The 115343-nt window shown below is 64.2% G+C and carries 98 protein-coding genes and 1 pseudogene (1 of these 99 only partly in view); 71 read left to right on the plus strand and 28 right to left on the minus strand.

Annotation, left to right across the window (positions count from 1 at the left end):
- A protein-coding gene (gene cobM / locus QJT82_RS01290) for a precorrin-4 C(11)-methyltransferase (RefSeq protein WP_028345163.1) crosses the window boundary here: on the plus strand, window positions 1–4 show its final stretch. 794 nt of this gene lie to the left of the window's left edge; the window shows 4 of its 798 coding nt (coding positions 795–798); its start codon lies off the left edge, out of view; it ends in the stop codon at window positions 2–4.
- Window positions 1–1311 (plus strand): cobyrinate a,c-diamide synthase, encoded by a 1311-nt coding sequence (locus QJT82_RS01295; RefSeq protein WP_028345162.1) that lies wholly within the window; start codon window positions 1–3, stop codon window positions 1309–1311. The genes cobM and QJT82_RS01295 overlap by 4 nt, the downstream gene beginning before the upstream one ends.
- A complete protein-coding gene (gene cobA / locus QJT82_RS01300) occupies window positions 1308–2036 on the plus strand; it encodes a uroporphyrinogen-III C-methyltransferase (protein ID WP_028345161.1) in 729 nt (242 codons plus the stop codon). The genes QJT82_RS01295 and cobA overlap by 4 nt, the downstream gene beginning before the upstream one ends.
- A 7-nt stretch (window positions 2037–2043) precedes the next feature.
- The gene (gene cobF, locus QJT82_RS01305) at window positions 2044–2793 is read left to right on the plus strand and encodes a precorrin-6A synthase (deacetylating) (protein WP_028345160.1); all 750 of its coding nucleotides are present in this window, start codon (window positions 2044–2046) and stop codon (window positions 2791–2793) included.
- Window positions 2794–2829: 36 nt separating this feature from the next.
- On the opposite strand, the gene QJT82_RS01310 is transcribed toward cobF, so the two are convergent.
- The 3 genes from QJT82_RS01310 to QJT82_RS01320 form a co-directional block, all read right to left on the minus strand.
- Window positions 2830–3021, minus strand: a complete 192-nt coding sequence (locus QJT82_RS01310; protein WP_018270822.1) for a hypothetical protein — start codon at window positions 3019–3021, stop codon at window positions 2830–2832.
- Between the two features lie 347 nt (window positions 3022–3368).
- Entirely contained in the window at window positions 3369–3875 is a 507-nt protein-coding gene (locus QJT82_RS01315; RefSeq protein ID WP_028345159.1) for a DUF417 family protein, read from the minus strand.
- 36 nt (window positions 3876–3911) lie between these two features.
- Window positions 3912–4448, minus strand: coding sequence for a carboxymuconolactone decarboxylase family protein (locus QJT82_RS01320; protein WP_028345158.1), 537 nt, complete (start codon window positions 4446–4448; stop codon window positions 3912–3914).
- A 130-nt stretch (window positions 4449–4578) separates the two neighbouring features.
- On the opposite strand from QJT82_RS01320, the gene QJT82_RS01325 reads away from it, so the two are divergent.
- The gene (locus QJT82_RS01325; protein WP_028345157.1) at window positions 4579–5574 is read left to right on the plus strand and encodes an AraC family transcriptional regulator; all 996 of its coding nucleotides are present in this window, start codon (window positions 4579–4581) and stop codon (window positions 5572–5574) included.
- A gap of 53 nt (window positions 5575–5627) precedes the next feature.
- Here QJT82_RS01325 and QJT82_RS01330 read toward each other — a convergent pair whose 3' ends face one another.
- Together QJT82_RS01330 and QJT82_RS01335 are read right to left on the minus strand one after the other, a co-directional pair.
- Complete coding sequence (locus QJT82_RS01330; RefSeq protein WP_028345156.1) at window positions 5628–6554, minus strand: response regulator transcription factor; 927 nt, start codon at window positions 6552–6554, stop codon at window positions 5628–5630.
- On the minus strand, window positions 6544–9912 hold the full coding sequence (locus QJT82_RS01335) for an ATP-binding protein (protein ID WP_028345155.1): 3369 nt from the start codon (window positions 9910–9912) through the stop codon (window positions 6544–6546). The genes QJT82_RS01330 and QJT82_RS01335 overlap by 11 nt, the downstream gene beginning before the upstream one ends.
- 168 nt (window positions 9913–10080) lie before the next feature.
- Between QJT82_RS01335 and urtA the strand changes: the two genes are divergently transcribed.
- From urtA to QJT82_RS01370, 7 genes are all read left to right on the plus strand, one after another.
- Window positions 10081–11343, plus strand: a complete 1263-nt coding sequence (gene urtA / locus QJT82_RS01340; RefSeq protein WP_028345154.1) for an urea ABC transporter substrate-binding protein — start codon at window positions 10081–10083, stop codon at window positions 11341–11343.
- A gap of 166 nt (window positions 11344–11509) precedes the next feature.
- Window positions 11510–12436: an urea ABC transporter permease subunit UrtB gene (gene urtB / locus QJT82_RS01345; protein WP_028345153.1), complete on the plus strand. Its 927-nt coding sequence runs from the start codon at window positions 11510–11512 to the stop codon at window positions 12434–12436.
- Window positions 12437–12453: 17 nt separating this feature from the next.
- Window positions 12454–13590, plus strand: coding sequence for an urea ABC transporter permease subunit UrtC (urtC, locus tag QJT82_RS01350; RefSeq protein ID WP_028345152.1), 1137 nt, complete (start codon window positions 12454–12456; stop codon window positions 13588–13590).
- Window positions 13591–13602: 12 nt separating this feature from the next.
- The gene (gene urtD / locus QJT82_RS01355; protein ID WP_028345151.1) at window positions 13603–14358 is read left to right on the plus strand and encodes an urea ABC transporter ATP-binding protein UrtD; all 756 of its coding nucleotides are present in this window, start codon (window positions 13603–13605) and stop codon (window positions 14356–14358) included.
- Between the two features lie 198 nt (window positions 14359–14556).
- Entirely contained in the window at window positions 14557–15246 is a 690-nt protein-coding gene (gene urtE, locus QJT82_RS01360; protein ID WP_028345150.1) for an urea ABC transporter ATP-binding subunit UrtE, read from the plus strand.
- Between the two features lie 25 nt (window positions 15247–15271).
- Window positions 15272–16501 (plus strand): formamidase, encoded by a 1230-nt coding sequence (gene fmdA, locus QJT82_RS01365; protein WP_028345149.1) that lies wholly within the window; start codon window positions 15272–15274, stop codon window positions 16499–16501.
- 100 nt (window positions 16502–16601) lie between these two features.
- Window positions 16602–16949 (plus strand): zinc ribbon domain-containing protein, encoded by a 348-nt coding sequence (locus tag QJT82_RS01370; protein WP_028345148.1) that lies wholly within the window; start codon window positions 16602–16604, stop codon window positions 16947–16949.
- An 82-nt stretch (window positions 16950–17031) separates the two neighbouring features.
- On the opposite strand, the gene QJT82_RS01375 is transcribed toward QJT82_RS01370, so the two are convergent.
- The 5 genes from QJT82_RS01375 to QJT82_RS01395 all read right to left on the minus strand — a co-directional run bounded on the left by QJT82_RS01375 (window position 17032) and on the right by QJT82_RS01395 (window position 21843).
- Complete coding sequence (locus tag QJT82_RS01375; protein ID WP_028345147.1) at window positions 17032–17817, minus strand: ABC transporter ATP-binding protein; 786 nt, start codon at window positions 17815–17817, stop codon at window positions 17032–17034.
- Window positions 17814–18587, minus strand: a complete 774-nt coding sequence (locus tag QJT82_RS01380) for an ABC transporter permease (RefSeq protein WP_028345146.1) — start codon at window positions 18585–18587, stop codon at window positions 17814–17816. The genes QJT82_RS01375 and QJT82_RS01380 overlap by 4 nt, the downstream gene beginning before the upstream one ends.
- Before the next feature lie 78 nt (window positions 18588–18665).
- Window positions 18666–19610, minus strand: a complete 945-nt coding sequence (locus QJT82_RS01385; protein ID WP_028345145.1) for an ABC transporter substrate-binding protein — start codon at window positions 19608–19610, stop codon at window positions 18666–18668.
- A gap of 134 nt (window positions 19611–19744) precedes the next feature.
- On the minus strand, window positions 19745–20488 hold the full coding sequence (gene hutC / locus QJT82_RS01390) for a histidine utilization repressor (protein ID WP_028345144.1): 744 nt from the start codon (window positions 20486–20488) through the stop codon (window positions 19745–19747).
- Window positions 20485–21843 carry a formimidoylglutamate deiminase gene (locus tag QJT82_RS01395; RefSeq protein ID WP_028345143.1) on the minus strand — a complete coding sequence of 453 codons (1359 nt, stop codon included), beginning with the start codon at window positions 21841–21843 and terminating at the stop codon, window positions 20485–20487. Before QJT82_RS01395 ends, hutC begins: the two co-directional genes overlap by 4 nt.
- An 85-nt stretch (window positions 21844–21928) precedes the next feature.
- On the opposite strand from QJT82_RS01395, the gene hutI reads away from it, so the two are divergent.
- From hutI to QJT82_RS01470, 15 genes are all read left to right on the plus strand, one after another.
- The gene (hutI, locus tag QJT82_RS01400) at window positions 21929–23143 is read left to right on the plus strand and encodes an imidazolonepropionase (protein WP_028345142.1); all 1215 of its coding nucleotides are present in this window, start codon (window positions 21929–21931) and stop codon (window positions 23141–23143) included.
- Entirely contained in the window at window positions 23140–24699 is a 1560-nt protein-coding gene (hutH, locus tag QJT82_RS01405; RefSeq protein ID WP_028345141.1) for a histidine ammonia-lyase, read from the plus strand. The genes hutI and hutH overlap by 4 nt, the downstream gene beginning before the upstream one ends.
- An 18-nt stretch (window positions 24700–24717) precedes the next feature.
- Entirely contained in the window at window positions 24718–26385 is a 1668-nt protein-coding gene (gene hutU / locus QJT82_RS01410) for a urocanate hydratase (protein WP_028345140.1), read from the plus strand.
- A gap of 374 nt (window positions 26386–26759) precedes the next feature.
- On the plus strand, window positions 26760–27914 hold the full coding sequence (locus tag QJT82_RS01415) for a transporter substrate-binding domain-containing protein (protein ID WP_035634392.1): 1155 nt from the start codon (window positions 26760–26762) through the stop codon (window positions 27912–27914).
- Window positions 27911–28552, plus strand: a complete 642-nt coding sequence (locus QJT82_RS01420; RefSeq protein ID WP_016845707.1) for an ANTAR domain-containing protein — start codon at window positions 27911–27913, stop codon at window positions 28550–28552. The genes QJT82_RS01415 and QJT82_RS01420 overlap by 4 nt, the downstream gene beginning before the upstream one ends.
- 128 nt (window positions 28553–28680) lie before the next feature.
- Window positions 28681–29931, plus strand: coding sequence for a transporter substrate-binding domain-containing protein (locus QJT82_RS01425; RefSeq protein ID WP_035634274.1), 1251 nt, complete (start codon window positions 28681–28683; stop codon window positions 29929–29931).
- A gap of 128 nt (window positions 29932–30059) precedes the next feature.
- Complete coding sequence (gene urtB, locus QJT82_RS01430; RefSeq protein ID WP_028345137.1) at window positions 30060–30929, plus strand: urea ABC transporter permease subunit UrtB; 870 nt, start codon at window positions 30060–30062, stop codon at window positions 30927–30929.
- A gap of 16 nt (window positions 30930–30945) precedes the next feature.
- The gene (gene urtC / locus QJT82_RS01435; protein ID WP_028345136.1) at window positions 30946–32085 is read left to right on the plus strand and encodes an urea ABC transporter permease subunit UrtC; all 1140 of its coding nucleotides are present in this window, start codon (window positions 30946–30948) and stop codon (window positions 32083–32085) included.
- Window positions 32082–32834 (plus strand): urea ABC transporter ATP-binding protein UrtD, encoded by a 753-nt coding sequence (gene urtD / locus QJT82_RS01440; protein WP_028345135.1) that lies wholly within the window; start codon window positions 32082–32084, stop codon window positions 32832–32834. The genes urtC (QJT82_RS01435) and urtD (QJT82_RS01440) overlap by 4 nt, the downstream gene beginning before the upstream one ends.
- Window positions 32827–33519, plus strand: coding sequence for an urea ABC transporter ATP-binding subunit UrtE (gene urtE, locus QJT82_RS01445; RefSeq protein ID WP_028345134.1), 693 nt, complete (start codon window positions 32827–32829; stop codon window positions 33517–33519). The genes urtD (QJT82_RS01440) and urtE (QJT82_RS01445) overlap by 8 nt, the downstream gene beginning before the upstream one ends.
- 33 nt (window positions 33520–33552) lie before the next feature.
- Window positions 33553–34590, plus strand: a complete 1038-nt coding sequence (locus QJT82_RS01450; RefSeq protein ID WP_028331418.1) for an aliphatic amidase — start codon at window positions 33553–33555, stop codon at window positions 34588–34590.
- 95 nt (window positions 34591–34685) lie between these two features.
- The gene (locus QJT82_RS01455; protein WP_259244258.1) at window positions 34686–36020 is read left to right on the plus strand and encodes a cytosine permease; all 1335 of its coding nucleotides are present in this window, start codon (window positions 34686–34688) and stop codon (window positions 36018–36020) included.
- 34 nt (window positions 36021–36054) lie between these two features.
- Entirely contained in the window at window positions 36055–37074 is a 1020-nt protein-coding gene (locus QJT82_RS01460; RefSeq protein WP_028345132.1) for an alpha/beta fold hydrolase, read from the plus strand.
- Between the two features lie 34 nt (window positions 37075–37108).
- Complete coding sequence (locus QJT82_RS01465) at window positions 37109–37936, plus strand: CbbQ/NirQ/NorQ/GpvN family protein (RefSeq protein ID WP_051002629.1); 828 nt, start codon at window positions 37109–37111, stop codon at window positions 37934–37936.
- 14 nt (window positions 37937–37950) lie between these two features.
- A complete protein-coding gene (locus tag QJT82_RS01470) occupies window positions 37951–40239 on the plus strand; it encodes a VWA domain-containing protein (protein ID WP_155258878.1) in 2289 nt (762 codons plus the stop codon).
- A 9-nt stretch (window positions 40240–40248) separates the two neighbouring features.
- Here the strand turns inward: QJT82_RS01470 and QJT82_RS01475 are convergent, their stop codons facing one another.
- Together QJT82_RS01475 and QJT82_RS01480 are read right to left on the minus strand one after the other, a co-directional pair.
- A complete protein-coding gene (locus tag QJT82_RS01475) occupies window positions 40249–40836 on the minus strand; it encodes an ANTAR domain-containing protein (RefSeq protein WP_028345131.1) in 588 nt (195 codons plus the stop codon).
- The gene (locus QJT82_RS01480) at window positions 40833–41996 is read right to left on the minus strand and encodes a transporter substrate-binding domain-containing protein (RefSeq protein ID WP_028345130.1); all 1164 of its coding nucleotides are present in this window, start codon (window positions 41994–41996) and stop codon (window positions 40833–40835) included. Before QJT82_RS01480 ends, QJT82_RS01475 begins: the two co-directional genes overlap by 4 nt.
- Window positions 41997–42417: 421 nt before the next feature.
- Here QJT82_RS01480 and QJT82_RS01485 point away from each other — a divergent pair, with 421 nt between their 5' ends.
- From QJT82_RS01485 to QJT82_RS01525, 9 genes and pseudogenes are all read left to right on the plus strand, one after another.
- The gene (locus QJT82_RS01485; RefSeq protein WP_028345129.1) at window positions 42418–43818 is read left to right on the plus strand and encodes an amidase; all 1401 of its coding nucleotides are present in this window, start codon (window positions 42418–42420) and stop codon (window positions 43816–43818) included.
- A gap of 17 nt (window positions 43819–43835) precedes the next feature.
- Complete coding sequence (locus QJT82_RS01490; RefSeq protein WP_028345128.1) at window positions 43836–44831, plus strand: acetamidase/formamidase family protein; 996 nt, start codon at window positions 43836–43838, stop codon at window positions 44829–44831.
- Window positions 44832–44889: 58 nt separating this feature from the next.
- A complete protein-coding gene (locus QJT82_RS01495) occupies window positions 44890–46104 on the plus strand; it encodes an urea ABC transporter substrate-binding protein (protein WP_155258877.1) in 1215 nt (404 codons plus the stop codon).
- Between the two features lie 94 nt (window positions 46105–46198).
- Window positions 46199–47065 (plus strand): branched-chain amino acid ABC transporter permease, encoded by an 867-nt coding sequence (locus QJT82_RS01500; RefSeq protein WP_018270848.1) that lies wholly within the window; start codon window positions 46199–46201, stop codon window positions 47063–47065.
- A 13-nt stretch (window positions 47066–47078) separates the two neighbouring features.
- Window positions 47079–48152, plus strand: a complete 1074-nt coding sequence (locus QJT82_RS01505) for a branched-chain amino acid ABC transporter permease (protein WP_028345126.1) — start codon at window positions 47079–47081, stop codon at window positions 48150–48152.
- Between the two features lie 3 nt (window positions 48153–48155).
- Entirely contained in the window at window positions 48156–48875 is a 720-nt protein-coding gene (locus tag QJT82_RS01510) for an ATP-binding cassette domain-containing protein (protein WP_018270850.1), read from the plus strand.
- Entirely contained in the window at window positions 48865–49575 is a 711-nt protein-coding gene (locus tag QJT82_RS01515) for an ABC transporter ATP-binding protein (protein WP_063607147.1), read from the plus strand. Before QJT82_RS01510 ends, QJT82_RS01515 begins: the two co-directional genes overlap by 11 nt.
- 63 nt (window positions 49576–49638) lie before the next feature.
- Window positions 49639–50400, plus strand: coding sequence for an SDR family NAD(P)-dependent oxidoreductase (locus QJT82_RS01520; protein WP_028345124.1), 762 nt, complete (start codon window positions 49639–49641; stop codon window positions 50398–50400).
- 86 nt (window positions 50401–50486) lie between these two features.
- A pseudogene (locus QJT82_RS01525) lies at window positions 50487–51890 on the plus strand (amidase).
- A 6-nt stretch (window positions 51891–51896) separates the two neighbouring features.
- Here QJT82_RS01525 and QJT82_RS01530 read toward each other — a convergent pair.
- The gene (locus tag QJT82_RS01530; RefSeq protein ID WP_028345122.1) at window positions 51897–53486 is read right to left on the minus strand and encodes an ABC transporter substrate-binding protein; all 1590 of its coding nucleotides are present in this window, start codon (window positions 53484–53486) and stop codon (window positions 51897–51899) included.
- Window positions 53487–53508: 22 nt separating this feature from the next.
- Entirely contained in the window at window positions 53509–54711 is a 1203-nt protein-coding gene (locus tag QJT82_RS01535) for a serine hydrolase (protein WP_028345121.1), read from the minus strand.
- A gap of 234 nt (window positions 54712–54945) precedes the next feature.
- Between QJT82_RS01535 and QJT82_RS01540 the strand changes: the two genes are divergently transcribed.
- Window positions 54946–55620 (plus strand): LuxR C-terminal-related transcriptional regulator, encoded by a 675-nt coding sequence (locus tag QJT82_RS01540; RefSeq protein WP_028345120.1) that lies wholly within the window; start codon window positions 54946–54948, stop codon window positions 55618–55620.
- A 1329-nt stretch (window positions 55621–56949) separates the two neighbouring features.
- Here QJT82_RS01540 and QJT82_RS01545 read toward each other — a convergent pair.
- Window positions 56950–57876: a D-alanyl-D-alanine carboxypeptidase family protein gene (locus QJT82_RS01545; RefSeq protein ID WP_245288959.1), complete on the minus strand. Its 927-nt coding sequence runs from the start codon at window positions 57874–57876 to the stop codon at window positions 56950–56952.
- Between the two features lie 499 nt (window positions 57877–58375).
- Here QJT82_RS01545 and QJT82_RS01550 point away from each other — a divergent pair, with 499 nt between their 5' ends.
- The 10 genes from QJT82_RS01550 (at window position 58376) to QJT82_RS01595 (ending at window position 70175) form a co-directional block, all read left to right on the plus strand.
- Window positions 58376–59953, plus strand: a complete 1578-nt coding sequence (locus QJT82_RS01550) for a gamma-glutamyltransferase family protein (RefSeq protein WP_028345119.1) — start codon at window positions 58376–58378, stop codon at window positions 59951–59953.
- Window positions 59954–60342: 389 nt separating this feature from the next.
- Window positions 60343–62010 carry an amidohydrolase gene (locus QJT82_RS01555; RefSeq protein ID WP_028345118.1) on the plus strand — a complete coding sequence of 556 codons (1668 nt, stop codon included), beginning with the start codon at window positions 60343–60345 and terminating at the stop codon, window positions 62008–62010.
- Window positions 62010–63098, plus strand: coding sequence for a GTP-binding protein (locus QJT82_RS01560; protein ID WP_028345117.1), 1089 nt, complete (start codon window positions 62010–62012; stop codon window positions 63096–63098). Before QJT82_RS01555 ends, QJT82_RS01560 begins: the two co-directional genes overlap by 1 nt.
- Before the next feature lie 45 nt (window positions 63099–63143).
- The gene (locus tag QJT82_RS01565; RefSeq protein ID WP_028345116.1) at window positions 63144–64457 is read left to right on the plus strand and encodes an ABC transporter substrate-binding protein; all 1314 of its coding nucleotides are present in this window, start codon (window positions 63144–63146) and stop codon (window positions 64455–64457) included.
- A 1-nt stretch (window position 64458) separates the two neighbouring features.
- A complete protein-coding gene (locus QJT82_RS01570) occupies window positions 64459–65190 on the plus strand; it encodes an ABC transporter ATP-binding protein (RefSeq protein WP_028345115.1) in 732 nt (243 codons plus the stop codon).
- On the plus strand, window positions 65177–65875 hold the full coding sequence (locus tag QJT82_RS01575; RefSeq protein ID WP_028331396.1) for an ABC transporter ATP-binding protein: 699 nt from the start codon (window positions 65177–65179) through the stop codon (window positions 65873–65875). Before QJT82_RS01570 ends, QJT82_RS01575 begins: the two co-directional genes overlap by 14 nt.
- Before the next feature lie 16 nt (window positions 65876–65891).
- The gene (locus tag QJT82_RS01580) at window positions 65892–66758 is read left to right on the plus strand and encodes a branched-chain amino acid ABC transporter permease (protein ID WP_028345114.1); all 867 of its coding nucleotides are present in this window, start codon (window positions 65892–65894) and stop codon (window positions 66756–66758) included.
- Window positions 66758–67783, plus strand: a complete 1026-nt coding sequence (locus QJT82_RS01585; protein ID WP_035634269.1) for a branched-chain amino acid ABC transporter permease — start codon at window positions 66758–66760, stop codon at window positions 67781–67783. Before QJT82_RS01580 ends, QJT82_RS01585 begins: the two co-directional genes overlap by 1 nt.
- A gap of 65 nt (window positions 67784–67848) precedes the next feature.
- Entirely contained in the window at window positions 67849–69861 is a 2013-nt protein-coding gene (locus tag QJT82_RS01590; protein WP_080687047.1) for a hypothetical protein, read from the plus strand.
- Window positions 69858–70175, plus strand: coding sequence for a hypothetical protein (locus QJT82_RS01595; protein WP_028345112.1), 318 nt, complete (start codon window positions 69858–69860; stop codon window positions 70173–70175). The genes QJT82_RS01590 and QJT82_RS01595 overlap by 4 nt, the downstream gene beginning before the upstream one ends.
- On the opposite strand, the gene QJT82_RS01600 is transcribed toward QJT82_RS01595, so the two are convergent.
- The 3 genes from QJT82_RS01600 to QJT82_RS01610 form a co-directional block, all read right to left on the minus strand.
- Entirely contained in the window at window positions 70161–71513 is a 1353-nt protein-coding gene (locus QJT82_RS01600) for an aminotransferase class III-fold pyridoxal phosphate-dependent enzyme (RefSeq protein WP_028345111.1), read from the minus strand. The two genes, QJT82_RS01595 and QJT82_RS01600, sit on opposite strands and share 15 nt — an antisense overlap.
- Before the next feature lie 119 nt (window positions 71514–71632).
- Window positions 71633–72298, minus strand: coding sequence for an HAD-IA family hydrolase (locus tag QJT82_RS01605; protein ID WP_028345110.1), 666 nt, complete (start codon window positions 72296–72298; stop codon window positions 71633–71635).
- Entirely contained in the window at window positions 72295–73557 is a 1263-nt protein-coding gene (locus tag QJT82_RS01610; protein ID WP_028345109.1) for a Tm-1-like ATP-binding domain-containing protein, read from the minus strand. The genes QJT82_RS01605 and QJT82_RS01610 overlap by 4 nt, the downstream gene beginning before the upstream one ends.
- A 217-nt stretch (window positions 73558–73774) precedes the next feature.
- On the opposite strand from QJT82_RS01610, the gene QJT82_RS01615 reads away from it, so the two are divergent.
- From QJT82_RS01615 to QJT82_RS01635, 5 genes are all read left to right on the plus strand, one after another.
- The gene (locus tag QJT82_RS01615) at window positions 73775–75259 is read left to right on the plus strand and encodes an aldehyde dehydrogenase (RefSeq protein ID WP_035634266.1); all 1485 of its coding nucleotides are present in this window, start codon (window positions 73775–73777) and stop codon (window positions 75257–75259) included.
- Window positions 75256–76644 (plus strand): transaminase, encoded by a 1389-nt coding sequence (locus tag QJT82_RS01620; RefSeq protein ID WP_035634263.1) that lies wholly within the window; start codon window positions 75256–75258, stop codon window positions 76642–76644. The genes QJT82_RS01615 and QJT82_RS01620 overlap by 4 nt, the downstream gene beginning before the upstream one ends.
- Window positions 76644–77441, plus strand: a complete 798-nt coding sequence (locus QJT82_RS01625) for an SDR family oxidoreductase (protein ID WP_028345106.1) — start codon at window positions 76644–76646, stop codon at window positions 77439–77441. Before QJT82_RS01620 ends, QJT82_RS01625 begins: the two co-directional genes overlap by 1 nt.
- A 53-nt stretch (window positions 77442–77494) precedes the next feature.
- Window positions 77495–78265: an SDR family oxidoreductase gene (locus tag QJT82_RS01630; RefSeq protein ID WP_035634260.1), complete on the plus strand. Its 771-nt coding sequence runs from the start codon at window positions 77495–77497 to the stop codon at window positions 78263–78265.
- Between the two features lie 97 nt (window positions 78266–78362).
- Complete coding sequence (locus tag QJT82_RS01635; RefSeq protein ID WP_028345104.1) at window positions 78363–78626, plus strand: hypothetical protein; 264 nt, start codon at window positions 78363–78365, stop codon at window positions 78624–78626.
- Between the two features lie 62 nt (window positions 78627–78688).
- Here the strand turns inward: QJT82_RS01635 and QJT82_RS01640 are convergent, their stop codons facing one another.
- Window positions 78689–79063 (minus strand): hypothetical protein, encoded by a 375-nt coding sequence (locus QJT82_RS01640; RefSeq protein WP_028345103.1) that lies wholly within the window; start codon window positions 79061–79063, stop codon window positions 78689–78691.
- Window positions 79064–79389: 326 nt separating this feature from the next.
- Here QJT82_RS01640 and QJT82_RS01645 point away from each other — a divergent pair, with 326 nt between their 5' ends.
- Window positions 79390–79974 (plus strand): DUF3617 family protein, encoded by a 585-nt coding sequence (locus QJT82_RS01645; RefSeq protein ID WP_080687045.1) that lies wholly within the window; start codon window positions 79390–79392, stop codon window positions 79972–79974.
- 266 nt (window positions 79975–80240) lie between these two features.
- Window positions 80241–80795: a DUF3617 family protein gene (locus tag QJT82_RS01650; RefSeq protein ID WP_028345102.1), complete on the plus strand. Its 555-nt coding sequence runs from the start codon at window positions 80241–80243 to the stop codon at window positions 80793–80795.
- 51 nt (window positions 80796–80846) lie between these two features.
- Here the strand turns inward: QJT82_RS01650 and QJT82_RS01655 are convergent, their stop codons facing one another.
- A complete protein-coding gene (locus QJT82_RS01655; RefSeq protein WP_245288958.1) occupies window positions 80847–81350 on the minus strand; it encodes a hypothetical protein in 504 nt (167 codons plus the stop codon).
- 174 nt (window positions 81351–81524) lie between these two features.
- Here QJT82_RS01655 and QJT82_RS01660 point away from each other — a divergent pair, with 174 nt between their 5' ends.
- Window positions 81525–91247, plus strand: coding sequence for a DUF5801 repeats-in-toxin domain-containing protein (locus tag QJT82_RS01660; RefSeq protein ID WP_264641911.1), 9723 nt, complete (start codon window positions 81525–81527; stop codon window positions 91245–91247).
- A gap of 86 nt (window positions 91248–91333) precedes the next feature.
- Here the strand turns inward: QJT82_RS01660 and QJT82_RS01665 are convergent, their stop codons facing one another.
- From QJT82_RS01665 to QJT82_RS01690, 6 genes are all read right to left on the minus strand, one after another.
- Complete coding sequence (locus tag QJT82_RS01665) at window positions 91334–92347, minus strand: transglutaminase-like cysteine peptidase (protein ID WP_028345100.1); 1014 nt, start codon at window positions 92345–92347, stop codon at window positions 91334–91336.
- Window positions 92348–92567: 220 nt separating this feature from the next.
- Window positions 92568–93818, minus strand: coding sequence for an HlyD family type I secretion periplasmic adaptor subunit (locus tag QJT82_RS01670; protein ID WP_028345099.1), 1251 nt, complete (start codon window positions 93816–93818; stop codon window positions 92568–92570).
- A gap of 14 nt (window positions 93819–93832) precedes the next feature.
- On the minus strand, window positions 93833–95986 hold the full coding sequence (locus tag QJT82_RS01675) for a type I secretion system permease/ATPase (RefSeq protein WP_035634375.1): 2154 nt from the start codon (window positions 95984–95986) through the stop codon (window positions 93833–93835).
- A 267-nt stretch (window positions 95987–96253) separates the two neighbouring features.
- Complete coding sequence (locus QJT82_RS01680) at window positions 96254–97954, minus strand: TolC family outer membrane protein (RefSeq protein ID WP_028345097.1); 1701 nt, start codon at window positions 97952–97954, stop codon at window positions 96254–96256.
- 270 nt (window positions 97955–98224) lie between these two features.
- Complete coding sequence (locus QJT82_RS01685) at window positions 98225–98683, minus strand: hypothetical protein (RefSeq protein WP_028345096.1); 459 nt, start codon at window positions 98681–98683, stop codon at window positions 98225–98227.
- A 125-nt stretch (window positions 98684–98808) separates the two neighbouring features.
- Window positions 98809–99345 (minus strand): NYN domain-containing protein, encoded by a 537-nt coding sequence (locus tag QJT82_RS01690; protein ID WP_028345095.1) that lies wholly within the window; start codon window positions 99343–99345, stop codon window positions 98809–98811.
- Window positions 99346–100100: 755 nt separating this feature from the next.
- Here QJT82_RS01690 and QJT82_RS01695 point away from each other — a divergent pair.
- The 16 genes from QJT82_RS01695 to QJT82_RS01770 all read left to right on the plus strand — a co-directional run bounded on the left by QJT82_RS01695 (window position 100101) and on the right by QJT82_RS01770 (window position 113498).
- On the plus strand, window positions 100101–100502 hold the full coding sequence (locus QJT82_RS01695; protein ID WP_028345094.1) for a hypothetical protein: 402 nt from the start codon (window positions 100101–100103) through the stop codon (window positions 100500–100502).
- 356 nt (window positions 100503–100858) lie between these two features.
- Window positions 100859–101074, plus strand: a complete 216-nt coding sequence (locus tag QJT82_RS01700) for a hypothetical protein (RefSeq protein WP_028334082.1) — start codon at window positions 100859–100861, stop codon at window positions 101072–101074.
- 91 nt (window positions 101075–101165) lie between these two features.
- Window positions 101166–101381: a hypothetical protein gene (locus QJT82_RS01705; RefSeq protein WP_028345093.1), complete on the plus strand. Its 216-nt coding sequence runs from the start codon at window positions 101166–101168 to the stop codon at window positions 101379–101381.
- 72 nt (window positions 101382–101453) lie between these two features.
- Window positions 101454–101960: an A24 family peptidase gene (locus QJT82_RS01710; protein WP_028345092.1), complete on the plus strand. Its 507-nt coding sequence runs from the start codon at window positions 101454–101456 to the stop codon at window positions 101958–101960.
- Window position 101961: 1 nt separating this feature from the next.
- Window positions 101962–102933 (plus strand): Flp pilus assembly protein CpaB, encoded by a 972-nt coding sequence (gene cpaB / locus QJT82_RS01715; protein WP_028345091.1) that lies wholly within the window; start codon window positions 101962–101964, stop codon window positions 102931–102933.
- Between the two features lie 170 nt (window positions 102934–103103).
- The gene (locus QJT82_RS01720) at window positions 103104–104135 is read left to right on the plus strand and encodes an AAA family ATPase (protein ID WP_245288957.1); all 1032 of its coding nucleotides are present in this window, start codon (window positions 103104–103106) and stop codon (window positions 104133–104135) included.
- Window positions 104132–105577, plus strand: coding sequence for a CpaF family protein (locus QJT82_RS01725; RefSeq protein WP_028345089.1), 1446 nt, complete (start codon window positions 104132–104134; stop codon window positions 105575–105577). Before QJT82_RS01720 ends, QJT82_RS01725 begins: the two co-directional genes overlap by 4 nt.
- The gene (locus tag QJT82_RS01730) at window positions 105577–106503 is read left to right on the plus strand and encodes a type II secretion system F family protein (protein ID WP_035634250.1); all 927 of its coding nucleotides are present in this window, start codon (window positions 105577–105579) and stop codon (window positions 106501–106503) included. Before QJT82_RS01725 ends, QJT82_RS01730 begins: the two co-directional genes overlap by 1 nt.
- Entirely contained in the window at window positions 106500–107405 is a 906-nt protein-coding gene (locus tag QJT82_RS01735; protein WP_028345087.1) for a type II secretion system F family protein, read from the plus strand. The genes QJT82_RS01730 and QJT82_RS01735 overlap by 4 nt, the downstream gene beginning before the upstream one ends.
- Before the next feature lie 18 nt (window positions 107406–107423).
- A complete protein-coding gene (locus QJT82_RS01740) occupies window positions 107424–108059 on the plus strand; it encodes a methyltransferase (protein ID WP_245288956.1) in 636 nt (211 codons plus the stop codon).
- 81 nt (window positions 108060–108140) lie between these two features.
- Window positions 108141–108539 carry a hypothetical protein gene (locus tag QJT82_RS01745; RefSeq protein WP_155258866.1) on the plus strand — a complete coding sequence of 133 codons (399 nt, stop codon included), beginning with the start codon at window positions 108141–108143 and terminating at the stop codon, window positions 108537–108539.
- A gap of 8 nt (window positions 108540–108547) precedes the next feature.
- On the plus strand, window positions 108548–109870 hold the full coding sequence (locus QJT82_RS01750) for a pilus assembly protein TadG-related protein (RefSeq protein WP_196238268.1): 1323 nt from the start codon (window positions 108548–108550) through the stop codon (window positions 109868–109870).
- On the plus strand, window positions 109870–110280 hold the full coding sequence (locus QJT82_RS01755) for a TadE family protein (protein WP_245288955.1): 411 nt from the start codon (window positions 109870–109872) through the stop codon (window positions 110278–110280). The genes QJT82_RS01750 and QJT82_RS01755 overlap by 1 nt, the downstream gene beginning before the upstream one ends.
- Window positions 110281–110676: 396 nt before the next feature.
- The gene (locus tag QJT82_RS01760; protein WP_028345082.1) at window positions 110677–112377 is read left to right on the plus strand and encodes a type II and III secretion system protein family protein; all 1701 of its coding nucleotides are present in this window, start codon (window positions 110677–110679) and stop codon (window positions 112375–112377) included.
- A gap of 12 nt (window positions 112378–112389) precedes the next feature.
- Complete coding sequence (locus QJT82_RS01765) at window positions 112390–112791, plus strand: hypothetical protein (RefSeq protein WP_028345081.1); 402 nt, start codon at window positions 112390–112392, stop codon at window positions 112789–112791.
- Between the two features lie 266 nt (window positions 112792–113057).
- Window positions 113058–113498, plus strand: a complete 441-nt coding sequence (locus QJT82_RS01770) for a tetratricopeptide repeat protein (protein WP_281446617.1) — start codon at window positions 113058–113060, stop codon at window positions 113496–113498.
- A 157-nt stretch (window positions 113499–113655) separates the two neighbouring features.
- Here QJT82_RS01770 and QJT82_RS01775 read toward each other — a convergent pair whose 3' ends face one another.
- Window positions 113656–114783 carry a hypothetical protein gene (locus QJT82_RS01775; protein WP_051448208.1) on the minus strand — a complete coding sequence of 376 codons (1128 nt, stop codon included), beginning with the start codon at window positions 114781–114783 and terminating at the stop codon, window positions 113656–113658.
- Between the two features lie 237 nt (window positions 114784–115020).
- Window positions 115021–115287 carry a hypothetical protein gene (locus QJT82_RS01780; protein ID WP_018270931.1) on the minus strand — a complete coding sequence of 89 codons (267 nt, stop codon included), beginning with the start codon at window positions 115285–115287 and terminating at the stop codon, window positions 115021–115023.
- Window positions 115288–115343: the final 56 nt, after the last annotated feature.

Genomic DNA, 115343 nt, shown 5'->3' on the forward strand with positions numbered 1-115343 from the left:
ATGACCGCGGGACTCGTCATCTCTGCGCCGGCATCCGGTGTCGGCAAGACGACGCTGACCCTGGCGTTGGCGCGCGCCTATCGCAATCGCGGCGTGAGGGTGCAATGCCTCAAGAGCGGGCCTGATTACATCGATCCCGCCTTTCACGCGGTTGCCACGGGACGCGCGTCGGTCAACATCGATAGCTGGGCGATGGCGCGCGAAGCGATCGCGCATTTGGCAGGCCGCGGCGCGGACGCCGATCTCGTGCTGGCGGAAGGCTCGATGGGACTGTTCGACGGCGTCGCCGCGCGTGGCGTTTCGGGGACCGGCGCCACCGCCGACATCGCCGAAATGATGGAGTGGCCCGTGCTGCTGGTGATCGATCCCTCCGGTCAGGCGCAGACGGCGGCGGCGGTCGCGGCGGGATTGCGCGATTTCCGCGCCGGTGTGCAGCTTGCCGGCGTCGTCCTCAATCGCGTCGCGAGCGCGCGGCATGAAGCCCTGGTGCGCAATGCCATGGCCGGCGCGGGCATTCCGGTATTGGGATCGCTGCCGCGCCACGCCGAGATCGCCTTGCCGAAGCGTCACCTCGGCCTGGTACAGGCCGAGGAGCAGGCCCAGATCGACGGTCTGATTGACGAAGCCGCACGCTTCGTCGCCGAGCATGTCGATCTCGACGCCGTGCTGCGATCGGCGCGCGCCTCGCCGCCGCAACCAGCCGTGCGCAGCCTGGACATCACGCCGCCCGGTCAGCGCATTGCGCTGGCGCGTGATGCCGCGTTCTCGTTCGTCTATCCTCACATGCTGGAAGCCTGGCGCGCGGCCGGCGCGGAGATCGTGACGTTCTCGCCGCTTGCCGACGAAGGCCCCGACGCGGACGCCGATGTGTGCTGGCTGCCCGGCGGCTATCCCGAACTGCATGCCGGCCGGCTTGCGGCCAACAGGCAATTTCTAGGGCAGCTCCGCGCATTCGCCGAGATGCGGCCGGTGCATGGCGAATGCGGGGGTTACATGGTGCTGGGCGCCGCGTTGACCGATGCCGACGGCGTGCGCCACGAGATGGCGGGATTGCTCGGCCTTGAGACGAGCTATGCCAAGCGCCGCATGCATCTCGGCTATCGGCTCGCCGAGCTTGCCGCGCCGATGCCCGGCCACGGCCCAGGCGCACGCCTGCGCGGCCACGAGTTTCACTATTCGACGATCATCGCGCAGCCCGACACGCCGCTCGCGGTGGTGCGCGATGCGACCGGCGCGATCGTTGCGGAGACCGGATCGCGGCGTGGCTGTGCGACGGGTACATTCTTCCATCTGATTGCGGAGGACCGGTGAGCGGATTCGTTTCCTTCGTCTCGGCAGGTCCGGGCGATCCCGAACTCCTGACGGTGAAAGGCGCCGCGCGGCTGCGCGAGGCCGATGTGGTGCTCTATGACGATCTTGCCTCGGGCGCGATCCTCGATCTCGCGCGCTCCGGCGCCAATCTCGTCGCGGTCGGCAAGCGTGCCGGCCGCCTGTCGGCGAAGCAGCACCATGTCAGCCGGCTGCTGGTCGATTATGCCGCCGCCGGCGTGCGGGTGGTGCGGCTGAAATCGGGCGACGCCGGCATTTTTGGTCGGCTCGAGGAGGAGATCGAAGCGCTGCGCGCAGCGGGCATCGGCTACGAGATCATTCCCGGCGTGACTTCAGCGTCGGTTGCCGCCGCGCAGGCCGGCATTCCGCTGACGCGACGGCTGACCTCGCGTCGGGTCCAGTTTGTCACCGGCGCCGATGTGACGGGCGAATTGCCCGCGGACCTGAACTGGGCGGCACTGGCCGATCCGGAAGCGACCACCGTCGTCTATATGGGGCGGCGAACTTTCCCGGCATTGGCCGCAAGGCTGATCGCGCGCGGCCTCGCGCCCGACACGCCCGCGCTGCTGGCGGAATCGCTCGGCCACGCCGACGAGCGGCTGCTTCGCACCACGATCGCAGCGCTGGCCGAACAGCTCACGCATGCCGGCGCGGCAACGGCGGCTGCCGTTATTCTGTTCGGTGCGCTGGCGCCGGAACGAGGGTGACGCGGCCATGTTGACGCTGTCCCTGATCGGCATCGGTTGTGGTGATCCCCGGCAGCTCACTTTCGCTGCGACCGCCGCGATCAATGCCGCCGACCTGATCCTGATCCCGCGCAAGGGGACGGCAAAGTCGGATCTCGCCGACTTGCGTCGCACCATCTGCGCGGAAGCGTTGAGCAATGATCGCACACGCATTGCCGAGTTCGACCTGCCGGTACGTGACGCCGGCGAAGAGGATTATCGCAAGGGTGTGGACGATTGGCACGATGCCATCGCTGCGGCGTGGTCGCAGGAAATCGCGCGCAACCTAGGCAGAGAGGGACGCGTCGCCCTGCTGATCTGGGGCGATCCCTCGCTCTACGATTCGAGCCTGCGGATCGCGCGACGGCTCGATCCGTTGCCATCGATCGAGGTGATCCCGGGCATCACGTCGATCCAGGCGCTGTGCGCGGCGCATGCGCTGCCGCTCAATGAGATCGGCGAGCCGTTCCTCGTGACGACCGGCCGACGGCTGCGCGAGGGCGGCTGGCCGCCCGGCATCGACACCATTGTTGTGATGCTCGACGGCGGCGCCGCCTTCCAGACGCTGGATCCTGCCGGGCTGCAAATCTGGTGGGGCGCCTATCTCGGCATGCCCGATCAGATCATCATGGCGGGGGAACTGGCAGAGGTCGGCCCTCGCATCGTTGCCGCGCGACGAGAGGCACGTGAGCGGCACGGCTGGATCATGGACAGCTATGTCCTGAAGCGGAAATCGTGATCCAGATTTTGCTCCGGCATTCTGTGCAGATGGCTGCTAGGTCTTCAATCCGCGAATCGAAGGTTGGATGGTCAGGCGATAGGCGACGAGCCTGTCGCCATCGAAATGCTCGAGGGTCGTCTCGCAGACCGGGCAGCGATACTCGCCCTTGCTTCCAGATCCGGACGCCAGCTCAAGGCGTCGGAATCCGGCCCCGCAGCGCGGGCATGTGACGTCGTCCTTCTTCATCAACTCACCCCAGAACAGCACCGGCGCTGCTTTTTAGCGCAGACCGCGCGGCGGAACCATGTTCATGGCCGCGGAGCGACGGATCATTCGTGCATGGAAGCGGCGGTGCGTCGTCGTCGAGCGGGCGGCAGCGCAGCCGATCGCGCGGAGCGGGTGGCCGATTTTCAACGCATTATGCAAGTTCGGCAATGGGTTATTGCTCGGCCTTAAAGAGCAAGGGCTGCCGGACCCCGCAACAATAACAATAATGACTGCCATGTCGCTGTGTTCGAGAGATGCTGCGTCTGCTCAGTCCCATGCGCGATCGCCGGCACGCCCGAGGCCCACCGGCGATCAATCGCGATCAGCTATTGCCTGATCAGACGAACCACGTCCTGCCTCAGCAGGTAGAGCGAGACGGCGAGCAGCACGACGTCCTTCATCAGGAAGGGCACGTTGCCGGTCATCGCGGGGAAGCCACCGGCGGCAACGTCCCAGCCGTCAGGCATGAACGGAATGATGGTGACGGTCGCGATGAAGGTGCCGGTCGAGCCGAGGGCGCCGAGCACGCCGAGCCGCTTGTCCCAGAAGCCCGCGAGCAGCAGCGAACCGAACGTCCACTCCGAGGCGCCAAGGAAGTAGCTGGCGCCGGCATGGCCGAACGCTGGATAGAGCCACCAGATCAGCGGCCCGTTGCTGATGAACGGGACCAGCCGTTCGAATTCGTACGGAAACCACTTCTGGTAACCGAAGAACAGGAACATGATCACCATCGCGGCCCGGACGACGTGATAGTCGAGATCCTCCGCCAGCAGGCCGGACCTGTCGAGCGCGCGGAGAAGCGGATTTTGTGTGGTGTTGGCAAGCGTGGTCATGGTCGTGATCCTTTCGCGTGACATCGCTCGGTCGCTTCACGCGACCGCCGGGAAGTCGATGTCGGTGTCGTTGATGCGGTTGAAGACGCTGGTGAAGACTGTGGTCGCAAACGCCAGGCTGATCTCGACCAGCTGCGCGTCGCTGTAGCCGGCGGACTTGATCGCGGCGAAATCCTCTTCGCTGACGGTGCCGCTCGACTGCGCGAGCTTGCGGACGAAATTGACGAGCGCATCGCGCCTGGCGTCACCGGTCGGCTCGCCCTCGCGGATCTGCTTGAGCACATCCGCATTCACGCCGGCGAGCCTGGCGAGATGCGAGTGCGCGGCGACACAATAATCGCAGCCGCCGGCGGCGCTGATCACGAGCTTGACGATCTCCAGGTCGCGCCTGGGCAGGCTGCCGCCAGTCAGCACGGCATCGGCGGCGAGGATCGACTTGAGCGCGGCCGGACCGTGGGCCGCAATCGCCGCGTAGGTGTTCGGGACGGCGCCGATCGCCTTCTTGATCTGGGCGTAGATCTGGCCCGACGGGCCGGTATCGGTTTCGAGATTGGGGGTTGAGAGACGAGACATGGTGGCACTCCTTGTTCGGGGTGGTGAACGATTGCAGAGTGACAATAGGATCGAGATTTGAGACATTGAATGTTCATATTGCTCGTTTATATGTTCAATCGTCTCATGCGCTGCTTCAGGGGGATTGGCCATGGATTGGCTGAGCCGGCTGTTCGAGATGATGCCGGTGCGCGGGCGGCTCGACCTGCGCTGCAGCTACAGCGTGCCCTGGCGTATCGAGCAGGGACCGGGCCTAACCAACGAGATCCCCTATCATGCGGTGCTTGCCGGCTCGGCGATCCTGGACGACGCCGCGGGCGGACGGCCGTTGCTGCTGAAGCCCGGCGACATCCTCCTGCTTCCCGGCAACCCGCGACACGTGATGCACGACGGAAGCGGCGCGACACCGCTGCCGGCGCGCAACCGGGCGGCGGAGAATTTCACGATCAGCGAAAACCTCGGATCGGACGAACGGCTTGACCTGTTGTGCGGGCACTTCGCGATTGCACCCCCGCACGACCGCCTGTTGCGCAATTATCTTCCGCCGCGTCTTGTCGTGCATGCCGGCGCGCGTGCGGGAAAGGGAACGGCTGCGCAGCTCGCCGGGCTCGTGTCGTTGATGCGCAGCGAAACGGCCGACGATCATCTGGGCGGCCACGCCATGCTGAATGCGCTGTCCACGGCAATGTTCGCGCTTGTGCTGCGGCTTGCGAGCGAGACCGATGCAACGTCACGGGGACTTCTCGCCCTGGTCGGTGATCCCAGGCTCGCGCCGGCCGTGGCCGCCATGTTCAAGGAGCCCGCGCGTGCGTGGTCGCTGCCGGAGCTCGCACGGCTTTGCAACATGTCGCGCGCCACGCTGGCGCGGCAGTTCCAGGACAAGCTCGGGCGATCGGCCAGCGATCTGCTCACCGATATCAGGATGACGCTTGCGGCGAACGAGTTGAAGGGATCATCGCTTTCGACCGGCGCTGTGGCGGAGATGGTCGGGTATCAATCGGAGGCCGCCTTTCAGCGCGCCTTCAAAAGCCACATGGGCGTGACGCCGGCGCAGTGGCGCAAATCGCAGCCGCCGGAACAGGAGGTGTCGCTGGGACCTGCTGCACCGGCTGATCGGAAAGGCAGTTCGCCGACTGTGGATGCGTAGCGTCCCCCGTGCCTCGCTCAGGTTTCGGTGCGGGAGGCGCAGAGTGCGCTCGATCAAGACTTGCGATGCCTTGCGTTGACCGCGATCGCGGCGGCGGCGGTGCGGTTCTCGACGCCGAGCTTGGCGTAGATCTGCTCGAGATGCTTGTCGACGGTGCGCGGGCTGAGGCCGAGGATCTGCGCGATGTCGCGGTTGGTCTTGCCCTTGGAGAGCCAGGACAGCACCTCGCCCTCGCGGGTGGTCAGGCCGAGCTCGCTGGAGAACTCGGCCGGCATGTCGCCGCTGGTGTCCTTGGCGAGCCGCAGCAGGAATTCGTTGGGCCCGAGCTTGCCCATATATTGCAGCCGAAGCTGTTCGTTGCCGGGGAATGACGCCACGGTCGCTGTCTTCTTTCCTGTGCCGCCCTTCTGCGCCTGCTCGAGCCATTGCGGCATCGGATCCGGCAGCGCGAAATTGTCGGCGGCGTCGGCGAGCGTATCCGACAGCAGTCGCTGTGCCTGCGGCGTCGCCCACAGCAGCGCGCCGGCGCTGTTCACGGCGAGCAGATAGCGGCCGGAGACGTCGAGCGCCGCGCGGGCGCTCTGCGTCATCCGCGCATTGGCGAGATGGACCCGGATGCGCGCCAGCATCTCCTCGACCACGATCGGCTTCGTCACATAATCGACGCCGCCGGCCTCCAGCCCGCGCACGATATGCTCGGTCTCGGCGAGGCCCGTCATGAAGATGATCGGCACGCCGTCGAGCCCTGCGTCGCGCTTCAGCCGCCGGCAGGTCTCGAAACCGTCCATGCCGGGCATCACGGCATCGAGCAGCACGATATCGGGCGTGATCTGGTCGACGATGCGCATCGCCGAGGCGCCGTCGAGCGCGACCATCACGGTCATGCCGGCGCCGTCGAGCGCGTCGGTCAGCAGGCGCAACGTCTCGGGCGAGTCGTCGACGACGAGCGCGACGTCGCGCTTTCTCTGTTCAATGGTCATAGCTGTGCAATGTCTTCAACGTCGCCATATATTGATCGAGATCGAAGCGGTCGATCAGCGTGTGCATCTGGCCGACGAAATCGGCATGTTCGGGACACTCATTGCCGATCTCGTCGAGCTTGAGCTGGATCGCCCTGACATAGCCGAGCTGGCCGAGGCTGATCAGCTCTTCGACATATTTCACCGGCGGCCGCGAGCCACTCTCGGGCTTCCATTGCGGAGGCGAGGCCGGCTCGGCCTCATACTGCCACTCGATCTTGAGCAACTGGCGGATGGTCTCGAGCAGCCGCGGGATGTCGATCGGCTTCATCAGGTATCCGTCGTGGAACGGTTGCGCGAGCGGCGCGCCATGGGCCTCCAGCGCGCTGGCCGAGATCATCAGGATCCGTGCCTGGTGATGGCCTTCGGAGCGCAAGGTTTCGGCGACCGTCCAGCCGTCCATGCCCGCCATCGAGATATCGAGCAGGAACAGGTCCGGCCGGCAGTGCTGCGCGAGGGCAAGACAGCCTGGCCCGTCCGGCGCGCTGAGCAGGATGAAGCCGAGCGGCGTCAGGATCTCGCGCAGGAGGTCGCGGTGGGTCGGGTCGTCGTCCGTGATCAGGATGGTCTTGCGCGGACCGTGATAGCCGTACACGGGAGCATCGACCGGCGCATCGCGCCGCGGATTGGTGACCTCCGACAGCAGCAGCTTGACGCGGAACGTGCTGCCGCTGCCGACCGTACTCAGGACCTTGATGTCGCCGCCCATCACACCCGCGAGCAGGCGGCTGATGGTGAGCCCGAGCCCGGTGCCGGTCTGCGGCTGGGTGACGCCAAGCGCGCCGCGCTCGAACGGGGCGAAGATCCGCTCGAGATCGTCGGGCTGGATGCCGGGTCCGGTATCGATCACCTCGAACTCTGCGACCGGGCTGCGGTAATGCACCACGAATAGCACCTGGCCGGATTGCGTGAACTTGATCGCATTCGACAGCAGGTTGATCAGGATCTGCCGCAGCCGCTTCTCGTCGGCATAAACCACGACCGGCAGCACGGCCGGCCGTTTGAACACGAAGTCGATGCCTTTTGCTGCGGCTTGCAGGCGGAACATGCCGACCAGCTGCTCGAGGAAGTCATTCAACCGCACTTCATCGCGCGACAGGTAGAGTCGGCCGGCCTCGATCTTGGAGATATCGAGGATGCCGTCGATCAGCCCCGACAGATGATCGGCGCTGCGGCGGACCACGCGCACCTGCTCACGCGGCCGCACCTGCAGGCTGTCGTCCTGTTCCAGCAATTGCGCGTAGCCGGAGATCGCATTCAGCGGCGAGCGAAGCTCGTGGCTGAGGCCCACGACGTACCGGCTCTTGGCGAGATTGGCGGACTCCGCGACCTCCTTGGCGCGCTGCAGTTCGGCGTCGGTGCGCTTGTGGGCGTCGATCTCCTGGATCAGCAGCGTGGTCTGCCGGCGTGTTTCCGCTTCCGCGGCGCGCCGGCTTTGTTGCGCCAGCACGAACAGCCAGGCGACGACGCCAATGATCAGGGTCAGCGCGAAGAACACCTTCCAGAGCACGTCGGCCAGCAATTCGTTGGCATGCACCGCCGCCGTGGTCTGCAGGTAGATCAGGCCGAGCACGATCGCCACGAGCCCGGCCGAGACGGCGAACACGCCGAGATAATGCCCGAGCTGCGAATTGATGCGGGCATAGATCGGTTGCGGCATCACCTTGCCCAGCGCATCCGACACCTGCGCGCCGATCCGGCCATGCGGCTTGCAGAGGTCATGGCAGCGTGCGTCGAGCGAGCAGCACAGTGAGCAGATCGGGCCGGCATAAGCGGGGCAGGAAGCCATGTCCTCGGGCTCGAACGCATGCTCGCAGATACAGCACTGGATCGATTCGATGTTCTGCCAGCTCCGCTTCGGCTTGCGGGCGATGTAGTACTTGCCGTCGGTGGCCCAGGCAATGAGGGGAGCCGTGACGAAGGCGACCGCAAGCGCAACGAAGGCCGACAGCGCCTTCGCGGTCGGGCCGAACAGGCCGTAGAACGCGCTGATCGAGACCACGGTGGCGATCGTCATCGCGCCGACGCCGACCGGGTTGATATCGCAGAGATGGGCGCGCTTGAACTCGATGTGCTGCGGCCGCAAGCCGAGCGGCTTGTTGATGACGAGATCGGCCACCAGCGCGCCGACCCAGGCGATCGCGACGTTGGAGTAGAGCGCGAGCGTCTGCTCCAGCGCCTTATAGACGCCGATCTCCATCAGCAGCAGCGCGACGACGACGTTGAAGACCAGCCACACCACGCGGCCGGGATGCGAGTGGGTGAGGCGGGAGAAGAAGTTCGACCAGGCGATCGAGCCGGCATAGGCGTTGGTGACGTTGATCTTGACCTGCGACAGGATCACGAACGTGCCGGTCAGCGCCATCGCCAGATCCGGCTGGGACAGCACGTAGCGGAACGCCTCGAGGTACATGTTGGCGGGCTCGGCCGCGTGCTCGGCCGAGACGCCGTGGCTGAGCGCAAAGAAGGCGAGGAACGAGCCGGCCAGCAGCTTGAGCGCGCCGAGCACGATCCAGCCGGGACCGGCGCTGAGCAGCGCGATCCACCAGGCCTTGCGCGAGGTGCGGCGGTCGCGCGGCAGAAAGCGCAGGAAGTCGACCTGCTCGCCGATCTGCGCCACCAGCGCGAATACCACGGAGGCCGCGGTGCCGAACAGCAGCAGATCGAGATTTCCTGCGGGATCGCCGTGATCGCCGGCGAATTTGCGCCACTCGGTGAACGAATGCGGATTGGCCCAGGCGATCGCCGCGAACGGCATGATGTGGAGGATGACCCACAGCGGCTGGGTCCAGAGCTGGAAGCGGCTGATCAGCGTGATGCCGTAGATCACCAGCGGAATGATCACGACCGCGCTGATCAGATAGCCGATCGGCCGCGGGATGCCGAAGCACATGTCGAGCGCGCTGGCCAGGATCACCGCCTCGATCGCGAAGAAGATGAAGGTGAAGGAGGCGTAGATCAGCGAGGTGATGGTCGAGCCGATATAGCCGAAACCGGCGCCGCGGGTCAGCAGGTCGATGTCGATGCCGCTTTTCGCGGCATGGTAGGCGATCGGAAGTCCGCAAAGGAAGATGATGACGCTGACCACCAGGATCGCAGCGGAGGCGTTCATTGCGCCGTAGTTCAGCGTGATGGTGCCGCCGATCGCCTCCAGCGCAAGGAACGAGATTGCGCCGAGCGCGGTGTTGGCGACCCGGGCGGCGGACCAGCGCCGCGCGCTCTTGGCGGTGAAGCGCAGCGCGTAGTCTTCCAGCGTCTGGTTGGCGACCCATTGATTGTATTGGCGCCTGACGCGGTCTATCCGCTGCCGCCCTGCCACTCGTTTCAACTCCTGGTCCACGATGCGCTGATCGCGGGCAAATCCCGTACCAAAAACCTACGTCGCTATTTTGCGGTGCAGTATACGCGATCTCACGTATCAGTGCGCTGCACAAAAGTGAGCAATCCTAGCCTCATCAATAAGCGTTCTCGAACCAATGGGGTGCTCATGTCAGACGATACAAAACCAGGACTGCCGTCTCCGCTCCGCCGCAAGCTCTTGATGGGAATGGCCGCTTTGCCGGCCATGTCGATGCTCGGCCGTCCCGCATTTGCCGACGTTCCTGCAACCTCTGCGGTCAATACCACCGGTCTTGCAGTCACCGATAGCGAGGTCACGGTTGGCATCCTGCATTCCGTGACCGGCACCATGGCGATCTCCGAGACCGGGTCGGTCGAGGCCGAGAAGCTCGCGATCGAGCAGATCAACGCCGCCGGCGGGGTGCTCGGCCGCAAGATCAAGTTCATCCAGGAAGATGGCGCCAGCGACTGGCCGACCTTCGCGGAAAAGGCCAAGAAGCTGCTGGTCAACGACAAATGCGCGGCCGTGATGGGCTGCTGGACCTCGGCCTCGCGCAAGGCGGTGCTGCCGGTGTTCGAGCAGTACAACGGCATGCTGTACTACCCGACCTTCTATGAAGGCCTCGAGCAGTCCAAGAACGTCATCTACACCGGCCAGGAGGCGACCCAGCAGATCATCGCCGGTCTCGACTGGGTCAACAAGACCAAGGGCGCCAAGAGCTTCTACCTGCTCGGCTCGGACTACATCTGGCCGCGCACCTCGAACAAGATCGCGCGCAAGCACATCGAGAACCATCTGCAAGGCTGCAAGGTGGTCGGCGAGGAATACTTCCCGCTCGGCTCGACCCAGTTCAACTCGGTCATCAACAAGATCAAGCTGACCAAGCCGGACGTGATCTACGCGATCATCGTCGGCGGCTCCAACGTCGCATTCTACAAGCAGCTCAAGGCGGCCGGCATCGACTTGTCCAAGCAGACGCTGCTCACGATCTCGGTCACCGAGGACGAGATCGACGGTATCGGCGGCGAGAACATCGCCGGAGCCTATGCCTGCATGAAGTACTTCCAGTCGCTCGACAATCCGAACAACAAGGCCTTCGTGCCCGCCTTCAAGAAGATGTGGGGCGAGAAGACCGTGATCGGAGACGTCACCCAGGCTGCCTATCTCGGCCCGTGGCTGTGGAAGTTGACGGTGGAGAAGGCCGGCTCCTTCGACATCGACAAGATCGCGGCGGCGTCGCCCGGCGTCGAGTTCAAGGGCGCGCCGGAAGGTTACGTCCGGATCCACGAGAACCATCATCTGTGGTCGAAGACCCGCGTCGGGCGCGCCAAGGCCGATGGACAGTATGAGCTGATCTACGAGACCGCCGATCTCGTCGAGCCGGATCCGTTCCCCAAGGGTTATCAGTGAGCCAGTAGCCCGCATGAGCGGAGCGATGTGCGGGACCGTCCCGGGTATCGCACCCGCTCACCCGGGCTACGAAGCTCCACAACGCATCGCGGCGTGGACGTCACCGCCCACGCCGCCGATCGGGCGCCGCTACGCGCGGCGCGTGCCCCTTGGACTGGAGGACATCATGTTCGGCGACTATTCGATCGGTGATCTCGGCGCCATCCTTGCGATGCAGGGATTTGCCGGGCTCATCCTGTTCTCCGTCTATGTGCTGATGGCGCTGGGGCTCGCCATCATCTTCGGCCAGATGGGCGTCATCAACATGGCCCATGGCGAGTTCATGATCCTCGGCGCCTACGTCACCTGGATGACGTCGAACGCGGTGCAGCATGCCGCGCCCTGGCTGTTCCCCGGTTACTTCTTCATCGCAATGATCCTGGCGTTCATCGCCTCCGGTGCGCTCGGCATGCTGGTCGAATGGGCGCTGATACGCCATCTCTACAAGCGCCCGCTCGATACGCTGCTCGCCACCTGGGGCCTCAGCCTGATCCTGCAACAGGCCTATCGCTCGATCTTCGGCGCGCGCGAGGTCGGCGTCGAACTGCCGGAATGGATGATGGGCTCCTGGCAGGCGACCGACTCCATTCAGATCCCGATCAACGGCATGTTCGTGATGGCGCTGACCATCCTGATCACGATCGCGGTCGCCTACGTGCTGTTCTGGTCGAGCTGGGGCAAGCAGGTACGCGCCGTGGTGCAGAACCGCGTGATGGCGGGCGCCGTCGGCATCAATACCGAGAAGGTCGATCGTTACACTTTTGGCCTGGGTTGCGGCATCGCCGGGATCGCCGGCTCTGCCTTCACCATGATCGGCTCGACCGGACCGACCGCCGGCCAGCTCTACATCGTCGACACCTTCCTGGTCGTCGTGTTCGGCGGTGCCGCTTCGCTGTTCGGCACCATCGCCTCCGCCTTCTCGATCTCGCAGACCCAATCGACGCTGGAATTCTTCCTGTCGGGATCGATGGCCAAGGTGATCACGCTGCTGACGATCGTCGCGATCCTGATGGTGCGTCCGCAGGGGCTCTTCGCGCTCAAGGTCCGCAAATAAGAACAAGCAGGCTGGTCATGATCATCAACTCGCGCTTTTTCAATCGCTCCGAACTGCTCGGCTTCCTTGCGCTCGCGGTACTGCTGTTTCTCATCCTGCCGCTATCGCTCGATATCTTCCGCCTCAACCTGGTCGCCAAATATTTGACCTATGCCTTCGTCGGGATCGGCCTCGTGCTGTGCTGGGGCTATGGCGGCATCCTGAGCCTCGGGCAGGGCGTGTTCTTCGGCCTCGGCGGCTACTGCATGGCGATGTACCTCAAGCTCGAGGCGTCCTCGGTCGCGAACACCAAGATCCAGTCGACGCCGGGTATCCCCGATTTCATGGACTGGAACCAGCTCACCTCGCTGCCCTTCTTCTGGAAGCCATTTCACAGTTTCCCGGTGGCGCTGATCGCGATCATTCTGGTGCCGGCGATCTTCTCCTTCATTATCGGCGCTGCGATGTTCAAGCGTCGGGTCGGTGGCGTCTACTTCGCGATCATCACGCAGGCGATCGCCGCGATCATGACCATCCTGATCGTGGGCCAGCAGGGCTACACAGGCGGCATCAACGGGATCACCGATCTGCGAACGCTGCATGGCTGGGATATCCGGACCGATCACGCCAAGTACATCCTCTATTTCGTGGAGGTGGTATTGTTGTTCGGCTGCATCTGCGCCGCGCAGTTCATCCGCCTGACAAAACTCGGGCGCATCCTGGTGGCGATGAGAGAGCAGGAGGATCGCGTGCGTTTCTCCGGTTACAGCGTCGCCAACTTCAAGATCTTCGCGTTCTGCGCCGCGGCCGTGTTCGCTGCGATCGGCGGCGCCATGTTCACGCTCGAGGTCGGCTTCATGTCGCCGTCCTTCGTCGGCATCGTGCCGTCGATCGAGATGGTGATCTACACCGCGGTCGGCGGCCGGATGTCGATCTTCGGCGCGGTCTGGGGCGCGCTGTTGGTCAATTTCGCCAAGACCAGCCTCTCGGAGTCCTTTCCGCAGCTCTGGCTGTTCGGTCTCGGCGCGCTATTCATCGCGGTCGTGCTCGCCTTCCCGAACGGGCTGTCCGGCATCTGGGCTGACCACGTCCAGCCGCGCATCGATCGACTGTTGGCATCACGCAAATCGAAATCGGCGGCCGGCCTGATCGCCGACGGCGCACCGGCCGAGTGAGGAGGGACCATCATGCTCGTCGGCCATCAGCCCAAAGACTTCCTGCTCGCGGTCTCCGGTCTCACCGTGTCCTTTGACGGCTTCAAGGCCGTGAACGATCTTTCCTTCTATGTCGAGGAGAATGAGATCCGCGTCATCATCGGCCCGAACGGCGCCGGCAAGACCACGGTGCTCGACCTGATCTGCGGCAAGACAAGGGCGACGTCAGGCTCGATCCAGTTCCGCGGCCAGGAGCTGACCAGGCTGCGTGAGAACGAGATCGTGCAGGCCGGGGTGGGGCGCAAGTTCCAGACGCCGTCGGTGTTCGAGGATCTCACCGTGTTCGAGAACCTCGAGATTTCCTTTCCGCGCGGCCGCACCGTGTTCGGTTCGCTGACCTTCCAGCGCGACGACACCGTCAAGCAGCGGGTCGAGGAGGTCGCCGAGATGATCTTCCTGAAGGACAAGCTCAATACCTTTGCCGACCAGCTCAGCCACGGCCAGAAGCAGTGGCTCGAGATCGGCATGCTGCTGATCCAGGATCCGGACCTCTTGATGCTCGACGAGCCGGTCGCCGGCATGAGCGTGTCCGAGCGCGCCAAGACCGCCGAGCTGCTCAACCGCATCATCAAGGACCGTTCGGTGCTGGTGATCGAGCACGACATGAAGTTCGTCGAGGACATCGCGCACAAGGTCACGGTGCTGCACCAGGGACAGATCCTGTCCGAGGGGACGATGGAGCACGTCAAGAACGATCCGAAAGTCATCGAAGTGTATTTGGGCCACTAACGGATGATCAGGATCGGTCGAGCCGCGAACTCAGTTCACCTCTCCCCGTCGGGGAGAGGTCGGCGCGCAGCGCCGGGTGAGGGCCTTCAGGTCCCAAGAGAGAGCGCAACCCCTCACCCGGATCGCATCGGGCGATGCGATCCGACCTCTCCCACAAGGGGAGAGGTGAAGAACAGTGCCCGGTTCTAGGAGCTGTCGATGCTGGCAATCAATGATCTTCATGTCGCCTATGGCCAGAGCGAGGTGCTGCACGGCCTCAACGTCTCGGTCGCGCCCAACGAGATCGTCGCGATCATGGGCCGCAACGGCATGGGCAAGACCACGCTGATGAAATCGCTGATGGGCATCCTGCCGGCCAAGAGCGGCAAGGTGACCATGGACGGCACCGAGCTCGGCGCGATGAAGAGCTACGACCGGGTGGCGAAGGGCCTCGCCTACGTACCGCAGGGCCGCATGATCTTCTCCACCATGACTGTCAAGGAGAACATCGAGACCGGCCTCGTGGTGTCAGGCGGCTCCGAGGTGCCCAGCGATATCTACGAACTGTTTCCGGTGCTGCTCGAGATGAAGGGCCGCCGCGGCGGCAATCTCTCGGGCGGGCAACAGCAGCAGCTCGCGATCGCCCGCGCGCTGGCGACCAAGCCGAAGGTGTTGCTGCTCGATGAGCCGACCGAAGGCATCCAGCCGTCGATCATCAAGGACATGGCGCGCACCCTGAAGCGGATCCGCGATGAGCGGGGATTATCGATCGTCGTCTCCGAGCAGGTCTTAAGCTTCGCGCTCGACATCGCCGACCGCGTCCTTGTCATCGAGAACGGCGAGATCGTCCGCGACGATCCGCGCGCCAGCGTCGACGCCGCACAGATCTCGAAATATTTGTCTGTTTAACCAGTAAACGAAGGGGAGCATCGCGATGCCAGATACACTGATCAAGGTCGATCTCAGCAAGTCGGCCTATGAAAACGACAAGATCCACAATCGCTGGCATCCGGAGGTTCCGATCGTCGAGTGGGTCAGCCCCGGCGACGACTTCATCATAGAGACCGTCGACTGGACCGGCGGCTTCATCAAGAACAACGATTCCGCCGACGACGTGCGCGACATCGATCTGTCGATCGTGCACTTCCTGTCCGGCCCGATCGGCGTCAAGGGCGCCGAGCCCGGCGATCTCCTCGTCGTCGACCTGCTCGACGTCGGTCCGTTGAAGGAGAGCCTGTGGGGCTTCAACGGCTTCTTCTCCAAGCAGAACGGCGGCGGCTTTCTTACCGACCATTTCCCGCTGGCGCAGAAGTCGATCTGGGACATCAAGGGCCTTTACACCTCGTCGCGTCACGTCCCCGGCGTCAACTTCGCCGGCCTGATCCATCCCGGCCTGATCGGCTGTTTGCCCGATGCCAAGATGCTGGTGGCCTGGAACAAGCGCGAGGCCGAGCTGATCGCGACCAACCCGACCCGGGTGCCGGGCCTCGCCAACCCGCCGTTCGCGCCGACCGCGCATGTCGGCCAGGCCAAGGGCGACGTCAAGGCCAAGATCGGCCTCGAGGGCGCCCGTACCGTGCCGCCGCGCGAGCATGGCGGCAATTGCGACATCAAGGATCTGTCGCGCGGCTCGAAGATCTACTTCCCGGTCTATGTGCCGGGCGGCGGCCTCTCGATGGGCGATCTGCATTTCAGCCAGGGCGACGGCGAGATCACCTTCTGCGGTGCGATCGAGATGGCCGGCTGGCTGCACATCAAGGTCGACGTCATCAAGGACGGCGTCTCGAAATACGGCATCAAGAACCCCGTGTTCAAGCCGTCGCCGATCACGCCGAACTACAAGGACTATCTGATCTTCGAGGGTATCTCGGTCGACGAGGCCGGCAAGCAGCATTATCTCGACGTCCACATCGCCTACCGTCAGGCCTGCCTGAACGCGATCGAATATCTGAAGAAGTTCGGGTACTCCGGCGCCCAGGCCTATTCGATCCTCGGCACCGCGCCGTGCCAGGGCCACATCTCCGGCGTGGTCGACGTGCCGAATGCCTGCGCCACGTTGTGGCTGCCGACGGAGATCTTCGACTTCGACGTCATGCCGTCGTCGGCGGGACCGATCAAGCATATCAAGGGCGACGTGCAGATGCCGATCTCGCCCGACAAATGATCCTTTGAGTGATCCCTGCGCGAAGGGTGCGGGACGGCCCGCGTATTGGCCGCCCCGCATCCATCGCCGGACTTCACACGACTGCGCAAGGATTAAGGAAATGCCGATCTACGAATATCTCTGCAACGACTGCGGTCCGTTCACCGACATGCGGCCGATGGCGGAATGCGACCTGCCGCAGGATTGCCCGCAATGCGAGACGACGTCGCCGCGCGTGATCCTGACTGCGCCGGCGTTCTTCTGCATGCCCTCCTACAAGCGCAAGGCGCACGCCACCAATGAGCAGAGCCGGCACGCGCCGAAGACGCTCGATCAGTACAAGGCGGCGCACGGCCCAGGCTGCGGCTGCTGCTCCACCGGAAAGAAGAAGCCGGCGCGGCTGATGACCAAGACCAAGAGCGGCGCCAAGGGCTTTCCGACCGCGCGGCCCTGGATGATCAGCCACTAGAAGCGTTTTCGAGCGAAGTGGATACCGGTTCGCCGTTCCAATTGAATCGGAACGGGAAGGGCTCTAGATGCGCGGCCGATCGTCAGGCCTGTTCGGCCACCTTCAAGGCCTCGGTGCGGATCTCCTCGACCAGCCGTTCCTTCAGGGCGACGAATTCAGGCGTGGTCTTGATCTTGTAGGAGCGCGGATGCGGCAGGTCGACCGCGATCTCGGCCTTGATGCGGCCGGGCCGCGCGCTCATGACGATGACGCGGCTGCCGAGGAAGATCGCTTCCTCGATGTCGTGGGTGACGAACAGCACCGTCTTCTGGTCGCGCTCCCAGATCCCGAGCAGCATCTCCTGCATCAGCGCGCGGGTTTGGTTGTCCAGCGCGCCGAACGGCTCGTCGAGCAGCAGGATCTTTGGATCGTTGGCTAGCGCGCGGGCGATCGCGGTGCGCTGCTGCATGCCGCCCGACAGCTGCTTGGGCCAGTGATTTTCGAAGCCCGATAGCCCGACCCGGCGAATGAACGCATCGGCGATCTCATGGCGCTCCGCTTGCGACACGCCGCGCTCGCGCAGGCCGAAGGCGATGTTCTCGCGCACCGTCAGCCAGGGAAACAGGGTGTAGGACTGGAACACCATGCCACGGTCGGCGCCGGGGCCCGTGACCTCACGCCCGTCGAGCGTGACGCGCCCGCTGGTCGGCCGGTCGAGCCCGGCGATGATCCGGAGCAGGGTGGATTTGCCGCAGCCGGAGGGGCCGAGAATGGTGACGAAGTCGTTGTCGCCGACGTCAAGCGTGGTCGGCTCGAGCGCCCTCGTCGGCGCGTTGCCGGCGCGGGCGGGGAAGGTTCGCGAGACCTGATCGATCCTGAGCGCGGTCATGCGAGCTTCCACGGGAACAGCCAGGCGTTGAAGGCCTTGAACAGGAAATCGGAGATCAGGCCGATCAGCCCGATCACGATGATGCCGAAGATGATTTGGCCGGTGTTGAGCAGCGCCTGGCTGTCGGTGATCATGTGCCCGATGCCCGACGATGAGCCGATCAATTCGGCCACGATGACGTAGGTCCAGGCCCAGCCCAGCACCAGTCGAAGGATCTCTGCGATCTCGGGCGCCGCGGATGGCAGCAGCACGCGGCGGATCACGCCGCTGTCGCGGGCGCCGAGCGTGTAGGCGGCTTCCACCAGGTCGCGCCTGGTGGCACCGACGGTCACGGCCACCATCAGGATGATCTGAAACACCGCGCCGATAAAGATCACCAGCAGCTTCTGCAACTCGCCGATGCCGGCCCACAGGATCAGCAGCGGGATGAAGGCGGATGCCGGCAGATAGCGCGCAAAGGACACAAACGGCTCGAGAAAGGCCTCGATTGGCTTGTAGGCTCCCATCAGAACGCCGAGCGGCACCGCGATGACGGCAGCAAGCACAAACCCGCCGATCACGCGCCAGATCGTCATCCCGATGTCGAACAGAAAGCCTTGCTTGGCGAGCAGCTCATAGCCTTCCTGCACCATCGTCAGCGGGTTGGCGAGGAAAGTCTTCGACACATGGCCGCCGAACGTCGCCCAGGACCAGAGGGCGACGAATAGCACGAAGAAGGCGAGGCCATAGACCACGCGCTGCTTCGATGTCGTGGGCTCGAGAGGACGCATCAAATGATCCGGGCGTATCTTATGCGCCGGTCCCGCCCGCTGTGTCGCAAGGCGGGACCGGCCGAAATGGTTGCTGCGTTACTTGATGAAGCTTGCGTCGTAGATGTCCTCGACCTTCGGCGCGGCCTTGATGATGCCGACCTCGAGCAGCAACTCAGCAGCGTCCTTGTTGAAGGTGAGGAAGTCGCCGGCGAAGAATTTCTGGTTGGCAGCCTTGTCCTGCCAGCGCAGGTACTTTGCCGAGTTGCCGAACTGCTCGCCGCTCTGCTTCACGTCGGCGCCCATGATCTCGTAGGACTTGGCCTGATCCTTGGCGATCATGTCGAGCGCCTCGAAATAGCTGTCGGCCAGCGCCTGCGCCGCCTTCGGATTCTCGCTCAGGAATTTTGGCGTGCAGCCGAACGTATCCATCACCATCGGATAGTCGAGCGTGGTCGCGATGATCTTGCCCTTGTCGGGAGCGGCGCGCACGGTCGACAGATAGGGCTCGTAGGTCATCGCGGCATCGTTCTGGCCGGAAACGAAGGCCTGCGCCGCGGCGGCGGGCTCCAGATTCACCACGGTGACGTCCTTCACCGTGAGGCCGTTCTTCTTCAGCATCCAGGCCAGCGCGAAGTAGGGCGAGGTGCCCGGCGCCGATGCCGCGACGGTCTTGCCCTTGAGGTCCTTGATCGCGGCGACGTCGTTGCGCACGGCCATGCCGTCGGCGCCATAGCTCTTATCGAGCTGGAAGATCTGCTTGGTCGCGACGCCGTTGGCGTTCCAGGAGATCCAGGTCTCGACCGTCGTCGCCGCGCACTGGATGTCGCCCGAGGCGATCGCAAGATGCCGGTCCTTCTGCGGGATCTTCTTCAAGGTCACGTCGAGGCCGTTCTTCTTGAAGATGCCGGCTTCCTTGGCGAGCGTCAGGGGCGCGAAGCCGGTCCATCCGGAGATGCCGACGCCGACCTTGACGTCATCCGCTGACGCCGCGGTGGACGCGAGCAACACTGCGATTGCGGGCAATAGCTTGAAGGAACGCATGATTGTCGACCCCTTGAACGATGGATTGAACCCAGTTGATGTCTTCACGTCAGTCGCGGCGGATTGCCGCACGACGCATGCCGGCGGATGATGGCCCATGATGCATTGCATGAAATATGCCGCGCAAGCTGCCCTCAGCCTCCCTTGAAGCGAGCGACCAGGCGATGCGTCTCGCCCGGATAATGCAGCCGCACCGCCGTTACCGTGCGCGCGCTGCGCCAGGTGTAGCGGTCGATCACGAGACAGGGCGCGCCGACCGCGATGTCGAGCGCCGCGGCCGTGCGATCGTCGGCGACGACGGCGCTGATGGTATGCTCGGCTTCGGTCCACGGCACATGATGCAGCAGCCACGACCCCGGCGGCTCGCGGGCAAAGTCCGCGTTTGCGGCCTCCGGAACCGTGGAGAGATCGATCAGCCTGTCCTCGACGGCGAACGGCACGTTGTCGGCGCTGTGCCGGCAGGTGATCGCGATCACCTTGCCGGCCTTGTCCATGCCGAGCCGGGCGCGGTCGGCTGATGTCGCGGTACGGCGCCGGCAATCGATCAGCTGATAGCCATAGCTGCGGCCGAGCGCGGTGATCTCGGCGCGGATGTCGGCGATCTTGAGCACCGCCGACAGATGCTGCGGACGGCGCACGAAGGTGCCGGCACGGCGCCGCCGCTCGATCAAATCGGCCTGCGCCAGTTCCGACAACGCCTTGTTCACCGTCATGCGCGAGCAACGATAGCGCGCCATCAGCTGGTGCTCGAACGGAATGCGATGCCCGGGCGGCCATTCGCCGGTCAGGATCCGGGTCTCGATGTCGAGCCGGATGCGCTTGTAGAGCGTCGGCTTGCCGGCCGCATTCGGCTTGGCCTGGTCGGAGGCGAGACTCATGCGACGAGCCTCCGCACGCTTGCATTGAACCGCTCGCGCGCCTTGTCGCGCAGCCGGTGCCGTCCGCCCGCGACCACCTTGTCGCCGCCGGCCCAGACGCAATCGATCGCGTCGCTGCCAGTCGCAAACAGCCAGCCATCGAGAACCGCATCGCCCGACCGTCCCGCCAGCGACGGATGCGCGGTGTCGAGGGTGACGATGTCGGCGCGCGCGCCGGGCACGAGCCCGACATTGGTCTGCGCCAGGGCCTGCGCGCCGCCAGCGAGTGCGTGGTCGAACAGGGCGCGGCCGGTGGATGCGCCGGGACGCCCCGAGAGCACGTTGCGCTCGTGGTGTTTCAGCCGCTGGCCGTATTCGAGCTGACGCAGCTCGTCGGCGACCCCGACCAGCACGTTGGAATCGGTTCCGATGCCGAACCGGCCGCCCGCCGCGAGGAATTCGCGCGCGGAAAAGATGCCGTCGCCGAGACTTGCTTCGGTGACGGGGCAAAGGCCGGCAACCGCGCCACTGCGGGCGAGCGTCGTGACTTCCTGCTCCGTCATATGGGTCGCGTGAATCAGGCACCAGCGTTGATCGACGGGGGCATGTTCGAGCAGCCATTGCACCGGCCGCTGTCCCGACCAGGCGAGGCAATCCTCGACCTCGCGCACCTGTTCGGCGGCGTGGACGTGGATCGGGTCCGCCTTGGCAAGCGGAATGATCGCTGCGAGCTCGTCGGGTGCTACTGCCCGCAGGCTATGCGGAGCGATGCCGATGTTGGCGCCGGGTAGATCTCGGATTGCCTCGCGCGAGGCAGTCATCAGCGCGGCGAACTGATCGACCGAGCAAATGAAGCGGCGCTGCCCGGCATGCGGTGCGGCGCCGCCGAATGTGCTGTGGGCATAGAAACTCGGCAGCAGCGTGAGCCCGATGCCGGAGGCGCTGGCGGCCTCTGTGATGCGCACGGCCATCTCGGCGGGATTGGCGTAGGGCGCGCCGTCGCGATCATGGTGCAGATAGTGGAACTCGCCGACGCGGGTAAAGCCGCGCTCGAGCATCTCGACATAGAGCAGGGTGGCAACGGCGGCGACGTCGTCCGGTGTCATGGTCAGCGCGAAGCGATACATCGTCTCGCGCCAGGTCCAGAACGTATCGGTCGTGTCGCCGCGCAGTTCGGCGAGGCCGGCCATGCCGCGCTGAAAGGCGTGGCTGTGCAGGCTCGCCAATCCCGGAACCGCCAGTTGGTGACGTTCGTCGCCGGCGGCAGGCGCGACGCCCGCCGTCACCGAGGCGATCGCGCCATCGACAACGACGACCTGCACGTCATTGGCCCAGCCCGAAGGCAGCAGCGCGAATGCGAAATGCAGTCGTGTCATTTTTCCACGCCGGCTGGACAGAACCCGGACACGATTATATGTCTAGACATATAAGTCAAGCATCCCACATCGAGGGGACGATCGCATGGCAGAGCGCTTCGACCGTATCTGGCACAACGCCCGGCTCGCCACGATGCGCATCGACCGCACCGATCTCGGCGAGATCGAGCGGGGCGTGATCGCGGCGCGTGAAGGCCGCATCGTCTATGCCGGCGTGCAGTCGGATTTTCCTGTGGATGCGGACGCCGTTGAACGGATCGATTGCGCCGGCCGCTGGATCACGCCTGGCCTCGTCGATTGCCACACCCATCTCGTCTTCGGCGGCAACCGCGCGCACGAGTTCGAGCTGCGCCTGAAAGGCGCAAGCTATGAGGAGATCGCGCGCGCCGGCGGCGGCATCGTCTCGACCGTCGCGGCGACACGCAGCGCGACCGAGGCCGAGCTTGTCGCCGGCGCGCTGCCGCGGCTCGACGCGCTGATCGGCGAGGGTGCAACCACCGTCGAGATCAAGTCCGGCTATGGCCTCAATGCCGAGACCGAGATGCGGCAGCTTGCGGCGGCACGCAGCCTCGCCCGCCTGCGGCAGGTTGCGATCCGCACGTCGTTCCTCGGAGCGCATGCGCTGCCGCTGGAGGCCAATGGCGACAAGGACGGTTACATCGATCTGGTCTGCAACGAGATGCTGCCGGCCGTGGCCAAGGCCGGCCTTGCCGATGCCGTCGACGGCTTCATGGAGGGGATCGCGTTTTCCGGAGAGCAGACGGCACGGGTGTTCGAGGCGGCGCGCGCTTTGGGACTGCCCGTCAAGCTGCATGCGGATCAGCTGTCCAATCTCGGCGGCGCGGCGCTGGCCGCAAGATTTTCGGCACTCTCAGCCGATCATCTCGAGCACACCGACGAAGCTGGCGCCGTGGCGATGGCGAAGGCCGGCACCGTCGCGGTCCTGCTGCCCGGCGCGTTCTATTTCATTCGTGAGACGCACAAGCCGCCGGTCGAGCTGTTTCGTAGCCACGGTGTGAACATGGCGCTGGCGACCGATTGCAATCCGGGCAGCTCGCCGCTCACCTCGCTGCTGCTGGCGATGAACATGGGTGCAACGCTGTTCCGGATGACGGTCGCCGAATGCCTCACAGGGGTGACGCGGGAAGGCGCGCGTGCGCTCGGCGCGCTCGCCGAGACCGGCACGTTAGAGGCCGGCAAGTGGTGCGATCTGGCGATCTGGGACATCGAGCGTCCGGCCGAACTGGTCTACCGCATCGGCTTCAACCCGCTGCACAGCCGGGTGTGGAGGGGGCAATGAACGATCGGGATGCACCTGTCGTCGTGACGCCCGGAACGGTCGGCCTCGACGTCCTGGCGCGCGTGCTCGACGGCGCGCCCATCGTGCTCGATCCATCGTGCTGGCCGCGCGTCGAGGCGGCCGCGGAGATCGTGGCGAAGGCCGCGCGCATCGACATTCCCGTGTACGGCATCAATACCGGCTTCGGGAAGTTGGCATCGACGCGCATCGCGCCCGACCAGACTGCGCTGCTTCAGCGCAACCTCATCCTGTCGCATTGCTGCGGAGTCGGCCCGAACACGCCCGAGCCGATCGTGCGCCTGATGATGGCGTTGAAAGTGATTTCGCTCGGTCGCGGCGCATCCGGTGTGCGCCGCGAGGTGATCGAGCAGTTGCAGGGCATGCTGGCGCGCGGCGTCACTCCGCTGGTGCCGCAGCAGGGCTCGGTCGGTGCCTCCGGCGATCTGGCGCCGCTCGCTCATATGACCGCGGTCATGATCGGGGAGGGGCAGGCATTCCTTGATGGCAAGATCGTGCCGGGCCGCGAAGCGCTTGCGGCTGCCGGCCTCGCGCCGCTGACGCTCGGTCCCAAGGAGGGACTCGCGCTGATCAACGGCACGCAGTTTTCCACCGCCTATGCCATCTCCGGCCTGCTGCGTGCGCATCGCCTGGCGTGTGCCGCGCTGGTGACCGGTGCGTTGTCGGTCGATGCGGCGATGGCCTCCACGGTGCCGTTTCGCCCAGAGATTCAATCCTTGCGCGGCCATGATGGGCAGATCGCCGCGGCCGCTGCCTTGACCGCACTGCTCGACGGCAGCGACATCAGGCAATCCCATCTCGAGGGCGACGAGCGCGTGCAGGATCCATATTGCCTGCGCTGCCAGCCGCAGGTTGCGGGTGCCGTGCTCGACCTGCTCACGCAGGCCGCGCGCGGGCTGACGATTGAGGCCAATGCCGTGACGGACAACCCGCTGGTGCTGGTGGAGACCGGCGAGATCGTGTCAGGCGGCAATTTCCACGCTGAGCCGGTGGCGTTCGCCGCCGACCAGATCGCGCTGGCGCTCGCAGAGATCGGCGCGACCAGCGAGCGCCGGATCGCGACCCTCGTCGATCCCGCCTTGAACTTCGGCCTGCCGCCGTTCCTGACGCCCGAGCCCGGCATCAATTCCGGGTTCATGATCGCCGAGGTGACGGCGGCGGCGCTCTATGCCGAGAACAAGCAGCGTGCGTTGCCTTGCTCGATAGACTCCACGCCGACCAGCGCCAATCAGGAAGATCACGTCTCGATGGCCGCCCATGCCGCGCGCCGGCTGTCGGACATGGCCGACAATCTCGCCGCCATCCTCGGCATAGAGCTGCTGGTCGCGGCTCAGGGCATCACGCTGCGCGCGCCGCATGCGACCAGCGCACCGCTCGCGGCGGTCATTGCCGTGCTGCGGCAGCACGTTCCCGCACTCGCCGCCGACCGCTACATGGCCGACGATCTCGCGCGGGCCGCATCGCTGATCGAAGCCGACGCGTTGCCCGCTGCTGCGATCGCGGTGCTTCCGAGCGATCCATTTCCAAAACTTGCTTAGCCGACAGGGACATCCGTCATGAACCGCCGACTGGATAACGAACGCATCATCCGTGCACCCCGCGGCACCGACATCAGCGCCAAGAGCTGGCTGACGGAAGCACCGCTGCGCATGCTGATGAACAATCTGGACCCTGATGTCGCCGAGCGCCCGAGCGAGCTCGTGGTCTATGGCGGTATCGGCCGTGCGGCGCGCGACTGGGAGAGCTTTGACCGGATTGCCGCCTCGTTGCGCACGCTCGAAGGCGACCAGACGCTGCTGGTGCAGTCCGGCAAGCCGGTCGGCATTTTCCGGACCCATGCCGACGCGCCGCGCGTCCTGATCGCGAATTCCAACCTGGTGCCGCATTGGGCGACGCTCGATCATTTCAACGAGCTCGACCGGCAGGGCCTGATGATGTTCGGCCAGATGACGGCAGGCTCATGGATCTATATCGGCAGCCAGGGGATCGTGCAGGGGACCTATGAGACGTTCGTCGAGGTCGGCCGCCGGCATTATGGCGGCAGTCTCGCCGGCAAATGGATCCTGACGGCGGGTCTCGGCGGCATGGGCGGCGCCCAGCCACTGGCCGCGACCATGGCCGGTGCCTCGATGCTCGCGGTCGAATGCCAGCCGAGCCGCATCGAGATGCGGCTACGCACGGGTTATCTCGACCGCCAGGCGACGACGCTCGATGAAGCGCTGACGATCATTGCCGAAGCGGCCAAGACCCATAGGCCGGTGTCGGTCGGCCTGCTCGGTAATGCAGCCGAGATCTTTCCCGAGCTGGTGCGCCGCGGCGTGCGGCCCGACATCGTCACCGACCAGACCAGCGCGCATGATCCGATCAACGGCTATTTGCCCAAGGGGTGGACGCTCGCCGAATGGGAGTCGCGGCGCGCGGCCGAGCCGAAGGCCGTTGAGACGGCAGCCAAGACCTCGATGGTCGATCACGTCCAGGCCATGCTGGATTTCCACGCGCAGGGAATCCCGACGCTCGATTACGGCAACAACATCCGGCAGATGGCCAAGGACATGGGCCTGAAGCAGGCGTTCGACTTTCCGGGCTTCGTTCCGGCCTATATCCGCCCGCTGTTTTGTCGCGGCGTGGGACCGTTCCGCTGGGCGGCGCTGTCGGGCGATCCCGAGGACATCTTCAGGACCGATGCCAAGGTCAAGGAGCTGATGCCCAACGACAGCCATCTGCACAACTGGCTCGACATGGCCAAGGCGCGCATCAAGTTTCAGGGGCTGCCGGCGCGAATTTGCTGGGTCGGGCTCGGCGACCGCCATCGGCTTGGCCTTGCCTTCAACGAGATGGTGGCTCGCGGCGAGCTCAAGGCGCCGATCGTGATTGGGCGCGATCATCTCGACAGCGGCTCGGTGGCGAGCCCGAACCGCGAGACCGAGGCGATGCGCGACGGCTCCGACGCGGTGTCCGACTGGCCGCTGCTCAATGCTTTGCTCAACTGCGCGAGCGGCGCCACCTGGGTGTCGCTGCATCACGGTGGCGGCGTCGGCATCGGCTATTCGCAGCACGCCGGCATGGTGATCGTCGCCGACGGCACGCCGGAGGCGGCGCGCCGGCTCGAGCGTGTGCTGTGGAACGACCCGGCGACGGGCGTCATGCGCCACGCCGACGCCGGCTATGACACGGCGATCGAGTGCGCCCGCGCCAACGGGCTCGATCTGCCCAGCCTGCGCTGAGGGGACTCCTGATCGGGAGTTGTTCGCGGGTTCAGCGGCATCTCCCGATCGGGGCGCAGGTTAACGAGCAATCTCGTCGCAGCTCTCAACCTTCCGGTTGATGTACGCGACGTGACCGGCCGGACATGCCTTGATACGGGAAATCGGTGGTGCAGCTACCGGAGATAGGTGGCCCGTGGAGCGCTGCACCTGTGATCCGTCGCGGGTGACACATTAGTCTGCCTGCTTTCGCGTCAGCTTCGCTGACAGGATGAGCGGCCGGGGTCCTTGTCTCGCGGCGGATGGCATGCAATCTTCCGCAGCCGGCAATGCTGTTCGAGAGCAACAAGAACAATAATCCCTCTCGTCCCTCCAATTCTGTCGAGGGCCTGATCATGTCGAACCTTACCCAGACGACATCCGCTCCGTGGCGGATAGGAGTACTGTTCTCGCGAACCGGCTTCATGTCGGTCATCGAGGAGACCCAGTATCAGGGCACGCAACTCGCGATCGAAGAGGTGAATGAAGCGGGCGGCGTCTGCGGCCGTGAGCTGGTTCCCGTTGCCTATGACCCCGGATCGGACTCGGCTGCCTATGGCCATTACGCCAAGCGGCTGATGATCGAAGATCAGGTCAGCACGATCTTCGGCTGCTACACCTCGTCGAGCCGCAAGGCGGTGTTGCCGGTGGTCGAACGGCTGAACGGTCTGCTCTGGTATCCGACGCTTTACGAAGGGTTCGAGGCGTCGCCCAACGTCATCTACACCGGCGCCTCGCCCAACCAGAACAGCCTCGCGCTGTGCCGCTATTTGATGGATACGTTCGGAACGCGGTTCTACTTCGTGGGGTCGGACTACATCTATCCGCGCGAGTCCAACCGGGTGATGCGGGAGCTGCTCAAGAGCAATGGCGGCTCGGTCGTTGGCGAGCGCTATGTCAATGTCTATGCGCGCTGGCAGGATTTTGTGCCGATCATCCAGGATATCAAGCGTGTCAGGCCCGACGTGATCTTCTCGACCGTCGTTGGCGAGGGCACGGTGTTCCTCTATCAGGCCTATGCCAATGTCGGGCTCGATCCAAGACAGGTGCCGATCGCCAGCCTGACCACGACGGAAGCCGAAATCGCCGCCATGGGCTTCGACGTCGGCGAGGGACATGTCACGGCGGCATCGTACTTCCAGGGCGTCGAGGGTAGCGCCAACAATGCGTTTGTGCAGCGCTTCAAGAAGCGGTTCGGCGCCGATATCTCGACCAACATGTGCGCCGAGGCGTCGTACTTCCAGCTGCATCTGTTTGCCAAAGCGCTTGAGCAGGTCAATTCGCTCGACACTGAAGTGCTCCGCTCGATGGTGTTCGGCACCAGCTTTGATGCACCGCAAGGTGCGGTCACCGTCAACCCGATGTCGGGTCATACCGACCTCTGGACCCGCATCGGGCGCGCCAACCGCCAAGGGCAGTTCGATGTCGTCAGCCAGTCGAAGGAGCCGGTGCATGCGGATCCGTTCCTGATCGGATATGGTCGTGCAACGCAAACAGGAACCGTCCAATGAACGAAATGTCGCGTAAGCCGTCGCTGAGCCGAGACGTCGGCGGACGCAAGACCATGGTTCAGGAACTTGCCGATCTGTCGGCGGTGGTGGTCGCGCCGGTCGACGATCAGGTCGGCATGTTGCTGCGCGAGTTGCAGCGGTTCCGGATGCGGGTGCGGCAGGTCTGGCCGATGCCGGAGAGCGTGCCGGCCGATGCCGACGTAGTGTACTGCGAATATTCTCCTGACCTGGCGCGGCGCCTGCCATGGATTCCCGGCGATGCGCGCTCGGCGCTGGTTGTGATCCTGCCGGCGACGGAAACCGTTCACGCCGATGCGCTGTGTCATGCGACGCCGAACGCCGTTCTGCCGCGGCCGTTCACGCAGAATGCAGTGCTGTCCAGCCTCGTGCTGGCGCGCAGTCAATTTGGTTATGAACGGCGGCTTCGCAGCAAGATCGAGAAGCTCGACGACAATCTGCGCTCGATGCGCACGGTGGAGCGCGCCAAGGCGATCCTGATGGCGACGCGGCAGATGCCGGAAACCGAGGCCTATGGCTTCATCAGACGACAGGCGATGGATCGTCGCGTGTCGGCAAGTGCAGTCGCCGCGGCGATTGTTGACTCGTTCGAACTGCTTGGCTACGATCATCAACAGTAAGCCCCAATAGCGGGGCCGGCGGCGACAGCGCCGCTTTCGACACAACCGGCAACAAAGCCCTCCCAATGCTCGCGTAAGCGCGCATCGGGAGGGCTTTTTTGTTTTTTCAGTCCTGAAGGGAGCTAGGGATGAGCATTTCACGGCGGACTTTGCTGAGGAATACCGCGGCGCTTGGCGCGTTTGCCGGCGCCGGACTGCCGCACATCTGGATCAAGAACGCCGACCTCGCTTACGCCGCCGGCGGCGAGATCAAGGTCGGCGTGCTGTTCTCGCTGACCGGAACGACCGCGATCATCGAGGAATCGCTCAACAAGGCGACGCTGCTCGCCATCGAGGAGATCAACGCCGCAGGCGGCATCAAGGGCAGCAAGATCGTGCCGATCGTCGAGGACCCCGCGTCCGATCCGGCGACCTTCTCGGAGAAGGCCCGCAAGCTCGTCGTCGGCGACAAATGCGTCAGTGTGTTCGGCTCCTACACCTCGGCGAGCCGCAAGGCGGTGCTCCCGGTGTTCGAGCGGCAGAACAATCTCTATTGGTATCCGACGCTCTATGAAGGCCGCGAGTGCTCGAAGAACGTCATCTACACCGGCGCGGTGCCGAACCAGCAGCAGGACGAGTTCGTGCCCTGGCTGGTCAAGAAGTTCGGCAAGAAGTTCTACCTGATCGGCTCCAACTACATCTATCCGAAGGAAGAAAACAACTACTGCAAGAAGCTGCTTGAGAAACTCGGCGGCGAGGTTGTGGCGGAAGAATATGTGCCGCTCGGCCATTCCGAATTCTCTTCCGTCATCAACAAGATCCGCGCGACGCAGCCGAACGTGATCTTCTCCACCGTGGTCGGCGATTCCGTGGTCGCGCTGCATCGTCAGTACAAGGCGGCCGGCCTCGATCCCGAGAAGATGCCGATGGCGAGCCTGACGACCTCCGAGAACGAAGTCGCTGCGATGGGCGGCGAGGCGGCCGCCGGTCACTTCACCTCGGCGCCTTACTTCATGGTGCACAAGTCGCCGGAGAACGAGAAGTTCGTCGAGGCCTACAAGAAGCGCTGGGGCGCCGACAAGGTGACGCATTTCGTGTCGGAGGCCTGCTACTTCCAGACCTACCTGTTCAAGCAGGCGGTCGAGAAGCTCGCGACCAGCGACCTCACACCGCCGAATATCCGCGACGCGGTCAAGGGCCAGGAAGTGATTGCACCGCAGGGCAAGGTCCGGATCGAGCCGGAGAACCTGCACACCTGGCTGTGGCCCAAGATCGCGCAGGCGAAGTCGAACGGACAGTTCGAGATTCTGGTCGAGGCCAAGGAGTGGCTGAAGCCGGTGCCTTACGCGGCCTATCCCGGGCAGTCATGCACCGAGAAGGGCCTGGTCGAGAAGAGCTGACGACGGGGGCTGACGAAGGCCGTCGGCGTGCGGCGCCGGCGGCCAGTGTCCCGAACGAATGCGGCCTCTCGCACGAACGGGTGCGAGGGGCAGGGCGCACAAAACGAACATCGAAAGCGGATCCCGACGTGGACCAATTCATCGAACAAATCGTCACCGGCCTCAGCATCGGATCTATCCTGCTGCTGGTCGCGCTGGGCCTGTCGATCATCTACGGCTCGATGGGCATCATCAATCTCGCCCATGGCGAGTTCGTGATGCTCGGCGCCTACGCGGCCTGGGTGTTCCATACTTATCTCGGGCTCGGCCTGCTGGCGAGCCTGGTGCCGATCTTCCTCGTGGTCGCCGCGTTCGGCTGGGTCATCGAGCGTTATGTCCTGAGCCTGCTCAACAACCGACCGCTGGACACGATTCTTGCGACCTGGGGCGTCGGCATCATGCTGCAGCAGGCGGTGCGGCTGATGGTCGGCAGCGAACTGCGCTACGTGCAGCTGCCGCCGGCGCTGTCAGACAGCATGGACGTGTTCGGCATCTCGGTATCGTCCTATCGGGTGTTCCTGTTCGTGGTGTCGATCGCACTGTTCGTCGCGACCTGGCTGCTGATGAACCGCACCACGGTCGGAATGAAGTTGCGCGCGATCATCCAGGACCGTTCCGTCGCCGCCTCGTTCGGCATCAACGCGAAACGGGTCTATGCGCTGACTTTCGCCTATGGCGCGGGACTGGCGGGACTGGCCGGCGCGCTGGTGTCGCCGCTCAAGAGCGTCTCGCCCGATATGGGCACCGGCTATGTGGTCGATGCTTTCATGGTGGTCGTCCTCGGCGGCGTGCAGAGCCTGGCCGGGACCGTGGCGAGCGCCTTCATCCTCGGCGAGCTCTCCGGCGGCATTGCCTTCCTTCAGAACGACACGGTGGCCAAGGCGATCGTGCTGCTCGCCATCGTCGTGCTCATCCGTTTCCGCCCCGAGGGGCTTTTCACCGCACGAGTGCGGGCCTGAGACAGATCGCTCATCTATGCCGTCGCATGTTCCTAACTCCAGCGGATTGCAGCGCCTGATCGCGCAGCTTGCGCCTCTGCTGATCGTCTGCGCCGCGGTGTTCGCGCTGCCGGTGCTGCTCAACAACGACTTCCTGCTCAACAAGGTCGCGCGTTATCTGGTGTTGGGAATCCTCACGGTATCGCTCGGGCTGTCCTGGGGATTCGGCGGCATGCTGAATCTCGGCCAGGCGATGAGCTTCGGGCTCGGCTCCTACGCCATGGCAATGGCGCTCAAGCTCAAGACCGTGCCGGTGCATACGGGAGCTAGCGGCCTGCCGGACTTCATGGTCTGGAACAATGTCCAGCATTTGCCGTGGTTCTGGGAGCCGTTCCGCTCGCTGACCTTCGCGATCGCCGCGGGCCTGATCGTGCCGGCGCTGGTTGCGGCGGCGCTCGGCTGGTTCATGTTCCGGGGCCGCGTCACCGGCGTCTATGTCTCGATCATCACGCTCGCCACCATGGTGGTGATCAATCTCGTGATCATCGACCAGCAGAGCTACACGGGCGGCTTCAACGGCATCACCGATCTCGCCCAGCTCGAGATCTTCGGCGTCGCGTTCGATGCCTATGGCCGCGCAACCTACTATCTCGTCGCCAGCTGTGTCCTGCTCAGCCTGCTTGTCGCCTTTGCCTTCACAAGAACCAAGGCCGGCCTGATCGTGCAGGCGATCCGCGACCACGAGAGCAGGGTGCGCTACTTCGGCTACGACGTCGCGCTCTACCAGATCTTCGTGTTCGCGCTGTCGGCGGCGATCGCGGGCCTTGCCGGCATGCTCTACACGGTGGTGATGGAGTTTGCCTCGCCGACCTTCCTCGGCGTGCAGCTCTCGCTTTCGGTGGTGGTGTGGTGCGCGGTCGGCGGCCGGCAGAGCCTGGTCGGTGCGTTCCTTGGCGCGGTGCTGGTGGCGGGCATGCAGGGCGCGCTGTCGGAGTCCGCAGCGTTCCTGGAGACCTGGACGCTGGTGATGGGCGCGCTGTTCGTGCTCGTGGTGCTGTTCCTGCCGAAGGGGCTCGCCGGCCTTGCGCAGGTCGTGCTGCGCTGGATCGTGCAGCGCCGCCATGCGGCCGCGGGCGGGGTGGCGCAAGGCGTCGGCCAGACGGAGGGCAGCACATGAGCTCCCATCTCGATCTCCGCGACGTCTCGGTCAGCTTCAACGGTTTCAAGGCGCTCAATGCTCTCAACATGAGCGTGCGCAAGGGCGAGCTGCGCTGCCTGATCGGGCCGAACGGCGCAGGCAAGACCACGGCGCTGGACATCATCTGCGGCAAGGTGAAGCCGTGCGCCGGCACGGTGAGCTTCGATGGCACCGCGCTGCAGGATCTCGAGGAATACGAAATTGCTCGCGCCGGCGTTGGCCGCAAGTTCCAGGTGCCGAGCGTATTCCGCGAGCTCTCGGTCTCCGAGAACCTTGAAGTGGCGCGAGCCCGCCGCACCTCCGTGCTTGGCAATTTGCGCTGGAATATCGGCAACTCAGGGCGCGAGCATGTCGAGCGCCTGGCCGAACTGGTCGGGCTCACCGAGCAGCTCGACCGGCCGGCCGCCTACCTGTCGCACGGTCAGACCCAGTGGCTGGAGATCGGCATGCTGGTCGCCCAGGACGCCGAGCTGATCCTGATGGACGAGCCCACCGCGGGCATGACGGCGCAGGAAACCCGCAAGACTGCCGAACTGTTCGCACGGCTGAAGGGCAAGCACACGCTGATCGTGGTCGAGCACGACATGGGCTTCGTCAAGGCGATCGGCGACATCATCTCGGTGATGCATATGGGCCAGATGCTGGCCGAGGGCACCGCGGCGGAGGTGGAGGCGCATCCGGAAGTGCGCCGCGCCTATCTCGGATCGGGAGGCATCAGCCATGCTTGAGCTGACCGACGTCGACGCCTTCTACGGCAACAGCCGCGCCCTGCAGGGCATCAACCTGACGGTTGGCAATGGCGAATTCCTCTCGGTGCTCGGCCGCAACGGCGTCGGCAAGACCACGCTGATGCGCAGCATCCTCGGCCTGATGGACCGGTGTACCGGACGGCTGTCGCTCGACGGTGCCGACATCTCGCCGCTGCGGACCTATCAGCGCGCCAAGGCCGGTATTGCCTATGTGCCGCAGGGCCGCGGGATTTTGCCGAAGTTCACTGTGCGGGAAAACCTGACGCTCGGGACCTTCGCCGCGAAATCGGCCAACGGCATCGAGGAGTGGGTGCTCGAGCTGTTTCCGGTCCTCAAGGACTTTCTCAATCGCTATGGCGGCAATCTCTCCGGCGGCCAGCAGCAGCAGCTTGCGATCGCGCGTGCGCTGCTGGCCAAGCCCAAGGTCATCCTGCTGGACGAGCCGACCGAGGGTATCCAGCCGAACATCGTCGAGCAGATCGAGGACGTGATCGTCAGCCTCAATCGCGAGCGCGGCATCACGGTCGTGCTGGTCGAACAGAATGTCGCGTTCGCGCGGCGTGCGTCTCATCGCTTCGCGTTGCTCGAAAAGGGACGCGTCGTCGCCAAGGGCGCGATCGGTGAGCTCACCGATGATCTCATCCAGCTGCACATGGCCGTGTAGCGGGAATTATCGCTCAGGAAAGGGAGTCGAGACATGTTGCATGGAGACATATCGAGCAGCAAGGACACGGTCGGCGTTGCCGTGGTCAATTACAAGATGCCGCGCCTGCACACCAAGGCCGAGGTGCTGGATAACGCGCGCAACATCGCCAAGATGGTCGAGGGCATGAAGCTCGGCCTGCCGGGCATGGATCTCGTGATCTTCCCGGAATACTCGACCCACGGCATCATGTACGACTCCAAGGAGATGTACGAGACGGCGTCGTCGGTACCGGGCGAGGAAACCCGCATCTTCGCGGACGCCTGCCGCAAGGCCAAGGTCTGGGGTGTGTTCTCGCTGACCGGCGAGCGCCACGAGGAGCATCCCAACAAGGCGCCGTACAACACGCTGATCCTGATGAACGACAAGGGCGAGATCGTCCAAAAGTATCGCAAGATCATGCCGTGGGTGCCGATCGAGGGCTGGTATCCCGGCGATTGCACCTACGTCTCGGACGGGCCGAAGGGACTGAAGATCAGCCTGATCATCTGCGACGACGGCAACTATCCGGAGATCTGGCGTGACTGCGCGATGCGCGGTGCCGAGCTGATCGTGCGCTGCCAGGGCTACATGTATCCGGCCAAGGAGCAGCAGATCCAGATCTCGAAGTCGATGGCCTGGGCCAACAACTGCTACGTCGCGGTCGCCAACGCCTCCGGCTTCGACGGCGTCTATTCCTATTTCGGCCATTCCGCGCTCATCGGCTTCGACGGAAGGACGCTCGGCGAGTGCGGCACCGAGGAGAACGGTATCCAGTACGCGCAGCTCTCGGTGTCGCTGATCCGCGACGCCCGCCGCAACATGCAGTCGCAGAACCATCTCTTCAAGCTGATGCACCGCGGCTATACCGGCCTGATCAACTCCGGCGACGGCGATCGCGGTCACGCGGTCTGCCCCTACACCTTCTACAAGAACTGGATCACCGACCCCGAGGGCACCCGGGAAATGGTCGAGGCCATGACCCGTCCGACCGTCGGAACCGACGAATGCCCGATCGAGGGCATTCCGAACCAGAAAGTCGCACATCGTTGAGTGACATCGACGATCGGCGCCGGCGCGACGTTTCGCGCCGGCGTGGTTCGATGCAACGGCGGACACTTCCTCGCGGAGGAAACAAGGGGGACATCATGAGCGGTCAATCGAATAGCGGGCTGGTTCATCAGACCGAAGGGCAGATCGACGACCTTCTCGGCCATGAATTCGAGCACGAGCCGGTGCCGATGAGCGCCCGGCGCAGTGCCTTCTCGGTCACGATGGTGTGGCTGGGCTTTCCGATGATCATCACCGGCGCGATGACCGGATCGCTGCTGGTGCTGGGCATGGGGTTCAAGAACGCACTGGTGGCGATGATCGTCGGCAATCTGATCATGTTCGCCTATGTCGGCGCGCTCGGCCTGATCGGCACCAGGCGAGGCATGAACTTCGCGCTGATCGCCAGCATCGTGTTCGGAAAGAAGGGCTACGTGCTGGCGTCGGGCCTGCTGTCGACCCTGCTGCTCGGCTGGTATGCGGTGCAGACCGGCATCACCGGCGCGCTGATCTCCTCGACCTACGGCCTCAATTATGTGGCGATGACCATCGTCGCAGGCGTGCTCTATATCGGGATTACCTTCGTCGGCGTGAAGGGATTGCACTGGATCGGGCTGGCGTCGGTGCCGCTGTTTGTCGTGCTCGGCCTCTGGGTCGCGGCCGATGCCGCCTCGACCACGACGTCGGCGGCGATCTTCGCCTATGCCGGCAACAATGGCGTCGCCAGCATGTCGATGGGCGTCGGCCTCACGGTGGTGCTCGCGCTGTTCATCGACGCCGGCACGGTGACGGCGGACTTCAACCGCTGGGCGCCGAGCGCGCGGGCCTCGCTGTTTGCCACGTTCAGCGCCTTTCCGTTCGCCAATCTGGTGGCGATGCTGGTCGGCGGCGTGACGACGGCGGCGCTCGCCGTGCCGAACGCCAATCCGTTCGGTGTAGACAACATGTTCGGCTACATGAACGGCAAGCAGCTGACCTGGCTCAGCATCCTCGCGTTCATCTTCCTCTATGCCAATCTCGGCTCGGTCTGCTCGCATTGCCTGTACAATGCGGCCACCGGCTGGTCGCGCATCCTCGGGACCAATATGCGGCTGATGGCGGTGGTGCTCGGCGCGCTTGGCATCCTGGTCGCTGCCGGCAATGTCTGGGCGTTCTTCATCCAGTGGCTGTCGCTGCTTGGCATCCTGGTGCCACCGATCGGTGCGATCATCCTGGTCGACCAGTACCTGCTGCGGGCCGAGGCGCGGGCGGATGTGGACTGGCGCGCGAAGCCGTTCATCGCCTGGGGCATCGGGTCGCTCTTTGCCTTTGCGGTTGAAAACCTGATGCCGGGACTGTCAACTGCGATCTCCGCCGCGGTGGTCGCAGGCATCGTGTACGGGGCAATCGCACGGGTGGAGTCTCCGACTGAAAAGGTGGCGCGTCCGGCGTAAGCGATCAGCTCGATCAAGCAAGAAGGGTACATCAATGAGCGTCGACTATCAGATCCATGATCTCGGCAATTTGACCTTGCAGCGCGGCGCGACCATTCGCGACTGCAAGCTCGCCTACAAGACCTATGGCCAGCTCAACGCGGCCAAGGACAACGTCATCGTCTATCCAACCTGGTACTCCGGCCAGCACTACGACAATGAATGGCTGATCGGACCGGGCAGGGCGCTCGATCCGGCAAAGTACTTCATCATCATTCCGAACATGCTCGGCAACGGGCTGTCGTCGTCGCCGAGCAACACGCCGGAACCGTATAATGGACCGCGTTTCCCGCAGGTGACGGCCTATGACAATGTGCGCGCCCAGCATCGGCTCGTGACCGAGAAATTCGGCATCAAGCACATCCGTCTCGTGGTCGGCTGGTCGATGGGCGCGCTGCAGACGTTCCATTGGGGCGCGCTCTATCCCGATATGATGGACCTCTTGGCGCCGTTCTGCGGCTCGGCGAAATGCTCGCGCCACAACTTCGTGTTCCTCGAAGGCGTGAAGGCGGCACTCACCGCGGATGCCGCGTGGAAGGAGGGCTGGTACACCGACAAGCCGGCCCGCGGACTGCGCGCCGCCGCGCGTGTCTATGCCGGCTGGGGCTTTTCGCAGGCGTTCTATCGCGAGCAGCTCGACATCAAGACGCTGGGCTATTCGTCGCTGGAGGATTTCCTGGTGGCGTTCTGGGAAGGCTTCTTCCTGCCAAAGGATCCCAACAACCTGCTGACCATGCTGTGGACCTGGCAGCACGGCGACATCAGCGACAACGAAATCTACAATGGCGACTTCAAGGCCGCGCTGAGGGCGATCAAGGCCAAGGCCTATGTCATGCCGGGGCAGACCGATCTCTATTTCCCGCCGGAGGACAGCGCGTTCGAGGTCGAGAACATGCCGAACGCCAAGCTCGTGCCGGTACCGTCGATCTGGGGCCACTTCGCCGGCGGGCCCGGGACCAATCCGGTCGATGTCGCCTTCATCGACGGCAAGCTCAAGGAGCTGCTCGCATCGTGATATCGACCGGTTGCGAACGGCTGCCTGCGCGATCATGGGAGGCGTGAGCTTGTCCAATCCCGCCCTGCTGCTCGACCAGTACCGCATCCGGGAGGAGCCGTATTACCGGCCGCTCAAGGATGAGGTCGAACTGTTCGGTGCAGCCTATGCCAACCGCATGCCGGTGATGCTGAAAGGGCCCACCGGCTGCGGCAAGACCCGCTTCATCGAATACATGGCCTGGCGGCTCGGCCGCCCGCTGATCACGGTCGCCTGCCACGAGGACATGACGGCGGCGGATCTGGTGGGACGCTGGCTGCTCGACGCAGAGGGGACGGTGTGGAGTGACGGGCCGCTCACCACCGCCGTGCGTCTTGGCGCGATCTGTTACCTCGACGAGATCGTCGAGGCGCGCCAGGACACGACGGTCGTGATCCATCCCTTGACCGACGATCGTCGTGTGCTGCCGCTGGAAAAGCGCGGTGAATTGATCCACGCCCATTCCGACTTCCAGCTCGTGATCTCCTACAATCCGGGCTACCAGAGCGCGATCAAGGACCTCAAGGAATCCACCAAGCAGCGCTTCGCGGCGCTGGATTTCGGCTATCCCGACCGGCCGGCCGAGACCGAGGTGGTGTCGCGCGAAGCCGGCATCGAGCCCAACCTCGCCGATCTTCTGGTGAAGATCGCCCAGCACAGCCGCAACCTGAAGGGCCAGGGGCTCGACGAAGGCGCCTCGACCCGGATGCTGGTCAATGCCGGCCGCCTGATCGGATGCGGCATCAGCCTCGAAAAGGCCTGCGAGACCACGATCGTCGTGCCCCTGACCGATGACGCGGACACCAGAAACACGTTGCGCGACGTGATCTCGGCCTGCGGGTAAGTGGACGTTTGCAGGTGGCGGTCGCGCAAATCAATTCGCTCGATAGCTTCCGGTCCGGACGTCGGCTTGCGGCCCTCTTGCGCGGCCATGAAGATGTAGCTGCGGCCGTGCAGGCGGCGCGGGCTGCTCTGCAGCGGACGGGTTGGTTCGATGATCTGGCGCTCTGGGACGAGGCCGTGCACGCCTTGTTCGAGGCCAATCTCGGTCAAGCCGTGGTGCAGGGCTTTCTGCGTCTATCGGAGCAATGGCCGGCGCAGCGATCGGCCGATGATCTGATCGCGATCGGCCGTGCGGTCCGGGACATCGGCTGCAGCGCCGGAAGCCGCGTCGCCCATGCGTTGCTGACCGAATTGTCCAAGCTGCTGCCGCGGCTTGCGGGTGCAGGAGAACTCACCGCGGTCCTCGTCGCGCTCGACCAACTCGCCGCCACTGGGCCGGAATCGGCGAGCCTCGCGATCGGTCGGCTGGGGCAGTTTCTGGCGCATGCCGGCGGCGAGGAGTTTGCGGCGTGGGTTTCCGCCGGCTTGCGCGCGAGTGGCGGTCGCGCATCGCGCCGCCGCGCCTATTTCGCGCTCGACGATCAGCTTTCGGCTCAACTGTTCGCAGCCGGCCGGAGCGGCGATGATTTCGCGCGGCTTGAGAAGCGGCTCGCTGCAACCACGATCGCGTTGTGGAACAGGAAGCCGCGTTTCCGCAAACTTGCCGTCGCACCGACGCCGGTGCCGCGGCGGACTTCGCTCACCGCCGGGCTCGTCGGTCTGCCGCAGACCTTTCCCGGCTTCGAAGGCGAGGCAGCGGACGCCGTCTATCTCGCGGCGGTCGCGCATGCCGGCGCGCATCTGGTGCATTCCAACGTCCGCTTTCCGGTGGGGCGACTGAAAGCGCTGCAGATCGCGCTGGTCTCGCTGATCGAGGATGCCCGGGTCGAGACGCTCGCGCTCCGCGAGATGCCCGGGCTGCGCCGGCTGTGGCTGCCATTTCACAGCGCGACGCCGGCCGGCCAGGCAACCGCAGCCGGACTGATGATGCGGCTGGCGCGGGCGCTGATCGATCCCGATTATCAGGATCCGGATGCGTGGGTGGCCAAGGGACAACAGCTGTTTGCCGCGGCCGCCGGCCGCTGGAGCGATCCCGCCATCAGCCGCGAGATCGGTGGCTTGCTCGGCAACGACATCGGACAGATGCGGCTGCAGTTCAACGCCAAGAGCTACGTCGTCGAACCTGCCTATCGCGACGACAATCTGGCGCTGTGGGATTTCGGCGACCAGCCGGACAGTCCGGCCGAGACGATCGAACTTGCCGTCGATTCCGTGCGGATCGAGCGGCGCGACGATGCGGGTGCCCAATCGAGCGACGACAACGCCAAGCCGGACGAGACGTTGCGCGCGAAGGCCAGCGCGGTCACGCTGCTGGATGGGTTTCCAGTCGCGACCTACCCGGAATGGGACTATGCGGCGCGTACCGAGCGGCCGGACTGGACCACGATCCTGGAGGCCGATGCCGCCGTTTCCGCGCAGCCCTTCGATTCCTCGACGGACGCCGAGGCGATGCGCTGGATCACGGAGTTGACCCGCGACGCGTCGATCGGCCGCCGTATCAGACACAAGGGCCAGCGCGACGGCGACGCGCTCGACATTGACGCGGCGATCGCCCTGACGATCGAGCGGCGCACCGGCAATATCAGCGAGCCCAGGGTCTACCAGCGCGATGCGCCCGGACCGCGCGATCTCGCCATCCTGCTGCTCTTGGACCTGTCGCAATCGACCGCCGATCGTGACCGCCGCGGCCGGACGGTCCTCGACGTCGAACGCAAGGCGGCCGCGATCATGGCGGCCGCGGTCGAGGCCGCCAATGATGCGATCGCGGTGCACGGTTTCAGCTCCGATGGCCGCGAGCGTGTGCGCTACCTGCGCATCAAGGGCTTTGCGGAGCCGATGGACGTAGTGGTTCGTGCGCGCCTCGCGGGCCTCGACAGCAGCCATTCCACCCGGCTGGGCGCGGCATTGCGCCATGCCGGGGGCTACCTCGCCGAACGACGCGCGTTCCGGAAAGTGCTGCTGGTTCTGACCGACGGCGAGCCGTCCGACGTCGACGTGCCGGATGCGCAATATCTCGTCGAGGACGCGCGCCGTGCCGCCCAGCAGCTGCGGCGGCGCGGCACCGATATCTTTGCCTTTGGCATCGGCGAGCACAGATTTCCCCAGCTCGATCGGATTTTCGGCGAGCGCTATGCGCTCCGCGTGCCGCGCATCGAGGTGTTGCCGCAACGGGTGATGCAGCTTTACGCGGAACTGAAGAAATAGTCGCCGGCTCTAGCCCGTTGCCCGGGGCAGGGAGCCCTTTGCGGTGATCTCCGCCGAGAGTTCCTCGATCGTCTTGCGCTGCTCCATGGCGGCGCGGCGGATCAGCGCAAAGGCAGCCGGTTCGGCCAGCGCATGGGTGTGCATGACCTGAAGGACCGCGGCGAGCACGACGCGGCGGGATCGCAGCCGCTGCTCCAGCTTGAGCACCTGCTGCTTCAGCTCGCTGGTGCGCTCGCTGCGCTCGAAAGCCAGGACGAGCGCAGCATAGATGCCGGCCGATCGCAGCGGCTTCACCAGAAATGACGCCGGATCGAGGTCGAGCACCAGCTTCAGACGGCTCGGCGTCTCGGTGCCGAGCAGGGCGATGACCGGGCTTCGCCCAATCGACGTCCGCAGCGCCGGCGAGGTGAGCGGCAGGAACTCGTCATCGATCAGCGTCACGTCGGGACGGCAGTCGATATTGGCACCGGGCTCCCATGTGACGATCTCGATCCCGAGGCGCTCGAACTGCCGCCTGACGATCGAGGCATCGCGCTCATCCTTGATGGCGACGAGCGCCTTGCGCCCCCGCAGCGAAAATGAAGACGGTTTGCTCATTTCACAACCCGCAAATGCGGCGCATTCGGCAACGTTCCATCCCTTGCCGGGCTGGCGGCGATGTCGAGCTGCGTCAGATAAGGATCCGGCCTGACCGGCGCTTCAGCTTCCCAGAAGATGTCAAACTGTCCTTCGGCGTTCGAGACGGCCAGCCGCGGCGTCAGGACGCAGTGGTTGTTGCTGCCGTCGATCCAGACCGGACCTTGCGGCGAATTGTAGCGATGGCCGGCCGCGGCGCGCCGCACCTCGCCGATATCGGATGTGCCGGCGCGCTGCAGCGCGCGGGCCAGCAGATAGACCGCGACATAGGCGGATTGCCCGTCGACGGACGGGCTGCTGTGTTCGCCGTGGCGCGCCTTCCAGCGCGCCACGAAGGCCCGGTTCTCGGGCAGGCGAATGCTTTCGAAATAGGCCGACGAGGTGATGCATCCGGCCGACGCGGGACCCGCGATCTTGAGCTCGGGCTCGCACAGGCTGCAGCTCAGCATCGGGATGTCGAGGCCGGCCGCGGCGGTCGCCGCATGAAAGGCGCGGATGAAGTCGTAGCTCGAACTGCCGACCAGCGTGTTGAAGACGACCGGCGGCCGGCGCCGCACGATCTCGTCCACGATGTGCGTGACCGCGCTTTCACCGAGTTCGAGCAGGCGTTCGGCGAGAATGCGTCCTTTGGCCGCCGTCACCAGCTCGCGGGTGACACGATTTGTTTCCCACGTCCAGACATAGTTGGAGCCGACACAGAAGATCTCGCGCGAAAGATTATCGAGCACGTAACGCACCAGCGGCAGCACGTTGTGATTGGGTGAGGCGCCGACATAGATGACGTTGTCGGAGCATTCGAACCCCTCGTAGCGCGCCGGATACCAGAGCAGGCGGTCGGTACGCTCGACGATCGGTAGCACCTGCTTGCGCGAGGCCGAGGTGTAGCAGCCGATGATGTGCTCGACGCCGACGTTGCGAATGAGGTCGTCGCAGACCGTATGGTACTCCGAGATGATTCCGCGGGGATCGCGGACATGCGCAGATATCGCGAAGTCGAACTCGTCCTGATTGTTGATTTCGTCGACCGCCATCATGGCGCTCTTCAGGATCTCGCGTCCCATGGCCTGATAGGGCCCGTGCTGCGAGCAGATGATGCCAACTGGAATGGAGGGCTTGGTCATTGAGTACTTTCGGCGACGCGACGCATCAAGGAAATCATCTTGGCAGAGGTCGGTGCAAGGGGTCATGCCGATTTGCTGCGCATGCACCTCGCGAAATTTGTGCAGCCAGCCTCGTTGACAACGCGCTGCACACCTCCTTAGAATTTTCTCCTACAGGGCTTCCTGTCGAACCTTGCGTGCGTCGATTTGGCCGATGACGTCCCGATCGCCGCGCAGAGTGCTCCGTTCGACCCCGGACCCATGCGATAGTTCATAGCCGCGGCATTTGGGCCATTCGTCACCTTCGTTTCGGAGGGGCGGGTGGCTTTTTGCTTTGCCGCTAAACAAATTGGCGACACGTCCGTGCCGCCAAGCCGGAGGCGCATGCGCGGTGATGGGCAGTGCCTGCGCTTGCGTCATGTCAAGTGCGGGGTGAGAAACGATGCCGACGACGGATCTTCACTATCTCGGGCTCATTGAGATCGGGCAGCAAATCCAGGCCAAAAAGCTCTCGCCGGTCGAGGTGACCAAGGCGATGCTCGGGCGGATCGAGCAGCTCGACGGCAAGCTCAAGAGCTACGCCTATGTGATGGGCGAGGCGGCGCTGGCCGAAGCGGCGGCAGCCGAGAAGGACATCGCGTCCGGCAAGATCAAGGGACCGCTCCACGGCGTGCCGATCGCCGTCAAGGATTTGTGCTGGGCGAAGGGCGCTCCGGCCGCGCACGGCATGACCATTCACCGGGACTTCCGGCCGAGCGAGGATGCCACGGTCGTCGCGCGGTTGAAGGATGCCGGCGCTGTTATCCTCGGCAAGCTGCAGCAGACCGAGGGCGCCTATGCCGACCACCACCCGAAGATCGATCCGCCGAAGAATCCGTGGAATGCGGATTTGTGGTCGGGTGCATCGTCGAGCGGTTCCGGCGTCGCCACCGCCGCGGGGCTTTGCTTCGGTTCGCTTGGCACCGATACGGGCGGCTCGATCCGCTTTCCATCGGCCGCCAACGGCATCACCGGGCTGAAGCCGACCTGGGGACGCGTGAGCCGTTATGGCGCTTTCGAACTCGCGGCGACGCTCGATCACATCGGGCCGATGGCGCGCAGCGCGGCCGATTGCGGCGCGATCCTCGCCGTGATTGCGGGCCAGGATCCCAAGGACACCACCTCCGTGCCGCTGCCCGTGCCGAACTATCTCGCCGGCCTGTCCGGCGATTTGCGCGGCGTGACGATCGGGGTCGATCGGCGCTGGACCAGCGAGGGTACCGACGAGGCCGCTGGCAAGGTGCTCAGCGAAGGGCTGCGCATTGCCGCCGATCTGGGCGCGAAGATCAAGGACATCACGTTCCCTGATCCCAAGGCCGTGATTGAGGACTGGTTCCCCTTGTGCGGCATCGAAGTGGCGGTCGCGCACGAAGAGACCTATCCCGCACGCAAGGACGAATATGGTCCCGCGCTCGCCGGCCTGCTCGATCTCGGCCGGGCGCAATCCGGCATGAACTATCAGAAGATCGTGCTGCGGCGCGAAGCATTCCGCGGCGCGGTGCGGCTGTTGTTCGAGACGGTCGATCTGATCGCCGTTCCGGCCCAGGCATTCGCTGCGCCGACATTGGCCAAGATGGCAGCGCTGGGTGAGGACCCGTCGCTGATTACCGGGCTGCTGCGCTTCACCTGTCCGTTCGACATGACCGGCAGCCCGACCGTGACGCTTCCCGGCGGCTTCGCGCCGAACGGCGGGCCGGTCGCCTTCCAGTTCGTCGGCCGACACTTCGACGAAGCAAGCCTCGTTCGCGCGGGCGATGCCTTCCAGCGCGTCACCGATTGGCACAAGCGCCATCCCGCGATCTGAATCGAGGAGCCGTTCGCATGACCGAAGACTGGTTGAAGAGTTCCATCATGGCTAAGCGCGCCCTTGCCAAGGGCGCGACCGGCACGACCCATAGCCTGACGATCGAGCAGCAGGGTGGCTTCCATTACGTCTATGGGCCCTATGCCAAGCCGACCCTGTCGATCGACCCGGGCGGGGTCGTCGTTGTCGAGACCGAAGACGCCTTCGGCGGCGTGCTCACCAGCGAAAGCGACAGCCCTACGGCGAAGCTGAACTTCCCCTATCTGAACCCGCAATGCGGGCCGATCGCGGTCAAGGGCGCCAGGAAGGGCGATTGCCTCGCCGTCTATATCCGCGATGTCGAGACCCGCGGCGCGCAGCCGGCCGGAACGACCTGCATCATTCCGGAGTTCGGCGGCCTGGTCGGGACGGCATCCACAGCTCTGCTCAATCCGCCGCTGCCGGAACGCGTCAAGAAGCTGCATGTCGACCGCAACGGCGTGCGCTGGAGCGACAAGATCACGCTGCCCTATGAGCCGTTTATCGGCACGATCGGCGTCTCGCCCGAGATCGAGGCGATCTCCTCGCTGCAGCCCGATTATCACGGCGGCAACATGGACCTGCCCGACGTCGCACCGGGCGCGATTATCTATCTGCCGGTGCATGCCGAAGGCGGGCTGCTCTATGTCGGCGACTGCCACGCCACGCAGGGCGATGGCGAGCTCTCGGGCGTCGCGCTGGAGCAGCGCGCGACTGTCACATTGCAGATCGATCTGATCAAGAACTGGAGCTTCGCCTGGCCGCGGCTGGAGACGCGCGACTTCATCATGACGATCGGCAGCGCACGCCCGCTCGAGGACGCCGCGCGCATCGCCTATCGCGAGCTCGTGCGCTGGATGAGCGCCGATTACGGCTTCGATGAGATCGACGCCTACATGCTGCTCAGCCAGGCCGGCCGCATGCGGCTCGGCAACATGGTCGATCCCAAATACACGATGGGGGCGTCGATCCTGAAGAATTACCTCAAGGCGTGACTTCAAACATCCTTCAACGACAGAGGACATCGCGATGTATTCGGGGCGTATAGTCGGAATGGCTTTGCTTGGTGCAATGCTCGGGACCGCGGCAATAGGTGCCGCCCAGGCGGCGGAGCCGCCGCTGAAGGTCGGCTTGCTGGAGGACGTCTCCGGCGATCTCGCCTTCATGGGCATGCCGAAGCTGCACGGCTCGCAGCTCGCGGTCGAGGAGATCAACAAGAGCGGCGGCATTCTCGGCCGGCAGATCGAGTTGATTCACCTTGATCCCCAAGGTGACAATGCCCGCTATCAGGAGTTCGGCCGGCGGCTGCTCAATCGCGACAAGGTCGACGTACTGATCGGCGGCATCACCTCGGCCTCGCGCGAGGCGTTGCGTCCGATCGTCGATCGCACCACCACGCCGTACTTCTATACGAACCAGTATGAAGGCGGTGTCTGCGACGCCAGCATGATCAGCATGGGCGCGGTGCCGGAGCAGCAGTTCTCGACCCTGATCCCCTGGATGGTCCAGAAGTTCGGCAAGAAGGTCTACGTCATCGCAGCCGACTACAATTTCGGGCAGATCTCCGCGGAGTGGAACCGCAAGATCATGAAGGACCTCGGCGGCGAGGTCGTGGGAGAGGAATTCATCCCGCTCGGCGTGTCGCAGTTCGCGCAGACGATCCAGAACATCCAGAAGGCGAAGCCGGACTGGCTGCTGACGATCAATGTCGGCGCGGCGCAAGACTCGTTCTTCGAGCAGGCTGCCGCGGCCAACCTCAATTTGCCGATGGGCTCTTCGATCAAGATCATGCTCGGCTTCGAACACAAGCGGTTCAAGCCGCCGGCGCTCAACAACATGCATGCGACCGCGAACTGGTTCGAGGAGATCGATACCCCCGAAGCCAACGATTTCAAGAAGCGCTGGCACGCAAAATTCCCCGATGAACTTTACATCAACGACATGGGCTACAATGCCTACAACGCGCTCTACATGTACAAGGCGCTGGTCGAGAAGGCGAAGTCGACCAAGCTCGAGGACATGCGCAAGGTGATCGCAACCGGCGATGCCTGCATCGACGCTCCCGAGGGCAAGGTCTGTATCGACCCGAAGAGCCAGCATACGTCGCACCGCATGCGCCTGATCTCGGTCGGGCCCAAGCATGAGGTGACGGTGGAGAAGGACTACGGGACGATCCAGCCGTACTGGCTTGGCGAGATCGGCTGCGACCTCACCAAGAAGAACGACAAGGATCAGTACACGCCGAGTCATCTCCCCAGCAAATCGTGATGCGCGCAGGTACGAATCTTGCTCGTGTTGTGCGTCACGACTTCGAACCGAGCCGGCGCCGCAATGATGCGGCGCCGCGATCAGGGAGACCGGAATGTCGGCTGAACTCTTCTCGGTATTCTATCAGTTCGCCGATGTCTTCGCGTTCCTGATCCTGTCGGCGGCGGGCCTGGCCATCGTGTTCGGCATGATGGGCGTCATCAACATGGCGCATGGCGAGTTCATCATGTGCGGCGCCTACGTCACCGTGGGGCTCGTCAACCTCGGCGTGCCGCTTCCGATTGCCCAGATCCTTGCTGCGCTGACCGCGGGGATCATCGGCATGATCGTCGAGTACCTCGTCGTGCGGCGCTTCTACAAGCGTCCGCTCGACTCGCTGCTCGCCACCTGGGGCCTCAGCCTGATCGTGACGCAGTCGATGCTGCTGATCGTCGGCTCCGCGGTGCGCGGTATCGGAACGCCGGAAGGAAGCTTTGCGATCGGGGGTTACACGTTTTCGACCTACCGCCTTGTGCTGTTCGGCTGTGCTGTGGCCGTGCTGGCCGGGCTCTACATCATCTTCATGAAGACGCGCTTTGGCGTGATCGCGCGCGCCACGATGCAGAATGCGGCGATGGCCAAGGCGCTCGGCGCGCGCACCGGGCGGATCTATTCCATCAGCTTCGGCATCGGCACCGCGCTCGCGGGGCTCTGCGGCGCGCTCTACGCGCCGACCATGACGCTGATCCCGACCATGGGAGCGACCTTTGTGGTCGAGAGCTTTGTCACCGTGGTGATCGGCGGCGCCAATGTCCTGCTTGGAACTGCGCCGGCCGCCGTGTTCCTGGCGATGATCCGGATGGCGCTGAATGCGAGCTACGGGCAGATCATCGGACAGATCGGCATGCTGTTTGCAGTCATCCTGATCATACGTGTGCTGCCCGAGGGACTATCCAGCGTGCTGGTTCGTCGTGGGCGCTAGACGGGAATCTCTGATGTTCAAGCTGCTCGAGGGCCCGCAGACGCTCGGACGCGGGAAGATCTTCTGGTCCTGCTTCCTCGCCGTGCTGGCGGGAGCACTGATCTATCCCCTGTTCGCTGATTCCTATGATGTCGGCAATTTCGCCTACTTCCTGATCTGGATCTTCATGGCGCTCGGCCTCTGCCTGATGTGGGGCTACGGCGGCATGCTGTCGTTCGGGCAGACCTTCTTCTTCGGCATCGCCGGCTACGGCTATGGCGTGCTGGCCATCAATATGGGCGGGGGAACGACCACGATCGCCGCGCTGGTTCTCTCCGTGGTCATCGCGATGATCGCGGCCGGGATCCTCGGCTACTTCATGATCTGGGGCGGCATCAGCGGGATTTTCTTCGGCATCGTGACGCTGTCGGCGACGCTGGTGCTTGCCTTCTTCCTCGGGCAGACCGCGGGGCCGGAATGGCATATCGGTCCGGCCCGGCTGAACGGCTTCAACGGCATGAAGGGAATGGACCCGCTCACGGTCGGCGACTTCGACATCGAGGGCTCGGCGCTTTACTACGTCATGATCGCGTTGATCGTGATCGTCTACATCGCGCTGCGCATGCTGGTGAACTCGAGCGTCGGCAACGTGATCGTGGCGACGCGGGAAAATCCGCAGCGCGCCGAGATGCTCGGCTATGACGTCCGCAAGTATCAGCTTCTGACCTTCGTGATCGGCAGCGGGCTCGCAGGCCTCAGCGGTGCGCTGTACACGTCCTGGGGGCAGTTCATCACGCCATCCAGCATCGGCCTGCCGGCGGCGGCGATGCCGATCGTGTGGGTGGCGTTCTCCGGACGCAACGATCTGACTGCGACCCTGGTCGGATCGTTCCTGCTGCTGTTCGGTTTCCAGACCATCACGGTCTACAGCCAGCAAGCGGCGCTGGTGCTGATGGGCGTGCTGCTGCTCGCCACCGTGATGCTGGCGCCGCAAGGCTTCGTGCTCGGCATCGGCAAGCTCGTCGTCGATTGGTGGACCAGGCGTCGGCGCCGCGACGAGGCCCCCGCGCTGGCCGATGCCGCCCGCCTGCAATCGGATGAGACCTGAATCATGGCGTTGGTCGACGTAAAAGGCGTATCGAAACGTTTCGGTGGATTGACTGCCGTATCCGACGTCGACCTGACGGTCAATGCCGGCGAGGTGCACTGCCTGATCGGGCCCAACGGGGCCGGGAAAAGCACGCTGTTCAAATTGATCGTCGGGCTCTATCCGCCGACCACGGGCAGCATCTTTTTCGACTCGATCGACATCACCGCCGAGCGGCCCTACGCGCGGGTGCAGCGCGGCATGAGCATCAAGATGCAGGCGCCGAGCGTGTTCAAGGAGCTGCCGGTGCGGCAGAACATCCAGATCGCGCTGCAGGAACGCATTTCGGGCGCGGAATGCCGTGCTGAAGAGGAGCGGCTGCTCGCGTTGCTCAATCTCGCTGATGATAGCGGCAAGCTCGCCGGTGCGCTGTCGCACGGCCAGCAGCAATGGCTGGAGATCGGAATGGCGCTGGCGCTGCAACCGCAGCTGCTGTTGCTGGACGAGCCGACCGCCGGCATGTCGCCGGAAGAGACTTTCAAGACCGGCGAGCTGATCAAGTCGTTCAATGCCGAGGGCATGACCGTCCTGGTCGTCGAGCACGACATGGCGTTCGTGCGTCAGGTCGCCCAGCGCGTCACCGTCCTGCATCTTGGCAAGATTTTCGCACGCGGCAGCCTCGAGGCCATCCTGGAAGATGAGAAGGTCGCTGAAATCTACCTGGGTAAGACCCATGCCCACTGATCGCATTCTGGAGGTGTCGGGACTTTGGGCGGGCTACGGCGCGACGCCGATCCTGCAGGGCGTCAGCATGTCGGTCTCGCGCGGCGAGATCGTCGGCGTGATCGGCCGCAACGGCGTCGGCAAGTCGACCCTGATGCGGTGCCTGATCGGTCTGCTGCAGACCTGGCGCGGCACCATCAGCTTCATGGATCGGGATGTCACGCAGCTCGAGGCCGATGCGCGGGCGCGCGCCGGCTTCGGCTACATCCCGCAGGGCCGCGACGTGTTTCCGCAAATGAGCGTCGAGGAGAATTTGCAGGTCGGCGAGTTGATCGGCGGGCCCGAAGGCAAGAAGCTGCCGGAGCTGGTCTACGAGTATTTTCCGCGCCTGAAGGAGCGCCGGCGCCAGATCGCGGGCACCATGTCGGGCGGCGAACAGCAGCAGCTTGCGATCGGCCGCGCGCTGATCGGCAATCCGGCGCTGATGATCCTCGACGAGCCGTCGGAGGGCATCCAGCCGTCGATCGTGCAGCACATTTGCGAGGCGCTGAAATCGTTCCGGGCGGAGCTCGGGACCACGATCGTGTTCGTCGAGCAGAACCTCGACACTATCCTGGAGATCGCGCAGCGCTGCTACATCATGGAGAAGGGCAAGATCACGCGATCGCTGGCCGGTGAGGAGGTCAACGCAGACAACGTTCGCGCTCAGCTGTTGCTGTGATCGACCGCGCCACGCGGTAAGGATCAGTGCGTTGCATAATTGATAATAATGGAGGGAATGGACATGGATCTCGGACTCAAGGGAGCGAAGGTTCTCGTTACCGGCAGCACCAAGGGTATCGGCAGGGCGATCGCCGACACGTTCGCGGCCGAGGGCGCCAATGTCGGCATCTGTGCGCGCAACCAGGGTGACGTCGACGCTGCGGTCACAGCGCTCAAGGCCAAGGGCGTTGCGGTATTCGGTGCTGCCGTCGATGTCTCGAACGGGCCGGCCCTGAAGGCCTGGGTCGCCGACATGGCGTCCAAGCTCGGCGGCATCGATGTCGTGGTCGCCAATGTCAGCGCGCTGTCGATCGGGCAGGACGAGGAGAGCTGGGAGAAGGAATTCTCGACCGACATGATGGGGACGGTGCGCCTCGTCAACGCGGCGATGCCGTATCTGGAGAAGAGCGGCGCTGCCGCGATCGTCACGATATCGAGCGTTTCGGGACGCGAGGTCGATTTTGCCAGCGGTCCCTACGGAACGTTCAAGGCGGCGATCATCCACTACACGCAGGGCCTCGCCTACCAGCTCGCGGCCAAGGGCATCCGCGCCAATTCGGTGTCGCCGGGCAACACCTACTTCGAAGGTGGTGTCTGGAACATGATCAAGGACGGCAATCCCGAACTGTACAAGACCGCACTGGCGCTCAACCCGACCGGCCGCATGGGCACGCCGCAGGAGATGGCGAACGCCGCCGTGTTCCTGGCGAGCAGGGCGGCGAGCTTCATCACGGGGACCAACCTCGTGGTGGACGGCGCGTTGACGCGCGGCGTCCAGTTCTAGGCGGGTCGCGCCGTCAGCGGAGTCGCGAGATCGCCGCCCGCGGCGGCGGTCCGGGCAGGCATTTTCCGATAACAGCAGGGCGTCAGATGTCAGCGGATTCATTGCACTACAAATCCATCACCGAAATCTCCGAGCTCATTCGCCGCAAGGAGGCGAAGCCCTAGGAGATCACCGAGGCGATGCTGAGCCGGATTGCGAAGCTGGACGGACAGTTTCACGGCTATGCGCTGGTCCTTGCGGGGCGGGCGATGGCCCAGGCCAAGCAGTACGATGCGGAGATTGCCAAGGGCATCTGGCGCGGCCCGCTGCATGGCGTTCCAATCGGGCTGAAGGACCTTTGCTACACCTCGTTTGCGCCGACCGCGGGCGGCACCACGATCCACGCCAAATTCGTGCCGTCCTTCAATGCCACGATCGTGGACCGGCTCGAAGTCGCCGGCGCGGTGACGCTCGGCAAGCTGAAGATGACGGAGGGGGCCTACACCAGTCACCATCCGGCCGTTCAGGCCCCGCTCAACCCGTGGAATGTGAACTACTGGGTTGGCTCCTCGTCGACCGGATCGGGCGTCGCGACCTCGGCGGGGCTCTGCTACGGCTCGATCGGCAGCGACACCGGCGGCTCGATCCGCTTTCCGTCGGCGACCTGCGGGTTGACCGGGATCAAGCCGACCTGGGGGCGGGTCAGCCGCTACGGCGTCTTCCCGCTGGCCGACTCGCTCGATCACGTCGGGCCGATGTGCCGCAGCGCTGCAGATGCCGCGGCGATGCTCGGCGTCATCGCGGGTGCTGATATCAACGACCCGACCGCCTTGCGGGCCCCGGTGCCGAACTATCTGGCCGGCATCGGCGACGGCATAAGAGGCCTCAGGATCGGCGTTGACCGCAGGTACACCCAGGAGGGCATCGATCGACAGGTCGTGACCGCCTTGCTGCAGGCCGAACGCACGCTCGCCGCGCTCGGTGCCGACATCCACGAGGTGCATTTCCCGCCCTATCAGAAGCTCGTCAGCCAGTGGATTGCGATGTGCTCGGTGGAGACGGCTGAGGCTCATCTGGACACCTACCCGTCGCGCAAGTCGGAATACGGACCGGACCTCGCACAGCTGATCGAGCAGGGCAGGGCGACGAGCGGCGTCGATATTGCGGCCATCCATCATGAACGGTTGAAGTTCAGCGGCAGCCTCGCCGCCATGTTCGAAGATATCGACCTGCTGCTGATCCCGACGATGCCGGTGCCGATCCCGACGCTCTCCAAGATGAGCGAATACGGCGCCGACCCCAGCGTGCTGCTGAGCATTCTGCGCTTCACGGCGGTGTTCGATTTCTCGGGCAGCCCGACCATCACGCTGCCGATGGGCATGGCCTCGGACCAGATGCCGCTCAGCATGCAGCTGGTCGGCCCGCATCTCTCGGAAGACGTGCTGGTCCGCGCCGGCGCCGCGTTCCAGTCGGTGACGGACTGGCATACGCGGCGGCCGCCGATCGAATAGGGGCCGCTAGCCGGTCTTGTCGACATTCCAGAACAGCGGCACCGGCGCGCGGACGATGTCCTTCAGAGCCTTGCGCGTCGCGGCCGGTTGATTGTACTGCCCGGTCGGGACGTGGGTGACCACCTCGTAGGCGCGCGCCTGGATCTTGTCGGCCAGCGCCTTCTGGTCCGGCGGCGCCGCGGTGCGGGCAAAGCTGTCGCGCAGCCGCTCGAGCTCGGCATCCTCGACCCAGCCGAAGAAGCCGCCGTTCTTGCCCTTGCCGTTGACGCAGGCATTGCCGATCGGATTGACGAGGTCGGCGCTGGCCCAAGTCGAATGGTAGAGCGACCAGCCGCCTTCGGCCGGCATCGACTGTTTGGCGCGTCGCGCCACCACCGAACCCCAATCCATCGCGAGCAGGTTGACGTTCATGCCGATCGAACGCAGTGCCTCGGCGGTCACCGTGCCGAGCGCGGTGATGATCGGGGCATCGGTTGCGTGCAGGATCGTGATCGGCTCGCCCTTGTAGCCGCCCTGCTTGAGCAGCTCCCTGGCTTTCGCGGTGTCCGCCTTGGTCGACCATCCGACCGCGCTTTCGAACGGCGTGTCCGCGATGAAGATCGCCGGCGTGATCTTGTAGTAATCGGGATTGCCGATCTGGGTGTCGAGCCAGTCCTTCTGGTTCACCGCGTGCAGCACGGCCTGGCGGATCTCCGGCCGGTCGAACGGCGGCACCAGCCAGTTCATCCGGCACATGCCGGAGAAGCCCAGCGTGTTGTAATCGGTCAGCTCGACATTGGAGGCGCGCGCGAGAATCGGATGATGGTCGTGCGGCGGCACCTCGAAATAGTCGATCTCGTCGTTGACAAGCGCGTTGGTCGCGATCTGGAAGTCCGGCACGCTGATCCATTCGTAGCGGCCGATCTTGACCACCTTGCCGCCGCCGGTGCCGTCGGACGGCTCGTCGCGGGAAACGTAGTCCGGGTTCTTCTCATAAGCGGCCTTGACGCCGGGTTGGAATTCCGCCGTCACGAAGCGGAATGGTCCGGAGCCGACATGATCTGATATGGCCTGGTCGGCGGGCGTCGCGGCGATCCGCGCCGGCACGATGAAGGGCACGTTGGCGGTCGGCTTGCCGAGCGCCGCCAGCACGAAGCCGCACGGCTCCTTCAGCGCCATGCGGAAGGTGCGCTCGTCGATCGCCTTCAGCGCGGCGACGAATTCGAACAGTTTCTGGCCCATCGTGTCGCGCCGCGCCCAGCGCTGCAGCGAGGGGATGACGTCGGCCGACGTCACCGCGCTGCCGTCATGGAATTTGAGGCCGGGCCGCAGGCGGAAGGTGTAGGTCAGGCCGTCGGCGGAGACCTCCCAGGCCTCGACCATCTGCGGCTTGATCTCGAATTTCGCATTGGTCGAGAACAGCGTGTCATAGATCATGTAGCCGTGGTTGCGCGCGGTCCACGCCGTCGTCATGATCGGGTCCGTCGCGCGCAGCGGCGCGTGCATGACGGCCGTGATCGTCTTCGAACTGGCCCGCGCGACGCGCGGCATCGCGATGCCGAGGCTTGCTCCCGCGCCGATCTGCAACAGACGGCGCCGGTTGATCGATGGTCCCATGATGTCCCCCTGTCGCAACCGGTCAGGCCTTGCCGGCAAGCCTGGCCGCGATCGCGCGGTAGCCGCGCATCCACATGTGATCGAGATCGAGATCCATCGGCAGCGGCTGCGAGGAGACGCGCGCGATCACGGTCTCGTTGGTGGGATCGATGTAGATCCACTGGCCGTGGATGCCGACCGCGGCAAACGGCGTTTCGCGCCGATCGAGGGTGTACCACTTGTTGCGGTAATTGCCGTTTGGAAACACCTTCGTCAGGTCGCCGCGCGACCAGGCCTCGGCATTGCCGTTGTGCCTGATGTCGTCGATCCACCAGCCGGGGACGACCTGTCGTCCGTTGCTGATGCCGTGATTGCGCATCATCTCGCCGAAGCGGGCGAGATCGCGCAGTGTCGCGCAGATGCCGCCGGCGACGCGGCCTGCGCCGCGTGAATCGACGGTGATGTAGGCGTCGTGCTCGGCGCCCATCGGCTGCCACAGATAGTGCGAGAGGATCTTTGCGTAGGACAGGCCGCAGGCGCGCTCATAGACCCAGCCGAGCACATCGGTGTTGGTCGAGACGTAGTGGAAGGTCTCTCCATGCGGTGCGCCGTTCGGCCGCAGCGTGCGCAGATAGTCGCGCAGATTGCTCGGCGGAACTGCAGGATCCGGCAGCTCCCAACCGGTCGAGCGCCGGTAGTTCATGACGTCGCCGTCGCGCGCCATGTAATCCTCGTCGAAGCGGATGCCGACGCTCATGTCGAGCAGATGCCGCACCGTGCAGCTGCTGCCATAGACCGAGCCTTCCATCTCCGGGATGTAGCGGGTCACCGGCGCGTCGGGGTCGAGCTTGCCGTGATCGGCAAGGATGCCGCCGAGCGTTCCGGCGACCGACTTGCTGACGGAGAAGATCAGGTGCGGGGTATCGGGCGTCAGGCCATGGGCATACCATTCGAACGCAACCTGTCCGCGATGCGATACCACGATGCCGTCGGTGTGGCTGGCGCGCAGCGCCTCGCCGACGCCGACCGTCTCGCCGCGCGGGTTGGCGAAGCTGACGTCGTCGAGATAGCGCGGCGCAAACGACAGCGGCGCCGGCGCTGCGGTGCGCGCGATGTTCGCGGTGGGCAGCAGTTCGCGGACATTGCGGAATGCCCACTCGTTGAAGGGATGCTGACGCCAGTTGGCGAGCGTGACCTGTTCGTCGGCCGCCGATGGGAAGGCGGCCATGATGCGACGCGAATTCATTCTTGATCCAGCAATGACATCGGATGATGTGCGAAAGTTCCGCATGGCTCGCGTCGCTCGCAATCAACCGGATGGTGGAGGGGGCCGTTGGGTTACTTCGGCGTAACCGTTTCCCCGGATGCGCGCTTCGTGCGCTTGGCCCGCAATTTGCTTGACTATGGCCCGCGGCTGCCCCAGCGTGACGGGCATGCGGCGCGCAGACGTTCGCCATCGGGAAACATCGGGAGGTAGGTCATGATCGCGCTTCTGGGCCGACCGGATCCGGCAACCACGCAGGCCATTCAGTTCGCGCGCGGCATTCTCGAGGGGTCGGCGACCGCGTTCTACGAGGTCGACGGCAATTTGACCCTCAACCGCTTCGTGCTCAGCAGCAACGTGCCGCCGAGTTTCCACGATCAGTATCTTGCCGGCATGAACCGGCTCGATCCGTTGCATCCGCGCTCGGCAAGCAACCGGCCGATTGCACGGCTGAGCACAGCGCTCGACCAATGCGCGACCCAGGAGGCGGCGACCTACCGTGCCTTCGCCGGTCAATGCGGCGTCGCCGACATGATCGAGTTCTTCTTCCGCCGCAACGACCGCATCGTCGCCGGAATGAGCGTGCTGTGGGCGCCGGGCTGCGCGATCCCGGATGGCAGCATGCACATTGCGGAGAAGATCCACGACTACCTCGAGTTCAACCTGACCAGCCGCCTGTCGTCGAATGCCGACGAGCCGGCGCGCTTTGGCCTGACCTCGCGCGAGATGGAAGTCGTCGAGCTCTTGTGCTGCGGCCGAACCAACCGCGAGATCGGCGAATGCCTGAACATCGGTCTCGCGACGGTGAAGACGCATCTGATCCATATCTTCGAGAAGCTCGGCGTCGAGACCCGCTCCGCCGTGGTAGCGATGATGTCGCGGCCGCATTGAGGCGCGGGCTGTCGATTACGAGTCCGCGGCTCGTTCAGCACGTCGTCCCTGCGAAAGCAGGGAACGATACGCCGCGGCGGATGTTGAGAACGGGATTCGTCGTTCGGGCGTCGCTCAACAATGACTGCCTGTGGTTATGGGTCCCTGCTCCCGTGCGCAATTGCGCACTAGGCAGGGACGACGGTGAGGATGGTTCTACGCCAAGGCTTCAACGGGGTTTTTGGTCTTGGGCACGCCAGAGCTTCAGCGGAGGCGGCGATCCGGGCGATGACACCGAAGAACATGCCAGCACACCGCTCCTTCCACGCGTCGTCCCGGCGAAGGCCGGGACCCATAACCACAGGATTGGGTTGGTGAGGAAAGCCGTGGCCACAGCGTCGGGCAACAATTGAGATTTGGGGTAATGGGTCCTGGCTTTCGCCAGGACGACATTGAGTGTGTGGCGCGGTCTGTGAGTCACACATCCATATTCTCGCGACATGTTTTGTCCGAGTTTTGTATCTCGTTTCGCCGCTCTGAATTCAGAGGGCGCAGGGAAAGCCGGGTGCCGATCGCACCCATGGGCCCCGTGCAAAAGGTAGAAAGCACAGGGGTAGGACCACAGGTGTAACCGGAAACAACCCGGCTTTCCCTGCGCGATGGCTTACGGCTTATACGTGCTCTCCCCGGCGAGACTGGGCTTTGTTGTCACCGTCTTCGCAACGCGCATCGCGCAATGCGAAAAGACACCTGCCGCTAGGGCGTCAGGCCTGCACGATTTCGCCGTCCGCTTCACGCGCATTCGTCAGTTGCGCAATCGGCGTCCACCGCATCTCGACCCACGTTCGTGACGACCGCGAAGCGCCCCTCGATCGGGCGAGACGGGTGATCTATAGCACTGTGTTGAACTTCGGATAAAGCGAAATATTTTCGCGAGTGAGGGTTGACAGGTTTTTGCTGTGTTGCCCGTCGGGTTGATTTGTCGCATCCGAAATTGGGCGGGACCGTCGCTTCGTGGGCCCGAAGCGGCGATCCCTGATCGCGCGAGGTGCATGGTCGGGTGTGGGTAAATGTCGGCCAATCCGCACGACTAGGGACATAGTAAATCGACGAATGCACGCGGCAATTGCCATTCTGAGCTAGCCCCTGCGTAACAGATTTAGTGGCTACTGAATCCAGCGGCGCAAAAGTGGTAGCGCGGCGCAGCAATTGCGGTTCCTGGTGGATGAGATTCAGGAGAAAGGCGTAACGTCATCGGTGGAGGCTGGCCGCTACAGCCTCCGAAGCCGCCGTTAGCCCCAGCTCACCCCCTGAGCTGGGGCGCGCCGGAGCGCACGAAGGGTAGGCCAATCAGAGGCGCGAGCTGACTCTCGTCGCCGCGCCCTTCGACGCTGCCTTTGACTTTGCGCGCGTCGTCACGCCATGTCTGGAAGATGCTGCAATTCGGGTATGTCGCTTGCCGGCCAGTCTTGTGTGCCTTGATACCGTACGATGAGCAGCATACTCCCGACCATCGACCGGTGCGAGATGCGCAGGGTCTCCATTCAAATATGGACGTCCAACTCCGAACTGCTTTTCGTGCTCGTCGATCCATTTCCACAATCTCTTGGTCTCGATTGCACGCTCCTCCTTGCTGCCGCCATTCATGCTGACGACGTCTGCGGCGAGCCCGTGACCATAGCCTCCACGCGAGCTGCCACCGTGATAAGACTTGTCACTTGCGGCCTTCAGCCCGTTTGCAATCGATTGGCGGTAGTCATCGCGGAATCCGCTTGTGATCCCGGGTGCCAGTCTGGCCTGTTCCGCTGCATGGAGCATATAGAACAGCTTTAGCTTGAAGGCTCGATCCATCCCTCCGATCACGTAATCCATCAGAGGCATGCGGGCTCTTTCTGCCGCCTTGGGGTCTTTCCATCCGAAGTCATTTTCGACCCGCTTCGGGAAGCTGCGTGTGACGGTGATCAGCTTGCGCTTCCGTTTGATGATCACGTCCCTTTTTTCGTACACGACGATCCAGTCGGTCTTCGGCGCGCGCATGTAAAGCGCGCCAAGGAACCGGTCGATGCACCTCTCGGCAACAAAGCATTCGTCCAGGACCAAGACTGTATCGACATTGTCCGGAGCGGCCTTGAGCGGGTCGACAACGTTGGTCGTGGATACCTGCTCAGTTTGCTTCTCGGTTGGTGTCGTCGGCAGAGCCTCGGGCGACGCTCGGTCCGCATCCGGCAATGCACTCCCGTTGGCATCGGATTGAGCCGACGGTTCGGATGCCGTCACCTGTCGGCTCGACTCCTCATTGGGCGACGCTGCGCGCACGTCGTGAACAACGGCGCAGCATGACAGTGAAACCAGAGACGAGGCAATGCGTAACCAACCAGCCCCGCAACCGAACCGACTTCGCCTGGCGCCATGAAGCCCTTTGAGAGATGACATCGGCATTGGCAGTCAACATGAGCGAAATTGATCAGGTAGCGTGCCATCGCGCTCCGGGCTTGGCAACCAGTTACCCACTACGAATCGCTGCCGAGCACGCAACTATTCAGACAGGCCGAAAAAATTCCTCACGCGCAGGTTTGACAGGTTTTGCCCGGTTGCCCGCCGGATCAATTCGCCGCGTCCAAGAAGCGTCTAGCGGGATAACCATCGTCCCATTCACCGATCCACCGTTAGGTGGATTGCCGCTCACGGCGCGGCCAGCCGAGAGTCCGCCAAGGACCGGTGTCGTATTCGACAATGTTGGCGAGCGGCTACCGCTCGCAACATCAGAGGATTCGACATGCGCGATTTCATGGCCATCGGCCGCTCGGTGGCGGTTGCGGAGCGTGGCATGGCCGCAACCTCCCACCCGCAGGCGACGCTGGCCGCGGTCGAGATGCTGAAGGCCGGCGGCAATGCCGTCGATGCCGCGGTGGCGGCGGTCGCGGTGCAGGGCGTGGTCGAGCCGCAGATGACCGGGATCGGCGGCGACTGCTTCGCGCTGTATTCGCCTGACGCCGGCGAGCCGATCGCGCTGAATGGCTCTGGCCGCACGCCGGCCGCGACCGATGCCGAGAAATTTGCCGCATGCGGCGCGCGCGACATTCCGCCGACCGCGCCCGAGGCGGTGACCGTGCCCGGCGCGATCGATGCGTGGTGCAGGCTGGTCGCCGATCACGGCAGCAGGTCGCTGGAGGAGATCTTCCGGCCGGCGATCTCGGCTGCCGAGCGGGGCTTTTGCGTGACGCCGCGCGTCGCGGAGGACTGGCGCCGCTTCCGGGCCCGGATCGAGATCGACGGCAATGCGGCAGCGCAGTTCCTGCCCGGTGGCAAGGCGCCTGAGGCCGGCGACATCCGTACGCAACCCGCGCTCGGCCGCACTCTTCGCCGGATCGCGCAGCACGGGCGCGACGCGTTCTACGCGGGCGAGGCTGCCGACGAGATGGTGGCCATCTTGCGCGTCCTGGGCGGCGCTCACAGCACCGACGATTTCGCTGCCCAGACCTCCGACTATGTGCGCCCGATCTCGGCGCGCTACCACGACCACGACGTGGTCGAATGTCCGCCAAACGGGCAGGGCCTGGCCGCACTGATGATCCTGCGGACGCTTGCAGGCTTCGATGTCGGCAAGCTCGGAGAGGCCGATCGCATCCATTTGCTGGCCGAAGCCACCAAGGCCGCCTACTTGGCGCGCGATGCGTTCTTCTGCGATCCCGCCACCGGCAAGGTCGATCCGGCCGCCTTCCTTGCCGACGACTATATCGGGAGGATTCGTGGCAAGATCGACATGCGCCGTGCATCGGCGCCCGCGACCTGGGACGATATCGAGCACCGCGACACCGTCTATGTCACGGTGGTCGACCGCGACCTCAATGCCGTGTCGCTGATCAACTCGCTGTTCTATCCGTTCGGCAGCGGCATCTACGCGCCGAAATCGGGCGTGCTGTTGCATAACCGCGGCTGGAGCTTTCGCGCCAGGCCCGGACATCCGAATTCGCTCGGGCCGCGCAAGCGGCCGATGCACACCATCATCCCGGGCCTGCTGCGGAAGGACGACAAGACCGTGATGTCGTTCGGCGTGATGGGCGGGCATTACCAGGCCGCGGGCCATGCCAATCTGCTGTCGAACATCTTCGACATGCAGATGGATATTCAGGCCGCGGCCGAGGCGCCGCGCTCCTTTGCCTTCGACGGCGCGCTGTCGCTGGAGACGACCATTTCTCCAGGGATACGCGACGATCTTCGCGCCCGCGGCCACGATGCCCGGTTCTCGGAGGAGCCGATCGGCGGCTGCCAGGCGATCCGCATCGACCATGCGAGGGGCGTGCTGTTCGGTGCCTCCGACCACCGCAAGGACGGCCTCGCGCTGGGCTTCTGAAGGGCGATGGGATTGCGTCGAAGAGCGACCGCGAGGGCGGTGCCCTCCCTCCCTCTCCCGCTTGCGGGGGAGGGCCGGGGTGGGGGCTCTCTCCGCGAGTCACATTGCGGAGAGAGCCCCCACCCGTCGCGCTGCGCGCGCCGACCTCCCCCGCAAGCGGGAGAGGTGAAGCAGAGCCTGCTGCTAATTCGAAAAAAGTGATGTCGTTCTGCGCCGAGCCGCCTGTATCGCGGCAGGCGGCGGAGCATCCACCGGACGGTGGATTGTTCCAAATGCCGACATGCCGAACGTTTGGCCATCATGCCGGCGTCGTGCGCGGTTCAGCCCTGTGCACCGCACGGTGAGAGGCTGATCGCTCCAGGCTTTCCCAATCGAGAAGTTTGATCCGTATGAACAGGACATTCGCCGACACGGTCTTCCGCAACGGCCGGATCTACACGTCGAACCGCGGGCAACCCTGGGCGACATGCGCGGCCGTCAAGACCGGCCGGTTCATCGCGGTGGGCGAGGAGCGCGACGTCGCGGCGCTGATCGGCGAGGGGACGGCGACCGTCGATCTCGGCGGACGCATGGCGATGCCGGGGATCGTCGACATCCACAATCACATCATGATGGGCGGGCAGGCCGATCTCTACGAGCTGCGCTTCTCCAACGCCGACAGCATTCCAAGGATCGCCGAGACCTTGCACAAGGCCGCGTCGGCTGCTGCGCCGGGCGCCTGGATCGTCGGCGGGCAGTTCGGCAACAATCTCCTGAACGAGATGAACACCGCGGAGTCCTGTGCGCTGCTGGACGCGGCCTGCCTCGGGCATCCCGTCGTGCTGCGCGACGACACCTATCATAATCGCTGGGCGAGCTCTGCGGCGCTGCGGCTGGCCGGCGTTGCGGCCGATACGGCTGACCCGACCGACGGCGAGATCGGCCGCGACCTCAAGACCGGCACGCTGACCGGGATCATGATCGAGGCCGCCTCGGGCCTGGTCGAGCGGGCGCTCGCGGCTTCCGGTCACTACACGGCCGAGATGGACCGCGCGGCGGTGGCGCGTTCGATCTCGGTGCTGAATGCCTATGGCGTCACCGCCTTCATCGACGCTGCCAGCATGCAGCCGATCATGGCGGCGCTGAAGGGCCTCGACGACCGCGGCGAGCTCACGGCCTGGGCGGTCTGTGCGATGCCGGTGGTCGAGCCGGGTTTCATGTTCGGCAAGGCCGGCGAGGAGCTGTTCGCGCTGCGCGAGGATTACCGCGGCGCGCACGTGAAACCCGACTATGTGAAGGTGTTCCTCGACGGCGTACCGGGCGCCAAGACCGCGGCCTTCCACGAGCCGTATGTGGCCGATCCCGTGCGCGGCTGCTGCTTCCGCGGCGCCACCATGCTGACCGTGCCGGACCTGATCCGCTGGCTCGGGCGCTGCGAAAAGCTCGGCCTTGCCGCGAAGATCCATTGCGCGGGCGATGCCGCGGTGACCCAGGCGCTCGACGCCATCGATGTCGTGCGCAGCTTCAACGGCCCGACCCATCTGATCCATCAGATCGCGCATGCGAGCTATATCGCGCCCGACGATATCAAGCGCTTCGCCGAGCTCGGGGTCGCGGCCGATCTGTCACCGATCATCTGGTATCCGACCATCTTCCTCGAGGCGCACAAGGCCGCGATGGGCGAGGAGCGGGCGCAGCGCTTCTGGCCGAACCGCGATCTGAAAGAGGCAGGCGCGCTGATGGCCGGCGGCTCGGACTGGCCGGTGATCCCGATCCCCGATCCCTGGCAGGGCATCGAGGGCATGGTGACGCGGCAAAATCCGACCGGCGATTTTCCCGGCAAGTCGCTGTGGGCAGAGCAGGCGCTCGACCTCAAGACTGTGATCGACATCTACACCATCGATGCCGCACGCGCGGCCGGGCTCGGCCAGTCGATCGGCTCGATCGAGGTGGGAAAGTCCGCCGATTTGATCGTGCTCGACCAGATGATCTTCGACATCCCGCCGGATCAATTGGCCGATACACGGGTCGAGATGACCTTCTTCGAGGGCCGCAAGGTTCACGAGCGGGGCGCGTGATGGGCACGGTGAATCAGATCCCGGTGACGGTGCTGACCGGCTTCCTCGGCAGCGGCAAGACCACGGTGCTGAACCATTTGCTGCACCAGCCCGAACTCAATGGCGTCGTCGCCATCATCAACGAGTTCGGCGAGGTGGCGCTGGATCATCTGCTGGTCGAGAGCAGCGAGGACCGCTTGGCGCTGCTCGACAATGGCTGCATCTGCTGCTCGGTGCGCGAGGATCTGATCGAGACGCTGGCCGACCTTGCGTCGCGCCGCGCTGACGGCACGATCCCGCCGTTCCACCGGGTGCTGGTCGAGACCACCGGGCTCGCCGATCCCGTGCCCGTGCTGCACACGCTGATGACGGCGCCCGATGTCCTCAGTCGCTACCGGATCGACGGCGTGGTCGCGACCGTCGATGCTGTTAATGGTGTGCACACCCTTGCGGCGCATGGCGAGGCCGTCAGGCAGATCGCGGTCGCCGACCGGCTGCTGGTCACCAAGACCGACCTTGCCGCCGGTGATGCACTGGCGCGGCTTGACGCCCAGCTTGCGGCGATCAATCCGGTCGCGACGCGCACGAAGGTGCGAAACGGGGTCGTCGATCCGGCGAATGTCCTCGATGCCGGCCTGTTCGATCCGGCGGCGCGCTCCGCCGATGTCGTGCGCTGGTTCGATCTGGCGTCGCAGGCGGCCAACGCGCCGCACCATCACGGGGATCATCACTGCGCGGGCGAGGCGTGCGGCCACCACAGCCATCACGCGCACGATGCCGGCGTGTCGTCCTACAGCCTGATCATCGACGAGCCGATCCAGCGCGAGGCGTTTGCGCGCTGGCTCGACTATGTCGCGGCGCTCAAAGGCGAGGACCTGCTGCGCTTCAAGGCGATCGTGCACGTCGCCGAGCAGCCCGACGCGCCCATGGTGGTGCACGGCGTGCAGCACGTGTTCCATCCGCCGATCACGCTTGCCGGCTGGCCGTCGGCGGACCGGCGCTCGCGGCTCGTCTTCATCGTGCGCGGCATCCCGCGCCGGATCATCGAAAACACCTTGTGCAAATTCGCCGCGGTGAGCCGTGCGGCGATCCAGCGATCGGCTGCGTGAGCCGCAGTCAGGCATTTTCATCATTGGTTGTGGAGGGAGAGGGACATGACTGAGACAAAGAACAATACCGCGTCCGGCCGGCTCGACCGGCGCACGCTCTTGAAAGTGGCCGGTGCCACCGGTCTCGCATCGGCGATGAACGTGCCGCTGGTCAATGTCGCGGGGGCCGCCGGCAACACCATCAAGATCGGCTGGGTCGGCTGCCTCTCCGGCGTCCGGGCGCAGTTCGCCGAGCCCGATCCGTGGATCCATGAGCGCATCAAGGCGCGGCTGAAGGACGGCCTGAAGATCGGGGGCAAGACCTATCAGGTCGAGCTGGTGTTCAAGGACAATCAATCCGATCCGAACCGCTCGTCGGTGATCGCGAGCGAGCTGGTGCTGCGTGAAAAGTGCGACCTGATCCTGATCGAGGATGGCGACGCCCAGCCGCCGGTGCAGGAGCTCGCCGACGCGCGCGGCATTCCCACCATCTCGACCATGGTGCCGTGGCAGGGCTGGATGTTCCCGCGCAAGTCGACGCCGGACAAGGGTTTTCCCTACAGCTACCACTTTTTCTGGGGCGCCGACGACGTTGCGAAGAACTTCTTGGGCATGTGGCAGTCGGTCGAGACCAACAAGAAGGTCGGCACGCTCTACATCGACAACCCGCCGGGCCAGGCGTTCTCCGATCCGAAGCTCGGCCTGCCGGCGGGCATCTCGGCGGCCAGCTATCAGGAATTCTCGGCCGGCAAATTCCAGATCGCGACCGACGACTTCACCAACCAGATCGCGCTGTTCAAGAACAACGGCGTCGACATCGTCTCCGGCTTCACATTCAGCAATCACTGGGTGACGCTGTGGAACCAGGCCGCCCAGGCCGGTTTCAAGCCGCAGATCTGCACGGTGGCGGCGGCCTTCCTGTTCCCGGCTGCAGTTAATGCGCTCGGCGATCGCGGCGACGGCATGTCGACCGAGGTGTGGTGGACGCCGGCCTATCCGTTCAAGTCCTCGCTGACCGGGCAGAACGCTGGCGAGCTCGCCGCGGAATGGGAGAAGACGACAGGCAAGCAGTGGACCCAGCCGATCGGCTACGCCCATGCGCTGTGGGAGGTCGGGCTCGCGGCGTTGCAGAACAGCGATCCCAAGGACAAGAACTCATTGCGCGATGCGATCGCCGGCCTCGACATGGAGACCGTGGTCGGCCGGGTCAAGTTCAAGGACAGCCCGATCAAGAACGTCGCGGTGACCTCGCTGTCGGGCGGGCAATGGCGCAAGGCCAAGGGCGGCAAGTCGAAATACGAGCTCCTGATCGTGCACAACGGAACGGCGCCGTTCATCCCGAAGCAGGCCGATCTCCAGCTGCTCTCCAAGCTGGCCTGAGATGGCACCGCTTCTGCGCGTCAGCGGGCTGGCCAAGCGCTTTGGCGAGATCGTGGTCGCCGACAATGTCAGCTTCGCGCTGGCGCGCGGCGAGTGCCTCGGCGTGATCGGCCCGAACGGCGCCGGCAAGAGCTCGTTGCTCAACCTGATCGTCGGCCTGCTCACGGCCGACGGCGGCTCGATCATGCTCGACGACAGGGAGATATCAGGCCTGCCGCCGCACCGCCGGGCGCGGATGGGGCTCGGGCGGGCGTTCCAGATTCCGCAGCCGTTCCCGCATCTGTCGGTCTATGAGAACGCGCTGGTCGCGGCATCCTATGGCGCGGGCCTCACCGGCGAGGCGGCATCGAGCTGGACCATGGAGGTGTTGCAGCGCACCGGGCTCGACGCCAAGGCCGACAAGCTCGCCGGCGCCTTGCCGCTGATCGACCGAAAGCGGCTGGAATTCGCCAAGGCGCTGGCCTCGAAGCCGAAGCTGATCCTGCTCGACGAGATCGCCGCCGGGCTGACCGAGCCGGAGGTCGAGCGCCTTGTTGCCGTCATCCAGTCGGTGAAGGCCGATCACGCCATGATCTGGATCGAGCACATTCCGCACGCGCTGCGCGCGGTGTCGGACCGCATCCTGGTGCTCGATTTCGGCCGCAAGGTGCTGGAGGGACCGCCGGCCGAGGTCATGGACAGCGCCGTGGTCCGCGAGATCTACATGGGATTGAAGGCCGATGGCGTTGCTTGATGTGAATGGCCTGCAGATCTTCTACGGCGATCTGCAAGCCGTGTTCGACATGAACTTCACCGTCGCGGACGGCGAGGCGGTGGCGCTGGTCGGCGCCAACGGTGCCGGCAAGTCCACCTTCCTGAAGGCGCTGGTCGGTCTGAACGAGGAGCGGCGAGGGGCGGTGCAGTTCGACGGCATCGATATCTCGCAGATGCCGGCCGAAGAGGTGTCGCGGCTCGGCCTCATCATGGTGCCCGAGGGCCGCCTGCTGTTCGACTCGCTGACGATCGAGGAGAACCTGCTGATGGGCAGCGTCAACCGGCGCAAAGGGAGCTGGACCTTGCGGCGAGTGTTCGACCTGTTCCCGATCCTCGAGGAGCGGCGGCGGATGTTTCCCGGCCAGCTCTCCGGCGGCCAGCAGCAGATGGCGGCGATCGGCCGCGCGCTGATGTCGAACCCGCGGCTCCTGCTGTGCGACGAGATCTCGCTCGGGCTCGCGCCGGTCGTGGTCGAGCAGATCTACCGCTCCTTTGCCGACATCCGCCGCGAGGGCACCGCCGTCGTGCTGGTCGAGCAGGACGTCAAGCGCGCGCTCGCGACCTCGGAGCGGATCTATTGCCTGTTGAAGGGGCGGGTGTCGCTGACCGGCCCGGCGCAAGGCTTGCAGCCGGAGCAGCTGACGCACGCTTATTTCGGTAACTAGCCAGGATTGGCACGACATGATCTGGGTTGAGACATTGATCAACGGGGCGCTGCTCGGCGGGCTCTATGGGCTGCTCGGCATCGGGCTCGCGCTGGTGTTCGGTGTGATGCGCGTCGTCAACATCGCCCATGGCGAGTTCATGGTGCTGAGCGCGTTCTGCGCCGTGCTGCTCGCCAATCTGTTTCCGCAGGCGTCGCCGCTGTTAATGCTGATCCCGGTGATCGCGCTGTCCTTTGCGGTTGGATGGCTTTATCAGGCCGCCATCGTCAATCGCGTCGTGACGTCGCCCGATCCGCTCTCGCCGCTGCTGCTGACGTTCGGCGTTTCAGTCATTCTGCGCAACGTGATGGTCGAGATATTCGGCGCCGACGTGCGCAGCCTCCAGGTCGGCGAGCTGTCGCGCGCCAGCCTCGAGATTGCTGGTCTCAACATCGGCATCATGCCGCTGCTGACGCTGGTGCTCGCCGCATTGCTGTTCATGGCGCTGCAACTCGTGCTGCGCCATACCGAGTTCGGCCGGATCGTGCGCGCCACCGCCGACCGGCGCGATATCGTCCGGCTGTCCGGGGTCAAGCCCGACCGGGTTTATAACTACGTCATGGGCCTGTCGCTCGCGCTCGGCGCGATCGGCGGCGTGCTGCTTGCGGTGCGCTCGAGCTTCACGCCGTTCTCGGGCGCCGAACGGCTGCTGATCGCGTTCGAGGTCGTGGTGCTCGGCGGGCTCGGCTCGTTCTGGGGTGCACTGCTCGGCGGCATCGCGCTCGGCATGGCGCAATTGATCGGGCTGAAGATCGATCCGAATGCCGGGCTGCTCTATGCGCACCTCCTGTTCTTCATCATGCTGCTGATCCGGCCGTCGGGTCTCGTGTCGAGCAGGGTGTGATGCCGATGCCGACACGGACCATTCTTGCGGCCTCTGCCATCGTGCTCGTCGCGGTGATCGCCGGCGCGCCCTTCGTGCTGAACGAGGGTTTTCTGCGGCTCGCGACCGAATGCCTGCTCTTGCTGACGATGGCGCAGATGTGGAACCTGCTGGCGGGCTATGCCGGGCTGGTCTCGCTCGGCCACCAGGTCTTCATCGCGTTCGGCGCCTATGCGCTGTTCCTGACCTCGGGCTGGCTCGAGGTCACGCCGATCTGGGTGCTGCCGGTCGCGCCGTTGGTGGCGGGCGCGGTTGCGGCGATCATCGCCTTTCCGCTGTTTCGTTTGCGCGACGCCTATTTCTCGATCGCGATGTGGGTGTTCGCCGAGATCATCGGTGCGTTCACGATGAAGTCGCAGGCCGTCGGCGGCACGTCGGGCGTGCCGCTCGCGACCAGCAAGCTGATCGATTTCGACTGGTTCGAGCCGACGATGTTCTGGCTCGCCGGCGGCCTGACGCTCGTCACCATTGCGGCGCTGTACAGGATGATGACGTCGAGCTTCGGGCTCGGCCTGATGAGCGTGCGCGACAACGATCTTGCCGCGATGAGTGTCGGCGTCGACGTCCGGCACAATCGTTTCGTCGCCTTCGTGCTCTCGGCGGCGGGATGCGGGCTCGCCGGCGCGCTCAGCTTCATGGGCAATCTGTTCATCGCGCCGCTGGCGGCCTTCGACGTCAACTGGTCCGTCTACATGATGTTCATCGTGATCATCGGCGGTATCGGAACCCTGGAAGGCCCGATCCTCGGCGTCATCATCTTCTTCGGCCTGCGCGAATTGATGACCGGACCGCTCGGGCTGTCCGGCGGCTGGTATCTGGTCGGGCTCGGCATCATTGCCGTCGTGGTGATGATTGTGGCGCCGCGCGGCATCTGGCCGGCCTTGCGCGATCGCATCGGCGTGCGGCTGCTCGATGTCCACCGCGCCGCGCCACGCCCGGCCGCGGCCGCGATCCTGCCGACTGCGTCGGAACAGGTTACCGGATGAAGCGGGCCTTCACGTCGCCACCGTTGCTTGTATTCTGACAGTTCTGGCTTTGAGTGGAGGGCGGAATGGCTCTGATATCCCGGCATGGCGTATGGGCAGTGGCCGGTCTGATGGTCGCAACATTGGCGGCGCCGCTGCCGGCGCAGGCCGAGCGACGGATGTGGCCGCAGGTGACCGCAACGCACCCGATGGACGGGCTCACCACCGACGAAATCCGCTCGGTCTCCGATATCCTTCGCGGCGCCGGCAAGCTTGACGATTCGGCGCGGGTCGTCTCGATGTCGGTCGAGGAGGATCCCAAGGACGAGGTGCGGGCGTGGAAGCCCGGACAGCCCTTCACGCGTCGGGCCAGCGCCACGTTGCTGAGCGGCGGGCATCTCTACGAGGCGCATATCGATCTCGCCGCGCGGAGCCTGCTCGGCTGGCAGGAAGTCAGGGACCATGAGGCTGCGCTGACCATCGACGAGCTGATCTCTGCTGGCGACCTGCCGAAGCAGGACCCGCGCTGGATCGCCGCGATGGCCAAGCGCGGCATCACCGACTTCCGCAACGTCATGTGTCTGCCGCTGACGGTCGGACCGGTGAGCGACCCGGCCCTGAAGGGTCGCCGCCTGCTCAACGTTCCCTGCGTCGACACCACGGGCGCCGCCAACAATCTCTGGGGCAAGCCGATCGAGAACCTGTTCGCCCAGGTCGATCTCAAGAGTAAGACGGTGCTGTCGGTGACCGATCTCGGCGTGGTGCCGCCACCTCCGCAGACGCCGTCGCACGCCTATGCCGACTCCGGAACATATCGCAAGGCACCGAAGCCGATCGAGATCAGCGCGCCCGAAGGCAGCAATGTGAAGGTGGAGGGCGGCCAGGTCCGCTGGGACAACTGGTCGTTCCATGTCCGTCTCGAGCCGCGCGTCGGCGCCGTGCTGTCGCTGATCCGCTACGATGACCACGGCACGCTCCGCGACATCGCCTACCAGATCTCGGCAAGCGAGATGTTCGTGCCCTATATGGATCCGGCGCCGACCTGGTCGTTTCGTGCCTATATGGACATCGGCGAGTACGGCTTTGGCGTGCTCTCCAGCGAATTGCAGCGCGGCGTGGATTGTCCCGAAGGCGCGCATTATCTCGACCTGACGATCTCGGATACCAAGGGTGCGCCGGTCGTGTCCAAGGGCGCGGTCTGCATCTTCGAGCGCCCGACAGGCGATCCGATCTGGCGCCACAGCGAGCTGATCAACAACACCGCCGAGGTGCGGCCGAACAACGAGCTAGTGGTGCGGATGGCGCCGGTGGTCGGCAATTACGACTATCTGGTGGACTACGTGTTCGACCGTGCCGGCAATATCGATGTGCGGCTCGGCGCCTACGGCATCGATGCCACCAAGGGCGTCGCGAGCAAGACACTGAGCGACCCGACGGCCGCGCAGGATACCGCCTTTGGGACGCTGGTCGAGGAACGGCTGCTCGCGGTCAATCACGATCACTACATGACGTTCCGGATCGACATGGACGTCGACGGCACCGCGAACCGGCTGGTCGAGGATCGCTTCAATGTCCGCCGGCTGGAGCAGGGCCAGCGCAAGAGCCTCTGGCAGGTCGACACCAGGCCGGTTGCGACCGAAGGGCCGATCACCATGCCGTTGAACGCGGCGCAGTTCAGGATCGAGAGCACGGGCAAGACCAACAGCCGCGGCTATCGCACGAGCTATCAGCTGATGCCTGGCCACTCCGACGTCTCGCTGCTCGCCAAGGACGATCCGATCCAGCTGCGCGCAGGTTTCAGCGCCTACACGCTGTGGACCTCGGCCTACGCCAAGGACGAGCGCTACGCTGCGGGCATGTATCCGAACGGAAACCCTGAGGTCGACGGCCTGCCGAAATGGACGGCGGCGCAGCGGCCGATCGAGGACCGCGACCTCGTGCTGTGGTACACGGTCGGCTTCCGCCACGTGCCGCGCGCAGAGGATTGGCCGGTCATGCCGGGCCTGTGGCATGGCTTCCGGCTGCGTCCTTTCAACTTCTTCGATCGCAATCCCGCGCTCGACGTGCCGCCGATGGTGAATGCCAGGGAGACGAAATGAGCGGCCGCGCGCATCGCATCGGAGCGGCGGCCGGCGTGCTGCTGGCGCTGTTGGCGACCGGCCCAGCCGCGCGTGGCGCGGCGGCCGAGAGCATCGCCGACGATGCGTCCTTGCTCTATCTGAGCACCAGCGACTGGGAGAGGCAACCGGCGCCGCGCAAGGTCGCGCTCGCGGCCGACTTCATGCGCATCTTCTGCACCGATCAGACGATGTCGGCCATATCGCTGGCCGAGTGCCTCGACCGCGACAAGGCGGACGGCGCGCTGTTCGAGCGCGCCATGGCTTGTGTGAGTGCGCTGTCAGGTAGCCGCTGACAGCCCGGCGTCGATTCCTTCGGCGATCCGCCTCACGTCGGCCGACGTGAGGATCAGGGGCGGCGACAGGATCAGGTTGTTGCCGGAGACGCGCAGCATCACGCCGGCGTCGTAGGCGGCGTCGGCAACCTTCGCCATCGTCTTCTTGTCGGCGGGCTTCTTGCTGTCGCGATCGGCGACCAGTTCGAGCGCGGCCATCAAACCCTTGCCCCTGACGTCGCCGACCAGCGCATGCCTCGCCTTGAGCGCGGCTAGCGCGCGCGCAAGGTCCTCGCCGCGCGCGGCGGCATTTTCGTCAAGCTTGAGGCGGCGGGTCTCGGCGAGCGCCGCGAGGCCCGCGGCGCAGCCGACCGGATGGCCGGAATAGGTGTAGCCGTGGCCGATCGAGCCGAACGTGGTCGTGTCGGCCTCGAAGGCCTCCGCAACCTGCTCGCCGATCAGCGTCGCGCCAAGCGGGAAATAGCCTGACGTGATCGCCTTGGCTATCGTCATCATGTCGGGCTTCACGCCCCAGAGCCGCGAACCCGACCACGCGCCGGTGCGTCCGAAACCGGTGACGACCTCGTCCGCGATCATCAGGATGCCGTGACGGTCGCAGATCTGACGCGCCAGCTTCATGAAGCTGTCCGGCGGCACGATCACGCCGCCGGCCCCCAGCACCGGCTCCATGATGAAGGCGGCGATGGTGTCGGCGCCCTGGAACGCGATCTCCTCCTCCATCGCCGCCGCGCACAGCTGCGCGAGTTTTGCTGGATCGGTCTCATTGAAGGGATTGCGGTAGGTCGACGGCGCGGGGATATGGAACACGCCGGGTAGCATCGGCTCATAGTTGCGGCGGAAATTGGCGTTGCCGTTGACGGAAGCGCCGCCGAAATGGGTGCCATGGTAGCCCTTCTTCAGCGCCAGGAACTTGGTGCGGTCAGCCTGGCCCTTGATCTTCCAGTATTGCCGCGCGAGCCGCAGCGCGGTCTCGACCGAGTCCGATCCGCCCGAGGTGAAGAAGGCGCGCACCATGCCTTCCGGCTTGAACCATTCGGTGAGCTCGTAGGCGAGCTCGATCGAGGGACCGGATGAGGTGCCACGGAAGCCCGAATAATACGGCAGCGCGCTGAGCTGGTCCGCGATCGCCTGTTTGATCGGATCGCAGCTGTAGCCGAGATTGACATTCCACAATCCGCCGACCGCATCGATCACACTCTTGCCGTCGATATCGGTGACTTCAACGCCTTCACCCTTCATCACGATCCGCGGCGGCTGCGCCCGCATCTCGGCGGGATGGGCCATCGGGTGCCAGATCGGCTTGGCGTTGTTCTCAACCAGGAAGTTTCTGTCGCGCATGATCGTTCCCTGTCCGGCTGGAGCCTTTTCCGTTCCGATGGAATCGGGACGGGGCTCCAGATTCTGGTTTTGATGCGCTTTCTTCACGCGAACCGGTACCCACTTCGCTCGAAAGCGCCTTAGTCGAATTGCAGCCCGAAATGCCGCAGCGCCTCGCTGTAGGACGCGGCAGGATTGCGCACATCGAACAGCACCGTGCGCATGTTGCATGCGGCGGCGCCTGCGATGTTGCGGCGCTGGTCGTCAACGAAGACGCAATTGTCTGCCTCCAGCGCCAGTTCGTCCAGCACGCTTTGATAGGCGCGAGGGTCGGGTTTCAGGATCCCGGTATGCGTGGCATCGACGATGGTGTCGAAGCGCTTGAGGATAGAAAGTCGGCTGCGGAAATCGGCACCGTAGAACAGGTCGAGCTCGTTCGAGAGAATGGCGAGCCGGAACCCGGCATTGGCGGCGAGGGTGATCGCGCGCTCTGCCTCGGGGCGGATCACGGTGTCGGGATCGGCGCCGCGCGCGCGTTTCACGAAGGTCTCCATGTCGCGCCAGTCCTCGCTGACCAGGCGCCCGACCTCGCGGCTGCGGGTCAGCCAGTAGTCGCGCTCAGAGATCTCGCCACGCTGCATGGAAGTCCAGAGCGGATCGCTGTCGGGCGCGAACGGTCCGAGCCATTTCAGGGTGCACGGCGCGAGCCCGAGCGTGCGCTCGGTCAGGTCGTGGGTCTCGAACAATGTCTTCGAGATCACCCCGCCGAAGTCGAGCACCAGCGCCCGGGCAAGCGGCCTCCTCATGCGGCAGCCGTGGTGCGGCCGCGAGGGACAATGCCGGCAGCGACCCATCGGTCGAAGATGCCGAGCACCGTTTCGTTGAATGCGGCGCTGTTGATGTGATCCTTGATCTCGTGCAGCTCGACCGGCGCCTCGATCGCCGATCGCATGGCGTCGACGAAGGCGGCGAGGGCGTCGGGATCGTGCAAGGCTTCGCCTTCGCGATCCCATTGCTGGATGCCGCCGGCGGGCAGCACGAAGGCAACGGGAGCGTTGGCCTGGGACAGTTTCCCGGCAATCGCGCGGGCGATCCGTTGGCGATCAGTGGATCCCGACGTTGCCGACGCAAGCAGCCGGTTGTGCGCGTGGAATGGACGATCCGACAGCTCGTTCGGAACCCCAAGCCATGCCGGGAAGTCGACCATATCGATCGCCCCGGGCGCGACGATCTGTGGAATGCCGGCTCTGCCCGCATTCTCCAGCCTGTCAGCGCCGGAATTGACCACCGAGCCGGTGAGCTGGTTGGCGACCTCCTGCAGGCTGAGGTCCAGCACCGCGGCAAAGCCACCTTGCGCGGCGATCGATTCCATCGCGCGGCCGCCCATGCCGGTGGTGTGGAAGACGACCACCTCGTAGCCGCGCCGTTCGAGCTGCGGCTTGAGCTCGACCATGTAGCGCAGGCAACTCTTGCCGAGCGAGGTGATCGCAACGACCGGCCGGTCCTTGCGCGGCCTGATTGCGCTTCTGGCGGCGCCGACGATCGCGCCGCAGGCTTGCGACAGCACGGCGGTGCAGGTGCCGTTGAGGCCGTAGAGGCCGCCGGCCCACAGGATCATCATCAGGTCGGCGGCGACGCGCTCGGGCGGGATCAGATGCGAGAAGGCGACGGTCGAGACGATCAGCTTCGGCAGGCCGAGCGGCAGCGCCTGCGCGACGTCGAGCGCAAGGTCGGTGCCCATCGTGCCGCCGATCGCGATCACGCCATCGATGGCATCGCGCTCCGCGAGCGCGCGCGCCAGATTGGCGGCGCCGACCGCCATCAGCGACATCGCGGAATTCTCGTCGCCGCTCGATGCGACAGCCTCGATCGTGGTCTGTGCGGCGGCCGCCACCGCGTGCTTGTCATGCGCCACCTGGTACGGCGGATCGCCGAGCACGCTGATGTCCATCATGATGGTTCGGCCACCGGCGCGCGCGATGCACTCGCTCATGAACAGCAGTTCGTCGGCCTTGGTGTCTCCCGTTCCGATCAGGAGAATGCGGGGCTGCGTCATCTCAGGCATGACCTTCGGCTCGCCGGCAGGCGTAAGGGATGGTGACAACCGGTTTGCATAACGCAGGCGGAGCGCTCGGCCATCGTGCAATCACGCTATGGGGACGGGCCTTGCCGTGACATCCACCTATCGGTTGATTGCTGCCAAAGCCTTGATTTGGCGAGGATTGCGCCATGCCAGCGGTCTTGCTCGGAAGCCGCTTTTGTCATCGTCATAATTGTCTCGCATGCAGCAAGCCCAGATCGATCGACTACGCGCGGCCGTCATTCCGGCCCAGCAGCTCTTTATCGGCGGCCGGCCGGCGCCGGCGATCAGCGAGGCACGGCTTGATGTCGTGTCGCCGATCGACGGCCGGCTATTGACCAGCATGGCTGACGGCGACGTGGCCGATGTCGACGCCGCGGTCAGACACGCGCGGCGGGCCTTCGAGCAGGGCAGCTGGTCGCGCGCGGCGCCGGCGCAGCGCAAGAAGGTATTGCTGCGGTTCGCCGACCTCATCGAGCGGCATGCGCTCGAGATTGCGGTGCTCGGCGTGCGCGACAACGGCACCGAGATCAGCATGGCCTACAAGGCCGAACCGCTCTCGGCCGCCGGCACCATCCGCTACTACGCCGAGGCGATCGACAAGGTCTATGGCGAGATCGCGCCGACCTCAGGCGATGTGCTCGGGCTCGTGCATCGCGAGCCGCTTGGTGTTGTCGGCGTGATCGTGCCGTGGAATTTCCCGCTGATGATCGGAGCGTGGAAGATCGGCCCGGCGCTTGCCGCCGGAAATTCGGTCGTGGCCAAACCGCCGGAGCTTGCCTCGCTGACGCTGCTGCGGCTTGCCGAGCTCGCGACCGAGGCGGGGTTACCCGATGGCGTGCTCAACGTCGTCACCGGCCGCGGCGCATCCGCCGGCGAGGCGCTTGCGCTGCATATGGATGTCGATGTGCTCGCCTTCACCGGCTCGGGTGCGGTGGGCCGGCGGCTCCTGGAATGCTCGGCGCGATCGAACCTGAAGCGCGTCCATCTCGAGCTTGGCGGCAAGTCGCCCAACATCGTGTTCGCCGATGCGCCGGACATCAGGCATGCGGCCAAGGTCTCGGCGAGCGGGATCTTCCGAAACTCCGGCCAGGTCTGCGTGGCCGGATCGCGGCTGCTGGTGCAGTCCTCGATCTATGATCGCTTCATGGCCGAGCTGCTCGACGCCACCGCCAAGCTCCGCGTCGGCGATCCCCTCGAATTGACCTCGGATATCGGCGCCATCGCGAGCAAACCACAGTTGCGCAAGAATCTGGATGCCGTTGCGGGCGCAGAAGCGCAGGGCGCGAAGCGGCTGTTTGGCGGCGAGCAAATCCACGTCGAGAGCGGCGGCAACTTCATGGCGCCTACGATCCTCACCGAGGTGACGCCGTCGATGCAGGTCTGGCGCGAGGAGGTGTTCGGCCCGGTGCTGGCAGTGACGCGGTTCGATGGCGAGGAAGATGCCATGGCCCTTGCCAATGCGACGCCCTATGGACTTGCATCGGCGGTGTGGACCGCAAGTCTGTCGACGGCGCATCGCATGGTGCGCGCCATCAAAGCCGGCGTCGTGCACGTCAACGCCTATGGCGGCGCCGACATCACGGTGCCGCTCGGCGGCTTCAAGCAATCCGGCTTCGGACGCGACAAGTCGCTGCACGCCCTCGACGCCTATACCGATCTCAAGACCGCCTGGATCGCGCTATGACAGCTGCAACTGCCGAACGCGCCGGCGTTCTGAACCGACTGCTCGATGCCGAGCAGGAGCGCTTTCGCGCGCTGCACCCGCGATCGGCCGCGGCTTGGCAGGAGGGAAGGCAGCACTATCTTTATGGCGGCCCGTCGCACTGGATGCGGCGCTGGGCCGGCGGCTTCCCTGTTTACGCCGAGGAGGCGCATGGCGCGCATATCAGGGACATCGACGGACGCGACTACATCGATTTCTGCCTTGGCGACACCGGCGGCATGTGCGGCCACGCGCCCGAGGCGGTGACCGAGGCTGCGCTCGCTCAGCTCAAGCGTGGCGCGACCATGATGCTGCCGACGGAAGACAGCCTTTGGGTCGGCGCCGAACTGTCCCGCCGCTTCGGTCCGAAATACTGGACGCTGACGACGTCAGCGACCGATGCCAACCGCGCGGCGATCCGAATCTCGCGCATGATCACCGGCCGGCGCAAGGTGCTGGTGTTCTCCGGCTGCTATCATGGCGGCGTAGAGGAGGCGCATGTCGAGATCCGCGACGGCCGGGTCGGCCTGCGCAACATGATTCATCCCAACGGCATCGATCATGAAGCGGTGAGCCGGGTCGTTGAATTCAACGATGTCGCGGGGCTGGAGGCGGCGCTTGCGCATGGCGACGTCGCCTGCGTGCTGACCGAGCCGCTGATGACTAATTTCGGCATGATCCCGGTCGATCCTGGTTTCCACCGGGCGTTGCGTGACCTGACCCGCCGCGCCGGCACCGTCCTCATCATCGACGAGACCCACACGCTGTCCTGCGGGCCGGGCGGCTATACGGAGAGCCATGGGCTCGAGCCCGACATTTTCGTCGCGGGCAAGGCGATCGCGGGTGGCATCCCCGCCGGCGTGTTTGGTCTCAGCCACGAGATCGCGGAGCGCCTCTGGAAGATCGTCCCCCATGTCAATCCGCGCGAACGGCAGTCGGCGCATCTTGGATTCGGCGGCACGCTTGCCGGCAACGCGCTGACGGTCGCGACCATGCGCGCGGTGCTGGAGAAGGAGCTCACCTCAGCGAATTACGAGCGGATGATCGGAACCGCGACCTGGCTCGCGCAGGAAGCGCGCCGGCTGATCGCAGCGGCCGGTCTGCCCTGGCACGTCACGCAGATCGGCGCGCGCGCCGAGATCATGTTCATGCCGCGGCCGCCACGCAGCGGCGCCGACGTCATTGCCGGCCGGCAACCCGATCTCGAGACCCTGCTGCATGCGTTCTACATCAACGAGGGCATTCTGGTGACCCCGTTCCACACCATGCTGCTGATGTGTCCGGCGACGTCCGCGCGCGACGTCGACACACACACGGCGGTGTTGGCGCGGTTCATCGACTTGCTGCGCGGCGCAGGAGCGATCTGATGCAGGCGCTACCGTTCAATCTTGACGGCCGGATCGCCATCGTCACCGGCGGCGGCAGGGGGATCGGCGCGGCCATCGTGAGACGGCTCGCGCAGGCCGGCGCGACCGTGGTGATCGCCAACCGGACGCTTGATGTGGCCGAGGCGTTGGCGCGCGAACTTGTGGCCGATGGACGGGCGGCGCATTGCGTCCCGTTCGACCGGCTGGACCGCAGTAGCTTGCGCGTGATGGTCGACCGCGTCGCTGCTCAATATGGCCGGCTCGATATCGTCGTACACAATGCCGGCGGCTGTCCGTGGTCATCGCTTGAGGAGCTTGATGAAGCGAAGCTTGAGGATACGCTGGCGCTGAACCTCAACGCCAGCATCTGGCTCGCGCAGGCCTCCATTCCGCACATGCGCGCCGTCAGGTTCGGGCGCATCCTCGTGACATCCTCGGTTTCCGCGCGCGTCGCGATGGGCGGCGGCGCCCATTACTCGGCGGCGAAAGCCGGCGTGAACGCGTTTATCCGCGGTGCCGCCTTCGAGCTCGCGCGCGACGGCATCACGGTCAACGGCGTCGAGGCCGGCTTCATCGAGAAGCCGGGTCGCGGCACCATGAGCGCGCCGGAGAACAAGGCGAAGCTCGCGCGCTTCATTCCGATGGGGCACATGGGCGGCGCCGACGACATCGCCTGCGCGATGCTCTATCTCGCCTCCGCCGAGGCCAAATACGTCACCGGGCAGACCATCGTCGTAGACGGCGGCTCGACGCTGCCGGAGACCGGATTTGCCGTCGAACGGCAATGGGGAGTCTAGATGAGCATGATCTTTTCGGAAAACCGCTTTCCACCTTTCCGGATCATGCTCTGATGCCGCGGCTCGACGGAAAGACCGCGCTGGTGACCGGCGCCGCCACGGGAATCGGCCGGGCGACGGCGGCGCTGCTGGCGTTGAGCGGCGTGCGCGTCGTGCTGTTCGGGCTCGGTGAAGCAGAGCTCCAGACCGCCGCGGCGGAGTGCGGAGGGCAGGCGGTCCATGGCGACGTCACGCGTCCGGACGACATTGCCAACGCCGTCGCCGCCTGCGGGGCGTGGCTCGACATCGTGGTCAACGCCGCAGGCTTGATCGTGCCGGATCAGCCCGCCAGCGTCTCCGACGAGGTCTGGGCCAGGACGCTCGACGTCAACCTCACGGGGACCATGCGGGTCTGCCGGGCATCGCTGCCGCTGCTCCGGCAGCGCGGCGGCGCGATCGTGAACGTCGCCTCGGTTGCCGCGTTCAATGCCAGCCCGGACAGCACAAGCTACGCCGCGAGCAAGGCGGCCGTCGTCGCCTATACGCGTTCGCTCGCCTATGCCCACGGCGCCGACGGCATCCGCGCCAATGCGGTGGCGCCTGGCTGGGTGCGCACGCCGATGAGCGCCCATGAAATGCAGCTGCTTGCGGACCAGAACGATACCACCGTCGATGCCGAGATTCGCGGCGTCGAACGACGCATTGCCCTGGGACGGATGGCCGAGCCCGCCGAGATCGCTGCGTGCTGCCTGTTCCTGGCCTCCGACGAGGCGTCCTTCGTGACCGGCGCGGTGCTGGTCGCCGATGGCGGCGGCCGCTCGCCGACGCAGAATCGCGCGGTGTAGAACAGTCGGCGAGCCGGTCACGAGGCAGGCGGCACCTTGATAACGACCGGCGGATTTGGCACTCTCGCGCCGTCACGTCATTCGATCGAGGGGCGTTATGAACAAGTCATTTTCCGTGATCATTGCCGCCGCCGCTTCCATCGTCGTTCTGTCTTCGACGGCGGCGCGATGCGGCGACTACTATCCGTTTGGCGATCCGCCGTACCGGCTGGACTACGTGCAAGAGCCCCAGATCGCATCGGGCTGCTGGAAATGGAATTGGCAGCTGTACCAGTGGCAGGACCGCTGCCCGGTCTACGTCAATCCGAAGGCTTATATGTTCTCGCGCTCGTCGCGCGCCGTGCTCCGCACCAAGGGGTGAGGAGAGTTCGGCTGCTTGAGGTGCTCTGCGTCACGCCCATTGGAGCGACGCAGAGCGCGCACTCATGAATGCGCGATGGTGCACGCCACCTGGTGACGCTTGCCGAAGTTGAGCAGCGCGTTTTCCCGGAAGCCGTCCAGCCAGACGCCGCGGCCCGCATAGCGGTAGCCGACGCCCATCGGAACGTGCCGCACATGGATGCCGCCACGGCCGGTGAGCAGGGAGGCCGTGACCACTTCGCCCTCGACCGACACAGCGCGCGGGCACAGCGGATATTGATGGCCGTTCTCGCAGGTGAAGACGATCTCGGTGCAGGTGCCGACCGGTGCTTTTGTGACCAGGCCAAGGTCTGCTGCCGCCGCCGGCCCGGAGTTGCCGAACAGCGTTGTGCCCAAAGCCAAAATGCCTGCGACCGTGTAGCCAAACCGAATACGCATCTGTGCCCCCTCGTCCAGCGATAGGCTAAGTAATTGAGGAAAATATCTCGCGCTAAATGAGCAAAAAAAACTTCGGAGGTCAAACCTCTGCCCAGTGCGGTGCGGGGAGATCGGCCGGCGCCAATGCGAATGGCGTGTCAGGTGTTGCAACTTTGCTGCAGTAAGTCTGAATTCGGCTGCAAGCTGCCCGGTAGCGTTAATGCATCTTTACTGGCCACAATTCGCCCTGCAAGTGGTGTGATGTATTGAGTCGTGTTCCGGAGATTGCTTCAATGAGCTGACCGGATCGCATCACGAACGCATTCGGACGGACATCGGGGGTAGGAATGGACTTCCGTGGTGGCATTGTACGTTCGCTACTGACCCTGATGATTGTCTCATTGCCTGCGCTGGCAGCTCATGCGGAGACTCAAGCTCAACCGGCGAACGGTCGGGCAGCGCCGGCTCAGGGCGATCAAGCCTTTTCTGGCCCAAGCTTCCGCAAAGGTCTGTGGCGCTTCGTGCGAACGCTCGATGTGGTCAGGACCGCCAACAAGAACTTCAAGTATCGGGTGGTCAACGCGGAGACGACGCGCTGCGTCGACCCGACCCACGCCATGAAGGCGACCTTTGCCTCGGGATCGATCGGAAGCTGCGTCTCGGACAAGCCGGAGAAGGTTGGTAATCAATACACGTTCGGACGCCGCTGCGATTACATGGGGGCGGTCAGCACCGTCATCACCGTGCGCAGCGACGAGGCCTATACCGAGCTGAACGAGATCAGCACCGGAGAGCATCCCCGGACCGACACGGTCGTCGCGACAAGGATTGGCGACTGCGACGACGGTAGCGCGGCCAAGATTGAGGCCAAGTCAGAGGCCAAGTCAGAGGCCAGGACTGACAAGTCCGCTGCGGCGGCTTTGCAGCACTAGCTGGTAATCAGACGGCGGGTGGCGGCGGACGAGGCGTCCGTTCGTCCCCAACGGCGTAGAGCTGCGCTTCCTTTCGCGCCGAAGCTGCCCCGGCCTGAAGCAACCTGGCATTCACCGTGTTTGGCGCAAGAGCCCGTGAGAGCTTCGAGCAAAGGCCAAGCATTTACGGGGTCTTAACGCGAAATGCTCCTGAATGATGTGAGGTTGGACGTGCTTCAAGCGAAGTCACGCGATCCGCGTCAATCGGCCGGTTAGGGATTCAATAAATGACATCGCGTGAGCGCTTCGCCCCGTCGAAGATCTTCGCATCCGCGCTTGGCGTCGTGACCGCGCTTTCCGTGATCGTGCTCGCCGTCTCGAGCGCCGTGGCGGAGGAGGGCTTCAGCGGGCCGACCTTCCGAAAAGGAATGTGGCGCTTCGTGCGGACGCTGGAAATCGCCACGTCCTCGAACGTCCGGCAAACGCTGCTCGAGCGCGAAATGACGCGCTGTGTCGATCCGACCCAGGCGATGAAGGCGACCTTCGCATCTCCGTCCGTTGGAAATTGCCACTCCTCGCGGCCGGAGAAGATCAACAACAAATACGTCTTCTCCAACCGCTGCGACTATCTCGGGCCGGTCAGCACCGTCATCACGGTTCTCAGCGACGAGGCCTATACCGAGGTCAACAAGACCAATGTTGGTCAGGCGCCGCGGACCGACCGGGTGGTCGCCCGCCGAATCAGCGATTGCCACGAGGATAGAGCTTCGCTCAGCCAGCCGGCCTCCGCACCGAGCGAGGTGCCACTGCAGCAGGACGAAGCAGAGGGCGAGCCGCTCTAAGGCGGCCGGTCTGCGCGAGCATTCAGGGGCATCCGCTTTCGAGCCACCCGGTCAGATCTTTTGCTGGCCTCCCGGGCCGCTGACCTTGACGGTGATCTTCTGAATTTCGGTTCGACCGCCCTGGTACTTGACCTCGATGGTCAGGGCGTCATCGCCGAGAAATTCCGGCGGCGCCTTGTAGAAGGCGACATAGGCCGGCACCTCGAGCGCCAGGCAGGCCTTGTAATTGGTGGCCTTCGCCTTCGCCGACTTCACCACAACCTTTCCGGCAGCCGGCGCAGTGACCAGGCGGATGGTCGGCAGCGGCCCCGACGTGCAATCAGGTAACACGTTGAGGTAGAGGCCAATCTGGGTGTCCCGGTTGGCCAGGGCGCGAACCTGGCGCTCGACCGTGGTCTCCTGCGGGACGGGTTGTGCAGGGGCTTGCGCGGCCGCCGCGCCGAAACAGCCCCAAATCAAGACAGCGGCACACGCCTGAAGAATCACCCGCATCGACTGCTGCTCCAAATCGTCGGGAAGGACGAACGGGGCCGGGGAAATACTGCTTTCGGCCAAGTTAATCCGGCTAAGCCGTTGTTCTTTCAGCTTCGACCTGTCCGATCTTTACCACACTTCCACGGAAAGCATTGATTAACCAAATACATTTCTTGACCGCGGGGAGGGTTAACAATAGCCTAAAACTAAATTTTTCTACAATTTTTCCTCTAATCGCATTTTGCGGAGTTGATAATGCAGGGTTCGTTTCAGGTCGCTCAGGCAACCGGCACCGGCAATTCCACCAATTCGGCTCCCGTACGAATTTACAAGCTGACCAAGCCGCTGACCGATCAGGCGGTGGTCGTCAATGTTGGATACGACCAGAAGGTGAAGGTCGACTTTTCGTCGATCGCCAATGAAAAGATCACGCTGGTTCACGTCGGCGAAAAGCTGATCATCCTGTTCGACAACCAGTCGACCGTCACGGTTGAGCCGTTCTTCGACTCCCGTGCGGATGGGCAGAAGAATGTTACGATCGAGATGGCGCCGGGGCGCGAGGTCTCGGTCCAGGAATTCGCGACTCTTTTTCCGATCAGCACGGACGCCTCGGTGTTGCCGGCGGCCGACAATGGCGGCAACTCGAACGGCAACGCGCAGGCGAGCGGCGCGAATTTCAGTCCGTTCGCGATTGATCCGCTAGCTCCTGTGCCGACCAACGTGTTGGCGCCGCAGGAAGAGTTGCCGAACCTCGTGACCCCGCCGCCGCCGACCGGCTTCGTGCTGGGCGTTGCTCCGCCTCCGATCATTTCCGGCAATCCCCTGTCGGCGCTGATTGTCGACGAGAGCTTCCTGACCGCGGCCACCAACCATGGTGTCGCCGGTTCGGGGCTCGGACCCGCAGGGGCAACGGTCGCGTCTGTGCAGGTGTCGTTCAACGTCACGGTACCGGGCGGCCAGCAGTCGCTGACCTATGCGCTGTCGGTCACGACACCCAACGAAGATTCCGGTCTGATCGATTCGGCGACCGGTCAGCACGTTCTGCTGACGGTCAACGCGGCCGGCGTCGTGGAAGGGCGCACGGCGATCAGTGGCGATCTGGTCCTCACGGTCTCGGTTGACGGTACGGGTCATGTGACGCTGACCGATCTGCGCGCGGTTCATGAGGCAACACCGGGCAACTTCAATGAAGGGATCACGCTGGCGTCGGGTCTGATCACGCTGACCGCCACCGTGACTGACAACAACAATCAGTCGGCCAGTGCGAGCGTCGATGTCGGCTCGCATCTGACGATCCTTGACGATGGTCCGGTGGCGGGCACGGTGACCGGCGCGACCGACACGCTGGTGCTGGATGAGACGCGCCCTGTCGGCAGCGACACCGCGGGCGGCACGACGCCGACCGGTCTCGCCAGCGTGACGGCGGACTTCTCCAACAATTTCACCGGCGGCAGCTACGGCGCCGACGGTGCCGGCAGCACTGCCTACACGCTGCATCTCACCGGCACGAACGTGGCCTCGGGCCTCTATGCGCTGGATCCGACCGACACCAACCCGGCCCATTTCGGGCAGGGTGCGCAGATCGTGCTGAACCAGTCCGGTGACACCATCACCGGCTCGGCGAACGGCACGATCTACTTCACGATCACGATCAACGAGACGGCCGGGATCGTGACCTTCACCCAGGTCAACAACATCTGGCATGCCGATCCGACCAACCCGGATGACGCGGCGACGTTGACCCTCTCCAGCGCCAGCCTGCTGCAGGTGGTGCAGACCATCACTGACGTGGACGGCGACAGCGTGACAACGCCGATCAACCTCGGTGGCGGCGTGTTCACAATTCAGGACAGCGGTCCGACGGCCGGCACGGTGATCCAGAAGGAAGGGCCGGCGGAAACGCTGGTGCTGGACGAGTCGCGCCCGGTTGGCAGCGACACGCCGGGCGGCTTTACGCCGAGCGGGCTTGCCAGCGTGACGGCGGACTTCTCCCACGACTTCACGTCCGGCAGCTACGGCAGCGACGGACCCGGCCATACGGCCTACACGCTGAAGCTCACCGGCTCGAATGTGGCCTCGGGTCTCTACGCGCTGGATCCGACCGACACGACCACTGCTGACGGCGACGGCATCGGACAGGGCGCGCAGATCGTCCTCAACCAGTCCGGCAACACGATCACCGGCTCGGCCGGCGGGACGACGTATTTCACCATCACGATTGATCCGTCGACCGGTATCGTCACCTTCACGCAGTCGAACAACATCTGGCATTCTGACCCGAAGAATCCGGACGATCCGGCAACGCTGACGCTGTCGAGCCCCAGCCTGCTGCAGGTGGTGCAGACCATCACCGACGCGGACGGCGACAGCGTGTCGACGCCGCTCGATGTCGGCACCCGTGTGTTCACGATCCAGGACAGCGGCCCGACCGCCGGCACGGTGACCGGTGCAACTGACACGCTTGTGCTCGACGAGACCCGGCCGGTCGGCACGGACACCGCGGGCGGCACAGCGCCGACCGGCCTTGATTCCGTGACGGCAGACTTCTCCAACAACTTCACGCCCGGCAGCTATGGCAGCGACGGCCCGGGCCACACGACCTACACGCTGAACCTCGCCGGCGCGAATGTGGCGTCCGGTCTCTACGCACTTGATGCGACCGATACGACCACCGCCGACGGCGACGGCATCGGGCAGGGCGCGCAGATTCTGCTGAACCAAGTCGGTAATACGATCACCGGCTCGGCTGGCGGCACCAATTACTTCACGATCACGATCGATCCCTCGACCGGCATCGTGACATTCACCCAGCTCAACAATATCTGGCACTCCGACCCAACCAATCCGGACGATGCGGCGACGCTGACGCTGTCTGGCGCCAATCTGCTGCAGGTGGTGCAGACCATCGTCGATGCGGACGGCGACAGCGTGACGACGCCGCTCGATGTCGGCACCGGCGTATTCACGATCCAGGACAGCGGCCCGACCGCCGGCACGGTGATCGCGGCGGCGGATACGTTGGTGCTGGACGAGACCCGTCCTGTCGGCACCGACACTGCGGGCGGCGCCACGCCGACCGGCCTCGACAGCGTCACGGCGGACTTCTCGAACAACTTCTCGGCCGGCAGCTACGGTAGCGACGGCCCGGGCAACACGGCCTACACGCTGAAGCTCACCGGCGTCAACGTCGCCTCCGGCCTCTATGCGCTCGATCCGACCGACAAGACCGCCGGTGACGGCGATGGTATCGGGCAGGGTACGCAGATCGTGCTCAACCAGGTCGGTGACACCATCACCGGTTCGGCGAACGGCACGACCTACTTCACGATCACGATCGACGAGACGACCGGGATCGTGACCTTTACCCAGGTCAACAACATCTGGCACTCCGATCCGACCAATCCGGACGATGCCGCGACGCTGACCCTGTCGGCCGCGAACCTGCTGCAGGTGGTGCAGACCATCACCGACGCGGACGGCGACAGCGTTGCGACGCCGCTCGACCTCGGCACCGGTGTGTTCACGATCCAGGACAGCGGCCCGACGGCGGGCACGGTGGCCGGCCCGACCGACACGCTCGTGCTGGACGAGACGCGTCCCACAGGAACGGATACTGCCGGCGGCACCGCGCCGACCGGCCTCGACACTGTCACGGCGGACTTCTCCAACAACTTCACCGCCGGCAATTATGGCAGCGACGGCGCGGGCAACACGGCCTACACGCTGAAGCTGACCGGTGCGAACGTCGCCTCCGGTCTGTACGCTCTCGATCCGACCGACAAGACCGCCGGCGACGGCGATGGCATCGGGCAGGGTACGCAGATCGTGCTCAACCAGGTCGGTGACACCATCACCGGATCGGCTGGCGGCACCAACTACTTCACGATCACGATCGACGAGACGACCGGGATTGTCACGTTCACCCAGCTCAACAACATCTGGCATTCCGATCCGACCAATCCGGACGATGCCGCGACGCTGACCTTGTCGGCCGCGAACCTGCTGCAGGTGGTGCAGACCATCACCGATGCGGACGGCGACCACGTGTCGACGCCGCTCGACCTCGGCACCGGTGTGTTCACGATCCAGGACAGCGGCCCGACGGCGAGCACGCTGTCCGGCGCAACGGACACGCTTGTGCTCGACGAGACGCGTCCTGTCGGCAGCGACACCGCGGGCGGCACGGCGCCGACCGGCCTCGACACCGTGACGGCGGATTTCTCGAACGGCTTCGCCGGCGGCAGCTATGGCAGCGATGGCCCGGGCAATTCGGCCTACACGCTGAAGCTCACCGGCGCCAACGTGGCGTCCGGCCTCTACGCCCTTGATGCGACCGACACGACCACCGGCGACGGCGATGGCATTGGGCAGGGTGCGCAGATCCTGCTGAACCAGGTCGGCAACACCATCACCGGCTCGGCCGGCGGCACCGATTACTTCACGATCACGATCGATCCCTCGACCGGGATCGTGACGTTCACCCAGCTCAACAACATCTGGCACTCGGATCCGACCAACCCGGATGACGCCGCGACGCTGACGCTGACGCGCCCCGAACTGCTGCAGCTCGTGCAGACCATCACGGACGCCGACGGCGACAGCGTGACGACGTCGCTGAACCTCGGCACCGGTGTGTTCGCGATCCAGGATAGCGGTCCGACCGCGGGCACGGTGATCGCGGCGGCGGATACGTTGGTGCTGGACGAGACCCGTCCCGTCGGCACGGACACGGCGGGCGGCACGGCGCCGACCGGCCTCGACACCGTGACGGCAGACTTCTCGAACAACTTCTCGGCCGGCAGCTACGGCAGCGACGGCGCGGGCAACACGACCTACACGCTGAAGCTCACCGGCGCCAATGTGGCGTCCGGCCTCTTTGCGCTTGATGCGACCGACACGACCGCCGGCGACGGCGATGGCATCGGGCAGGGTGCACAGATTCTGCTGAACCAGGTCGGCAACACCATCACCGGCTCGGTTGGCGGCACCAACTACTTCACGATCACGATCGATCCCTCGACGGGGATCGTCACCTTCACCCAGCTCAACAACATCTGGCATTCCGATCCGACCAATCCGGACGATTCTGCGACGCTGACGCTGTCGGCTGCCAATCTGCTGCAGGTGGTGCAGACCATCACGGACGCCGATGGTGACAGCGTGACGACGCCGCTCGACGTCGGCACCGGCGTGTTCACGATCCAGGACAGCGGTCCGACCGCGGGCACGGTGACCGGTCCGACCGACACCCTCGTGCTGGACGAGACCCGTCCGGTTGGCAGCGACACCGCAGGCGGCACGGCGCCGACCGGGCTCGACACCGTGACGGCGGACTTCTCCAACAACTTCACCGCCGGCAGCTATGGCAGCGACGGTGCTGGCAGCACGACGTACACGCTGAAGCTGACCGGTGCGAACGTCGCCTCCGGCCTCTATGCGCTCGATCCGACCGACAAGACCGCCGGTGACGGCGACGGCATCGGCCAGGGTACGCAGATCGTGCTCAACCAGGTCGGTGACACCATCACCGGCTCGGCGAACGGCACGACCTACTTCACGATCACGATCAACGAGACGACCGGGATCGTGACCTTCACGCAGGTCAACAACATCTGGCACTCCGATCCGACCAACCCGGACGATGCCGCGACGCTGACCCTGTCGGCCGCGAACCTGCTGCAGGTGGTGCAGACCATCACCGATGCGGACGGCGACAGCGTGACGACGCCGATCGATGTCGGCACCGGCGTGTTCGCGATCCAGGACAGCGGCCCGACCGCGGGCACGGTGACCGGCCCGACCGACACCTTGGTGCTGGACGAGACCCGTCCCACAGGAACGGATACTGCCGGCGGCACGGCGCCGACCGGGCTCGACACCGTGACGGCGGACTTCTCCAACAACTTCACCGCCGGCAGCTACGGCAGCGATGGTGCTGGGTCGACGACCTACACGCTGAAGCTGACCGGTGCCAACGTCGCCTCCGGTCTCTATGCGCTCGATCCGACCGACAAGACCGCCGGTGACGGCGACGGTATCGGCCAAGGTACGCAGATCGTGCTCAACCAGGTCGGTGACACCATCACCGGCTCGGCGAACGGCACGACCTACTTCACGATCACGATCAACGAGACGACCGGGATCGTGACCTTCACCCAGGTCAACAACATCTGGCACTCCGATCCGACCAACCCGGACGATGCCGCGACGCTGACGCTGACGCGCCCTGAGTTGCTGCAGGTGGTGCAGACCATCACGGACGCCGATGGTGATAGCGTGACGACGCCGCTCGACCTCGGCACCGGCGTGTTCACGATCCAGGACAGCGGCCCGACCGCGGGCACGGTGACCGGCCCGACCGACACGTTGGTGCTGGACGAGACCCGTCCCACAGGAACGGATACTGCCGGCGGCACGGCGCCGACCGGGCTCGACACCGTGACGGCGGACTTCTCCAACAACTTCACCGCCGGCAGCTACGGCAGCGACGGTGCTGGCAGCACGACCTACACGCTGAAGCTGACCGGTGCGAACGTCGCCTCCGGCCTCTATGCGCTCGATCCGACCGACAAGACCGCCGGTGACGGCGACGGTATCGGCCAGGGTACGCAGATCGTGCTCAACCAGGTCGGTGACACCATCACCGGTTCGGCGAACGGCACGACCTACTTCACGATCACGATCAATGAGACGACCGGGATCGTGACCTTCACCCAGGTCAACAACATCTGGCACTCCGATCCGACCAACCCGGACGATGCCGCGACGCTGACGCTGTCGGCCGCGAACCTGCTGCAGGTGGTGCAGACCATCACGGACGCCGATGGTGATAGCGTGACGACGCCGCTCAACCTCGGCACCGGTGTGTTCACGATCCAGGACAGCGGCCCGACGGCGGGCACGGTGACCGGTCCGACCGACACGCTCGTGCTGGACGAGACGCGTCCCACAGGAACGGATACTGCCGGCGGCACGGCGCCGACCGGGCTCGACACCGTGACGGCGGACTTCTCCAACAACTTCACCGCCGGCAGCTATGGCAGCGATGGTGCTGGGTCGACGACCTACACGCTGAAGCTGACCGGTGCCAACGTGGCCTCCGGTCTCTATGCGCTCGATCCGACCGACAAGACCGCCGGCGACGGCGATGGCATCGGCCAGGGTACGCAGATCGTGCTCAACCAGGTCGGTGACACCATCACCGGCTCGGCGAACGGCACGACCTACTTCACGATCACGATCAACGAGACGACCGGGATCGTGACCTTCACGCAGGTCAACAACATCTGGCACTCCGATCCGACCAACCCGGACGATGCGGCGACGCTGACCCTGTCGGCTGCCAATCTGCTGCAGGTGGTGCAGACCATCACGGACGCCGATGGTGATAGCGTGACGACGCCGCTCAACCTCGGCACCGGCGTGTTCGCGATCCAGGACAGCGGCCCGACCGCGGGCACGGTGACCGGCCCGACCGACACGTTGGTGTTGGACGAGACCCGTCCCACAGGAACGGATACTGCCGGCGGCACGGCGCCGACCGGGCTCGACACCGTGACGGCGGACTTCTCCAACAACTTCACCGCCGGCAACTATGGTTCCGATGGTGCTGGGTCGACGACCTACACGCTGAAGCTGACTGGTGCCAACGTCGCCTCCGGCCTCTATGCGCTCGATGCGACCGACAAGACTGCCGGCGACGGCGATGGTATCGGACAGGGTACGCAGATTCTGCTGAACCAGTCCGGCAACACCATCACCGGTTCGGTTGGCGCGACGACCTATTTCACGATCACCATTGATCCCGCAACCGGGATCGTGACCTTCACCCAGGTCAACAACGTCTGGCACTCCGATCCGAACAATGCGGACGATGCCGCGACGCTGACGCTCTCGAGCGCCAACCTGCTGCAGGTGGTGCAGACCATCGTCGATGCCGACGGCGACAGCGTGTCGACGCCGCTCGACCTCGGCACCGGCGTGTTCACGATCCAGGACAGCGGCCCGACGGCGCCGACGGCGACTGTGAGCGCAGCTACGATCGGCGTGGACGAGACGCCCGGCGTGCAGACCATCGCCGGCGCGAGCGACGTGCTCGGCTCCACTGCGATCACGTTCAACGGTGCCGCCAGCACTGTCGCCGCGCTGTTCAACACGGTTGCGAACAAGGGCGTCGACACCGATGTGTCGGCAGCGTCGCTTGACAACGGTGCGCTCAGCTTTGCCTCGACGGGCGCGAGCAGCATCCTGACGGTGGCCGGCGGCAGCTTCGGCTCTGACGGCGCGGGGTCTACGACCTACGCGTTGAGCGTCCTCAGCGCTGCGTCAGGTCTGACATTGACGGATGGCACAGGGATCGCGCTGTCGCTGGATGCCAGCGGCCGGATCATCGGTACTGTGGGCAACGATGTCGCCAACCCCAGCCTGACGGGCCAAACGGCCTTCGCGATCGCCATCGATCCGATCACCGGCCAGCTCTATGTGGCGGACTATCTCTCGCTCCACCACAACAGCACCGCCAGTCCGAACGATCTGCTGACGATGACGGCCGGCAAGATCGGCGCGACGGTCACGTTGACGGACGCCGATGGCGATCATGTGACGGCCACCGCCGACATCAGCACGCATATCAGCTTCCTCGACGACGGCCCGAGTTTCGGCACGATCGAGCATGGAATCATTGCCGATTACGCGGGAATGTCCGTGGTCGGTAACCTACCCGTGTTCTCCGGCGCCGATGGTTTTGGCGCATATGACTTCACCTTGACTGGAAACACGGCGCCGGCCGGCCTGACGTTCAATGGCCAGGCCGTGCACTATTCCATCGACGCATTTGGACAGATTTTGACGGCCTATATCGGTGCGGCTCCATCGGCAGCGAATAATATCTTCACGCTGAATTTGGATGACACAACCGGTCACTACCTGTTCACATTGCTTCAGCCATTCACGGAGACAACGATCCAGAATGTCGGCAGTTCATCCTCCTTCGGATCGGGACCATCGGAAGAGCAGATTCTTTCCTCGAACACCGATCAGCTGGCGGTTGTTTCGGGCACTACCTCCGGCGGCGGCCAAGGCGGTGTGAACGGATCAACCAGCGGCTGGGGCGTCGACAACAATAACTTCGACCCCAATGAAAAGCTGCTGTTCGATTTCACGAGCGGCGCAATCGCCAGCCCGGTCGGCAACGCCGCGTTCCATCCGCCGGCAAACGAATCGGTCGCGAACTACACGTTCTCGCACTACGCCGGCGGCGACAAAATCCACTACGTCGTCTCCTATTGGGACGGAGTGCACGCCGCCTCCATCACATCGGTATCCGGTGATTTCGATCCTTCCACCCACACCACGGTCGCCACCGAATGGTCGACGCCCACAGCGCCGGCCGGCCTGCAGCTCTACACTGTCCAGTTCACGGACGTGACAGGCAGCGGCAAGGTCGACCTGGTTGGCGTCGGAGTTTCGTCGACCACGAACGTCTCCGAGGATCTGAGCTTCAACGTGTCGACGATTGACGGTGACGGCGACACGGCGTCGAGCACCATCAATATCAACATCAATGGCACGACGACCCTGATGGGCACGGCCGGCAATGATGTCATTGTCGCCGGACCAACCAACGAGACGCTCACTGGCAATGGTGGGGACGACAAGTTTGTTCTCAATCTCAGCGCCCACGAAATCATCAGTGATTTCAACAGCGGTGATACACTCCTTCTCGACGTGGCCGGTCTGAGCCTGCCGACGGGCGCTTCAAACGCCCTTACGGCTGGTCAGTTCACGTCATCGGCAGTCACCGGCCAGACCGAGAACAACGCCAGCGCCTGGAACGAAAGTGCAAGCACGAACAAGTTCTTCTTCAACAATACGACCCAGGAGCTCTGGTACTCGGCAAATGGCACAGGCTCCGACAAGGTGGACCTCGCACATGTGAGCACCGGCTTGCCGGCGGCTACGAACGTTCATATTTTCTAGGCCAGGCTTGCAGCAAAATCGAAAATCCGCGGAGACCTCTCCGCGGATTTTTTGTTTGATTGAATTGTCGCCTTTCTCGCGCGCAATCACATCAGCACGGGCAGGAAGCCCAAGAGCGGGCTTGCCGCGTCCAGCGGTTCCACGCCGGTCCATTCGGTCTCCGCCGCATTGGCGGCCGCCGGCGCCGCGTCGAGTTCATCGCCGAGCGGGAGCCGCTTGGCGTAAGGTGCCGCAAACAACTGCACGCCGCGGTCGTTGATCGCGAACATCGGCGTGAAGTTGCCGAGTTCGCCGTCGTCGATCAGTTCGGAGCGGCGGCTGTCCAGGATCAGCCAATGGCCATCCAGGCGCGCCGCCAGCACGGCATGATCCTGACGGATGGCGCGATCGCGGCCCAGCACGAGGCGCAGATCCTCGCGCGGGAAGCCGGCTTCGCTGAGCGCGATGTATTTTGCGATCGCATAGTCCTCGCAGTCGCCCTTGCCGGTCGCAAAGGTGGCGAGCGGGGCGGTCCAGCGGTCAGGCTCGCCGTGCTGGGCGAAGTCGCTGACATAGCGGATCGCCTGGTTGACGGCGCGGTTGGCCTCATCCAGCCGGTCGCGTCCGGATTTGGACTTGACCGCGCCGATCAGGCGAAGGAATTGCGCGGCTTGCGATGGGCAGCCGGCGGCGCTCTCCCGGCATTGCTCGAGCACGCTCTGCTCCCTTGCGAGATCGGATTCGAGGCCGCGCCATTTGCGCCACAGGCCGTTTTCCGGTGCGCGGAAGGTGAACAGGCCAAACGGCTCGGCGCCGACACGCGGAAGCGGCTTTGCCGCGGGCACCGCGTCGGTCGCGGTATTTGGCGGCGTGAGCGAGGCGGTGCGAATGGCGTTCGGACCACGTCCGCGCTGCCGGTCGAGCTTGGCCAGGACGTCGGCGATGGTGAAGAAGGTGGCAGGCGGCCGGTTCGACGCGGCGTCCGCGGCGGGCGCGAGCTCGCCGGCGGGTTTTCCGAGAGAGAGCTCGTCCGCGGCAAACGCGGCAGGCGTGGCGCAAAGACCGATTGTCAGTGCAGCCGCGGCCACGACCGCCGACGAAGCAAACTTCAGCGACTTCATATGACGTCCCCAATGTCGGGGACCGTCAACGTCTGTGCGTCGATCTGCGTCCCCGCTGTTATCGGGACGCAAACTGGCGCCTTGGCCGCTTAAGCGGAGTTAAGTGGAGGGGGCCGCCACCTCGAATGACGAAAAGGCGGTCAATCCGGGGTTTGCCGGTTCGTTCGAAATTGAACGAACCGAGGTCACGATCGGTTAACCACGGAATCCGTGGCCCCGGTCAGCGTTCGCGCAGGGCCTCGTCACGCAGCAGGCGGGCGGGCTTCACGATGTAGTCCAGCACGGATTTCTCGCCGGTCAGGACCTCGACCGTGGTCACCATGCCCGGAATGATCGGCAGCGGATGCTGCTCGGTGCCGAGATGGTTCTTATCGGTACGCACCATGACCCGGTAGAAGGTCTCCTGGCGTTCGGTCTTTTCCGCCTTGTCGTCGACGATGGTGTCGGCGCTGATGCGTTCGACCTTACCCTTCAGCGATCCGTAGACCGAGGAATCATAGGCGCTGATCTTCACCACCGCGTCCTGGTCGGGACGGATAAACGCGATGTCCTGGGGACGAATCCGGCCTTCCACCAGCAGCGTGTCGTCCAGCGGCACGATGTCCATCAGGTTGGCGCCCGGCTGCACGACGGCACCGATGGTACTGATGTTCAGTTTGTTGACGATGCCATGGACCGGCGCCCTCAGATCCGTGCGGCGCACCCGGTCCTGGGCGGACTTGATATTCTCGTCGAGGACGGCGAGGTCGGCACGTGATTTGGCGAGGTCCTCGTCGGCCTGCGAGCGGAACGATGCGGTGATGTTCGCGATCTTCGATTGCGCTTCGGCCAGCTGTCCCTTCATCTCGGTCGCCTGCCGATCAAGTCGCAGCATCTCGATCTCCGGCACGACCTTCTGCTCATACAGCCTGCGCGTCAGGGTCTGCTCGCGCTCCAGGAGTTTGAGGGAGCCGGTGAGGCGAGTGACCTGCTGGTTGAGGACGTCGATATCCTGCGCGACCTTCTGACCCCGCATCTTGAACACGCTGGTCTCGGTTGCGACGGCGGCGGGAACCATCTTGTCGAGATCATCCGGGAAGGTGATTTCGGCTCGGCCGCGGGCCTCGGTGTCGAGGCGGGCCACCCGCGCCGCCATCGCCGCGCGGCGCTCGCGGATTTCGCCGAACTCGGAAGCAAATTTCGTATCATCGATGCGCATCAGGGACTGGCCCTGCTGAACGATGTCGCCTTCCCGGATCAGGATGTCGCCGACGATTCCGCCTTCGAGCGATTGAACCACCTGCATCTGCCGCGACGGCACGACACGGCCGCTGCCGCGCTTGACCTCGTCCAGCACGGCAAAATGAGCCCAGATCAGGAACGTCGCAAGCAGCGCGCACGAGGTCCACAGCAGCATGCGGGAGGTGCGCGGCGTGCGCAGCAGCGCCGCGGACCGGATATCATTTGCAAATGTGAAATCGGAAGACGCCATAATGTATTTGCTCGTTATGCGGATTTCGGCTGAATCGTATTCTCCGGCGACGGGGCCGCGGACGCCGGCCGGCCCTGGAGCAGGGCGAGCACCTTGTCGCGCGGGCCGTCGGCAACCAGGCGGCCATTGTCGAACAGCAGCAAGCGATCGACCATGTTCAGCAATGACAGGCGATGGGTGGAAATGATGATGGTCATGCGATCATCATTGAGCCCCTTGAGCCGCTCAAGGAATTCCTGTTCACTGCGAATATCGAAGTGCGCCGTCGGCTCGTCGAGAAAGAGCACGCGAGGCTTGCGGATCAAAACCCGCGCGAGCCCGATGGCCTGCTTCTGGCCGCCCGACAGGCTGCGGCCGCCTTCCGAGATGGGCATGTCATAGCCCATCGGATGGCCGGCGATGAAGCTTTCGACGCCGGAGAGCCGCGCGGCAAGCAGGACTTCCTCGTCGGTCGCTTCCGGTTTGCCAAGGGCGATGTTGTCGCGCAGCTTGCCGAAGAACAGGTCGGTATCCTGCATCGCAAAGCCGATGCCGGCGCGCAGGTCCGAGGGATCGTATTGGCGCGAGTCGACGCCATCGACCAGGATGCGGCCTTCCTTCGGTTCGTAAAATCCGAGCAGCAACCTGCCGACCGTGGTCTTGCCAGATCCCACCCTGCCGATGATGCCGACCTTCTCTCCGCCCTCGATCTTGAAGCTGACCTTTTCGAGCGCGTTACCGGGCGCGTTGGGGTAGGCGAACGACACGTTCTCGAAGGCGACCTTGCCGTCTTCGATTCGTCTTGTGACATAGGACCGGGTCGGCGACCGTTCCCGCTCGATCGACATGATGCGGTCGATCGCCTTGAGGGCCGTGATCGTCTGCGTTCCCTTGGTGATCACCGAGGCGATCCCGGCGATCGGCGCCAGAACACGTCCGGCGAGCATGTTTGCGGCGACCAGCGCGCCGACGCTCAGCTTGCCGTCGAGGATCAGGAAAATGCCGACGATGACGAGGAGCAGGCTTGTGATCTGCTGGGCCGTGCTCGCGCTCGTCAGCGACATCGACGACCAGAAATGAACGTCCTCGCCGGATCGGGCGGTCGCGGCAACCGATCGTTCCCACAAGGTCTGCATGCGGGCCTCGGCGCCGGTCGCACGGACGGTTTCGAGGCCGGACAGGGACTCGACCAGCACACCGTGCCGGGCGGCGGATTCGGCCTGCAGCCGCTTGATGGCGCGATCGAGCGGGCGTTGCAGCAGGAAGCCGATCAGCATGACCAGCGGCAGCATGATCAGCGGGATCCAGGCCAGCGGTCCGGCGATGAGGAACAGCACCCCAACGAAGAGAATGGCGAACAGCAGGTCGGTCGCCGAAACCACGCTTCCGGAGGTGAAGAACTCGCGCACGGAGTCGAAGTCCCGGAGCTGATTGGCCAGGATGCCAACCGAAGTCGGCCGCTGCGCCATCTTCACCGACATCACATGCTCGAAGATGTTCGCCGCCAGCACGACGTCGATGGTCTTGCCGGTCACGTCGATCATGCGGCTGCGGACCATGCGGAAGATGAAATCGAAGACGATGCCGAGCCCCATGCCGATCGAGAGCGCGATCAGGGAGGGGATCGCCCCGTTGGGGATGACGCGGTCATAGACGCTCATCGTGAACAGCGGTGTCGCCAGCGCGAGGATGTTGGTCAGAAAGGCCGCGACCGCGATGTGCCCGTAGCTGCGCCAATGCGTCTTCACCACCGACCAGAACCAGTGGCTCTTGGGGATGTCGCCTGCGGCGACGGCGCGCGCATCGGCCTGCGGCGCGCTTCTCACCAGGAACGCATAGCCGGTATAGTCCGTGGCGAGCGAGGTGATGTCGGCGACGCGCGGGCTGTTCGGCGTCGCCGGATCAACGACCTTGATCGACTTGTTCGTCGGGTCCACACCCAGAAGGATCAGCGCGGAGCCGTTCTTCATGACGAGGACGGCCGGCAGGACCAGCGCGGGAATGTCTGAAATGTCGCGCTTGACGGCCTCGGTCTCCAGACCGGCGCGTCTGGCCGCGCGGTCGTAGAGCGAGACGGACAGGCATCCGTCCGTGATCGGAAGTCCGCCGAGGAGAGCTTCGCGGCTGACCGCGCGGCCGTGATGGGCGGCGAGATAAGTCAACGATGCGGTGAGGGGATCGTCGCCCAGCGCGCGTCGCCTGTTTGTCGCGGCAGGCTTTGAGGTTGAGTCATCCGGCGAGGGGCGGACGGCGTCGGCCGCCGCGCTGGGGGTTCGAAACAACAACTGAAACCTCGACAAGCAAAATGGAAATGCAGCAATCGCATTAGATTTCGGGCAGACTACAACAAACAGCGAACAAATTCAGCGAAACTTATCTTAACGATTAATAAGGAATCGAAAGGGCCCCGACTCGGGGCCCTTTCGGCAGTCCTGTCCTGAGCTTGTTGGCGGTCGCTATCGAGCGGAGCTCGGGAAGGCCGACAGCAGCCAGTGGGGCTTGGTCGACGCATAGGAGCTCGCGTTCGCCGTGACCGACGGATCCGCGTAAATGACGTTCGGGCCGTCCGCAGCGGTCTTTTGCTGCTGCATCCATTCCGCTGAACCGGGCACCGCTGCAGTCGTCGTCGCGCCGGTGAAGCGGTCCGCAAAGCCAACATCCTTCGGCTGGGCTGCCGCATAGGTCTTGGCGGGACGGGCGACAGGCGCCGGAACGGCGACGCGCAGCGGCTCGGACCCGGTTTGCGGGAGGTTCACGCGAAGCGTCGGGAACGAGTAGCGGGGCAGGCCAATCGAAAGCATGTCCGTCGGCGCAGCATCGACCGGGGGCGGAGCCTTCAGGTACTCGATCAAGGTGCCCATCGCGGCCAGCAGCTGATAGTCGGCGAAAACCACGACGCCGCGGGCTGAGGTGAGCGAGACCGACGCGTTGAAGAACTGGTTCTGCGCGTTCAAGAGGTCGATCAGCGAACGCTGGCCGAGTTCGTATTCCTTCTGGAACGCCACGATGGTCTTGCGGTCCGCTTCCAGCTGACGCGTCAAAGCGGCGATGCGCGTGACCGTAATCGTACGGGCATTCCACGCCTTGTCGATCGACTCATACGCGTCACGCTGCAAGCGCGCGTGGCGCATGGTGGCTTCGGTAAACCGCTCGGCCTTCTCCGACCTGTTCCAGGCATCCTGGCCGCCGCGGAAGATGTCCCACGACATCACAACCTTGCCGCTGTAGTCCTCATGCGTAATGGAGGGAGTTCCTGGGGTCGCCACGTAAGGGTAGGAGTTGTCGTAATGGGTTGCCCGTCCCTCGAGATAGAATTTCGGGCCGAATGTGCCGTCCGTGGCCTTGAACGCATGCTTGGCGGCGTCGGCGTCGGACTGTGCCGCCGCGATCGTCGAATTGAACCGGAGGGTGGTCGCCAGCGCTTCGTCGCGGCTGTGCGGCAATCCCGCGAGAGGAGCAGGGAAGCGAACATTGATCGGCTCGAGGCCAACCGTCTTGCGGTACTTCGCCCTGGCGTCATCCAGGCTGCGCTGGAATTCGGCGAGTGCCGCGCGGGCGGCCTCGACGCGCTCGCGGGCTTGCTCCAGGTCGCCTTCGCCGGCCCGGCCGCCCGAGAAGCGGGAGTTCACGTTTGAAAAGATCTTCTCGTGATTGGCGACGTTTTGCTGGGCAAGACTGACCAGCCGCATGTAGCGCACGACGTCGATGTAGCCTTCGGCGGCGTCGAGGGCCAAGAGCTCGGTTCTCTCCTTGACGCGGGAGGCAGCTGCATTGACGCGCGCGGTCTGGCGCCAGACGTCATAGATCGACGAAAAACCGTCCCACAGCAGCTGGCGCACCACGACCGATTCCTGACTGCCATTGCGCCATGGTCCTGAACCAACTGTCGGCGCCGACTGAATGTTCGGGGTAATGAAGCCCGGCGATTGATCGAATTTTTCCGGGCCGTAGCTGGCGTCAATGCGCACCTGCGGCAGCAGTGTGCTTTGGGTTTGCCGTAGCTCGCTTTCCGTCGCCCGCCGGTTCGCCGAAGCCTCGCCGATACCCGGGTTGGTCTGCATGGCCTGGCGTAGAGCATCATTAATAGAAAAAACCTCGGCACATGCTGGCGTTGCCGCCAGGCATAGGCACGCAATGACCGTGTATGCCGACTTCATAATCTCCGCCCCCAAACTCACAAAAATATTACGTAGAATCCTCCGAAGGGTACCAAAGGACAGTTCCTCGACCTATGACATTTCAGCCACACAGGCGCCCTAAGTGGGGCCGAACCATCGAGTTCCCGTGCGAGCAAATCCAAGCATTTTTAATAAAATTCAATGATTTACCTGACATTTTATGGTCATGCGAGCTGGTGCCGAGCCGCAACACCGGGGACTGGAACATGAAAGATCAGTTAAGCCTGTCTTAAGGTTGGCGGCGGCCGGCTACTGCTGACGACAGGTTGCCATGTAGGTCGCAACGAAGGGTGCGGCCTTGGTGTCCGCGGCGGGGCCCCCCAGCCGGCTGGTTAACTTGTAGAGCGATTTGTCGCCAAAATAGAACCGGAAGATCTCGGCCGTGGTGTCGTCCACGCGGGTCGCGAAGATCGACGCGTCGGAACGGCGGGCGGCCGCAAAGACGTAGGTTGTGAGCTTGGCTCCTCCCTTGCCTTCTGCCGCGACAGATGTCCCCCAGGTGACCGTGAAGGTGTCGCCATCGATCACGACGGCGGGCCGGACCGTATCGAGATCGTCATCGATCCACTGGGCGTCACCGCCTTTGCCTGACGGGCCGAGCTCGACCCGTTTGCCCCGCGGCGTGTCGCAGGTGAACCGGGAAGGTTCGGCGATCGCAGCGCTCGTCGCCGCCAAGAACAACAACAGGCAGCCGACCGACCTCCACATGGGTGTTACCCTCTGTTTCGTTGTTTGGGGGATAGTGATGTCAGCGCCCGACTCGCGCAACTCGGTGATTTACGGACAAACAGAGCCGTCCTTTTGCTTCCTCGCCGGAAGAGGCGCCCGCGATTTCACTCGGGCGCGATCGGGTGCGCTGGACGTTCGATCGATGCCCTGAGGCTTTCGAGCTCGAGGAAGACGTCAGCTTGCCTGCGAAGCTCGTCGGCGATCATGGGAGGCTTGGTTCGGATGCTGGAAACGACTGTCACACGGACACCAGCCCGCCTGACAGCTTCGACAACGGCGCGCAAATCACCGTCGCCAGAGAACAGGTACGCGTGGTCGATGCGGTGCGCAATTTCCAATGCGTCGACCGCGAGCTCGATGCCGATGCTGCGCTTCATTCGCCGCCGCCCTTCGCCGTCATCGTGGGTTTTGGCTAACTTTCTCCTGACCGCATATCCGTTGTAATCGAGCCAATCCACCAGCGGCCGAAGGCTGCTGAACTCGTCGTCGTCTCTCACGACCGTGTAGAAGTAGGCGCGCACGATCTGTCCATGCCTGCCGAACTCCGAGAGCAGTCGCCGGAAATCGATTTCGAAGCCGAGGTTCTTGACGGTGGTGTGCAGGTTCGCACCATCAATGAAAAGTGCAATGCGATCGGCCATCTCAAATCCCCATGACGCCCGGATCAGTCACTGTATGCTGTGGTTCTAAAATTCCACGGGCGCATCGTGGGTGAGCACCCTAGCTGAAATGGCTAATCCTAGAGCAAGGGCTTGGCCGGGAAGAAGCGGAAATTTTCGCCAAACGCCGACACGGTTCTCATCGGGCGCACGCGCCGATCCGACAGCATCGCAGCAACGCCGGCAACCGACGAGCGCAGGCGAAAGATTGGTTTGTCAAACAAGGCCGATCATTCGACGAGATGAGATCCGGCGCGCTCGCCGACGATGCTGCGCCGATAGTGCAGCGCAGCGGCGCTATCATGCGGGCCGCCAGTGCGCCAGGTCGCTATTGCGCAAACAGCTAAATTGTATCTAAAATCAATCAGCTGGGGTCGGTGCGATTTCGTACCGAGCCATTTTTGAAGACGTCATTTTTGCCAATACGAATTGTTTGCCACGGTGGAGAGCGCGCTTCTGCGTCCCTGATTGCACAGACATTTCGTTCTCGCTGGCAGAACGCGACGCATGGCGGCACATCTGTTGCGCCAACCGGAGACCCGATGGTGCATCGGGATGGACGGGCTTGGCCGAAGCGCGCGCGATGCCTGGTCATTGTCGCGCTCTGCATCCTGCTGTCCTGTTGCGGCGCCCCTCGCCAGGTCATCGAAAAGGAGGCGGGACCGGTAGCGGAGCCAACAACGGAGACGGCAACAGCGCCCACAGAGCCGGCACCAGCGGCGACCACGATACCGGAGGTGACACCGGTACCGACGGCGGCAGCGGTCAACCTGAGCGGAGCGCTCGCGGAATGCCGGAGCGCGTTTCCGGATCAGATCGCGCAAGCCGTGGCGCGGGCGTCCTGCGTGATCAAGGCGACCGATCTCGTCCGGCCGCTGCTGCCGTTTCCCGAACTGCTCGACCGCGAGAATGCGCTGCGCAAGGCGCTGGCCGAGCAGGTTCAGACAAGAACGATGTCGCTGCTCGAGCGCAACATCCAGATCCAGAAGCTTCATTCGCAGCTCCTCGAAGAGGAGCGCAGCAGGCTATCGGCGGCGCCGGCGGACGCGAGCAAGCCGCCGCTGGCGGTCACGCAGTGGCGGCAATCCAATGGGGAGAGTTGCGGCCGGCTCGGAGGGGATTCCGGGACCTGCTACTAAAACGAGCAATCCTGCAAACGGCTATCGGGGGGAATGGAACCGGATTGTGACACCGTCACCTCTGAGGTCGTTGTGGCGATAGCGTCACGTCCGACGCGATCACCGTATTCGCACGGAGCAGCGCAATTGAAATGTCGTGAAATAACGAAAGTCCTATATTTTAAGGGGTTTCGTGCGTCGTCCTCGGAGCAACTTACCGAGAAGAAGGTGTGCGCCGTTACGCCAGTAGGGTTAATAAACGATTACCAATCGACAGTTTTCTCGCGACGCATTATAAGAAAATGCTAGTTGGCACCCCGGATTTTGCCCCCCGCCAACGTATTGCGTAAATTTCATCGTAAAAGGGATATTTTCCTATGTTGAAACTCTACATCCAGACCACCGAAGCCTTCAAGCGTCTGCGCTCCGACAAGGACGGCGTTGTGTCGTTCGAGTACGTGATCGTTGCCGCTTGCATCGTCGCCGCCGTCTCTGCTGCCTTCGGTACGGGTACCGCCAGCGGCATCGGCTCGGTTCTGAACGCCTCCATCACCACGATCGCGAGCAAGGTCGCCACCGCAGTCTCCGCTTAACTCCGGATGTTGAATGCTGTTGGCAGATTCTTGCTGTCAACAGCGGTCAACCGGATTGCGATGTGCGCGAGCCTTAAGGAGGCTTTCTCCTATGTTGCAGTCATACATCAAGATCACAGAAGGATTGAAGCGTCTGCGCACGGACAAGGACGGCGTTGTGTCGTTCGAGTACGTGATCGTCGCCGCCTGCATCGTCGCCGCCGTTTCCGCGGCGTTCGGTACGGGTACTGCGAGCGGCATCGGTAGTGTTCTGACCACCTCGCTCACTTCGATCGGCACCGCGGTTGCCAACGCGGTTAGCGCTTAAGTCCAGAGGGACGGCGCCCCGGAGGGGGGCATTATTTTGTGCCCCCCGCCATTTTTCTAAGGCGATTATTTCATGAATTGGATTGCGTCCACGACCTCGTGTCTGGAAATCGCATTGTTGTTGTATGTCGCAACGATCGATATCGCGACACGGTTGATCCGAAACGAAATTTGTCTGGCGCTGGCGTTCCTTGGGATCGTCGGCCAATTGGCCAGTCCGATGCAGATCGGCCAGTCGCTGATCGTTGCCGCAATCCTGTTCCTCGTGCTCTTCGTGATCTATCTGCGCGGAGCGATCGGCGGTGGCGACGTCAAGTTGCTGGTTGCCCTGGCGATCGGTCTGCCGCTGACCGGCGTGATTGAACTGTTGACGGCAACCGCACTGGCCGGCGGCGTTCTGGCCGCGGTGCATCTGATGATGCGCCGTCTGCCACAACCGAAGCTGGCGCCCGCCGGATCGTCGCTGATGCGCCGGGTCTACGCGGTCGAGCGCTGGCGTCATTTGCGACATGCACCGCTGCCCTACGGGGTCGCCATCGCATGCGGCGGTATCTGGGCCATTTTGAGCAAAGGAATTTGACATGTCGTCCGCTCTCCGCGTCTCGATCATCATGGTGCTGCTGCTTGCGGCTACGGCGCTTGGAATGATCGCCTATAGCATGAACCGACCCCAAGACCCGGTCGTTGCGCAGGCAGTCGAAGAGAAGCCTGTGCCTGTGCCTGCGGCTGCGACGGTCGGCTACTTTGTTACGACACGCCCGCTTTCGAAGGGAACGCTGGCGCGGGACGAAGATTTCGCAGTGCGCCAGACGGCACCGAACCGTGTCCCCGCGGGGGCGATCCTCGAAACGCCTGACTCCAAGGCCGGGCTGCCCGGTTCGCTGGTTCGCAAGTTCGTCGACGCCGGCAGCGTCATTACTCTGGACGACATCCTGCGTCCGAAGGATCGCGGCTTCCTTGCCAGCGTCCTGGCGCCGGACAGCCGCGCCATCAGCATCAAGGTCGACGAGGAGACCGGTGTGTCCGGTCTGATCAGGCCGGGCGACAATGTCGACGTGGTGCTGACCCAGGTGTTCGAGAAGACGGCTCCGGTGAAGCGTGCCGTCAGCGAAACCGTTCTGTCCAATGTGCGCGTGATCGCGATCGACCAGGAGATTGCGCAAGGCGGGCGTCCGATCACCAATGCCGTCCCAGGCAAGACGGCGCAGACCGTGTCGCTGGAGCTCAAGCCGGATCAGGTCAAGAAGGTGGCCGTCGCAAAGCAGCTCGGAACGCTGTCGCTCGTCATCCGCGCTGCGGCCGAGCAGTGGGACAAGGCCGACACGAGTGTAACGTCCAGCTGCGATGTATCGCCGGAGCTGGCGCGCCAGAGTGCAGTCGCCGGCCAGAGCACGACGGTCGCGATCTATACCGGTAGCGAGGTCAAGCAATATTCGGTCAGGAGACAGGATTTTGACGACGACGCCCGCGCGGGCTGCGAGGTGCCGTCCGAGCTCGATCGTCAGACCACAGCGGCAGCGAGTGACGTCGGCAAGGCACCGGAGAAACGTTGATGAGTGCGAACATGGCAGTGGTGGAACAACCCGAAGAGACGACGTCTCTTGTCGCGCGCAACCGCATCGTCTGCTTCGTCAACGACGAGCTGAGCGCGGCGGCCCTTCGCAAGGGTCTCGACGGCAGCAACCTGGTGATCCGGCGCGGCACCATCCGTCATGCGACACGCATGCTCGAGACCGACACCGATCTGTACGCGCTGGTGACCGACATCAGCGGGATCGATGATCCCTTCACCGAACTGGAACGCCTCGCCAGTGTCTGTCCGCCCGATGTGAAGGTGGCCCTGATTGGAGACAACAGGGAGATCGTCTTCTACCGCGAGCTGATGGAGATCGGCCTTGCTGAATACCTGCCGACGCCGATCACCAGGGATATGGTGCTCGACCAGCTGCGTCCCAAGCTGATCGGCGACGCCGCGCCGGCCCAGAATGACCGCGGCGGGCACGTGGTGTCGATCTGTGGCGCGCAGGGCGGCGCCGGCGCGACCAGCGTCGCGATCAACCTCGCGCTGCAACTGGCTGAAACCACCAAGGCGAAGGTGGCGCTGCTCGACCTGCATCTGCAGGGCGGCGAGACCGCGGTGATGCTGGGTGTTCGTCCGGGACCCGGCCTCCGCATCGCCCTTGAAAACCCGATGCGGGCCGACACGCTGTTTCTCGAACGGGCCGCGATCGAGGTGAACGATCGGGTCTGCCTGATTTCCGGCGACGAGGAGCTCGATGCGAAGCTCGACATCACCGAAGCCGGCGTGCGGCACGTGCTGGGCCTGCTCCGTCAGCGGTTCAACTACGTCGTTGTCGATGTGCCGGTGCCGTTCCCGGCATCGATCTATCCGGTCATTCAGATGTCCCGTCATGTGCTGGTGCTGCTGGAGGCCGAAGTAACCGGCCTGCGCAATGCTCACGCGCTGCGCAACGCCGTCACCAACATCGCGGGCAAGGATCGCGTGTTTACCCTGCTCAACCGTGCCGACCGCGCCGGCGGTCTGCCGAGGGCGACGATCGTCAAGGCGCTGGGCGCCGAACCGGACATGATCATCCCGGATCTCGGCAAGGGAATGACCCAGGCGGTCAACCTCGGCGTTCCGGCTCTCAAGCACGTATCCGGGCTGCGGCGTCACCTCGCTCCGATCGTACGGGAAATCACCGGCGTTGGTGCCAAGAAAAAGGCCGGGTGGAAGAGGTGGCTCGGGCTATGAAAAAGTTCGGCAGGCGCGCAGACGAAATGCCAGTGCGGATGCCCGCAGCGGTGCCGGACGCCCCGGCGGCGGCACCAAGCGCGCGGCCGGTGCCGCCGCCCTTGCCGCCGGCGGAGCCGAGCGTGGCGTCACCGGCGTCCAGCCTGTTTGCATCGGCGCCGAAGCATGAAGAACCTGCGACACACCATCCGGTGATGTCGGCATCCCTGCGCGAACGGGTCATCGAGCAGATCGAGCCGTCGGTGGCCGCGACCGTTCCCCGCGACGTCCTGCGGCGGCAAATCGAGGAAATCATCCACGGCATCGCCAACCAGGAGCGGCTGGAGCTGTCGGGTCGCGAGCAGCTCTTCCTTGCGGAGGAGATCGCGGACGACATGACCGGCTACGGGCCGCTGCGTCCGCTTCTGCTGGATGAGACGATAAACGACATCATGATCAACGGGCCGAGCAACGTCTATGTCGAGCGGGCCGGCAAGCTGGAGCGGGTCGCGGTCCGGTTTCGCGACAATGACCATATCGCCTCCGTCGCACAGAAGATCGCTTCGCAAGTCGGCCGGCGGGTGGATGAATCCAGCCCGATGGTGGACTGCCGTCTGCCGGACGGCAGCCGCGTCAACATCATCCTGCCGCCGCTGGCGATCCACAGCCCCTGCATCTCGATTCGAAAATTTCCGAACCGGCGTCTCAACATCGCCGGGATGATCGAAAACGGCTCGATGACCGCCGCGCTCGGACAGCTGCTGGAGATCGCGTCCCGCTGCCGGCTCAACGTCCTGGTCTCCGGAGGCACCGGTTCCGGCAAGACGACGCTGCTGAACGCCTTGAGTCAGTTCATCGACCATAGCGAGCGCATCGTCACGATCGAGGACGCGGCGGAGCTGCAGCTTCAGCAGCCGCACGTGATCAGCCTGGAGACCCGTCCGGCCAGCCTCGAGGGCACCGGCCAGGTCACGCAGCGCGACCTTCTGTGGAACGCACTTCGTATGCGTCCGGACCGCATCGTGGTCGGTGAGGTGCGCGGCGCGGAGGCGTTCGACATGCTGCAGGCGATGAACACCGGCCATGATGGATCGATCTCCACCGTTCACGCCAACAGTACCCGCGATGCTCTGACCCGCGTGGAGAACATGGTGCAGATGGGGCAGGTCAATCTGCCGTCGCGCGCAATCCGCTCCCAGATCGTTGCCGCCCTGGATCTCATTGTTCAAGTCGAGCGCATGCGCGACGGCCAGCGCCGCATCGTGCAGATCAGCGAGGTGATCGGCCTCGAGGGCGAGGTGATCACCACCAACGACATCGCGTTGTTCGAGTACAAGGACGAGGATGTCCAAGGGCGGATATCCGGCACCTACCGCTCCACCAATGCGGTTCCGAAGTTCAAGAGCCGCCTCGTCTATTACGGGCTCGATCGGGCCTGGGCAGAAGCGATGAGGCACATCTGATGTCGACGCCCTTGATCATCGTCCTGGTGCTGCTGCTGTGTGCTGGGGCAAACACGCTTTGGCTCGACGCACGACAGAGACGAATGGACCGCCAGCTCGAGATTGCGCTGCCGACGGCTGAAGCCGCTGCCTTGGTGTCCATCCGTCGCGCGGCCAAGACGTCGCGTTGGCGTGCGCTCCAGCGCTTCGCCAATTATCGCCCTGATATGGTGTACGTCGTACGGCCGGTCTATGTGCTGCTTGCAGGGGGAATGGCAGCCGCAGGAATTCTCTACGTCAATGGATTCCTGAGGTTCCCTGGCTCCTATGGAGCCATTGCGGCTGTCGGCGTCGCCATCCTGGTCGTGCGCGGTCTGTTCGGATGGCAGCAACAACGCTTTGCAAATCAGCTCTTCCAGCAGCTTCCCGATGCGGTCCAGCTGGTAACGAGCACTGTCCGGTCCGGACTGCCCGTCCACGAAGCATTTCGCACCATCGCCCGCGAGATGCCGCAACCGACATCCGGGCAATTTGCCATCGTCTGTAGCGAACTGAATCTGGGCCGGTCGCCCGAGGAAGCCGTCGAGGAGATCTATCAGCGAACGCAGGTGTCGGAGTATGCGATGTTTGCGGTAACCCTCGCGGTGCAATTGAAGACCGGCGGCAGCCTGGCGGAAACACTGCAGACGCTGGGCGAGACCGTGAGTCAGCGGGTTGCGCTGGCGGCGCGTGCGAAGGCCTTGGCAGGAGAGGTCATCTTTTCATCGCGTGCGCTTACCTGTGCGCCGGTCGTGATCGGCGGGCTGCTTTACCTGATCAATCCGCAGTCGGTCGATCTGCTGTTGTTCGATCCGCAAGGAAACGTGCTTCTCGCTTATGCGGCGTGCTCGGTCCTGATCGGGCATTTCGTGATCCGTTGGATGGTCAGAAGGGAAACCACCCTATGACGGCTGTTCTCGGCTTTGCCACGCTTGCCGTCGCACTCGCGGCCGCGACCTTCCTGCTGGTCATTCGCGAGATACATCTCCGCACCTTGGACACGCGGGTCTCGAATGCCGTGCTGGGCATCTCCGATCGATCGAATTCGAAGGATCTGATCGGTTGGCTTTCATCGGTCGGCATGCGCTACAGGCGCTACTACGCCCAGGAGAATCTCGACCAGCTGAGGATGGTTCTTCAGTCGGCCGGGTTCAATCACTATCGAACCCTGCCGATCTGGATCGGCTTCAAGACGGTCAGCACTTTTGCGTTGCCGATCGCGGCTTTCTCCATTTCGCAGATTCTTGCACGACCGTTCACCGACGTGATGATCTTCACGCTGCTTGGCCTGGCGTTTGGAATCATGATTCCGCGCCTGATCTTGCTGGTCGTGAAGCGACGCTTCGATGCGGCGATCCGGCTCGGCACGCCCGATACCATCGATCTGCTGGTGGTTTGCAGCGAAGCCGGCATGGGCCTGGAGAGCGCGATCGAGCGCGTGGCGGAAGAGATGCGGGAGACCAATCCCGCCATCACCCACGTGCTGCGCGGTCTTCTCGATGATCTCCGGATCCTGCCGAACCGTGCCGATGCCTTCGAGAAGCTCGCGTCCACGTCGGAGGGCCTCCGTCGCTTCGGCACCATGGTCAGCCAGAGCCTGCAATATGGCACGCCGCTCAGTCAGGCGCTGCGCAGCATCGCAGTCGACCTGCGCCGGGAACGCATCACTAAGCTCGAAGAGCGGGCGCACAAATTGGGCGCCAAGCTGACCGTTCCGATGGTGCTGTTTTTGCTTCCGGCGATGTTCGTCATTCTGGGCGGAAGCCCGTTCCTTCATTTGATCCGTACATTCTCCAATCTCGGTAATTGAGCCATGAGTGCAGCTGCAATGAGCCTTTCGACGAACCTGGCCTACGATCGGGCGACCCGATTCCTGGGCAGCGCATGGTTCCTTCTGTTGGCACTTGCCGTGACGACCAATCTTGCGAAGACGGGGGAGCCATGGCCGTCGCTCGTCTCGAACTTTCTTGTCGCGGTGTTTTACCTGATGCTGGCGCTGCTGATCCTGATCCGCGGGCCCGCAAAGGCGCAGGCCGAAGGCCTGCTGCCGAGGGTTGCGGCGTTCGTCGGCACATACTGGCCATGGACGATCACGTTTTTCGAGAAGACCGAGGGCGCATTGCCGAACCTGTTGTCCGCGGTTTGCGTGCTGACCGGCATGATCATGATCCTCGTGACCGTTCGTCATCTCGGACGGTCGTTCAGCCTGGTGCCACAGGCGCGTTCGGTGGTGCAAACCGGACCGTACCGGTGGATCAAGCATCCGCTCTATCTGTCGGAAGAGATCGTGTTCCTTGGTGTCGTGCTGCAGCATCTGAGCTGGATGACCGTGGGCCTGCTGATTCTGCACATCTGCATCCAGGTCTGGCGAATTCACTACGAGGAGGACGTGCTTCGGCGCACGCTTCCTGAATATTCCAGCTACGAGGCGTCGCGCTGGAGATTGATTCCCTATGTCTGGTGAGCGGTCATGCAGAGCTGGAAAAGCCGTGTGAGCGGCAAGCGTTCCCTGATCGCGGATCGACGCGGCGCCGTCGCGTTCGAGATGCTGTTCGTTTTCGCTTTCCTGTTCCTGGTTATTCTGCTGCCGCTTGCCGATCTTGCGCTGGCGGGCTTTCAATACATCCAGGCGCTCGCGGCGCTGCGCGGGTTCGGACAGTCCATCCAGTACTCGCCGCCGGGCGACGTCACGAACGCGTCCACTTGGGCAGCGGCCGCGCTCGCCAAGGCCGATTCCCGTTATCCGATCCCCAGCATCCAGCTGATCTGCGGCGAGAGCAATGCTGTCTGCGATTCGACAAATTCTGATCCTTCGCAGCCGAAGTACTACGTGTATTCAACGACGATCACGTTGTCGCCAATGGTGTTGAGGTCTGCGATCTGCACCAGCACCAATAGCAATCCCTGCTCGTTCACGCTGACCTATTCGGAACGGTTTCAATGAGGTGGTCCATGCGCAACATGCTTCATTGCCGTCGCGGCTCGGCCGCGTTCGCAACCGTGATTGCGTTGATCCCGTTGATCGGAATGATGGCGCTCGGCGGTGAAGCCGGATCCTGGTATGTCACCCAGCAACGCGCCCAGGGTGCGGCTGATGCGGCCGCCTACGCCGGTGCCTTGCGGCTCGCGTGCGACAGCGCTCCGCAGCCGGGCACGACCTGCAACAACACCCAGACGTATGATTACCGTGGCAAGCAGGCGGCGGCCCAGAACACGTTTTGCAATTCCGGCGACACCGCCTATCCCGGCTCCAGATGTGTGGCGACCAGCGGCGTCACGCGGACCGTCCAGGTCGCCTCGCTGACGTCGTGGAACGGGGTAGCGGGGACTTACGTTCAGGCTACCATCAGCCAGCAGCAGCCGGGATATCTGGCTCAGGTGCTTGGCTTGTCGACGGTTACTATCGCCGCGACGGCGGTCGCCAAGCTCGATAGCCTGGCGAAGCCTCCATGCGTGCTGGCGTTGAAGGACCCCGTCACCTTCCAGGGTAGCGCTACGGTCTCGTCGGCAACGTGCGGTATTTCGTCGGACAGCAGCGCGTCGAACGCGGTCGGCTTCATCGGCAATTCGGGTATCTCGGTGAATGCGCCGAGCTACACGGTCGGCGGTTGCTCCCAGACAGGCGGAAGTCAATGCACGGGCGTGCAAACCTATCAGCAACCGATCCCTGATCCGCTGAGTGCAGTCAACACCGCGCTGTCTGCGTTGAAGGCGTCAAATTTCGCGAACAACATCAACAACGCCGCACCGCAGCCATATGAGACATGCAGCTGTTACAATACCAATCCGTCGTTCAGCCCCACCACCGTATTAAACGGCACGTACTATTTTTCGGGGAACATTACTATCAACGGCAATCCGATCATCACGGGAACGGCTACCTTGATATTTTTCGGAACCGGTACATCGCTCAAATTTACAGGGAATCCCACGATCCAGCTTACGGCAATGAAGTCGCCTACGGGGCCGTCGGTCTTGTCAGCATCGGTGTTGGCCCTGATGAAAGATCTTCTGCTCTACGATGGTGAGAGCTATACGAAGCAAGGCGTCAACATCAGTGGCACTTCGACCAGCTATTTCAATGGCACGGTCTATATCCCGAATGCCCCCGTGACATACGGAGGCAACAGCTCGTCGAGTTCCCCGGCTACTGGCTGCTATCAGGTCATAGCCTACGCGGTGACTTTCCAGGGCAATACGACACTGGACAACAGTAAGTGTACGTCGGATGGGGCAGCAAAGCCCAACGTTCAAACCGTGCGCTTGGTGCAGTGATGAAAAGGCTCGATCAGCGCGGGGTGGCGGCTCTCGAGTTCTGTCTCATCGCCGTTCCCTTGTTCACCCTGATCTTCACAGTCTTTGATTTCGGCCGATACGCGATCACGATGCAATCGTTGCGCCTGCTTGCGGATGCCGGCGCCCGGGCGAACATGATCACCTGCTACACGCCCGCCGTGTTGGCGTCCAATTCACCATCCACCTGTACCGGTGACTATCTGACGGATGCGCAGAAGCAGGCCGTTGCTCCGTTCCTGTATGGCGCCAGTCTCACGCCCACCGTGACCACGACGGCGGGCGCCTCGGCGCTGACGGTGACGGCGTCCCAGTCGGGCTTCGCCATGATCATGCCGATCTGGGGCACGTCATTGAACGCGCCAAGCGCGTCCACCACGATTCCGTTCTGAGCAGAGCCCGATTCGGCGAGGCTGATCGGCGGCGCCGGCCTGGGCGGCCGCCAGGGTGGCTCGGCCCGTTGGGCGGGCCGGCGAATAGCCCGGGCGGGCTACGGAAGTGGTGCGCGCTGGCAACAACGGGGAGTTTTCTCCGGGGTTGCCGCGGCCGGGCGGACCTCTTTCCTTGCAATCGAGGCGCGTGGCAGGGGATGATCCCAGAGCCGCCATTAGCGGCCTTGCGACCCGGCTGAGTGCTCGGTGCGCCGGGAGATGGGAATTTTCGCGAGTAACGATTTGTAGTCGGACAGACTGTAAGCTCTACGACGTGCTGGACGAACGGGAGTGATCGGGACGCCGAGGTCGTAGGTTTACGGGGATCGTCGCGGAGACGCGGCGAAGGGGATTGGCATGATGGGAAGTCGCGTTTCGGTCGATGCGGGACTTGGGCTGGTTGCCTTGAGCGCGATGGCGTTTGGCGCTGCGATCGCCCTGTTTCATTTCACCGATCCTGCTGCCGCCGCGGACCGGCGGGCGCCGTCGTCCAGCGGCGTCTTCGTCAGCGAGATGAGCGACGTCCAGCGCGTCAAGGTCACGATCAACAAGTCGCGCACCTTCAGGGTCGATACGGCGTTCTCGTCGATCGTCGCGGGCTCGCCCGAAATCGCCGACGTGAAGTCGCTGAGCGACCACCTGATCTACGTCCAGGGCAAGAAGACCGGCACCACCAACGTCATCCTGTTCGACAGCTCGATGAAGCAGATCGGCATTCTCGATGTCGAGGTGACGCTCGATATCGGCAATTTGCAGCAGAACATCCAGTCCGGCACCGGCACACGCGGCATTCGCGTGTCCTCCTCCGAAGGGCAGGTGGTGCTGAGCGGAATGGCGGCCGATGCCGTCGCCGCCGAGCGGGCGATGACGATTGCCCAGGGCAGCGTTCCCAAGGACGCCATCGTGGTCAATGCCATGAGCGTTGCGGCACCACAGCAGGTGATGCTCGAGGTGCGTTTCCTCGAGGTGAGCCGCGAGGCGGGACGCGATCTCGGCGTGAACCTTTGGGCGGCCAACGCTAACGGGACCAATGTCGCCAATTCAGGGTTGGGCTCTGCCACGGCGAGGCGTGTCGCTATCGGTGGGAACTCAATAAACAGCAATCAAAACGTGACTATTACCGGAACAAATCCATCGGTTACCGACACAACCACAACGAGTACCAATAATGTGGGTGCCTATCCGACTGGCAGTCTTCCGGTGCTCGGAACGATCGGAACGCTTATTGGTTCCGCCGGCGGCGTAGCCGCGCCCCCGTTCGGAAGCTTGTTGACGAGCATTCTTCGAACCAGCAACGGCAGTTCGGTAGACCTTCTGATTACCGCACTGGAAACCAAAGGGCTGGCCCGTCGACTGGCGGAGCCGAATTTGACCACGCTGTCGGGCGATGCTGCGCGATTCCTGGCAGGCGGCGAGATCCCGGTGCCGGTCGCCTCGTCGCCGGTCCCGGGCGCACTGCCGACCGTGAGCATCGACTACAAGAAGTTCGGCGTCGAACTGGCCTTTGTGCCAACCGTGCTGTCGCGCGGGGTGATCAATCTCCGCGTCGAGCCCTCGGTCAGCGAGCTTGATTTTACCAACGCGGTGAGCATCGCCGGAACGACCATCCCGGCGCTGACCCGCCGTGACGCACGCACCACGGTCGAGTTGCGCGATGGCCAGAGCTTTGCCATCGCCGGCCTCTTGCAGACCCGCAACCGACAGGACGTCTCGCAACTGCCCTGGATCGGCTCGGTGCCGGTGCTCGGATCCCTGTTCAGCAGCAAGTCGTACCAGCAGCAGGAGACCGATCTCGTCATCATCGTGACGCCGCGCCTGGTCGCGCCGGCGGCACCCGGCCAGCAGCTGGCGTCGCCGCTCGATTCCCGCCTGCCAGCCAATGACGTCGATTTCTTCCTCAATGGCCAGATGGAAGTGCGCAAGCGTTACGACGACTACGTCAATTCCGGCGGCGACGTGAAGGGACCCTATGGTCACATCATCGCGCCAAACGCTGTTGTACCGGCTCCGCCACCGGCCGTCGGTGCGAACCAGCCGGTCGTGAAGACCTTGAACTAGGGGAGGCGAGAGATGACCGTCAGATACCTCGCTCTGCTCGCGCCCTTCCTGCTCGGCGGCTGCTACGGCGTTTATGGGCATGACGAGATGGACCGCTACGTGCAGCGGTCCGACACCATCACGATGAGCGCCGGCAACGCCAAAGAGGTCAACGCCGTCACGCACACGATCCATCCATGGCCGGCCAATGTCGGCGATCGCAGGATCGCGTACGACGCGCGGCGTACAAACGGTGCCGTACAGCGCTATGGCACTCAGCAACGCCCGCTCGATCAGCTTCCCGACATGGGCGATCCGACCAAGGCGATGGGCCAGCCGCCGCCCGTCACCACAATTCAGAACGTCAACACGACCGGATTGGGCGCAGGGACCGGAGGATCGGTGGCCGTCGGGGTCGGAGGCGGCGGCAGGTAATGTCCTTTGGCTTCGGCCAGGTGCCGGGGCCGGGATTCGGAAGGGAAGTGCGACGTTAGGTTTCGGCGGGCCTCGGTATTTCGGTCGTGCCGTCTGTTTTCGTAGGTAGTTTTGGGATGGATCTTCGAATGGTGCTGGGGATGCGCTGGACTTGGGGAAGCGGGCGAGGATTGTATCGCCTCGCGCCAGCGTTGATCTGTTGCGGCTTGGCGACCGGCCTTGGGGCCTGTGACTACACGACGCGGGAAGCTGCGATCGTTGCGCCCGTGGATCCTCCGGGCGGCGACCCCGTGCAGGAGCCGACCGACGTCAAATACTATCCCTCCGACGAGCCGGTGCGGATGGGACTCGAGCACTACAACCGCGGCAATTACGGAATCTCGCAGCGCTATTTCAAGGAGGCGGTCGAGAAGGCGCCGAAGGACGTGACGGCCTGGGTCGGCCTCGCGGCGAGCTATGACAAGCTGCGCCGCTTCGATCTTGCCGATCAGGCCTATGCGCAGGCGATCCGGCTTGGCGGCGAGACCGTCCAGATCCTCAACGATCAGGGCTATTCCCTCATGCTGCGCGGCAATCTGAGCGGCGCGCGGCGGAAGTTCGAGAAGGCGTATTCGCTCGATCCGGGCAATCCTGTCATCGCCAACAACCTCGAGCTTCTCAACGGCAGCCGGAAGTTCATCGAACGGCCGCCGAACAATCAGCCGTAGGTTGACAGCGGTTCACGAGCCTCTGCACGATTTCTTAGAGGTATGATAATACCCAATTTTGCCCGACGCGTCGAGTTGCCGGGTCCGCCGGCTCCTTTGCATGGGGTTGTTTTCGATATTTTGGCAGCTCGCTCCTGCGACTTGACCTCGCCACGATCTAGTTCGGCATCAGCACGGCATCGACGCGGCGGCTGTTTCGTGTGCTGATGATGATGGCACCGTTGCGGGTCGCAAATCTCGCGCCGACAAGGCGCGGCAGCTTTTCCGTGAGCGATGAAGGCAGCGGAATCATTCCGCCGGTGATGGGATCGCCGACATTGATCGGCGCGACGGCTGCGCCGGCCGAAGGCGCTGCCTTGATGTACTCCCTTATCAACTGAATCTCTTCACGCGAGAGGCTGAGCGCGGCCTGTTCGCCTGCGCCGTCAGTCAGCTTCTTTTCCGCCTCGGCCTTGTTCTGCGCATCTTCCTGCTGGGCGGCATCGCGTTTTGCGACTTCGACCTGTTCGAGTCTGGCGAGGCGTTCCCGCAGCGGCGCGATTTCCCGTCGCAAGACGGCAATGTCCGACTTCAGCGAAGAGAGCTGACCAAGCGCGATCGCGGCGGCAACGCAAGCGACGACCGAGATCAGGCTGAGGCACGCCACCGCCAGCCCCGTCAATCCGCCTCGACGATCGGCACGACGATCCCTGACATCCTCCGCGGATCGCCGTCGCCGCGCGGCGGCGAATTTGGGCTTGATCGTGCCGAGCAAGCTGACCAGACCGGATAGCCGCGAAGCCGTTCGGTTCGTCTCTTGAAACGAGCCGAATGCAGGCGCAGGGATGATCGGAGAGTCCCCCGAGGGGATGTCGGGAGCCGTGGTCGAACGGCCCTCGCCGGATGGCTGGCGGTCGTCGCGGTCATCGGGCGTCATGCCGGGGAGCTCGAGATCAACGCCGTCGGGTTGGTCGATCGCGGTGTCCGCACCTGGATGGCGCGTGTCGGATGCAACAGCGTTCAATCGTTCCGTTTCCTGTTCATTGAGGCCTTGTTCGATGCGCGAGGCTTCAAGCGAGCGCCACAACGAGAGCCCCGAATCGGTGATCTGCAGGCCCGCATCGTTGATCGATGCCCATCCCGATTGGAAGACGTCGGCGTCGCCAAGCTCGGACGGCCGCTTCGACTGCGCGGCTTCATCGCCGGCCGCGATCATGCGCTTGACCTCGCGGCTGACCTCGTCGATCGCGATCCGCTCCCCGGGCCTTGCGGCCAGCACACTCAGGATCGCCAGATTGAACCTCATGCGGCGCCTCGCGATGCCCGATCAACCGGCGGTGCGGCCGTTCCTCTCCCGTCAGGCGACGTGCAAGCCTCAGCGGGGTCGAAGCGGATCAATCATGCCGGCACGGACGTCGGTCAGTCAGGGAGTCGAGCAAGTGTACCGGCTCCCCAAGGGGCAAACAATCCGGCACCAGACCTACGACAGATGGATAAGTCGGCCCGCAAACGCGACGCGTCGGGATCGCGTTCGCTGCGCGCCTCAGAGAAACTCGCGAAGCCTGGAGAGCTCGATCACATGCTCGGGTGACAGCACGTCGGGGACGAGGGGAGGCTGCGACTTGGTCCGGATCTCGTAAAGATGTCGCGTCTTCTCGGGCTTGCCCATGAAATCCCGAATGCATTGGTCGAGCGTTCCGTTGACGACCATATAGGGCGCGCGATCCTCTCGCCTCGCGTTGTTGAGCGAAGGCCATTTGTAAAGGTGGGCCGCAGCTTGGAAGTCCACCTGATGAGATTGGTCGGTCATTGCAAAATATCTAGCCGAAAAAGCCTCACGCGGCAAAGTCGGCCGGCTGATGAGTG

The sequence above is a fragment of the Bradyrhizobium sp. Mp19 genome, from assembly GCF_029952935.1.
Classification (GTDB): Bacteria; Pseudomonadota; Alphaproteobacteria; order Rhizobiales; family Xanthobacteraceae; genus Bradyrhizobium; species Bradyrhizobium elkanii.

Excerpts from the sequence above, each read along its gene's own strand:
- QJT82_RS01295 (WP_028345162.1), top strand. The coding sequence starts at position 1 with ATGACCGCGGGACTCGTCATCTCTGCGCCGGCATCCGGTGTCGGCAAG.
- cobF (WP_028345160.1), top strand. The coding sequence starts at position 2,044 with ATGTTGACGCTGTCCCTGATCGGCATCGGTTGTGGTGATCCCCGGCAG.
- QJT82_RS01310 (WP_018270822.1), bottom strand. The coding sequence starts at position 3,021 with ATGAAGAAGGACGACGTCACATGCCCGCGCTGCGGGGCCGGATTCCGA.
- QJT82_RS01315 (WP_028345159.1), bottom strand. The coding sequence starts at position 3,875 with ATGACCACGCTTGCCAACACCACACAAAATCCGCTTCTCCGCGCGCTC.
- QJT82_RS01320 (WP_028345158.1), bottom strand. The coding sequence starts at position 4,448 with ATGTCTCGTCTCTCAACCCCCAATCTCGAAACCGATACCGGCCCGTCG.
- QJT82_RS01325 (WP_028345157.1), top strand. The coding sequence starts at position 4,579 with ATGGATTGGCTGAGCCGGCTGTTCGAGATGATGCCGGTGCGCGGGCGG.
- QJT82_RS01330 (WP_028345156.1), bottom strand. The coding sequence starts at position 6,554 with ATGACCATTGAACAGAGAAAGCGCGACGTCGCGCTCGTCGTCGACGAC.
- urtA (WP_028345154.1), top strand. The coding sequence starts at position 10,081 with ATGTCAGACGATACAAAACCAGGACTGCCGTCTCCGCTCCGCCGCAAG.
- urtB (WP_028345153.1), top strand. The coding sequence starts at position 11,510 with ATGTTCGGCGACTATTCGATCGGTGATCTCGGCGCCATCCTTGCGATG.
- urtC (WP_028345152.1), top strand. The coding sequence starts at position 12,454 with ATGATCATCAACTCGCGCTTTTTCAATCGCTCCGAACTGCTCGGCTTC.
- urtD (WP_028345151.1), top strand. The coding sequence starts at position 13,603 with ATGCTCGTCGGCCATCAGCCCAAAGACTTCCTGCTCGCGGTCTCCGGT.
- urtE (WP_028345150.1), top strand. The coding sequence starts at position 14,557 with ATGCTGGCAATCAATGATCTTCATGTCGCCTATGGCCAGAGCGAGGTG.
- fmdA (WP_028345149.1), top strand. The coding sequence starts at position 15,272 with ATGCCAGATACACTGATCAAGGTCGATCTCAGCAAGTCGGCCTATGAA.
- QJT82_RS01370 (WP_028345148.1), top strand. The coding sequence starts at position 16,602 with ATGCCGATCTACGAATATCTCTGCAACGACTGCGGTCCGTTCACCGAC.
- QJT82_RS01375 (WP_028345147.1), bottom strand. The coding sequence starts at position 17,817 with ATGACCGCGCTCAGGATCGATCAGGTCTCGCGAACCTTCCCCGCCCGC.
- QJT82_RS01380 (WP_028345146.1), bottom strand. The coding sequence starts at position 18,587 with ATGCGTCCTCTCGAGCCCACGACATCGAAGCAGCGCGTGGTCTATGGC.
- QJT82_RS01385 (WP_028345145.1), bottom strand. The coding sequence starts at position 19,610 with ATGCGTTCCTTCAAGCTATTGCCCGCAATCGCAGTGTTGCTCGCGTCC.
- hutC (WP_028345144.1), bottom strand. The coding sequence starts at position 20,488 with ATGAGTCTCGCCTCCGACCAGGCCAAGCCGAATGCGGCCGGCAAGCCG.
- QJT82_RS01395 (WP_028345143.1), bottom strand. The coding sequence starts at position 21,843 with ATGACACGACTGCATTTCGCATTCGCGCTGCTGCCTTCGGGCTGGGCC.
- hutI (WP_028345142.1), top strand. The coding sequence starts at position 21,929 with ATGGCAGAGCGCTTCGACCGTATCTGGCACAACGCCCGGCTCGCCACG.
- hutH (WP_028345141.1), top strand. The coding sequence starts at position 23,140 with ATGAACGATCGGGATGCACCTGTCGTCGTGACGCCCGGAACGGTCGGC.
- hutU (WP_028345140.1), top strand. The coding sequence starts at position 24,718 with ATGAACCGCCGACTGGATAACGAACGCATCATCCGTGCACCCCGCGGC.
- QJT82_RS01415 (WP_035634392.1), top strand. The coding sequence starts at position 26,760 with ATGTCGAACCTTACCCAGACGACATCCGCTCCGTGGCGGATAGGAGTA.
- QJT82_RS01420 (WP_016845707.1), top strand. The coding sequence starts at position 27,911 with ATGAACGAAATGTCGCGTAAGCCGTCGCTGAGCCGAGACGTCGGCGGA.
- QJT82_RS01425 (WP_035634274.1), top strand. The coding sequence starts at position 28,681 with ATGAGCATTTCACGGCGGACTTTGCTGAGGAATACCGCGGCGCTTGGC.
- urtC (WP_028345136.1), top strand. The coding sequence starts at position 30,946 with ATGCCGTCGCATGTTCCTAACTCCAGCGGATTGCAGCGCCTGATCGCG.
- urtD (WP_028345135.1), top strand. The coding sequence starts at position 32,082 with ATGAGCTCCCATCTCGATCTCCGCGACGTCTCGGTCAGCTTCAACGGT.
- urtE (WP_028345134.1), top strand. The coding sequence starts at position 32,827 with ATGCTTGAGCTGACCGACGTCGACGCCTTCTACGGCAACAGCCGCGCC.
- QJT82_RS01450 (WP_028331418.1), top strand. The coding sequence starts at position 33,553 with ATGTTGCATGGAGACATATCGAGCAGCAAGGACACGGTCGGCGTTGCC.
- QJT82_RS01455 (WP_259244258.1), top strand. The coding sequence starts at position 34,686 with ATGAGCGGTCAATCGAATAGCGGGCTGGTTCATCAGACCGAAGGGCAG.
- QJT82_RS01460 (WP_028345132.1), top strand. The coding sequence starts at position 36,055 with ATGAGCGTCGACTATCAGATCCATGATCTCGGCAATTTGACCTTGCAG.
- QJT82_RS01465 (WP_051002629.1), top strand. The coding sequence starts at position 37,109 with ATGGGAGGCGTGAGCTTGTCCAATCCCGCCCTGCTGCTCGACCAGTAC.
- QJT82_RS01475 (WP_028345131.1), bottom strand. The coding sequence starts at position 40,836 with ATGAGCAAACCGTCTTCATTTTCGCTGCGGGGGCGCAAGGCGCTCGTC.
- QJT82_RS01480 (WP_028345130.1), bottom strand. The coding sequence starts at position 41,996 with ATGACCAAGCCCTCCATTCCAGTTGGCATCATCTGCTCGCAGCACGGG.
- QJT82_RS01485 (WP_028345129.1), top strand. The coding sequence starts at position 42,418 with ATGCCGACGACGGATCTTCACTATCTCGGGCTCATTGAGATCGGGCAG.
- QJT82_RS01490 (WP_028345128.1), top strand. The coding sequence starts at position 43,836 with ATGACCGAAGACTGGTTGAAGAGTTCCATCATGGCTAAGCGCGCCCTT.
- QJT82_RS01495 (WP_155258877.1), top strand. The coding sequence starts at position 44,890 with ATGGCTTTGCTTGGTGCAATGCTCGGGACCGCGGCAATAGGTGCCGCC.
- QJT82_RS01500 (WP_018270848.1), top strand. The coding sequence starts at position 46,199 with ATGTCGGCTGAACTCTTCTCGGTATTCTATCAGTTCGCCGATGTCTTC.
- QJT82_RS01505 (WP_028345126.1), top strand. The coding sequence starts at position 47,079 with ATGTTCAAGCTGCTCGAGGGCCCGCAGACGCTCGGACGCGGGAAGATC.
- QJT82_RS01510 (WP_018270850.1), top strand. The coding sequence starts at position 48,156 with ATGGCGTTGGTCGACGTAAAAGGCGTATCGAAACGTTTCGGTGGATTG.
- QJT82_RS01515 (WP_063607147.1), top strand. The coding sequence starts at position 48,865 with ATGCCCACTGATCGCATTCTGGAGGTGTCGGGACTTTGGGCGGGCTAC.
- QJT82_RS01520 (WP_028345124.1), top strand. The coding sequence starts at position 49,639 with ATGGATCTCGGACTCAAGGGAGCGAAGGTTCTCGTTACCGGCAGCACC.
- QJT82_RS01530 (WP_028345122.1), bottom strand. The coding sequence starts at position 53,486 with ATGGGACCATCGATCAACCGGCGCCGTCTGTTGCAGATCGGCGCGGGA.
- QJT82_RS01535 (WP_028345121.1), bottom strand. The coding sequence starts at position 54,711 with ATGAATTCGCGTCGCATCATGGCCGCCTTCCCATCGGCGGCCGACGAA.
- QJT82_RS01540 (WP_028345120.1), top strand. The coding sequence starts at position 54,946 with ATGATCGCGCTTCTGGGCCGACCGGATCCGGCAACCACGCAGGCCATT.
- QJT82_RS01550 (WP_028345119.1), top strand. The coding sequence starts at position 58,376 with ATGCGCGATTTCATGGCCATCGGCCGCTCGGTGGCGGTTGCGGAGCGT.
- QJT82_RS01555 (WP_028345118.1), top strand. The coding sequence starts at position 60,343 with ATGAACAGGACATTCGCCGACACGGTCTTCCGCAACGGCCGGATCTAC.
- QJT82_RS01560 (WP_028345117.1), top strand. The coding sequence starts at position 62,010 with ATGGGCACGGTGAATCAGATCCCGGTGACGGTGCTGACCGGCTTCCTC.
- QJT82_RS01565 (WP_028345116.1), top strand. The coding sequence starts at position 63,144 with ATGACTGAGACAAAGAACAATACCGCGTCCGGCCGGCTCGACCGGCGC.
- QJT82_RS01570 (WP_028345115.1), top strand. The coding sequence starts at position 64,459 with ATGGCACCGCTTCTGCGCGTCAGCGGGCTGGCCAAGCGCTTTGGCGAG.
- QJT82_RS01575 (WP_028331396.1), top strand. The coding sequence starts at position 65,177 with ATGGCGTTGCTTGATGTGAATGGCCTGCAGATCTTCTACGGCGATCTG.
- QJT82_RS01580 (WP_028345114.1), top strand. The coding sequence starts at position 65,892 with ATGATCTGGGTTGAGACATTGATCAACGGGGCGCTGCTCGGCGGGCTC.
- QJT82_RS01585 (WP_035634269.1), top strand. The coding sequence starts at position 66,758 with ATGCCGATGCCGACACGGACCATTCTTGCGGCCTCTGCCATCGTGCTC.
- QJT82_RS01590 (WP_080687047.1), top strand. The coding sequence starts at position 67,849 with ATGGCTCTGATATCCCGGCATGGCGTATGGGCAGTGGCCGGTCTGATG.
- QJT82_RS01595 (WP_028345112.1), top strand. The coding sequence starts at position 69,858 with ATGAGCGGCCGCGCGCATCGCATCGGAGCGGCGGCCGGCGTGCTGCTG.
- QJT82_RS01600 (WP_028345111.1), bottom strand. The coding sequence starts at position 71,513 with ATGCGCGACAGAAACTTCCTGGTTGAGAACAACGCCAAGCCGATCTGG.
- QJT82_RS01605 (WP_028345110.1), bottom strand. The coding sequence starts at position 72,298 with ATGAGGAGGCCGCTTGCCCGGGCGCTGGTGCTCGACTTCGGCGGGGTG.
- QJT82_RS01610 (WP_028345109.1), bottom strand. The coding sequence starts at position 73,557 with ATGCCTGAGATGACGCAGCCCCGCATTCTCCTGATCGGAACGGGAGAC.
- QJT82_RS01615 (WP_035634266.1), top strand. The coding sequence starts at position 73,775 with ATGCAGCAAGCCCAGATCGATCGACTACGCGCGGCCGTCATTCCGGCC.
- QJT82_RS01620 (WP_035634263.1), top strand. The coding sequence starts at position 75,256 with ATGACAGCTGCAACTGCCGAACGCGCCGGCGTTCTGAACCGACTGCTC.
- QJT82_RS01625 (WP_028345106.1), top strand. The coding sequence starts at position 76,644 with ATGCAGGCGCTACCGTTCAATCTTGACGGCCGGATCGCCATCGTCACC.
- QJT82_RS01630 (WP_035634260.1), top strand. The coding sequence starts at position 77,495 with ATGCCGCGGCTCGACGGAAAGACCGCGCTGGTGACCGGCGCCGCCACG.
- QJT82_RS01635 (WP_028345104.1), top strand. The coding sequence starts at position 78,363 with ATGAACAAGTCATTTTCCGTGATCATTGCCGCCGCCGCTTCCATCGTC.
- QJT82_RS01640 (WP_028345103.1), bottom strand. The coding sequence starts at position 79,063 with ATGCGTATTCGGTTTGGCTACACGGTCGCAGGCATTTTGGCTTTGGGC.
- QJT82_RS01645 (WP_080687045.1), top strand. The coding sequence starts at position 79,390 with ATGGACTTCCGTGGTGGCATTGTACGTTCGCTACTGACCCTGATGATT.
- QJT82_RS01650 (WP_028345102.1), top strand. The coding sequence starts at position 80,241 with ATGACATCGCGTGAGCGCTTCGCCCCGTCGAAGATCTTCGCATCCGCG.
- QJT82_RS01660 (WP_264641911.1), top strand. The coding sequence starts at position 81,525 with ATGCAGGGTTCGTTTCAGGTCGCTCAGGCAACCGGCACCGGCAATTCC.
- QJT82_RS01665 (WP_028345100.1), bottom strand. The coding sequence starts at position 92,347 with ATGAAGTCGCTGAAGTTTGCTTCGTCGGCGGTCGTGGCCGCGGCTGCA.
- QJT82_RS01670 (WP_028345099.1), bottom strand. The coding sequence starts at position 93,818 with ATGGCGTCTTCCGATTTCACATTTGCAAATGATATCCGGTCCGCGGCG.
- QJT82_RS01680 (WP_028345097.1), bottom strand. The coding sequence starts at position 97,954 with ATGAAGTCGGCATACACGGTCATTGCGTGCCTATGCCTGGCGGCAACG.
- QJT82_RS01685 (WP_028345096.1), bottom strand. The coding sequence starts at position 98,683 with ATGTGGAGGTCGGTCGGCTGCCTGTTGTTGTTCTTGGCGGCGACGAGC.
- QJT82_RS01690 (WP_028345095.1), bottom strand. The coding sequence starts at position 99,345 with ATGGCCGATCGCATTGCACTTTTCATTGATGGTGCGAACCTGCACACC.
- QJT82_RS01700 (WP_028334082.1), top strand. The coding sequence starts at position 100,859 with ATGTTGAAACTCTACATCCAGACCACCGAAGCCTTCAAGCGTCTGCGC.
- QJT82_RS01705 (WP_028345093.1), top strand. The coding sequence starts at position 101,166 with ATGTTGCAGTCATACATCAAGATCACAGAAGGATTGAAGCGTCTGCGC.
- QJT82_RS01710 (WP_028345092.1), top strand. The coding sequence starts at position 101,454 with ATGAATTGGATTGCGTCCACGACCTCGTGTCTGGAAATCGCATTGTTG.
- cpaB (WP_028345091.1), top strand. The coding sequence starts at position 101,962 with ATGTCGTCCGCTCTCCGCGTCTCGATCATCATGGTGCTGCTGCTTGCG.
- QJT82_RS01720 (WP_245288957.1), top strand. The coding sequence starts at position 103,104 with ATGCTCGAGACCGACACCGATCTGTACGCGCTGGTGACCGACATCAGC.
- QJT82_RS01725 (WP_028345089.1), top strand. The coding sequence starts at position 104,132 with ATGAAAAAGTTCGGCAGGCGCGCAGACGAAATGCCAGTGCGGATGCCC.
- QJT82_RS01730 (WP_035634250.1), top strand. The coding sequence starts at position 105,577 with ATGTCGACGCCCTTGATCATCGTCCTGGTGCTGCTGCTGTGTGCTGGG.
- QJT82_RS01735 (WP_028345087.1), top strand. The coding sequence starts at position 106,500 with ATGACGGCTGTTCTCGGCTTTGCCACGCTTGCCGTCGCACTCGCGGCC.
- QJT82_RS01740 (WP_245288956.1), top strand. The coding sequence starts at position 107,424 with ATGAGCCTTTCGACGAACCTGGCCTACGATCGGGCGACCCGATTCCTG.
- QJT82_RS01745 (WP_155258866.1), top strand. The coding sequence starts at position 108,141 with ATGCTGTTCGTTTTCGCTTTCCTGTTCCTGGTTATTCTGCTGCCGCTT.
- QJT82_RS01750 (WP_196238268.1), top strand. The coding sequence starts at position 108,548 with ATGCGCAACATGCTTCATTGCCGTCGCGGCTCGGCCGCGTTCGCAACC.
- QJT82_RS01755 (WP_245288955.1), top strand. The coding sequence starts at position 109,870 with ATGAAAAGGCTCGATCAGCGCGGGGTGGCGGCTCTCGAGTTCTGTCTC.
- QJT82_RS01760 (WP_028345082.1), top strand. The coding sequence starts at position 110,677 with ATGATGGGAAGTCGCGTTTCGGTCGATGCGGGACTTGGGCTGGTTGCC.
- QJT82_RS01765 (WP_028345081.1), top strand. The coding sequence starts at position 112,390 with ATGACCGTCAGATACCTCGCTCTGCTCGCGCCCTTCCTGCTCGGCGGC.
- QJT82_RS01775 (WP_051448208.1), bottom strand. The coding sequence starts at position 114,783 with ATGAGGTTCAATCTGGCGATCCTGAGTGTGCTGGCCGCAAGGCCCGGG.
- QJT82_RS01780 (WP_018270931.1), bottom strand. The coding sequence starts at position 115,287 with ATGACCGACCAATCTCATCAGGTGGACTTCCAAGCTGCGGCCCACCTT.